The sequence below is a fragment of the Exiguobacterium sp. PvP048 genome (assembly GCF_040549175.1).
Classification (GTDB): Bacteria; Bacillota; Bacilli; order Exiguobacteriales; family Exiguobacteriaceae; genus Exiguobacterium_A; species Exiguobacterium_A artemiae.
In genome coordinates this window covers 1-113735 of the sequence record NZ_JBEPSU010000007.1, presented here as the reverse complement: position 1 = coordinate 113735, position 113735 = coordinate 1, and the positions used below count along the sequence as shown (strand labels likewise).

The following is a 113735-nucleotide window of genomic DNA, read 5'->3' as shown; positions in this document are numbered from 1 at the left end:
CCCCGTTTCACTTTTGCCAAGTCATAAAAGACAGCCGGACCGTTCGTATCATCTAAATGTCCTGCCAAAATGACATTGCCGGTCTGATTAGCTTTGGCGCCATATCGGTACCAACCGACTTGATCCGTCTGCTTCGGAACATCCATCCGTCCTTTAGCATCTTTTCCAACGACTTCAATTTTTGCATTCACATCGATCGCCGGGATCTTCAAACGATTCGGGATGAATGTTTCGACTGCTTCTGTCTTTGCGTCAGACTTTGGTGCCGGTGAATCGACGACAGGTGTTGCCGGTTCCACAGAGCGTGGAGGCGAAGTTTCCTCCGCTCCGCCGCATCCTGCAAGCAACACGGTGAGTAACAATAAGAGATTACGCGTTTTGTTTACGACGGACGACATAAGCTGTCCCAACCAGCGCTGCTCCAGCAAGTGCTACGAGTGCCCAAGTTGTTGCCATTGATGACGTTTCCGTTGTTCCGCCAAGACCAGTGTCAGGCATCGCTGCCATTTCACCGCCGTCCGGAATCAGGAGGACGTCAAAGGCCGGTTCGCCTTCAAGGAGTCCGATTGCGAGTGCTGTATAGTTTTTACCACTGTCGAGTTTGATACCGTCGAGTGCTTTCACGACATCCGTTGCACCTGCTGGTCGTACTTCAAGGTCGTACGTTCCGGCATCGAGTGTGCCGTAGTCTGAGACTTTCGAGAATTCAAGGTCGCTGAAGAGCGGATCTCCGCCTTTTCGTGCGACATCAACAGCTGGTGCATCCGGTGCAAAGTGAGCGACACGGACCATTGATTTGCCGTCTTCGCCTTTGCCGTTATCTTCCATGACAGCAAGTTTGATATCTGCCAATTTACCGATTGCGGCTACAGAATAGAATTTTCCGGCTTCGATGTTGAGTGTTTGAGAAAGTACAGGATCCTTTGTTGTACCGGCTGCGAAGACTTCTACTTTATGTTCTCCGGCTGGGAGTGTGAGATAGTCAGTGACTGCTTTGAATTCTGCTCCGGATACCGCTTTTTTGCCATCGACGGCGATATCCACTGCGGGAGCATCAGGTGAAGCATGAATTACACGAACCATTGCATCGTCCGCCGCGCCTACCGGGAGCACAAAAAGTGCGAATAGCAAAGCAGCTGTGACGAAAGATAAGAGTTTCTTCATCTTTTTTCCACCTTTCATGTCATGATGTATTTCGCTCTCAAACCAACAAATCCATTCCTACATTTTACCTTCAACGAAAAAATATTTTCCTTGTGGTGACATCTTAAATTTAAAGTAATATTTCAAGTCTGTAAATGTCTGAATGTGCTTTTTCCGCCAAAAAATACACATTGCCTTTTCTTTCGAAATCAAATAAATTAAATATAAAACAATAGAAAAGAAGGTTTTTGTACATGAATACATTAGATTCGAAGATAATTAAGTCACTTATGCAAGATGCCAGAATCAAGTGGTCAACGCTTGCAAAACAGGTTGGTCTGTCTGCTCCTGCCGTGTCAGACCGGGTAAACCGCCTGCAAGAACAGGGTATCATCCGCCGTTTTGAGACGGTACTTGATCCTGCTAAACTCGGTTATGACCTTGGCGCCTTCGTCGCTGTCTCCTTGGAGCGTCCCGAACATCGAGATCCATTTTTGCAACGAGTCCAAGAGTTGCCCTATATCCTTGAATGTCATCACATCGCCGGCGAAGATGACTACCTGCTCAAAATCCGTTGTCGCAATACCGAAGAACTGGACGACATCATCACGAACCACATCAAAAGTTTACATGGCATTTCCCGGACAAAAACGACGATTATCATGCGGACTTTAAAAGAATCCACTGCCTTGTCAATTCTTCCGGAGGACTGATCCGGGATGATAAATGGATTTTGGGTTGGCTTAGCCATTGCTGCACCCGTTGGTCCAATCGGTCTACTCTGCATGCAACGCACACTTGAGTATGGGCGCCGCTATGGAATTATCTCAGGTCTCGGAGCAGCAACCGCTGATTTTCTTTACGGTTTGCTTGCCTTATCCGGATTATCACTGATTCACTTGCTGCTTGCTCAAACAGACTCTCTCCGCTTGATCGGCAATTTGTTTCTCTGCTATTTCGGATGGCAGATGTTTCGAAGTAAAATGAGCAGGCCTCTCCAATCGCCGGCAACTTCTTTACCGGTCGCCTATGGATCAACTTTTTTGCTCACATTGATGAACCCGATGACGATTCTTTCATTTCTCGCAATCCTCGCCCGATTTCAGGAAACCGTAACCTCTCCAGTCGGCTTGCTGATCGGCATTTTTCTCGGTTCGGCCGCTTGGTGGCTTTTCTTGAGTCAACTGATGCATCTTCTCAAAAAACAACTTTCTCCTACCTTTTCCCGCACGATTCAGTATCTGTCAGCGCTCCTTTTAATCAGCTTCGGTCTTTACGGACTATATGAACTTCTCGTCTAATACAAAAAGGTCAGAGTCCGCAAAAACGGATCTGACCTTTTCCTTTACTTAATAAACCCAATCATCATCTCACGCAAAACTTTCGCAGCTGCGATCGCTGTCATGTCAGACTGATCATACGCCGGACAGACCTCAACCAAATCGGCTCCAATGACGTCGACATCCGCACGTGCAATCATATGAACGACTTCGAGTAATTCTTTTGTCGTCACACCGCCGATTTCCTGCGTCCCGGTTCCGGGTGCCGCCGAAGGATCGAGCACATCGATATCGATCGTCACGTAGACTTTTTTACCGGCAAGCTTCGGTAAAACGGCTTTTAACGGTTCGACGATTTCATATTTAAACAAGTTGTAACCGGACGTCTTCGCCCATTCAAACTCTTCTTTCATTCCTGAACGAATACCGAACGAATAACAGTTTTCCGGTCCGATCAAGTTCGCAATTTTTTTGAGTGGTGTCGAGTGCGACAACGGCTCTCCTTCATATGAATCACGTAAGTCCGTATGTGCATCAAAGTGCAGGACAACAAAATCATCATAATGTTTGTCAAAGGCTTTGACGACCGGCCATGTGACGAGGTGTTCGCCTCCCATACCGAGCGGGAACTTTCCTGCCGTCAACAACGAATCGACGTATTCTTCAATCATGTCGAGTGACTTTTGGGCATTGCCGAACGGCAACGGGATATCGCCAGCATCAAACAATTTGGCATCGGCGATATCGCCGTCAAGATACGGACTGTATTCTTCGAGTCCAAGCGACACTTCACGGATCCGGGCCGGACCAAATCGTGAGCCGGGACGGAAACTGACCGTCCAGTCCATCGGCATACCGTACAATACACCTTTTGCATCTTCGTGAGTCGGTTGACTCGCGATAAACACTTTACCTGAATAAGCTTCATCAAAACGCATCATTATTCCTCCAGTCATAGAAAGGAGTGCCCCTGAAAACGGAACACTCCTGATGTGTAATTAAATCGTTAAATCTTTGACGAACTTCGGTAGCGCGAATGCAGCTGTATGAAGTTCCGGTGTATAGTACTTCGTTTCGATGTCGTGGAAACGCTCTGGTGCGACAGCGAGAGGATCATGTTTTTTCGATCCAATCGTGAATGTCCACAGACCGCTCGGATACGTCGGAACGTTGGCAATGTAGAGTTTTGTGATCGGGAAGATTTCTTTCACGTCGCGTTGCACATCACGGATTAAGTCCGGTGTGAACCATGGGTTATCCGACTGAGCGACGAAAATACCGTCTTCTTTTAATGCTTTTGAGATTCCTGAGTAGAATCCTTTTGTAAACAGGTTGACGGCCGGACCGACCGGTTCCGTTGAATCCACCATGATGACATCATATTCGTTGACTGCTTCTGCGATATGCATGAAGCCGTCTCCCACGATGACTTCAACACGTGCGTCGTCGAGACCACCTGCGATGTTTGGTAGATATTTTTTCGAGTATTCGATGACTTTTCCGTCGATTTCGACAAGAACCGCCTTCTCAACAGATGGATGCTTCAAGACTTCACGGATGACTCCGCCGTCTCCTCCACCAACGACCAGAACCGATTTTGGATTCGGGTGTGTGAAGAGTGGAACGTGTGCGACCATTTCGTGATAGACAAACTCATCACGATCTGTCGTCATGACCATTCCGTCAAGCAACAACATCGTACCGAACTCGTCCGTCTCAACCATCTCCAGGCGTTGAAACTCCGTTTGTTCGCTCTCATAAACGTGGTTGACACGGAATGTGATACCGTAATCTTCCGTTTGGTGTTCCGTGAACCATAACTTTAATTTTTGTTCCATTTGCGATAGAACCCCTTTCTTTCATCAAGACAAAAGTTGTTCGTATGCGAGTGGCGTTTACGGCGCTTCTTAATCATACAAATGCGAGTATACCGGACTTTGAAAGAAACTTCTATATAATTCGAAAAGATTCGACTGTTTTTTTAGTCGACGAACGTGACGATTTCATCCAGGCACCGACGCTGCTTCGACCGTTTTGGTTCATCCGCTCGGTAGCCGAATGCGACCATGACCGGTACGGTGAAAACAGACCGGTCGAGCACACCGTGCCGTTCGAGAATCTGTTCCACCGCCTGCTGATTGAATCCTTCAATCGGACACGAGTCGATGCCGATTTGCGCTGCTGTCGACATCATGTTTCCGAGCGCGATATAGGCTTGTTTCGCCGACCAATCGGTCATCGCCTTTTCATTATCCCCAATCTTGAAATCTTCTTCGAGGAACAGACCATACCGTTTTGTCCGGCCGGCTTTTGCTTCATCCGACAGACCGAGTACATCCATCATATGTTTCACGTGCGCCCCGTCCGGTTGCATCTGTCCACCTGTCCGGGCGAGGAAGATGACGTAGTGGCTCGCTGTCGGCAATTGACCTTGTGCGCCCCATGAGACGTCCCGAATATCATTTCGAACGGCTTCATTTTGAATGACAAGCAGATTCCATGGTTCGTATCCGAAAGAACTCGGTGAAAGACGGGCTGTTTCGAGGATAAATTGAAAATCATCCGCCGGTATTTTTTTAGTCGGATCAAATGATTTCGTCGCATGACGGAACTGAAAAGCATCGATAATCTGTTGTTTTGTCTGATCGTGATTCATGACTGATTCCTCCTGAGTAATATGATGACTACCTGATACGATATCAAACCAGTTTCACTCCGTCTGTTATTTTGCTTCATCAATGTATCTTAAATGCATGTTACAAAATAGAAGAACCGGGAAATAATAAATAATCAAACTTTTTCATTCTGTCTGTTTCATCAATTCAAAGGCTTTATTCCAGGGTTTTTCTAGATTACAACGCTTTGTTTCTTGACCCCTTCCTTCCCATCATTACCCATTTTCGTTTGCCAGTCCGCTCCAACTTTGTTACGGTTAGAACTTGCGTGATAAGGTTTTGTTTTCAAATGACACGGGTATTACTAATGTCGTTGTCTAAAAGAGTTACAAAACTACATGTAAAATTCGAAAGAAGGTGTTGATCACGATGGAAAATAAACGAAAAAGTAAAATTACAAATGTCTTTATCATCTCTGTCATTTTCTGTGTGCTCTTTACCATATGGGGAATCTTGCCTGAATCACTCATTGGTGCCGCAAATCTCGGAAATGTCACAGGCATCGCCCAAAGCTTTGTTTCGAACGGCTTCGGCTGGCTTTATCTTTTTGGTATGAGTGCCTTTTTATTAATTGCTATCTTTCTCATTTTTTCCCGTTTCGGCTCAATCCGACTCGGTAAAGATTCCGATCGTCCGGAATACGGTTTAATTTCCTGGTTCGCGATGCTGTTCAGTGCCGGTATGGGGATTGGTTTAGTCTTTTGGGGTGTCTCAGAACCACTGACCCATTTTCATACCCCCCCGGTCGCGACAAACGACCTGACAGATGCTGCTCCACTCGCCATGCGTTATTCCTTTTTCCACTGGGGTCTGCATCCGTGGGCACTCTATGCGGTCGTCGCCCTCGCCATCGCTTACTCGACGTTCCGTAAAGGACGTCCGGCCACAATCGGTGATACCGTTGCTTCCCTGATGAAACCGAAGTACGAAGCGGCCGGTAAAGGAACGGTTGAAGTACTTGCCATCGTCGCAACTGCATTTGGTGTTGCCACGTCACTCGGTCTCGGAGCCCAACAAATTTCAGGTGGACTTCACTTCCTTGTCGACGGCATCCCGAACTCCTTCATGACCCAATTAATCATCATTTTAGTCGTATCCGTCCTCTATATGATGAGTGCCGCTTCCGGTCTTGATAAAGGAATCGTCCGCTTGAGCAACGCCAATATTGTCTTGGCGATCCTCTTGATGGTTGGGGTTCTGTTCCTCGGACCGTTCAGCTTCATCATGGATCTGTTTGTTCAAACGACAGGTGCTTACTTGCAAAACCTACCGACAATGAGCTTCCGGGCGTCAGCCTTCAATCCCGATGAACGAGGATGGATCAATGACTGGACAATCTTCTACTGGGCATGGTGGATTTCCTGGTCGCCGTTCGTCGGAACGTTCATCGCCCGTGTCTCAAAAGGACGGACGATTCGTGAGTTCGTTCTTGGTATCATGCTCGTACCGACGATTTTCGGTTTACTGTGGTTCTCCGTTTTCGGTGGATCCGCGATCTGGAACGAACTGTTCAATAATGTTGATCTCATTTCAACGGTCAACGAAAAAGGGGTCGAAACCGGTATGTTCGCCTTGTTCGAAACATTCGGTGGTCTCGGAACATTCCTCAGTATCATTGCTGTCTTCTTGATCACGACGTTCTTCATCACGTCTGCCGACTCCGCGACATATGTCCTTGGGATGTTATCTTCCGGCGGTAGTCTGTTGCCGAGTCTCCGCATCAAGTTGACTTGGGGAATCATCCAGTCATCGATTGCAGCTGTTCTCCTGTACTCAGGTGGACTCAGCGCCTTGCAGGCCGCAGCCGTTCTTGCCGCCTTCCCGTTCATCTTCGTCGTCGGGATGATGGTCATTGCCCTGTTCATGGATCTGTCCAATGAACCGGACGCTGCGAAATCAGCCGACGAGTTGAAAAAAGAAGCCTAACTGCAGTCAGACCCCGTCTTCCGTCATGCGGAAGTCAGGGTCTTTTTGGTATGCTGAATATAAGAAAAGGGGTGAGGACTTGCGCGTCAAGAAAAAATGGTTTATTCCCATCGGCATTCTCGCTCTCAGCAGCTGGTTTTTGTACCGGGAAAATAATCAAATCGACACGACGGCAGTAACGGTTCAATCGGATAAATTACCTGCCGCGTTTAATGACTATAAGATTTTACAGATTGCCGATTTGCATGGTAAATCCTTTGGTTCCCGTCAAAAGGTTCTTTTGAAAAAAGTGAATAAACTGCAGCCGGATGTCATCTTAATGACGGGTGACTTGATTGATTCCAGACGAAACGGAGAAGAAGAAGCCCTCCTGCTGATGAAACAACTGACACCGGACTATCCGGTTTATTTCGTGACAGGCAATCATGAAGTCCGTCTGAATTTGACGATTTTACCGAAGCTTGAACGACTTGGTGTCACCGTTCTTCGCAATACGTCCGTTCCGCTTGAACGAGACGGTCAGTTCATTGAGTTGCTTGGAATTGACGATCCGACGACGACCCGTTGGAGTGAAGGACTGCAGGAGCCGGACGGCATCCGTCAAAGTCTCGATCAAGCCCAGTCGACTGCCGAGACCCGTTCCTTCCAGCTGTTGATGGCGCACCGTCCGGAATATTTGCCGTTATATGCGGAACGCAAGGTGGACCTCGTATTATCCGGTCATGCCCACGGCGGACAGATCCGCCTGCCGTTCACGGACGGGATGTATGCCCCCGGTCAAGGGTTTTTCCCTGACCTGACCGCCGGACAACATACGATGGAGAACACACGGCTGATCATCAGCCGCGGTCTCGGTAACAGTTTATTTCCGTTCCGGATCTTTAATCATCCCGAGTTGATCGTCGTGACGTTACGTACATGATTCATAAAAAAAGTGCCGACTCTTTTACAGAGTCGGCACTTTTATTTTTAAGCGAGTGCTTCATGTAATTCCGGCTCGGCATTTTCCCACATCTCCGGTTTATGTGTCTGCAGGAAGTCACGCAATAAGTGTTTCGACGTTTCGTCCATATGATCGACGACAATCCGTCCTTTTAAAGATTTATCCATCTTATTGACATGATCCGCCAAGATCTTAAAGCCGCGACGTGCTTCGACATCGACTAACAGGTCACACGCTGCGACGCCGCCGTAATAAAATCCTTCCGGTTTCCGGCCGACCGTCACCCAAACGATCCAGTACAGCTTTCCGTTTGGTGAATCCGCCTTGTCCGTCGTGAATTTAATCCGTTTCTCGATGGCTGCTTTCGCATGCATCGCACCCATATCGATATAGGCTTCACCGTCTTCCGGTGAGATGATGACCGGTGACATGCTGTTCAGACTAAGTGTTCCGACACCAAATCCACCATGCCCGTCCGTTGAGTTATCTGAAATGATATTGAAGTTAATTTTCTTTTCCATCGTTTACTTGTCCCCTTTTACTACTGTTGCTTCTATCATACCGCATCCAACAGTCGGTGCAAGCCTTCGTTTACCGTTTGAGTATCTCGAGCTGCTCCCGGGTGACACGACGGATCGTTGGTAACCGCAGACATTCGAGGGACGTGAGCTCTTCGTGAGCGGGTGGATTCAGCTCTTCCAGTTGCACCAATGCCCGGTCATACAATGTTTGCGAGGCACGACCGAACAGAACAATCCGCTCCAGTGATGAACATTTCGAACGAATCGCCCGTAATTGCTTGGCCAGTTCCCGAATCCGCTCTGCCAACTCGTCTTCGATGTCAGTTGTCGGTTTACGATTTTGAAAAATCGGTTTGAAGCGGTCCTCATCCCGAAGCAACGTCAACATCCCGTAGCGTTTTGCTTCTTCATTTCCGACAAGCGCTGCCAATTCCTTATCCGTTACGAGCCGTCCAAACGGAATATTTTGATCAAACAAAACATCTGCGACTTCGAGACCTTTTGCGCCTGATAACGGGTATGTGTTGTCTTCTGGTAAAGCGCGGTCAAAAATCAGTAGCGTATGGATTTTTTTACGAATCACCGGTTCCATTTCCATGCTCTCACCTCATCCTCATCATTTCTTAAGTACCTACTTCTTGCTTCCGACAGACTACTCCTGTTCTATACCCATCTTTTCCAATTTCCATGTGCGGTTTGACGGAACCCGGGTGACGTACGGTATACTGATGGCGTATTGTACTTATGCTAAGAGGAGGAATTTCACATGCCTTACGTTACAGTCAAAATGTTATCGGGACGCACAGTGGAACAAAAACGTGCATTGATTGAAAAAGTCACAGCGGCCGTTTCTGAATCCGTTGATGCGCCAAAAGAAAATATCACGGTTTTTATTGAAGAGATGGAGAAAACCGATTACGGTCAAGCCGGCGTCATGTTCGCTGATAAATGAACACTTTTCAGGAGGAACGATCTAACCCATCGTTCCTCCTGTTCCATATACGTATCACAGAAAGGATGAAGCATCATGGCAACAGTAAGCATACTTGGCGCAACAGGACGTACAGGACGCCCTTTACTGGATTTATTACTAGAGAAAGGTCATGACGTCCGGGCCCTCGTTCGATCGGAACAGCATGGACTGCCGGACCATCCCCAATTGACAATCCTTCAAGGGGATGCAACGGATGCAGACGATCTCGGACAGGTTATCGAAGGAACGACTGCCGTCTTCAGTTGTTTAGGAACGGATCAAAAACAAATTCTGTCCGTTGCGGTTCCCCACCTCATCATCAAGATGAAGGAACAACAAATCGAACGAATCGTGTTCGTCGGAACAGCCGGCATCCTCGATGCTTCGGAAGAACCGGGAAAATACCGGTTCCAGGCGAGTGAATCCCGTCGCCGCTCGACGATTGCGGCAGAAGACCATCTGAAAGCCTACTTGACGTTAAAGGATGCGGATGTCGACTATACGATCATTTGCCCGACACAACTCGTTGAAGAAGATGCAATCGAGGACGTCTTGATTGAATCCAATCGATTCACGCATGAAACCGGACCGATTCCAAGAATGAATGTCGCCCGCTTTGCTTACGAAGTGTACGCCGAAGGACTGTTCCATCGTGAACGGGTCGGTATTGCTTCCCGTGGTTAAAAACAGCTTAAACAAAGAAGGACCCGATTCGAAATCGGGTCCTTCTTTGTTTTACGCCATGACAAGTCTGTCATTTGCATGCGATTAAAGTAAGATACTGACGACGATTGCCGTCAAGACGCTGACAAGTGTTGCGCCGTAAAGCAGTTTCAAGCCGAAGCTCGCTGCAACACTTCCTTGACGATCGTCGAGTCCTTTGACAGCACCCGCGATGATCCCGATCGACGAGAAGTTCGCGAATGAAATCAGGAAGACCGAAACGATTCCAAGTGTCCGTGCTGAGAATTCTTTTGCATATTCAGGCAGGCTGAGCATCGCGACGAATTCGTTTGTAATCAATTTCGTTGCCATGACACTACCTGCACTGACCGCTTCTGCCCATGGAATCCCCATGATGAAAGCAAACGGTGCGAAGATATAACCGAGAATATCCTGGAATGAGATGCCGAGCACCATCAGGAAGATATCGTTGACCATTCCGATCAAGGCATTGTACCCGATCAACATCGCTCCGACGATGATGGCGACTTTGAATCCATCCATGATGTATTCGCCGAGCATTTCGAAGAACGTTTGTTTTTCTTCGACGATTTCCAAAATGTCTTCCTTTGGATCGACTGTATACGGGTTGATGATTGAAACGATCATGAATCCACCAAACAGGTTCAAGACGATTGCTGTAACGACATATTTCGGTTCGACCATCGTCATGTATGCTCCAACGATTGACATCGATACCGTCGACATCGCCGACGCACACAATGTGTATAGACGTTGCGGCGGTAATTTACCGATTTGTTTTTTAACAGTGATGAAGACTTCCGATTGACCGATGGCTGCTGATGCTACGGCATTATATGACTCGAGTTGTCCCATTCCGTTGATTTTCGAAAGAACAAATCCGATTCCGCGCATCAAGAGCGGTAAGATTTTCGTGAACTGTAAAATCCCGATCAGAGCCGAGATGAAAACGATTGGTAACAGGACGTTGATGAAGAATGGCTGTGCACCTTCGTTCGCTAATCCGCCGAAGACGAAGTTGATTCCGATTGCGGCATAACTAAGCAATTTTTCAAAGACTTGAGCGACACCTTTAATGACGATATATCCGAACGACGTATTCAAGAGGATGTATCCAAGTACAAGCTGAAGTACTAGCATGACCGCAAGCGGTTTCAATTTGATGCCTTTACGGTTGCTGCTGACAAGGTATGCCAAACCGAACACGATGACAAGTCCTAGTAGTGCGATTAAATATTTCACGAACTATCCCTCAATCCATAGTTTATTTTATCAGTTGTACATAAGTACGAGGTCTGACGTTCAATCTCTTTCCCAAGTACTAGAATAATCAACATTCGGAAGAACTGCAAGGGGTAAAGTTCATTTAGTAACCGCTTTCGTCATTTTCATAAACTTTCAATACAATGTTTTCCATCCGTTCCCGAACATTGCCCTGACTGATGTTCGTCTTCCCATATGCTTTCCAACCGGCATAAACATCGACGGTGTCCGGTTCAAAATCAAAAACAGCGGTTAAATCCCATTTTCGATCGTACGAAAATCCACTGCAGGCAATATATTCTGCTAAAAATTGATCGGCTGCTTCGATCGATTCAAGCAATGCCAGATTCAATCGGCAATGGGCGACGTCGACTTCAATGGGTCCGATACAGGCGTTAATCCAGTCGACTACGTTATACTTTTCAGCTGATTCGTATAACACATTGACCGGATGGAAATCACGGTGAATGAACCGGATTTGCTGACTCGCGGACGGTGGTTCTGCCGCGGCCCGTCGCCAGACGTCTTTTCGGACTCCCCACGAAGGAACCGTTCGTTTCGTCGCGTACGGTGCATACCGATACCGGTCTTCCGGGACCGGCAATCGGTGAATCGCAGCTAACGTTTTTGCCAGTTGTTTGAGATAGGTTCGATTTAAGGGCTCAAGCCGGACCTCTCCCGGTACACGCGTCATTTGAATCCAGGGCGGTATCTCCCCTTCCCACGTCATTTGATAATGTTCGACATCCGGACCGAGACTTCCGTTCGCCTGTAACGCAAAGACCTCGTGCGCGACGAGGTCCGGTTCCTGTTTAAGCCAGGTAGCATTGGTATGAATTCGAAAAACGCTATCGCCCGCTCGGAATACGTACGAGGAAGTCGCTCCCTTTAAGGGAATAACCGGTTCCCCTTCCAAGCCGACTCGCCGCAAAATCGTTGCGATGATCTCATTCATACGTCTTCTCCGAGTAACAATTGATCGATTTGCATCTTCTCATTCGCAAATTCCCGTAAATCATGCAGAATTTCTTGCGGATAAAACAACTTTTCATCCGTTTGCCGTGAATTGGCAATCGCTTGAACAAGCGGTGAAACTTGCGAAATCTCTTTCATCTGACCATTTTTCATTTGCAGCATGATCGGTTGTTTACTGATTTCCCCGTTATCACCGTATAAGTCGTACGGCAGACGGCTGAGCTTGTCTTCGAGCAGATAATAAGTGGGATCGAGCCCGATTTTTTCAAATAACGTACAGAGTTTCTCGTGGACACGGGCACGTTTTTCTGCCGGATAATCGACGTATTTGAATAATTTCCGGTCAACGAACCGTCGTGCCAGATCACTTAACACCGCATCCTCTTCTTCCGCCCACTGTTGGAAGTAGAAATAGACGATGGTTTCGTCGAGAGCCAGATAATTTTTTAAAGACATCCGCTTCGTAAAGAGCGGACTTAAATGAACCGGATCAATCGTAAACGCGTACCCGCTCGTATACAGTTCTTTTGCCCGTTCAAGAATCGCTTTTAATAAATAGTCGCTCGACCGTGTGACCGGATGGAGATAGACCTGCCAGTACATCTGATAACGACGCATGATGTAGTCTTCGATTGAATGCATCCCGGATTGCTTGACGACCATCTGATTCGGTGCCGGACGCAGGACACGCAGCATCCGTTCGAGGTCAAACTTTCCGTAGCTGACACCGGCAAAATGGGCATCCCGCAATAAGTAATCCATCCGGTCGACATCAAGTTGGGAACTAATCATCGTCACGAGCAATTGATTCGGATGCGTTTTATTGATGATCGAGGCGACTTCTTCCGCAAACCCTTCCCCGACTTGATCGAGGACCTGTTTGATTTCCGTATCCCCGAGAATGATCCGTTCCGTCCATTCTTCATGATCGACACCAAAGACGTTTTCGAAAGCATGGGAGAACGGTCCGTGCCCGACGTCGTGTAACAGGGCCGCGACCAATGTCAGCTCCCGGTACTGGTCGTCCCAGTCCGCCCGGCCGTTAAAGACGTCAATCAGTTGCCGGGTAATCTCATATACACCAAGCGAATGATGGAACCGTGTATGCTCCGCTCCATGAAATGTCAAAAATGACGTTCCCAGTTGTTTGATCCGGCGCAAACGCTGAAATTCCTTCGTTCCAATCAATTGCCAGATCAATTGATCGCTGACATAGATGTAGCGATGAACGGGATCTTTGAATACTTTCGTTTCCTTTAGTTGTCCCAGTGACTGATACATACACTCTCTCCTTTAATGGCTCGTTCTCTGTCGTTATAGTTCATAGTTCGGTTTGAAACGGTCCGTTCCTGTTGCTTCACTGGCTTCTTATTAAAAAGTTTGCACTGCCGTATGCTATAATAATGTCGCAAATCTAGAAAAAAAGGAACGAGCCTATGGGAATCGAACTCTTAAAACAAGAACATTATCGTATTTTTGATCAAACGTCACTCGGAAACACCTTTCATGCGACACAATCGTTTGCAATGGACGATACTTTATGCGCCTCCGTCGCTACAGAGGGTGCCGCCATCCGCTCCTGGGTCCACCATGAAACGGTTGTCCTTGGGATTCAAGATGCGCGTCTCCCTCATCTCGATGATGGAATCGACGTCTTACACGCCCATGGTTTTCAACCGGTCATACGCAATTCCGGCGGGCTGGCCGTCGTGCTCGATGCCGGTGTCCTGAACATCTCGCTTGTCCTCCCGGAACGCGGTGGAATCGATATCGACAGCGGCTATGAAGCAATGCTCGCCCTTGTCCGGCAGATGTTCGCCGAAGAAACCGATGCCATCGTCGCCGGTGAGGTCGTCGGATCATATTGCCCCGGATCCTATGATTTATCGATTGCCGGCAAAAAGTTCGCCGGTATTTCACAGCGGCGTGTCCGCGGAGGCGTCGCGGTTCAAATTTACCTCTGCGTGAACGGCAGTGGCAGTGCCCGGGCGCAACTTGTCCGTGATTTTTACGCTGCCGCCCTACAAGGAGAAGCGACCAAGTTCGTGTATCCGACAGTCGTTCCCGAAACAATGGCCTCTTTGGAAGAGCTGTTGCAACTCCCCTTCACGGTCGAAGACTGCTTGGTACGTGTTTACCGCTCCTTGATGGAACTTGGCGCGACACTCACACCGTCCGTCTTGAGCGAGGTCGAGAACGAACGCTTCGGTGTAAACCTGGGTCGGATGTTGGATCGAAATGAAAAAGTCCTAGGTTGATAAAGGAGAGAACGAACATGGTACGTTTTATTACTGACAGCGGTGCTGATGCACCTAAAGAATTACTAGACGCTTACGGCTTCACCGTCATGCCGTTCGGCGTGTTGATTGACGAAGAGACATTTTTCGACGGCGAATCGATTTCACCGGTCGAATTATATGAAAAAATGCGGAACGGGGCGGCACCAAAGACGTTTCAAGTAGAAGTGTCACGGATGGTCGAAGTCTTTACAGAACACTTTAAACAAGGTGAATCGTTCATCTATCTGGCTTTCTCAAGCGAACTATCCGGTACGTATCAAACCGCAACGATGCTTGCAGCAGAACTTGCTGAAACGTATCCGGATGTCCCCTATGCCATCATCAACACGAAAACAGCCTCGACCGGTCAAGGACTGTTCGTGTTAGATGTCGCTGAATTTGCGAAAACCCATTCGTTTGAGGAAACAAAAGCGTATGCCGAACAAAAAATCAATACCGTCCGTCATTTGTTTACTGTCGAATCGCTCGAATACCTGATGCGGGGCGGCCGTGTTTCGCGGGCCAGTGCTTTCATCGGTGGTTTACTGTCGATTCTTCCACTTTTGACGGTCGAAGACGGGAAACTGATTCCAAAAGAAAAGATCCGCGGTCAGAAAAAAGTCATGAACCGGATTGTCGAATGGATGGAAGAAGCACGTCCATCCATTGATGGACACCGGATCATCATCGGTCATGGCGATTCAATCGAACGGGCGGAACAACTGAAACAGTTGATTGAATCCCAATTCTCACCGAGTGAAATCCTGATCACAGTCGCTGGAGCCGCGATCGGTTCTCACACCGGTCCCGGATTAATCGTCATCGGTTATGATTTACCGGCCTGATTCATCATTAAAAAATCCGAATGTCCCCACCTCTTCTTATTGACAGAGGGATGGGAGCATTCGGATTTTTTGTTACCTGGTACAATCGTTTTATTCGGTTAGTCCTGTTGGAGTCCGTTCTTTTCCCGGCTCAAAAAGTCCGAGCAACAAAAAGCGGAACATGACATACACAAACAAGAGCAATGTCACCCATTCAAATAATAAATAACCAACGCCTTGAAGCGATAACCCCGACCGGATTTCATTCCACCAGTAAGGGATATCTGTCGTCAACAGACCGAACAGACCGGCCGCCGCCGCTTCCGCGCGCGTCAGCGGATGGCGGAGCGAGTACGAGACACGTTTTACATTAAAGATTGAGTTAAACCCGCCCTCTGATGTATAGCCTTTATACAGCCCGAACGCCACACCGAGCGCTACAAGGACGAGTGTCGAAAGCGGGAAAACAAGATTCACCGCGACCAGTAAAAGCAACGCTGTCAAGACAACGTTCGGTTTCATTCAGACTTCGTTCCCGACGTCACCGGTTCCCCTTGATTTAAGTTGACCGTCAACGGTTTCGCCGTTCCTTTACCCGAGAAGTTTTCAATCAAGTCTTTCACGTCGATGCCGGATGATGCTTTAAGTGTTTCCTGCAACGAAGCCATCAAATCGGTGGCATATCCGGTCACCCGGTTTGCTCCGCCGCCCTCGCCGCTCCCTGTATCAACGACTGTAATCTTGTCGATGTTGCCGAGTGGTGCTGCGACCTGTTTCGCATATTCCGGCATCATCCGGACGACCATGTCGAGAATCGCCGCTTGTCCGAACTGTTCGAATGCTTGCGCGATCTTTTCTTTCGCTTCCGCTTCCGCGAGACCTTTCAGACGGATGATATCCGCTTCCGTCTCCCCTTGCGCCCGTTCGGCTTCCGCTTTCGCCAGACCATCGAGACGAATCCGTTCGGCGTCGGCTTTCGCAGAGGCTTCAATCCGGTATTTCGTCGCATCGGCTTCCGCATATTGTTTCGCCCGGTCGGCCTGGGCCGCCTGCTCGATGGAGTAACGGTCCGCGTCAGCTCGTTTTTTCACTTCCGCATCGTATTGTTTCTCACGGCGGAGAATTTCGCGTTCTTCGAGTTCAATTTGTTTCTGACGTTCGATGATTTTGATTTGCATTTGTTGTTCCGTGACTTCCTGCTGAGCGCGGGCATTCTCAAGATCATACGCTTGGTCGGCTTTTGCTTTCGCGATATCCTGCTCACGGCGGTAATCGGCCATCTTCAGTTGATTTTCTTTTTCCGCTTCCGCAATTTCCGTTGCCCGTTCGAGTTCAGCTTTTTTCGCATCTTTTGAGGCTTCTGCCCGTTTAATCCGTGTTTCTTTTTCTGCATCGGCTGTTGCGATATCGGCATCGCGGCGGACCTGGGCAATGCGGGGTTTCCCGAGTGATTCCAAATAACCGTTCTTATCGCGGACGTCTTTGATCGTAAACGATACGATGATCAGTCCCATTTTCGCTAAATCCTGTGACGCGACCCGTTGGACTTCCTGCGAAAACTTATCACGGTTTTTGTAAATCTCTTCAACTGTCATCGAACCGAGGATTGACCGTAAGTGCCCTTCAAGGACTTCCCGTGCTTCGCCTTCGCGGTCTTCTTTTGATTTCCCGAGAAATTGTTCGGCTGCCGTCGCGATTTCCGAAATCGAGCTGCCGATTTTGATGATGGCTGTCCCGTCTGCCATGACCGGAACACCCTGCTCTGTATAGACTTCCGGTGTCGTCACTTCGAGCTTGCTCGACAGCAGACTGAGCGGGGATGCTTGTTGAAAGACAGGTAAGATAAACGCTCCGCCGCCACGGATGATTTTGACCCGGTTGCCGGATTCATCAGTGTTGACGGTCGGACTGTTCCCGAGATAACTCCCGGACACGATCAACGCTTCTTCCGGTCCGACTGTGCGGTACTTTGTGACGAATAAGGCGATCAGCGCTAAAATCAGTGCGCCGGCTATGATTGCTACAATAATAATCGGATTCATGAAAACATCTCCTCTTTCCACTGCGTAGGATAGGTCATGACATGCGCCACGCCTTGTTTAATTTCAATGATGATGACTTTTGTTCCTTGTGCCAGAGCCGGACCTTCAAAAAGAACGGCGGATTTGGCAATCCGTCCTGACACATCATCGACGAGAATTTCACCGTAGCCGTCCTCCGGAATCGGGAGGATGACGATGGCACTGCGTCCTTCAAGCGTCTGTTCCGAAAAACTGATGGATTGCTCCGCTTTCGCAAGCGGTACAAAAATGAATAAATGCAACAAAGACGTCAAGATGAGACTGATACCGGCACTGATCAGCAAAATAACGAGCGAACCAAGTGACGTCAGATGCTCGAGTCCAAATCCAAAAGCAGATGTCAAAATGACAAAGGACAGGATTAACGTCGGATGAAAGATTTGATCAATACCGGGAATCAAGTCTGAAAAAACGACAGACAGTAAAACACCACAGGCCGCAGCGGCAAGGGCATACAGATAAAGCGTACTAACGTCCATCTTCGGTCACCTCGATAAACGGATTCGATCCGTACAGTTGCCGGTAAGCTTGAAGGTACGCATGACGATTTTCTTCATATAACAATTCGGCTAATTCTTTTTCCCGTGGACTGTCTGCTTCCTGACATCTGCGGGCATACTTTTTTTGTGCCGCGTAATGCCGCGCCAATAAACTCTCCAGTGTCCTCTGATTCTTCGGTTCAGATACCGGCCGTGTATCCGAAAGAGATCGTTTTTTCATCCGCCTGCTCCTCTCTTCTGTGCTGAGCTCCTCTTTATTTACGGTTTATTTTTGGAAATAGTTTCAAAATCCACTGATTTTTTCTGACAGCATTTCTTCCAATACAGTCTTCAACAAAAAAACCGATTTCCTCAAAAAGGAATCGGCTTCATTGAATGCATCTTTTTATTGATTTCTTCGGACAATCAGTAAGGTATACACGAGCAATGCCAGACAATCAAGTGTCATGATGATCAAGCCCATCGGTAACGCCGACTCTTCCCCCATCACGCCGACAAGCGGTGAGACAAGTGAGCCGACAAGCATCGGTAACAAACCGAGCAACGCGGACGCACTTCCTGCTGTCGAACCATAATTCTGCATTGCCAAGGTAAAACCGAGCGTCGAAATCATCCCGACACTCGAGACGACGAAGAACAGCGGAATCATGACGAGAATCAAGGAATCGGATAACGTCAGGGCAAGAAACAGACAGATTCCGGCCATAGCGACGACTGTCAAGGCAATCCGCATCATCTTTTCACTGTCGACGCGTCCGGCCAACCGTCCGGCGGTTTGTGCTGCCAAAATGATTCCGATGCCGTTCAGACCAAACAGGAAACTGAATTGTTGCGGGCTTGCGCCGTAGATGTTTTGTAAGACGAACGGTGAACCGGAAATATAAGCGAACATCGCGCCCATTGCAAAGGCTTGGGCAAAGGCATACCCGATGAAGGTCCGGTCCGATAACAGCCGTCCAAACGTTTGGAACGTCGTCTTCAAATTCCCTTCAACTCGGTGATGGACAGGCAGGGTTTCCGGCAAGCGGAATGCAACGGCAATCAGCATTAACGTACTTAAGACGGCCAGCAGATAAAAGACGATACGCCAATCGCCGAACCGTAAAATCTGTCCGCCGATGATCGGTGCCAGAATCGGTGCCGTTCCGTTGACCAGTGATAATGCCGCAAAAAACTTCGTCAGTTCGGGTCCTTCGAATAAATCGCGGACAATCGCCCGTGAAATGACGATCCCCGATGCACCGGCTGCGCCTTGGACAAACCGCAGTGCAATCAGCACTTCAATCGTTGGCGCAAAGGCACAGGCAAGTGATGCCAGTAAATACGCAGATAACGCCAGGAGCAACGGACGTTTCCGTCCCCGGACATCACTGAGCGGACCGACGCTGATCTGCCCGAGTGCCATCCCGAGCATACAGGCCGTCAAGCTGAGTTGAATCGAGGAAGCACTGGCGCCAAATGAACGCGACATATCGGGAAATGCCGGTAAATACATGTCAATCGACAGTGGACCGAGTGCGGCGAGTGATCCTAAAATCAGGATTAGAGTCAATCGTTTCGTTTGAATCGGTGAAGTGTTCGTCATGATTTTCCTCCTTTATTTAAGATGTCACATAATCCAAATCGTGCAAGACATACGCCAGGAAAAAGACGACGGATGGATTTTCATAGACCGTTTGGACTTTCTTCAACTGCGCCCGGTAACCGGTCTCATATTCCACACCATTCAATTTCCGTTCCATATTCATCTTGATCAACGCATCGAGCTTATCGACGACATCAACCATCTGTCCTTCGTACGTCTCGTCTTTCGCTTCGACGACGAACCGATGAAATTCTTTTCGCATTGAAGACGGCAACAGATTAATCAACGCTTCGCCTTCCGTTCGCTCATAGGCTTCAAAAGCCGCTGCCGTGACCGGCGTCGCATGCTTGACGGGACCGAGGACATCGCCTGTTGTCCCTTCAACCAGGTCATGACACAACAGACGCGATACGACTTCTGCCGTATTGATGTTGACTCCGTACTTTTTGGACTCAATCAAGCCGTTGAACAATCCGAGTGACGCCGCACGAAACGCATGGGTTGCATCATTGTCGTCAATCGTATTGAAGCGCCCTTTCCAGCGGCGGATCGTATCCATCATCAAGACGTTATCGATGAAACGCGACATATCATCTTTTGCCCAAACTGATGCGGTTAACGTCCGGATGGCAGGCGACGGATGGATTTCGAGTGCCGCTTTGAGCTCATTCGTCTTCGCAAGGAAAAATGCGGATCCCGTTACTTCCGCTTCCCTCTTCGCAAACAACATCGCATCAAATGTATCAATCGCTTCGACAAGCTGTCCTTCCGGCGAGTCGTCTTCTGCGAACACCAGATAATTCGTAAAATCCGGTTGAAGGGACTTCGACAGCAACGCTACGAGTTTTTCACTCGCCTGCCGCTCCATCGCCTGGATGTGCGCATGCAAGGTCGGTTCTTTTTTTGTCCGGTGTTTAATCGGTCCTGTGATGACCTCATTCATATCGTGGAACAGGGCTTTCCCGAGTAACGTCAACCGATCGTATTTGATGTCTGTCGCCTCTTCTTCAAGATAACTCGCCATCAAACTGAATAACGCGACGCGGAAGCTGTGACTTGCCGCATTATCTGGAAAACGTGGTGCGTATTCATCCCAGCGCGGGACATTTTGCATCCGTGTCAGCATACGAATAAAATTACCGTTTTGCATTGTCATCTCTCCTCATAAAAAACGGACAGAGGAATGATGACCCTGTCCGTTTCGAATTATTATTTGTCTGTTTTCGGACCGCTTCTGAACCAACCGAGTACTAAAATCAAGGCGAGGACGACCCAGAAAATCGTCTGCCAAAGCGTACTTTCCGGAAATTCATGCGGTAAGACGTGAATCGACGGATGCGCAAGCGTCATAACGACCAACTTGACGCCGACCCAGGCAACAAGCCAAAAGGCCGCTTCTTCGATACCTGGTCGTTTTTGTAACAAGACAACAAACCAGCTGGCAAAGTAACGCATGATGACAAGTCCGATGATTCCGCTGAAGAAGACAACCCAGAATTGTCCTGTGTTCAAACCGCCAATTGTTCCGCCAATCATCGGTAACGTCGTTGCCATCGCAACGGCTGCAAGCGTTGAATCGACCGCAAACGCCAAGTCGGAGAATTCGACTTTGACGACTGTCCACCAGAAATTCGGTGATGCTTTTTTAGCAGAAGCGGACTCCGGAATCTGATGTTTGTTCGAACGGGCTTCGACAATCCCCTTGAACGCCACATAGAACAGATAAATTGCGCCGAGCGCCTGCAACTCCCAAATCGTCGCTAAGTACGACGCAAAGAAAATCGCGACGAAACGCAGGACAAGTGCTCCGATCAATCCATAAAACAGTGCTTTTTTACGTTGATCGTCCGGTAACGGACGCACGAGAACAGCCATGACCATGGCGTTATCGGCTGACAGCAGACCTTGTAAGATGATTAAAACAAGTCCAACCGTCGCATACTGTGTAATTAATCCAATATCCATAAAAACGAATCCCCTTTTTGTTCAGTAAGTTTATTATAAGGCCGCTTATCTAAAAGCAAAAGACTGAACACTTGAATCTGACTGTTCTTTTTACCCAAACTTCCGGATGATTAGACAAAAAAAGACTCCCCCGGAAGGAGAGCCTGATGAAGATTACAGATTTTTTTCGACTTTCTTTTCAGCATCGGGATTTGATTTCGTCTTTGGAGAAGAGAACCAGCCCCAAAGTGCGAGACCCACCATGACGGTCCAGAAGAAGATTTGCCACGGTGTGCTGTGTGCGAATCCTTCTGGAAGTTTCAATGCTTCGAAAATCGTGCCTTCGATTGATGAATGGTATTTCGGGTGTTCGAGTGCGAGAACCGCAAGTTTTACACCGACCCAGGCAACGATGGCGAATGCTGCTGTTTCAAGACCCGGACGTTCCGCCAGTAACTTAACGAAGACGCGGGCTGCAAAACGCATCAGGACGACACCCATCAGTCCACCTGTCAAAATGACGACGAAGTGACCGGTGTTCAAGCCACCAATTTCACCTGTTCCCCAGTTTGGGAGCGCAACGGCAAGTGCGACGGCTGCCAAAATCGAGTCGACGGCAAACGCGAGGTCAGCGAATTCAATCTTCGCGACTGTTTTCCAAAATTCGGCTCTGGAAACCGGCTCATCTGATTTCGGTTCTGCGTCGAGTTCATTTTCCGCACCATGATTCTCACCGATTCGCCGGGCTTTGATTGTCTTATAAATATGCCGGAGTCCCATAATTAACAGGTAGGCGGCACCAAGTGCTTGGATCTGCCAGATATCGACGAGGAATGAGATTGCGAACAATGCTGCAAATCGAAGAACGAATGCTCCTGCTAATCCATAAAATAAAGCCTTTTTCTGCTGCTCGCCCGGTAAATGTTTTACCATGACGGCCAAGACGAGTGCGTTATCTGCCGAAAGGAGTCCTTCTAACGCGATTAAGACGAGGACAACCCAGGCATATTGAAGTACTAACTGCCAATCCATCTACTTCATTCCTTCCTGTTTACGATTTTTCATTGAAAATCAATTTTCATTAGATACGTCATTTACACGTTCACATGAACACATACTATATGATAATATACCCGATTGCAAGCAAGTTATACCTGTAAATACGTAAACTGTTTCTTCCGAGTCTTGTAAGTTTTGTTTTTAGGAAGGTTCGTGATAAAATTCATAGCAACGATACGTCGCGACAACACATTCACGGAATCACCAGACTTGCTCGTCTCTAGCATTCCTGTCATGTTATTACTACTTGCACTACTACAAAAGGACAAAGGGGCCGATACGAATGTCTACCTACCCGGTTACACTGCCAACCAAAGAAGAGCGCCACAAGCTGTTTGGCTCTGTTCCTCCTATTAAAGGAACGAAGCCGACTGAAAAAGATAAAATGATCGACTTGCAGAACACACCGAAGAACTTCCTCTTCGCACTCGATGCTGTAGGAATCTCAAACGTCAAACACCCGGTCGTCATTCAAGACGGCGAAACAACACAAGCAACGATTGCGACATTTGAACTTTCGACTTCACTTGTCCAGGACCGTAAAGGGATCAATATGAGCCGTTTGACGGAACAACTGGATCAGTACCACAACGAAGGTTGGGTCGTCACAAACGAATCACTCATCCAATTCGCCCGCGAACTGGCGGAGCGCATGGAACAATCCGAAGGACAACTGACAATCCGTTACCCATGGTTCTTCACACGCAAAGCGCCGGCAACAGGACTCAGCGGATTGATGAACGCGGAAGTCTGGCAGACGGTCAGCGTCAACACAGAAACAAACGAAGCAACTTTATCAGTCGGTCTGACAATCAACGTCACGACACTCTGCCCATGTTCAAAAGAAATCAGCGAATACAGTGCACATAACCAACGCGGTTACGTGACAATGGAAGCTTCATTACGCGATGAAGCCGATGATTTCAACTGGAAACAGGAACTTCTTGATGCAGCGGAATCCAATGCATCAGCACCTCTGCACCCGGTCCTGAAACGTCCGGATGAGAAGCGTGTTACAGAGATGGCTTATGAAAACCCGCGTTTCGTAGAAGATATGGTGCGCTTAATCGCTGCCGACCTTTACGAAATGGACCCGATTGCATCGTTCTTCGTCGAATGCCGTAACGAAGAAACGATTCACCAGCATGATGCGATCGCTCGAATTACATTCGATAAAGATGCTCAATAATAACTAACGAAACTCCAGACGATCTTCGGATCGGTTGGAGTTTTTTTCGTTGTCCTCCTTTTCGGTAACGTTTACACTTAGGACGAATGGAGGGATGTCATGTTTGAACTCATACCCTTTTTACTGGAACGGCTCGGCATCATGATCATTTTAGCGTTCATCCTCGCCCAGTGGGGACCGACGCGGCGTTTACTGAAACAGCCGGAAGCCGGCTGGCAGTTTGGGTTGCTGATTCTAATTTTCGCCACCTATGGGATTTTGAGTAATTACACGGGAGTCAAGGTCGATTTAGCCAAGTTCTTACCGCACACTTGGCTCGAACAGGTTGACGGTACATCAGCAATCGCCAACACACGGACGATGATTGTCGTCATCAGCGGATTGCTCGCCGGTCCGATCGGTGGAACGATCACCGGTCTCCTCGTTGGGATTCACCGCTATACACTTGGCGGGTTTACCGCTTTCGCCTGCGCCCTCTCGACCGTCGTCGCAGGCGGTGTCAGTGGATTACTCCGTCCCTACTGGCGCGACCGTCTCGGCAGTCAGGCATTACTGCCGATTTGCCTGACGGGTTTTTTAATGGTTTTCGAAATGTCATTGATTCTTCTGTTTTCCGACCCGTTCCCGGCCGCCCTCGAACTGATCCAGTTCATCTTTCTTCCGATGACCGTCGTCAACGTCCTCGGCGTCTGGCTGTTCTTATCGATCATCCGTCTCGCCGCGCGGGAAGAGGAACACGTTCGGGCCCGTGAAGCGGAACGGTCCTTGCATATCGCAGATTTGACCTTACCTCATTTGACACGCGGCTTAACTATCCAAACCGCGGAAGCCGTGGCAGATATTTTATTACAACAGACACGCGCCGATGCGGTCTCCTTGACGGATCAATCAGTCATTTTGGCACATATCGGTGTCGGCAGTGACCATCACCAATCCGGCGGGCACTGGACGACCCGTCCGACGGAGCATGTTTTGACAGACGGACAACTGAGGCTTGTCACCGATCGGGATGAGATCGGTTGTCCAAAAGCAGATTGCCCGTTACAGGCGGGCATCATTGCTCCGTTAACAATCGGCGAAACGACAATCGGGACACTCAAAGTGTATTATCCTCATCCTGAATTGCTCGACGCCGTCGAAGTCGAATTGATCGAAGGACTGGCCAAGCTCTTCTCGACCCAACTCGCCCTCGGGAAAGCCGAGCGGCAAGCCGGTCTGTTAAAGGATGCTGAAATCCGGGCCCTCGAAGCACAGATCCATCCGCATTTTTTATTTAATGCCATCAATACGATTTACGCGTTATGTCGGACAGATGTCGAACAGGCACGGACCTTATTGCTCGAACTGTCGACGTTTTTCCGCAGCAACCTGCAGGGTGCCCGCTCGACGAAAATTCCGCTCCAAAAAGAACTGGAACATATCGAAGCCTACATCTCACTGGAAGCGGCCCGTTTTCCTAGCCGCCCGTTCGTTGATATTGATTTAGAGGACGGGATGGAACAATTACTTGTTCCGCCTTTCGTACTCCAACCGTTGATCGAAAATGCCTTCCAGCATGCGTTTAGTCCTGGTCAAACCGGATATGTCGGCGTCACGGCCTGGTTAACCGCGGATCAACTCGTTTTGGAAGTCGTCGATAACGGACGCGGGATCGACGCGGAACGGCTGACCCGCCTCGGTCGGGAAGTCGTCGAATCCAACGGTACCGGCACTGCTCTTTTCAATACAGCCGAACGGATTAAAAGTCTGTATGCTGAAAACGGGTCGTTCCGGTTGACCAGTCAACCGGGAGAAGGTACGACCATCACCATCCATCTGCCCATTGAAACAGGAAAGGAGGTTTCCCATGCGCACGATCCTAATTGAAGATGAGCCGCTTGCCCGGGACGAGTTGCGGTACCATGTCGTCCGGGCCGGACTCGACGTCATCGCAGAAACGGGACACGTCGGTGAAGCCGAGCAACTCGTTCGGACGTTGCAGCCGGATCTCGTATTTTTGGATATCGAACTGATTGACGGGAGCGGACTCGATGTCGCAAAACGCCTGCAATCGATGCCGCACCCACCTGCGATTTTATTCGTCACCGCCTATGATACCCACGCCCTCGAAGCCTTCGAACTGAACGCTTACGATTACATTCTCAAACCTTACGATCCGTCACGGATCAGCCGGGCCATTGAAAAAATCATGCGCAAACCGGCGCCGAAAACACCGCGGATTGAACGATTGGCCGTTGAATCTGGGGATCAGTTAAAATTACTTTCCCCGCAGGATGTCGACTACATCGTCGCGGAAAACGGAAAAACGAAGCTTGTGACGCGTTCCGACGCCTATCCGTCGAACGATACGTTGCAGGAACTCGAAAAAAAATTATCGGGTCACCGCTTTCTTCGTGTCCACCGCTCCTACCTCGTCAATTTGGCAGCCATCGAAGCGATCGAACCGTGGTTCAACGGGGCCTATACAATCAAGATCCAGCAGATTGATGTGCCGGTCAGCCGGACGTATGTCAAAGTCTTAAAGGAAGCTCTCGGGATTTGAGAGCTTTCTTTTTTCCGTTCACCGCTCTTTTTCGACATGTCATCGGTCAAAACGAACGGTTCATCCGACAAACAAAAGAAAGCGCTTCCAAATCAAGTACACTTTTCTCATACCAGTTTATGAGGAGGTCCACGCATGAGCGCTACACCTATTGTTATTGCCGTCATTTGTATTTTATTAATCGTTTATCGTCTCTATGGCACATTCATGGCTGTCAAAGTCTTAAAAATTAAAGAGGACCGGGAAACACCGGCCCATAAGTTTGCGGACGGAAAAGATTACGTCCCGACCAACAAATGGGTTTCGTTCGGTCACCACTTTGCAGCAATCGCCGCTGCCGGTCCGCTCGTCGGTCCTGTACTTGCTGCCCAGTTCGGCTATTTACCGGGACTGTTATGGCTCTTGATTGGTGCCGTCATCGGTGGCGCCGTCCACGATATGGTCGTCTTGTTCGCTTCGATGCGTCAAGATGGACAGTCGTTATCGGAAGTCGCTAAAAAAGAGCTTGGACCTGTCGCCGGTTTTTGTGCCGGTCTTGCGATGCTATTCATCATCACAATCACGATGGCCGGCTTATCAATGGTCGTCCTGCATGCCCTTGAGCACAATCCATGGGGAACATTCGCTGTCTTCTCGACCATTCCGATTGCAATGGGTGTCGGCATCTACTTACGAAAAGGCGGCAACCTCGCCTTGGCTTCAGTCGTCGGTTTCCTATTAATTCTTGCTGCGATTGGTTTCGGTCCCCAGTTGACTGACACGTTCATCGGAACATGGTTCGACCTGTCGTCACGTCAACTCGCGATTGCGTTACCGATTTATGCCTTCTTCGCTGCAGCACTGCCGGTCTGGTTGTTGCTTGCACCGCGTGATTACTTATCCAGCTTTATGAAAATCGGTGTCTTCCTGGCCTTGATCGTCGGTGTCTTCATCATCAACCCGGACATCCGCTTCCCGGCTTTCACGAAATTTGTCAACGGTGGCGGTCCCATCATTGCCGGTCCGGTCTGGCCGTTCATCTCCATCACGATTGCCTGTGGTGCGATTTCCGGCTTCCATGCCTTCGTCGGTTCCGGAACGACACCAAAGATGATCAATCGGTGGAGCGATATCAAACCGGTCGCCTTCGGTGCGATGCTTGTTGAGTGTCTCGTCGCTGTCATGGCTTTGATTGCCGCGACTTCCCTTGAAGTCGGTGATTACTTCGCCATCAACTCAACACCGGAAGTCTTTGCAACACTCGGGATGAGTACGGTCTATCTCGATGAATTGTCACGGGAAATCGGTCTCGATCTCGCCGGGCGGACTGGTGGAGCTGTTTCGCTGGCCGTCGGTATGACGTTTATCTTCCGGGCCATTCCCTGGTTCCGTGAAATTGCCGGCTTCTTCTTCCAATTCGTCATTCTCTTCGAAGCAGTCTTCATCCTGACAGCGATCGATGCCGGAACACGGGTTGCCCGCTACCTGATTCAAGATTTCTTCGGTGAATTCTACAAACCATTGAAACGTGTTGACTGGATTCCGGGTGCCATTTTTGCCAGTGCGCTTGGAACGTTCTTCTGGGGGTACCTGCTCTTCTCCGGCGATATCGGTTCGATTTGGGCCTTATTCGGTGTCTCGAATCAGTTGATGGCTTCGATCGGCTTGATCATCGGAACAACGATTATCCTGAAAATTGCCGATAAAAAAGTCTATGCGTTAACGACATTCATTCCACTTGTCTACCTGCTCGTAACGGTCACGTTCGCTGACATCTGGATGGTCGCCAATGTCTATGCAAACCCGGCCTCTGCCGGCTTCAGTATTCTGAATACGATCCTGTCGGTCACGATGGGCGTTTTAGCGATCGTCATCACGATTTCAGCTGTGCGGAAATGGATTGAATTGCTCAATTCACCGCGTTGGGAAAAAGTGAAAAAATCAGCTTAATCAAAACCGCTTGGATTGTACACGGATTTCGTGTATCCATCCAAGCGGTTTTTTTTATTTACGAACACCCAAATCAGTTGCCCGAACCGTACCCCATGGCGAGACATCGGCTTTGACCACTAATTTTTTTGCATCCTCGTATCCTTTTCCTGTTCCCTGCTCCACATAATACTGGTTCAATTGGGGAATCGTGACGTATTTGTCATAATAATCTCCGGCAACTGAACCAAAAAAGCGTTCATTCGAGATACGGTCAATCTTGGCATAACCATCAGAATCCGTCGTAAACGTAACGTAGACCAATCCTTTTTTAACGGAATCCGCCGGCTTCAAGTCAGGATACTGCAACATGACATATTCACCGTAGACCGGGCTAAACGGATCATACGGTTCGGCACGAAAACGATAGCTGTCACCGAACCAGGAAATGGAATAAAAACTGAGGATCACACCGAGGACAACGATAATTTGCAGGATTGGAAACAGATACCGTTTCATGACGGAACCCCTCCTTCATGACGTTTTCGAATCCACCACAAGACACCGGCAATCAGGAAGACGAGCAATGCACCGACAAGGAAGAATAACGACATATCGAGGCGATCCCAGGCATAGATGAAATAAATCGTCAGTTGGACGGCGATGAAGTAAACGAATGGAATCGTCAGGCGACGACCTTGGCGCTCCTGCACAATCAAATAGACAAAGGCAATGATTTCGACGAGCGCAGCAATCAAGATGGCTTGTTCGTCAAACCAAAGGAATCCGAACAAACCGAGCGGCAAAATCCAAAGAAGCGGACGGAATCTTTGATAAATCAAATAACCGACTGCGAGACCAAAAACGGCAAGTGCGATGGCTTCTCCTAAAGGAATGACAGAGTCCGTTGTTTCCGCACGGACTGTTAAATAGATCAGTGAATTGATTGCGGCGACGATTAAATAGAGGTTGTATAAAAAATGACGGTCCTCTTCCTGTTTGACGACGAGTAACATCGGGACAAGCGCGAACAAGGTCCAAATCGACCAAAGGACACCGTCGTAAGAGACAAGTGCAAACAACTCAAGTCCCGATACATAAAGAAATAACCAACTAAGAATGAGCGACGGGAAGGACTGGCTGAAATAAAACCAGGCAAGCGAAACGATCACGACGAAGACAATCGATGTCCAGTCGAGGAACGTGGCGTGCTCACTTCCAAATCCGCCAACTCCGGTAAATATATTCAAACCCGAGATGAATGCGAGAATGGCATAGGCCGGATGACGCCACGTAAAGAAATGAGCCAGTGCAGCGAGAAAGACGGCCCAACCAATAAAGGAACCTTGCATGGACATATGGAAGCTCTGAACGGTGACGATGAGTGCTCCGGCAAAGGCAATTAATCCAAGAATTCGAAAAGCGACCGGATTCCAAATGGTACGCCGTTCCGATACATCTGCCAAAACATAACAACTGACCATGATGATCAAAACTAAACCGATTTTAATGAGGACAGGAATCACTTGCCAGTTGGCGGCTAAAAAACTGAGTAGTGCTAAACCGACAAATGTCAATCCGACAATCAACAACAGCGGAACACGTTTCTTTTTTTGGCGGTGGGCTTCATACTCTTTAATCCGTTGAATCGTCTCTGCGTCAATCAAACCAGCCTGTTGCCATTCCATTAATTTCGTCTGTCGTGCCATCACCAACACCTCCCGATTACAAGCTGCCAGGCTATATAAGTATTTTCCCGTTTCTTATTCTATTCAAGCAACATTCATCAGTAATCAGGTCGAAGATAACGTCTTTTTCAAAAAAAACGACCGTTCCTGAAAGAGGACGGTCGTCTGCAGGTTATACTTTGAATCGCGATACGAGGACTTGCAATTCTTCCGCCATATCGGACAAGGTTTTTGCCGATTGCGAAATATCTTCCATCGAGCCGAGCTGTTCTTCCGTCGTCGCTGCGACGCGCTCTGATGCTGCAGAATTTTCATCTGCGATATGGGCGATTTCCGTTGCCGATGCCGAGACTTCCTGGACGTTGGCAGCAATCTCTTCGACCGTTGCCGTGACATCTTCGATCCGCGGTGTCATCTCTTGCGTCCGTAACATGATTTGTTTGAATCGAACGGCTGAATCTTCTGTCGTTTCGAGTCCTGCTTTCGTATGATGCGACACTTCTTTCATCAAGAAAACCGAACGTTCCGTTTCCTGTTTGATGTTTTGAATCAGGTGGGAAATTTGTTTCGTCGATTCCTGCGATTGTTCTGCAAGTTTCCGGACTTCACTGGCAACGACAGCAAATCCTTTGCCGTTTTCCCCTGCCCGTGCCGCTTCAATTGCAGCATTCAAGGCAAGTAAATTCGTTTGGGTCGCAATGCCGTTGATGACATCCACAATCTTGCCAATCTCATTTGAGCGATGCGCGAGCGACTGGATGACCTCACCAAAGTTCTCGACCGATGCATCGATTGCTTTCATCTGTTCCACGTTCTTCGTGACAGCTGCTGTCCCGTCTTCTGCTTCTGAAGCGGTTGCGCGCGACAGTTCCGAGACATTCGTTGAGCTCTCGGCAATCCGCATGACACCTGATGTGATGGCTTGCAGAGAAACGGCATTACCGTCGAGTTGTCGTTTCGATTGACCTGCCCCGGCGGCCATTTCTTGAATCGAACCGGCAATTTGTTCTGAGGCTGCCGTCGTTTGCGCCGCATTCGCCATCAGTTCTTCGGAAGAAGCCGCGACTTGCCCGATGGATTGATCAAGATTTGAGATGATACCACGCAGTGACAGAATCATCGTATTAAAGCTCTTGGCGACTTGGCCGATCTCATCATCCGACTCGACGACGACTTCCTCCGTCAAATCTCCTTCCTGGATTCGTTCCGCACTTTTCGTCAATCGGTTCAAGGGGCTGATGATCGAACGTAGGATAAAGAATAACAGGAGTGCAGCCAGGATGAACGTACCGGCAATGACACCTAATGTCGTCCATAAAATACCTGCTGTTTCATCCGTGATTTCGTAATCGTACAATGTCCCGGCAACTTTCCAACCGGTCAGACCGTTCGTCATGAAGTCCATTTGTTTGTATTCATCTTCAAATAAGTAAGAGAAGCGTCCTTCTTTTCCTGCATAAAGAGATCCAACCCAACTGCCGGATGCCGTTTCACCCGGTTTGAGTGTCGGATGGGTGACGAATTTTTTCTTCGAATCCAAAATCGTGACATAACCTTCTTTTCCGATTTTGATTTTTTGGGCGATTTCTGAAATCCGGTCGACATCGACGTCGATTGCGATGACACCCCGTCCGTTTCCACCTGTTTGCGAGAGTGTGACCATCATCTTGCCCGATGCAGCATCGACGTATGGATCCGTGATGACGACTTTTCCGCTGGCGCCTTCTGCCGCTTGATACCAAGGACGCTCGCGCGGGTCATAATCTTCCGGCATCGATTGTTCCGGGTAAATCGTCATCTCACCTGACGTCGTTGCATAATAAATATTAGTGGCTTGCGGATGGGTATCTAAGTATTCGGTCATTTTTTCTTTTAAGTCGAGATTCTGTTTGCCTGATTGATACAGGGTTCCGTCAATCCGGTCCGCAAAAAAGGCGACATCCCGCCGCATCGGATCAATGATATTCATGATTTCATCGTTCATCCGGTCGACACCGGCATGGGCCGACTGTAAAATTTCATTTGAAATTTTTTGTTTCGCCTGGCTGTAAGAAACAAAACCGATTAATAAAGAAGGAATCAATAATAACAACATCGTAGTCACAATCAACTTCTGTTTGATACTCAACGTACGTTTTTTCTTTTCTTTCATATTTATCTCCTATCCCCGAGTCTGCACTCGTTGTTCTACTTTGTTTATCGGTTAGAATGTGTGTTTTTTCACAGGAAATAAAAAAAGAAGAAAATTCCTTTTTTAGAAGGCGTTTTCTTCGTTAGTCTTAACAATTTTAAGTATATGTTTAATCTCCCAATATAATTTAAGCGTCTGAATATATGTTGAATCACTTTTTCTCAATTAAACATGAGAAAATCATATGAAAAGACATGACGTGCCTGACTGGATTCCAGTATCTCGGATAATCCTTTTATCTTATTTTCTTCGGTCTTCTTACCGCTCGACAAAGCATATGTTTCAATCAAATATTTATCCTTACTTTTTTGATTATACTGCAACGTGTATAAAAAGTTACCGTTAAAGAAGTTTTCTTTATGATGTCGCTTGCCTTTCGGATGAGCTTCTTCTAATTGGAAACTTGTTTTGATGTCTGTCGTTTTCGTATTAAACGTCATGACGCTCCCGCGGCCGTCCACGTAATACACAACTCCTTTGTATAGGTGAGAGGAATGTTTGATGTTATACGGGATCAAGGCTGTCAGATCTTCATCCTTCTGATAAGCGTCCATCAAAAATGTTTTTTGCTTTAACGAGTTTTTATTAATGCGTTGCATGACAAGTTTACTTTTCTCTTCATGATCCAATTCAGTAACTTTTAAAATGACATAATAGTAGTCTGCATCACTCATAATAGACGAAAATGCTTCCATTTCATTTTTACCTTCGACTTCAAGCTCTGTCTTAGTATTCAGCTTCATTTCCCCCGAAGGAAACGTCACTTCCTGAAGCAACATCGGAGAACTTTCTTTTTGAATGTCTTTTGTGGACAATAACAGCAGACGGTCTTGCGTGATTCCTGTAGCATTGATGTAAAAAGGGATACTTTCTTCCTTAAATCCTGTCCGATTACCAAAACTGATCGTATAGCTGTATTTTTCATCCTCATTAAAACCTGTGTTGAACAGTGAGAAAAATAACTTGTCTTTTTGAATGTAACCGGCTTGTTCTCCCATATACTGTGCTTTTTTTAAATTAAATTCTTTGTAGGAAGAACCGATTAATCTCATTTTTTTTGAATCGACAAGCAAAAGATCCTTTTGCGGGGAAACAGCTAAATTATTCAATTCCAATCCTTTAGAAGAAAATGATTTCGCCTGATTATTACGGTCTATAAAGACTGTTAATCCGAGACCATCTCCTCCTATATCTTGATCTGATGTCGTCGAAAAATATAAAGCAGCTTTTTGTTTTTGAATAAAGTCCGGTTTTTCAATGGTGTCTTGAGAAATGTTATATGGTACAGGTTTCAGATACTCGTATGCATAATAGAGTACACTTCCACCCATTACGATGAGGACAGGTATAAGTATGAAATATATTTTTTTTCTCATCGTATCCTCCTTCTATTTTCTAAAATTAAAGTTTTTTCACAACTTTTGTATTTTTAGCATCGCGAACATCTCTAGGATATATCCCCATACCACCGTCCACATCTAAGTCTATTTTGGCTTTTAATTTATAGGCAGACCAGATTAATTTCGAACAGTTTTTATCACCGGTATGACTCGAATGTCTATTGCTTGCAAAGTTATAAGAATAGTCGTCTTTATTCACTCTACTTACTGCCCATTTTATAGCAGCATCGCGTTTTTTCTTTGATGTTGAAATTGATTTTATGACTGCTTTCCCTTCATCGACTTTTCGTTTAGATGCTGAAATGATTCTGACACCTTTTTTAGGAACAGATTCAACGATTTTATCGTTTGTCATAAATAACCCTACATGACCGTGGTTCATATATGCAGTCTTGGCAGCCGTATAATAAAAATTTCCTTTTTTACTTGATCCAAGTTTGATACCTCCAGAGTTCCCCCCCATTCCTTTCATTTTTTTATTTTCTTGCTGTGCCTTTATTTCATCTTTTTTTAATTCTAAGTACATACTTTTTAAAATAGATTCATTTGATTTCTTCTCTTTTTTAGCAAGTTCTTTTACTTGGCTCATTAATTCCTCTTTCTTCGTGAAAGGCTCCATTTTTACTATCTTATTGAGAACTACTTTCACTGGCTGATGCATCTAAAGCATGGTTGCCCAGCCCCATGCTTACAACACTGGCACACACTAATAATTTGGTAATATCTTTAATTTTAATCATTTTTTACCTTCTAATTTTTGAATTTTTTATTTTTATTGTTATTGTTATCCATAATAATTTAATTTATGTATTATTTCATTAAAAAACACTATAAATAAAACATTTATACTACTTAAATAGTCTTATTTACTTATTCATAAAATTTTAAAGCACTATTTGTTACTTATTTTGTTTGAATAGTATACAACTCAAAAGCCTGTTCTTTCAGGAATGAAACACTCCAAAAGAACAGGCTCCTCGTTTACATATCAACATGATTTACATGTCTGCTTTTTTGTTCATCTGATATCTCGGCGATTGCAAATCTTACGCTTCTTGATCGCCTTTCCAGTTCATCATACCGCCTTCGACGTTGACGACGTCATAGCCGTACTGTTCGAGGAACCGTCCGACGTTTTCGCTCCGTCCGCCTGCTTTGCAAATCAGATAGTACGTTTCGCCTTCCTGCAACTCGGTATACCGTTCTCCGATCTCAGACATCGGCATAAAGCGGACATTCGGAATATGACCGGCATCGTATTCGTCCTGTTCCCGGACATCTACGACGTGCAATGCTTCACCCGCTTCAAGCTTTTCTTGCAGTTCATCGACATGAATCGTTTTCATAATAATCCTCCTCTTATTTCATCTGTGTCCAGTGTAGCAAAACTGACGTCGAAACAGAACAAAAGAGACCAGCCGCAGCTGATCTCCTTGATTCATTCGCCTGACGCTTGGTCGAGAGGTTGACGCTTTTGTTTATGCATTCCCCGTGCATAATACACAGCAATCAAAATCACGTACCAGAGCGGTCCGACAATCAGTGCAATCCGTGTTCCGGCATCAAATGCCATCAGGACGATGACACCCGCGAGTGCGGCTAACGCAAGATAGTTCGCAATCGGGAAGAATGGAACTCCGAACTCAGCCGTTCCGTGTACTTTCCGTGCCCGCATCTGAGCAATCAAAATCATCGCCCATGTCCAGACAGCTCCGAATGTCGCGATACTTGTGACAATCGCAAAGACATCATCCGGCAAGAAGTAGTTGAGTGCGACACCGACCAGCAAGGCAACGCCAGAAAGAATCGTTGCAAGTGCCGGTACACCGTTTTTAGAAATCTTCGCAAAACGTTTCGGCGCTTCCTGATTTTGTGACAAGTTCATCATCATCCGGGCTGTTGAGAAAATCCCTGAGTTACATGACGATAAAGCCGCCGTCAAGACGACGAAGTTAATGATTCCGGCAGCTGCCGGAATGCCTAGTGAATCAAATAATAAGACGAATGGACTGCTGTTATTCTGTCCGACTTGATCCCATGGATAAATCGAAAGAATGACGAACAGAGCACCGATGTAGAAGACTAAAATTCGTAAGAAGACATTGTTGACCGCTTTACGAATTGTTTTCTTCGGATTTTTTGCTTCACCTGCTGTGACCCCAATCACTTCAATCCCTAAGAAGGCAAACATGACCATTTGCATCGCAAGTAGAACACCGCCGAACCCGTTCGGCAGGAATCCGCCATGTGACCAAAGATTTGAAATCCCGACCGGCGTACCGCCGTTCCCGAATCCGATGACAATCGTCAGCGTTCCAAGAATGATCATTGCGACGATGGCAACGATTTTGATTAATGCAAACCAGAATTCGAATTCCCCGTAAAACTTAACGGCAATGAAGTTGATGCTCGTCATCAAAATCAGTGCACCAAGCGCCCACATCCAAGTGGGTGAATTTGGGAACCATTCCTGCATATAAATCCCGACGGCCGTAATTTCGGCCATACATGTGAAAATCCAGAGCAACCAATAATTCCACCCTGTCAAGAAACCGGCAAGCGGGCTGACATATTTTCGGGCATACTCGGCAAAGCTGCCTGATACCGGTTCACGGACTGCGAGTTCCCCAAGAGCCCGCATGATAATGAAGATAATAAGACCACCGATTAAGTACCCGATCAGTATTCCTGGTCCAGCTAATTGAATCGCTTTTGCGGATCCGAGGAACAGTCCGACACCGATTGCCGCCCCCAGCGACATCAATGTAATGTGACGTTCTTCTAATCCCCGATTCAGTTCTGTCTGTTGTTTCATCTGTACGACGTCCTTCCCGTCTCTGTTTGATTCTTAGCAGTTCCCCTAACCGCTACGTTGTCAGTATAAAGAAATTGTGTCCGTTTTGTAAACGTTTTCAAGAGATATTTTCTCCGAATCCCACATACTCGAAATATTCTGATTTATGTAACGGTACATAAAAGGAGCAACCACCTATACCGAATAGTATACATGACTGCTCCTTTCAGAAGGGTTACAAATCTTATTCAACCTTTGCCAAAGGTAATTTTCGGGTTGTCGTCTTCTTTTCCGTCAAACGGAACAGCCCGTTCAACAGCAAGGCTGTTACTGATCCTGCGACAATCGGACTGTCTGTCAGGACACGGACCTGATCCGGAAGTGACGCGACAATCGCCGGATTCATGCTGATGCCGAGTCCGACACCAAGTGCAAGCGCGACCGTGATCACATTATCGTTTTTAGCAAAATCAACACGGGATAAAATCCGGATTCCGCTCGCTGCGACCGTTCCGAACATCACGAGCATCGCTCCGCCGAGAACCGGTTTCGGAATCAGTGTCGTAAAGGTTGCGACTTTCGGCAAGAAACCGAGCACGATCAAAAAGAATCCGGCAAAGACGATGACTTTCCGTGTTTTGACACCCGTCAACTGGACAAGACCGACGTTTTGACTGTACGTCGTATATGGGAAACTATTGAAGATTCCGCCGATGATCGTTGCGGCTCCTTCCGCCCGGTACCCACGGGCTAAATCTTTATCCGTCAGTTTTTTGTCGGTGATTTCTCCGAGCGTCAAGAAGACGCCTGTTGATTCGACCATCGAAACGAGTCCGACCAGCGTCATCGTCAGAATGGCTGTAGCATTAAAGGTCGGGACACCAAAATAAAATGGTGTCACCATTTGGAACCAGGATGCTTCAGCGACCGGGCTGAAATCAATCATTCCCATTCCGAATGCAACGAGCGTTCCGATCAGGACGGCAATCAGCACAGCTGCCGCTTTTGAAAAAACCGTTCCGTAACGGTTAAAGACTAAAATTAGGACAATCGTCAGTCCGGCAAGTGCCAAGTACCGCATATCACCAAAATCCTTCGCGCCTTGTCCGCCGCCGATATCATTAATCGCCGCCGGAATTAACGAAATGCCGATGATCGTCACGACAGAACCGAGCACGACCGGCGGAAACAAAATCGCAATCCGGCTGAACCAACCGGAAATCACGAAGATAATTAAACCGCTGGCAATCAACGCACCGTAAATGGCCGTGATGCCCTGCAAACTGCCAATCGCAATCATCGGACCGACAGCTGTAAATGTACAGCCGAGGACGACCGGTAAACCAACACCGGTATATTTCGTCACGAACACTTGCAACAATGTCGCTACTCCACACATAAATAAATCAATCGCAACGAGATACGCCAGTTCTTCACCGGATAACCCGATTGCACTGCCGACAATCAGCGGAACAATCGCGGCTCCCGTGTACATCGCGAGTACATGTTGCAGACCTAGACTCGCCGCTTTGACGTTCGATAACGTCTTCATACTGTCACCGGGTCGACGAATGTCGCCTCTCCTGCTTCGAGCTTTTTAATACGGGCAAGCGATTCAACACGGAATCCGGCATCCAGCAATTTCTGACGTCCCGGTTGGAATGATTTTTCAATGACGATACCGAAGCCTGCGACTTCTGCTCCGGCCTGTTCGACGAGTTTTGCTAATCCAAACGCCGCTTCCCCGTTTGCGAGGAAGTCATCGATGATCAGGACGCGTTCTCCGGCCTGTAAATATTGTTCTGCGACCGTAATCGTACTCGTCTGTTGTTTCGTAAACGAATAGACTTCTGCTGAAATCGTTCCTTCGTTTAACGTTAACGACTTCGTTTTCCGGGCATAGACCATCGGGACACCAAGACGAAGCGCGGTCATCATCGCCGGTGCGATGCCACCTGCTTCAATCGTCAAGATCCGCGTAATACCGGCATCTTTGAATCGGTCCATAAATTCATAGGCAATTTCCCACATCAAGGTCGGATCGACCTGGTGGTTTAAAAAGGAATCGACTTTTAATACTTGATCCGATAAGACTAATCCTTCTTGTTTAATCATTTCTTCCAAACGTTTCATAACTGATTTCTCCTTTTTGAACGAAAAAAAACGTACAGTCGCTACCCGGGGGCAGCCACTGTACGCTAAAAAGAGAGCAGTAACTCACCACCCGTAGTCGGATCGTTACGGCGATCCGGTAGAGACTCGTGGGCCAATCCCCACTATTATACGAGCGTTGCTATACGTTTATTCGTTGATGCGTGATGTGTTCCATTTTACGGAGTTCACTGAAAAAGTAAAGTCTTTTTCGAAAATGGATTACGCTTGGCGTTCTTCGACAGCTTGTGCCGCTGTAATGATCGCCAGTTTGTAGACGTCTTCTTCGTTACATCCGCGCGACAAATCGTTGACCGGTTTGTTGAGTCCTTGCAGAATTGGTCCGATTGCTTCAAAACCGCCAAGACGCTGGGCAATCTTATAGCCGATGTTTCCAGACTCAAGGCTTGGGAAAATAAAGACGTTTGCTTGACCGGCAACATCTGATTCCGGCGCTTTTGATTTTGCGACACTCGGGACGAATGCTGCGTCAAATTGTAATTCACCGTCGATTGAGAGTTCAGGTGCACGTTCTTTTGCCAAACGTGTTGCTTCGACAACGCGCTCTGTTTCCGGTGATTTCGCTGAACCTTTTGTCGAGAAGCTGAGCAACGCAACTTTCGGATCGATTCCGAATGTTTTTGCCGTTTTCGCAGACGCGATTGCATTTTCAGCTAAATCGTTAGCGTCCGGTGCGATGTTGATTGCACAGTCGGCGAACACATACTGCTCGTCGTCACGAACCATGATGAAGACACCTGATGTCTTTTTATAGCCTTCTTGCATTTTGATGATTTGAAGTGCCGGACGAACCGTATCACCTGTTGCGTGCATCGCACCGGAAACTAGACCTTCTGCTTTTCCTGTGTGGACGAGCATCGTACCAAACGTGTTGACGTCTTTCAGGATGAGGGCGCGGGCTTGTTCTTCCGTTGCTTTTCCTTTACGACGCTCAACGAATGAAGCAACGAGTTCTTCGATTCCTTCATATGAAGCCGGATCAATCGTTTCAAGATCTGCAACATCAATGTTGTTTGCTGAAGCTGTCTCTTCGATTTGACCGCGTGGTCCGATGACGATCGGTGTAACTAAACCGTCTTTTTTCAAACGTACAGCTGCACCGAGAACACGTGCATCGATTCCTTCAGGGAAAACGATCGTCGGCTGGTGGGCTTTGACTTTTGTCTCAAGCATTTCGAATAATTGCATGATATTAGCTCCTTTTGTGGCGAATAAGTGTCGGTTTTTGTTGTTGTTCCATTCCATTGTTCATTATACACAGTTCTGTTTCGTTGTTAAAACAATTTGCAAAAAAGTGTTTTTTCTATTCTTATACCTGACTTTTTGAATACTATTACAGTATCTTTTTTAATATAGTACAGGGAAAAACAGAACCTCTTTATCACACCCTTTTACCTCATACCCCCCTTTCCGTTTTTGTATGTCGGGTCCGCTCCAAAAACGAACCCGTTTTCTTACGGGGAAACCAAAAAGATATGGTAAGATTGAACATGGATTAACACGTTCACCATTACAGATTCAGGAGGTTTTCATATGCAACATCAATCATCCGAACCAACCGTTACGCAACAAGCCGCCGAAACACTCGATGGCTGGTATACATTCCATGACTTCCGCCGGATTGACTGGGCCCGTCTGAAACAGGTCGATGCTTCCGTCCGGACGAAGATGGTACAGGAGTTCCAGGCATTCTTGGGCGAACTCGCACAAGTAGAAGATCAAAAAGAAGGCAGTCATGCCCTCTATACGATCATCGGTCAAAAAGCGGATCTCGTTCTGATGGTTCTGCGTCCGACAATGGAAGAGATTCAGGACGTTGAAGTGAAGATGCAGAAGCTTGATCTATACGACTATCTGATTCCGACGTATTCCTATGTGTCTGTCGTCGAACTCGGTACATACCGCGGTTCAGGAGAAGGTAACCCGTATGAAAACCCGTACGTCCGCGACCGTCTCTATCCGATTCTGCCGAAATCGAAGCACATCTGCTTCTATCCGATGAGCAAGTCACGCCGCGACGGTGACAACTGGTACACGCTTTCGATGGAAAAACGAAAAGAACTCATGTACCGTCACGGAATGATCGGTCGGAGCTACGCCGGCAAGATTCAGCAAATCATCGGTGGATCAACCGGATTCGATGACTGGGAATGGGGCGTCACGCTGTTCGCCAATGATATTCTGCAGTTCAAGAAAATCGTTTATGAAATGCGTTTTGACGAAGTCAGTGCCAAATACGGTGAGTTTGGTGAGTTCTTTATCGGGAACCGCCTCGAAACAACAGATCTCGAAGCACATTTCGCACTTTAATCTGCTAAATCACGTTTCATAGGAAAACCCTACGGGAATATACTCTTTGCGGCCACAAAAACTGTCAGATTTGTACCTGAAGGAGGAATTACCATGGGGAATGCTATGAACCGATCAACACGATCGCGTGAATTGCAATTCGCTGTGCTTTCAAAAGAGCTAAAGCCAGTCGCGGAACGCGTACTGGACCGCTATGAGCAAGCATTATCGAAGCTAAATAAAACACAACCTGCCAAGCGCTGAAGCTATTGCTTTTGTCGCTCTATCGTACCGGTAAACAGATCAAAATCTGTTTACCGGTTTTTTTGCGAACAAAAAAATCTATCCGTTTCACGTTTCTCTGCTCGAGTCGCGTGAAGCGGATAGATTCTTATTGTCTTTACAGCCCTTTATAAGCCCCGATTGCAACAAAAATCCAGGCTGCGATGAACAGGACGCCACCGATCGGCGTCACAGCCCCAAGTTTCGTCACACCCGTCAGCGCCATCACGTACAGGCTGCCTGAGAAGAAAACGATTCCGGCAAGCATCAGCCAACCGGCCAATGAGAACTGAGAAATCGATACTTTCAATAACATCCCGCCGAGTGCGAGAATTCCGAGCGAGTGAACCATTTGATACAAGACACCCGTCTGCCAGTTCGCAAGCATCCGCTCTGATAACATATCTTTTAAGGCATGCGCACCGAACGCTCCCAGTGCCACGGCGAGCATCATCGATAATGCTCCGATCATGATGAAAATTTTCATTCCTTATCTCCCCCTAAACGTCGTGCTGGTAAATTCCATTCATAATAATAGGATAGCATACGTAAAATTGTGATCAGACCGAGTAATGTGAACAAATGGAGTGGATTCGTCAATTCGAACCGGTCAATCACAAGTGCCGCCATGACGGCCCACATCGCATAGATTTCTTTATGAAGGACAAGCGGTTTACGTCCGGCGAGTAGATCGCGGATGACGCCACCACCGACTCCTGTTAAAACAGCTGCCGAGATCGTTGCCGATAACGGCAGGCCTTTAGCGGAAGCCATCAACGCACCTTGAATCGCAAAGGCGGATAAACCGAGTGCATCAGCGAGCACCCCCCACCGCGTCCAGTGCGGTAAAAATAATTGCGGTAAAATGAAGATCAGCAACGCGACCAAAATCGCGATTAAAAACAGTCCGCCTTGCGACCAAAGCGCAGAAACCGGGACACCAATCAACAGGTTGCGGATGGCACCACCGCCGAAGGCCGTGATTAAAGCAAGCAGCCAAACGCCAAACAAATCATACTTTTCTTCCATCGCGACAATCGCGCCACTCATCGCAAACGCCACCGTGCCGATGATATTCAACAAGTCCCAGGACATACGCACATTTCACCTTTCCCATTAGAAATTCCAATACTTACTATACGCTCTTTTTCGATTCCGGCAAGCTTATTTTTTCTGTCACCGATTCGACCGTTTGCAAGTGTCGTTTTTAGGTAAAGTAACCTATACTGAAACAAACTGTACAGGAAGCGTAGGTGGAGGTATGAAACGTTGGGCGCTTTATCGGATTTTCATCATCGTAACGATGTTCGCTCGTTACATCTGGACGATTTATCGATTCACACGTAAGAACCGACCCGGTACGAATAATGAAGAATTTGAGCGCATCATGATTACGATTGCGCGTGACTATAAGAAAAAAGCCCTTCGTCTCGAAGGACTCCTCATTAAACTCGGTCAGTTCCTGTCGATTCGGGCCGACCTGTTTCCTCCATCCGTCTTAATGGAGCTGACGGAACTTGTCGATAAAGTCCCGTCCAGCAAACTCGGTGAATCCCGGAAAATCATCGAAGAGGACTGGGGAACAGCGATCGAAGATATCGTCGATGATATTTCCCCCCGACCGATTGCTTCTGCTTCGATCGGTGAAGTCTACAGCGCAACCCTGAAATCCAATGGACGCAAAGTAGCGATTAAAGTGCAACGGCCGAACATCGAACAAATTATCAAAACCGATTTCCGGGCGATGCGACTCGTCATTGCGATGCTCCGCCGGACGTCGCTCAATAAATCAACCGATTTACAGAGTCTGTACCGTCAAATGGTCTTCGTCATCGGAGATGAGCTGAACTATCGGACAGAATTAAAAAACGGTCTCTACTTCAAAAAAATGTACGAAACGAATCCGGTCATCTATATTCCAGATTACTTTGAAGAACATTGTACGAACCGTGTCCTTGTCATGGAATGGATTGAAGGGACACGCATCACGGATCTTGATTACTTAGCGGAACATAACATCGACCGCGATGAACTGGCCCGGAACCTGTTCCTGAATGCCGGGGAACAGTTATTGTTCGGCGGAAAATTCCATGCCGATCCCCATCCGGGTAATGTCCTTGTCCAAAGTGACGGCCGAATCGTCCTGCTCGACTTCGGGATGATCGGTGCGACGACGGCTGATGACATGCGCGCGATCCAGCGAATTCTGCAGTCGTTCGTGACGCTCGACTACGACGCCATCGTCGACGGTCTAGAAGATTTGCGCTTTTTACTGCCAAATGCCAACAAACAAAATATCCGGCAAGCGATTGAAAAAGCCGTTACCTTCTATCTTGAAAGTGACATGGAAAACATTGATACGAAGTTGATTGAAAAAGTATTATCCGATATTGAATTACTGGTTCGAAACGAACCGATCCAACTCCCGGCAGAGTTTGCCTTTTTCGGCCGGGCTGCCTCAACGATTCTCGGAATTCTGCAAATCTTATCACCTAAAATCAATTTGCTCGAACTTGCTAAACCGATGGTCCGAAGATGGCTCGATGAAGAAGGAAAAAATCAGAACCGCTACTTGCAAATCGCCGGTTCTTACGGGGCACGGCTGCTTGCCTTCCCCCGCCTCGTCAACGATGCCTTGAGCGAACCGACCCGGTGGCGACTGTTTGAACAACAGAAGTTTTCCCGCGTCGCTAACATGGAATCGCTGAAAATCCGTCAATGGACCAGCTCCCTCGTCGGAATCGTCAGCCTCCCGGTCAGTTACACCGGCTACTTCCTTGCTCATTATGATTTGATGGGCATTTCGCTCGCCATTGCCATCGTTGCTTTATGGAACGGTCGACGCATCGGACGGCAAATTGTCCGGATTGCCGACGAACCGTTTAAATAATTACTGAAACGTCCTTTTGAGAGGGCGTTTTTTTATTTTGAAATAATGTTTTTTTGTTTTTCTATGTTTTTCAGATCTGTTCCCGGGGTACAACTTCAAGTAGATAGAAAGAAATGTAGAAGAGGTGAAACACTTGATTGATATCTTAATTGCGCTCGTACCTGCCTTGATGTGGGGGAGTCTTCCATTGGTCGTCTCCAAAATCGGTGGTTCGACGGAACAACAAATTATCGGAACGACACTTGGAGCTTTAGCATTCGCCATCATTACGTTCTTTTTTGTCAGCCCTGAACTTTCGACGACAGCCTGGGTCGCCGGATTCTTCTCCGGTGCTTTTTGGGCCCTTGGCCAAATGAATCAGTTCGCAGCTTTTAAACAGATGGGTGTCTCAAAAACGATGCCGATTTCAACCGGGATGCAACTCGTCGGGACGTCTCTGTTCGGTGTTCTCGCTTTTGGCGAGTGGTCGAACCGGACTGCTTTGATTCTCGGTATCAGTGCACTTGTCTTAATCGTGGCCGGTGCCGCTTTCACTTCTTATAAAGAGGATAAAAGCAAACAGGATGAAAATATCGGAAAAGGCTTACTGTTACTCCTCATTTCGACAGTCGGTTATGTCGGCTATGTCGTCATCGCCCGCTGGTTCAACATCAACGGCTGGGAAGCTGTCTTGCCACAAGCCATCGGTATGGTCATCAGTGCCGTTCTATTGTCTTTACGTAAAGGAAACCTGTTCACGAAAAAAACAGCCGGCAACACGATCGGCGGTCTCATGTGGGCAGTCGGTAACATCGCCTTATTGTTTGCAACAGCTAAAGTCGGTGTTGCGACCAGCTTCTCGCTGTCACAAACCGGTGTCGTCATCTCGACAATCGGTGGTGTCGTCCTGCTGAAAGAAGCGAAAACAAAAAAAGAAATGACATTTGTCATCATCGGCTGTATTTTGGTCGTCGTCGGTGGCATCATGATTGGATTTACGAAGCAATAACAAGGAGGAGTTCATATTATGTATAACAGTCTCAAAGGTAAAGTCGCAATCGTCACCGGTGGATCAATGGGAATCGGTGAAGCCATCATCCGCCGCTATGCGGAAGAAGGCATGCGTGTCGTCATCAATTACCGGAGCCACCCGGAAGAAGCGAACAAAATCGCAGAAGATATCAAGCAAGCAGGCGGTGAAGCTCTTACCGTCCAAGGGGATGTCTCGAAAGAAGAGGACATGATCAATCTCGTTAAACAGGCGGTTGACCACTTCGGTCAGCTTGATGTTTTCGTCAATAATGCCGGCGTCGAAATGCCGTCACCTTCTCATGAAATGTCACTTGAAGATTGGCAAAAGGTTATCGACGTCAACTTGACCGGTGCCTTCCTCGGTGCCCGGGAAGCTCTTAAATACTTCGTTGAGCATAATGTCAAAGGGAATATCATTAATATGTCGAGCGTACACGAAATCATTCCATGGCCGACGTTTGTGCACTATGCTGCGAGCAAAGGCGGCGTCAAACTGATGACCCAAACACTTGCAATGGAATACGCACCAAAAGGCATTCGTATCAATGCGATTGGACCGGGCGCGATCAATACACCAATCAATGCCGAGAAGTTCGAGGATCCGAAACAACGTGCCGATGTCGAAAGCATGATTCCGATGGGGAATATCGGAAAACCGGAAGAAATTTCTGCAGTCGCCGCATGGCTTGCTTCCGATGAAGCAAGTTACGTGACAGGGATTACCTTGTTTGCGGACGGCGGCATGACACTTTATCCATCATTCCAAGCTGGACGCGGGTAACCCCGCGTTTCTGCTTCTCTTAAAAGGGAGGAACCTTCATGTCGAACTTTTTTACTCTGCTCAGGCGTGGGAATAAATCGGCTCTCGCTGCTGCCATCGTCAATACGGTTATCGCTCTTATCAAATTCGTCGCTTACATCTTGACGGGAAATATCGCCATGTTTGCAGAAATGATGCATACAATCGGTGACGCAGCCAACCAGTTTTTTGTTTATGTCGGATCGGCATTAAGTAAAAAAGCACCGACCAAGCGGTTCCCGAATGGATTCGGTCGACTCGTCAACCTTGTTTTACTGGCCGCCATCCTTGTGGTTGCCATTCTTGCTTACGAAACCATCCGTGAAGGTGTCCTGCACATCCTGCATGCTCCGGGTGAAAAAACCAGCGGCCTTTGGATCATCCTGACTGCACTCGGAATCGGTGTTGTGCTCGAAGTCGGTGTGTTCTACAAAGCAATGATTGAAATTGCCCATGAGACGGGATTAAAATCCCGTGGTCTGACGCTGGTCGGTCAAAGCTTCGCCAACTTATCGCAGGCAAAACCGGCGACACGACTCGTCTTCATGGAAGATTTAGTCGCGACGCTCGGTGGTGTCATCGCCATCATTGCCGTCCTGATTTCGCATTATACGTCGTTTTATCAGGCAGAAGGAATTGCTTCGATTTTGATCGGCTTGATGATGTTCTATGTCGTCTATAATGTCTTTATTCAAAATGCTGCCGGTGCGCTTGGTGAGATTGATGAAGTACTGACTGCAAAAATCGGAGAAATCCTGATGCGTGATCCGGACGTTCGTGATATCGAAAAACTTGAAGTCATCAAAGAAGGGGATCATTTCCACGTCGAGATTGAGATCGAAGTTGATCCCGGACTGACAATTGCTCAAGCAGATGATATTAAAGATCGTCTTGAACTACAGATCCGGATTCTCAAAGGAATCACGGATGTGACGATTTCCTTTGATGAAGATGATAAGATTCAACATTATCAGCCGCCTACACAACCGTAATGCACAAAGAAGCTGACTCAAAATTCAATCTCTACAAAGATAAGGAGGGCAGAATAATAATCTGCCCTCCTTATCTTTTTGGCGTCATCCTCTTTTCAGTCAGTTTGCCGCCCGGACGAATCCGGCTTCTTTTGCTTCCCGTTCACTGCAAAACATCTCTTCCGGGTTCACTTCATCATAGGAACGTCCCCCTCGGATATGATAGTTTTTCTTTCCTTGGCGGTTGATATTACCTTTGATGTCGGCGCAGTCTGTTGGCTCTGCCGGTGTTCCTTTCATGACCGAAGTATCGAATCCGCGGTCCGTCGCATATCCGTCTGTCTGCCAGATTCCTAACTTTTCCTCTTTTGCTTCGTCTTCGATTTCCTGAAATGTCTCGACGTACCGGGTGTCCGGTTCATAAATGTAGGCGACCCGTGCCAATCCTTTTCGCAATAATTCCTGATTGATCATCTTCCCGTCCGCCCAAACGTACGCCAGCAATCGACCATACCGGTCTGTTTTCGATTCATCGCGTTCGAGCAATACCTCACTGCCTGCCGGTAACGCTTCTTTTGTGAAGCGTGATGCTTCCGGACCATACGGTTGAACTGGCTTTTCCGGATTCACGGTTTCCGGTGTGTCGATCAATAAAAAGCGGACATCTTCCGTTTGACCATTCTTCAGCCGGACTTTCACCGTATCTCCGTCGATGACACGCTCGACGGTCGCTTCCGTCACTTTCGCTTCATCCGGTTGCGGGATGCCCGTCTGTGGATCATCCGGTTCTGAATCCAGTGCGCATCCGCTCAAAAATAGGATCGTCATTACTAAAAACAGTTGAGATAATATTCGTTTCATAAGTTGCCCCCTCTCATCGGATTCAAAAAGGCGCCGACATCAGGCGCGTCGACGCTTTCCAGTCTAAATCGTATCTCCTGTTACTTGTGCTGCTTCCCGATTACTTTGCTTCGAGGACCTTTTCGACATCCGTACGGTTCGTATACAGCGTATAAAAGGCTTCGGCAACATTTTTCGGATCCAGTGCCGTTCCGCGTTTAACTTCACCGGCAATCGTCACGGTCCCGACATAGACATTGTCGTCTTTCAACGTATCATGCAACATATGCGTCAGTTGACGGACACCGGCTTTCCCGATCGACAGACCCGGCAAAGATTTAATCGCATGTAGTGCTGCTCCGCCGCCTGTGATTAAGATGGCTCCGTCTTTTCGTGCCACCATATCCGGTGCGACGATTTGTGCAGCATGCAATGCTCCGAGAACATCAATTTCAAATTCTTTCGTAATCTGCTCTGCTGATACCTCAAGCACAGAAGCTTGGTGCAAGATCGACGCGTTATAAACGAGGACATCCACTTGTCCGTACTGTTCTTTCGTCCATTCCACGAGCGATTCGAGATCGGCACGGCGTGAAGCATCACATTCGACACCAACTGCTTCGATCCCTTGTTCTTTCAGCTCCGTGATGACGGCTGCCAGTGTTTCCTGTGTCCGAGCGGCACAGACGACTTGGAAACCTTCTTTACCGAACCGCTTACTGATTTCGGCTCCGTTTCCCGGACCGGCTCCGATGACGATGACTGTTTTCATATTCTGTTCCCCCTTATTTTTTCCTTTTACTCTATTCCCACATTTGATTTGATTTACTCAAAAATCAAGCAGCGAGGGCCCTTTTTCTTCTTTTTCCGGAGCGACTCCCATGAAGCGGGCCAACATCGGATCGACTTCGGCCGGTTTCGGTTGAGTGGTCGGCGTGATGACCGAAGGCTCCCTAACGCTTTGCGGTTGATCCAGCAATAATTCACAGTAGGCCTTCATCGCCGCGATTTGTTCGATTTGTCCCGTCCCGCTCGACTGCTCGATTTTTGACATCGTCTGCCGCATTTTTTCAATGACTTGTTGTTCTGTAATCATCTTGCTCACCTCATATGATAGATTGAATGTATTAACTGAAAAGGAAGTGTCCTCCATGATTCGTACTGCTCTAATCGGCTTTGGACTTGCCGGTGAACATCTGCACGCCCCGTATCTCACAGCACCTGATTATCAACTGGTTGCGGTTCAGTCCAGTCGTCCGGAGGCAGTCGCTACGCGTTATCCGGATGTGCCGGTCTATTCTTCGCTTGAAGAGTTGTTGGCTGCTGAAACGATTGAACTGGTCGTCATCGCGACACCGAACGCCGAACATTATCCCCTCGCCAAGACGGCACTTTCAGCCGGCTGTCATGTCCTCGTTGAGAAACCATTTACGGTCACGTTACTGGAGGCCGAACAGTTGACGGATCTTGCCCGTCAACAAAATCGATTACTGACAGTTTACCATAACCGCCGGTACACAAAAGACTTCCGGACATTGCTCGAACTGGTTCAAGCTGATGAACTGGGTGTCGTCCAGACCTTCGAGGCGCACTATGACCGCTATCGTCCGACCGTTCGGGCACGCTGGCGGGAACAGGACGTCCCGGGCGCCGGTCTGCTTTACGATTTAGGTTCCCATTTAATTGACCAGGCGTTGATGTTGTTCGGTGAACGACCGGATCGCGTCTTTTGTGATCAGACGATCCAACGTCCGGACGGTCCGGTCGAAGACTACACGCATCTGATTCTCGCTTTCGGAACGCGCCGCGCCATTCTGCATATCGGATCACTCGTTCCGTCACCCGGTCCTTCGCTCGCCGTCCACGGGACAAAAGCGAGTTATTTCGTCGACAGCGTCGATACGAAACGGTCGACTTATACGTGGGGAAGACCTGAACAGCCTTTGGAAGAACGCCCCTTCGTCGATTCCGGTTTTGCCGACTACTATCATGATTTGGCCCACGCCTTACGTCATGAGTCCCCTCTTGCCGTCACAACGGAACAAGCTCTGCTCGTCATGAAAATTATTGATTGTGCTCAAAAAAGTGTAAAAGAGGGTACATGGATAGAAGTAGATTAAAATAATCCATTTCAGACGAACAGGGGGAAAATGCATGTTTTCAAGCACGGAACGAACAGCATGGCTGGAAGAGATGGGACAGGAATTGCTTGATGTATTGGTCATTGGCGGTGGCATTACAGGTGCAGGGATTTTACTTGATGCCCAAAGCCGGGGTATGCGGACCGGGTTGATTGAGATGCAGGATTTCGCCGAAGGGACATCAAGCCGCTCGACGAAACTCGTGCACGGGGGCTTACGTTATTTGAAACAGTTTGAAATCAAGTTAGTCGCAGAAGTCGGGAAAGAACGGGCAATCGTGTATGAAAACGCGCCGCACGTCACGACACCGGAATGGATGATGTTACCGCTTGTCGAAGGCGGTACATTCGGCAGCTTTTCGACATCGATCGGTCTGCGGGTTTACGATCAACTGGCGGGTGTCCGGCGTCATGAACGACGGACGATGTTATCCAAAGAAGAAACACTCCGATATGAGCCACTGTTACGATCGGAACATCTCGTCGGAGGCGGACGGTATGTCGAATATAAAACGGACGATGCCCGACTAACGGTCGAAGTCTTAAAAGCTGCGGTCGGATACGGCGGACGTGCCGTGAACTATACGAAAGCTGAGTCTCTCGTCTACCATAACGGGAAAGTCGTCGGTGTCGAAGTACAGGACGTCTTAACCGGTAAGACCTATACGATCCGGGCGAAAAAAATCATCAATGCAACAGGTCCATGGGTCGATGAATTACGCGAAAAAGACGGTTCGAAATCCGGCAAATCGCTTCATCTGACGAAAGGAATTCATCTCGTCATCGATCAAGCCCACTTCCCGCTTCAACAGGCGGTTTACTTTGATGTTCCGGACGGCCGGATGATTTTTGCGATTCCCCGTGAAGGAAAAACGTACGTCGGTACGACGGATACGAATTATCAGGGGGATATTCTCGAACCGGGCGTAACGGAAGAGGATCGCGATTATATCCTCGATGCGACCAACAAGATGTTTAACGTCGATCTTCAGCCGCAACATGTCGAATCCACCTGGTCTGGTCTGCGTCCGTTGATTCACGAAGACGGCAAAGATCCGAGTGAACTGTCGCGTAAAGATGAAATCTTCGTCTCAAAATCCGGCTTGATGTCGATTGCCGGCGGAAAATTGACGGGGTACCGGAAGATGGCGGAACGAATCATCGATATGGTCGCCGATCAGTTCAAGGAGGAGGAGAACCGGATTTATCTCGCGTCCCGGACACACGATATTTTACTCGGCGGCGGTCATCCTGACGGCAGTAAAGGATTTGCCCGTTACTTGAAAGAACAGCAACCTAAAGGTGAAGCCCTCGGATTGTCTCCGAAGGAAGCGACATGGCTGATTCAACGTTACGGAACGGATGTCGAACGTGTCTTTGAATTAATTCGCTCGCGCGGCAGTGAAGCGGAGCGTTATCAGCTTCCCCTTCACTGGTTCGGAGGACTGTTATACGGAATGGAAGCAGAACTCGTCATGCAACCGGGTGATTTCTTGAATCGACGCGCCTCTGCCGTCTTCTTCGATTTCCCGAATGCAGAAAAATATGCCGACAGTGTTCTCGCTTTAATGCGAAGCGAACTTGGATGGTCGGCAGAAGAAGAAGCTAAAGCCAATGCCAGCATCCAACGTGAGTTCGATGCGGTTCGGATCAAGACGTCTCTACCATCTTAATTTCCTGCTTGTCACAACAAAAAATGCGACCCCTCACGGGATCGCATTTTTTTATTTTTCGTCCGAAGCTGCGAGTTCAGCAGCCGGCATGTTTCCTGGTTCGAGATTCGAGTTCTTCCGGGCAAAGGCGAAGTATAGAACAAGTCCGATCGCCAGCCAGATGAAGAAAGCAATCCATGTTTCGAGTTTCAAGTTGAACATTAAGAAGAGACAAGAAGCGATCGCTGCGATTGGCACATACGGCATTCCCGGGCATTTGAATGCACGTGGAAGATCCGGTTGTGTTTTACGAAGGATCAAGACTGCTACAGAGATCAGGACGAATGCTGCAAGTGTTCCCATGTTAACGAGGTTCGCGATGACATCAAGCGGAACGAGTCCTGCGACTGTCGCACTGCCAAGACCAATCATCCATGTTGCTTTGAACGGTGTTTTGTATTTGGGATGTACTTCCGAGAATACTTTCGGGAACATGCCGTCACGTGAGATGGCAAATGCTAAACGTACCATTCCGTATGTCATGACGAGGATAACCGTTGTGATTCCGAGGATGGCACCTAAATCGATGAATCCTGCAACCCAGTTTTGTCCTGCCATTTGAATCGCGAGTGAGACCGGGTGATCGACGCCCGCAAATTTTTGGTACGGGACGATTCCTGTCATGATCGCTGCAACGATGACGTAAAGGACTGTACAGACAGCAAGGGAACCGATGATACCGCGTGGCAAGTTCTTTTGCGGCTCACGTACTTCTTCTGCTGCCGATGTAACAGCATCAAAACCGATGTAAGCAAAGAAGACGATGGCTGCTCCGGAGAAGACGCCGCCCCATCCGAACGGAGTAAATGGTGCCCAGTTCGTCGGTTCAACATAGCCGACACCAACGACGATGAATAAGACAACGACTGCTAGTTTAATGATAACCATGATGTTGTTGACGCGTTTTGTTTCTTTAATCCCCATCGATAACAGGGCTGTAATGGCAAGTAAAATCAGGAAGGCCGGTAAGTTGAAGAACGTTTTTGCGCCTTCTACCGCGCCGGGAGCTGCTGAGAGTGCCGTAGGAAGATGAATACCGAATCCACCGAGTAAGGACTGGAAGTAACCCGACCACCCTGCCGCAACGGCACTCGAGGCGAGTCCATATTCCAAGATTAAGTTCCAACCGATGATCCATGCGAAAATTTCTCCCATCGTGGCATACGTATACGTGTAGACGGAACCACTGACCGGAATCGTCGAAGCGAATTCGGCATAAGCGAGTGCTGCTAACCCACAGGCAATGGCAGATAAAATGAATGAGACGATAAGACCAGGTCCTGCTGTCAATGCTCCTGTTCCGGTTAGGACGAAAATCCCTGTACCAATGATGGCGCCAATTCCTAAAAACGTTAAATCCATTGCGCCAAGATTTCGAGCAAGTCCACTGTTACGCTGACTCGCAGCAATCATAGCGGAAACATCTTTTTTCCGCGTCAAACTCATGATGATACTCCCCCTGTTGTGTGTTTAGTTCGAATTACAAAAAAGTTTTGCAATTACTTAATCCAAAATTTACGAATTTTTCAGATAAATTGATATAGGTCATTAGACCCATTTGTAGAATGCGTTTCGCTTACATGATTTTTTATTCATCAAAAAATCCCTTCGTATCCCAGTATGAACTGGTATTCAGAAGGAATCTTTGCCTAATAAAAGGTCTTCGAAAATAGTGTTCAGCGGTTAGCTAACCAACTTAAAAACACTTGGAAATCAAGCGTTGTACGCGCTGCATAGGCACTTGACCACCGCTGAATTTGACGAATGAACTCAGCGTCAGATACACCGATTGATTCGATGATGACGACGTCTGCATGATGATGTAAGATATCGACATCAACTCCCGCATCCATGTCGGCCCGTGCGTGGATTTTGGCGGTAATTTGACCTTGAATTGAAAGGACGTTTTCGAGGTCATCTTGGCTTTTGATGTGCTTGGCTTTCAACTTTTTTTTGTATGGGGAACGTTCCCGGACATAATATTCTTTCCCATGCATCGTCACGTAACCGAGATACGGATCTTCATGTGCCTGCATCGCCTTTTGTGAAGTTACGATCCGACGACCTTGGTGAACCGTTTCGACTTCCTGCAAATAGGCGGGTACAAACAGTGACGGAACGGATGACTGGGCTTGTTTCATCTCAAGAATCAGGTCTTCATGCTCTCCTCCTGTTCCTTCGACCAAAATATAGTAGCGCTCAAGACCAATCGAAGCCGTTCCGCTGTCGAGTTTATAGACGATATCCTTGATGGCGTAGAATCCATCTTCCTGCCGGTCCTCAGCATCGATTGATGCGATGTACTCCGGCCAAACCGCTTCAATCGCTGTGTAAGCGGAAGAATCAAGCCGCTTCATATCCGGTAAGTCGGCGAACCGGCGTTGTCCGTCGACGACCGTCGTCCGCTCTCCGAGTAATTCCGCTTTCTTTTTCTCCGCTTTTTTGATCAATTTACGGATCGGTCCTTTTGTATTGTCAGTCGTAAAACAGACTTTGCTCGGATTTTTTCCTTTCGCATATTGGCGTAAGTCATCTAAGTAGTGTTGAACATAGGCGGCAATGGCCGGCTTGGCATCATATCCGGCTTCTTCTGCGAACAGTTGAACCGAGACGGCCATCCGGATTAAATCGTACAGGTAGGATCCGAGATACCCTTCGTCAAAGTCATTGACGTCATAAATGATTTCTCCTTTGGCATTGCCGTGGACTCCAAAATTTTCGAAGTGGAGATCCCCTTGAATCCAGGTCGGTGTCTCAGGCGGCGTATCAAATCCGAGCGGAATCCGGGTCACGTCATAATAAAACAGATGGGAACTGCCGCGGAAAAAGAGAAACGGACTTGCACTCATCTTTTGATACTTCGTTTGCCGTGCCGCTTCATCGAGTCTGCGGACTTCATGATCGTAGAAATCGAGTACTTTTGAGATTGTCAGTTGCCGAATTTCCTCATAGACTTGCGTGAACATGGAAAACCCTCCCTTTGTCTAGAAAAAAAACAGCAAAACGAATCCGCTTTGCTGTCTTTTACCTTCATTCGAAGTGCTTTTTATATTCCCCGTATCCAGCCGAATCAAGCTCTTCTACCGGAATAAATCGGAGTGCTGCTGAATTGATGCAGTAGCGGAGACCTCCGAGTTCAGTCGGACCGTCATCAAAGATATGACCAAGATGACTGTCGGCATTCGCAGAACGGACTTCTGTCCGCGTCATGCCGTGACTCGTATCGAGTTCGACTTCCATCTTATCCTCTGAGATCGGCTTCGCGAAACTCGGCCATCCACAGTTCGAGTTAAACTTGTCTTTCGACGTAAAGAGCGGTGTCCCGTCGACGATATCAACGTAGAGACCCGGTCGCTCCTCATCCCAGTATTCATTGCGGAAAGCGGGCTCTGTCCCGTTCTCCTGCGTAACTTTATACTGGATCGGTGTCAGGCGTTGTTTCAACTCCTGCTCCTTGCCTTGATCTTTCCAGGCTTCTTTGACGAATTTGGCACGTCCCGATCCGACACTGTACATCTGATAACGGAACGGATTTTTTTTGTAATAATCCTGATGGTACTCCTCTGCCGGCCAGAACGGTTTGGCCGGACGGATATCGACTGCTACCGGTTTCGAGAAACGACCGGACGCATCAAGTGCCGCTTTCGAACGTTCTGCCGCCTGTTTTTGATCTTCATCGACATAAAAAATGGCCGGTTCGTACGATTGACCGCGGTCATTGAACTGTCCGCCGCCGTCCGTCGGATCAATTTGCCGCCAAAAAATTTCAAGCAACTCATCATATGTGATGACAGACGGATCATACGTGACCTCGACCGCTTCTAAATGTCCTGTCGTTTCAGAACAGACTTCTTTATAAGTCGGGTTTTCTGTATGACCACCTGTATAACCGGAAATGACTTGTTCGACACCATCATATTTATGGAATGGCTTGACCATGCACCAGAAACAGCCACCTGCGAATATTGCTTTTGCCATCTAGCTTCCCCTCCTCTGTATAGATCTATTTTAACGCGTTCCGTGCGGCTACCCTACTATCTTGCTCAGTCAATCTTCGGGATTCGCTTTTAAGCGGCGCATGACAAAATAAATCGCCGCAAATACTAAAATTAATCCACCGAACGAATACCACATGTTATTCATGCGGTACAGCATCTGATAGATTGCTAACGTCACAAGTAAAATCGCAATCGGGATGAATGCCCGTTTAAAGTGATACCAATAGTTCACTGAGGTCGCCTCCATTTTTCTTTTATCTTAATCGATTTCTCTCCGTTTGATACGTTTTCCAGATGATTTCTTTTTCAAAAGGCACAAAAAAAGTCGACTCCGCTTGAAACGGAATCGACTTTTCATTTACGGACGCGGATGCTCCGGGAATTCCATTTCTTCATAAGGAACGACCGATGTCCGGTTTTTAAATTTATGACCTAACCAAAAGGCAAGGAATAACGGGATGCCGACATAGGTTGCGGCAATTCCCACCCAGTCAATTTGATCCGCGAGGAACGCGGCGTAGTTTTGACCGACGATGACGAGGAAACAAAGTCCGAACGCAAAGAGCGGTCCAAACGGGAAAGCAGGTGCCACGTACGGCAAATCACTGAGCGAATGACCTTGCGCAAGGAATCCTTTGCGGAAACGGTAATGGCTGATCGCGATACCGAGCCATGCGATGAAACCGGTCATCCCTGATGCATTCAACAGCCACAGATATACTTGACCGCCGAACATCGATGTCAGGAAGCAAAGTGCTCCGATGGCACCGGTCGCAAGCAACGCATTGCGGGGAACACCATTTTTTGAGACTTGTGCGAACAATTTCGGTGCATCCCCTTGGCGTGCCAACGTATACAGCATCCGTGTCGACGCATACATTCCGGAGTTTCCTGCCGATAAGACAGACGTCAGGATAACAGCGTTCATCAATGCTGCCGAGAACGCAAGACCGGCTTTTTCAAAGACAAGTGTAAACGGACTGACCGCTACATCGGTAATGTCATTCGAAACGAGGTTCGGGCTTGTGTACGGAATCAACATTCCGATGACGAAAATCGCAAACACATAAAACAGAAGAATCCGCCAAAAGACTTGTTTCACGGCTTTTGGAACGTTTTTCTTCGGATCTTCCGACTCACCGGCTGCGATTCCGACAAGTTCTGTTCCCTGGAAACTGAAACCGGCAACCAGGATGATACCGATGACGGCCGGGATGCCTCCGACGAACGGCGCATCACCTAACGCAAAGTTTTTAAAGCCGACCGGTGCTTCAGATGTGAAGACACCGAAGATCATCGCGACACCGACAATCAGGAAGATGATGACAGTGACTACTTTGATCATCGCGAACCAATATTCCGCTTCCCCGAAACCTTTAACGGAGAAGTAATTTAAACCGATCATCAATAACAGGAACAAAGCACTGAAGTAAAATCCGGGAACATCCGGGAACCAGTAACTCATGACGATTTGCGCCGCAACGAGTTCTACAGCGATCGTGACCGCCCAGTTGTACCAGTAGTTCCAACCTAACGCAAAACCAAACGACGGGTCGACGAATTTCGCGCCGTAGGTCGAGAATGAACCGGCGACCGGCATATATGCTGCCATCTCACCAAGACTCGTCATCAGGAAGTACACCATGAGTCCGACAATGGCATAGGATAACAATGCACCGCCGGGACCGGCAGCAGCAACGGACGCACCGGAGGCAATGAATAAGCCGGTTCCGATCGCACCGCCAATCGCGATCATCGACATGTGGCGGGCTTGCAGACCGCGTTTTAGTCCTTCTTCGGTTGAATCGAGTTTTCTTTGGGGTTGTAAAGTATTCATCTCATTCGCTTCTCTCTTGTTAAGATTTTTTGAGAGGACACTTTTTGAAAAAACAAAAAGCGCCCTCACCTTCCAGAAGGAAGATGAGAACGCAACATAGTAAAAGGATGCGCCCCATTCTACCGTCGTGAAAGATAGCTCCCCACAAGTCATATCTGACCTGTGACAGTATTAGACCTGTTCGATCTAATCCCAATCGATCATCTTCAAAGCGATGATTGATTTCGGCAATTCTTCCTTTTCAATCACCTCATCTGCCGCTTGACGACATCCGTGACTGTACTTATAAGAACTGCAACCTCCATCCCACTGGTTGAGTGAGAACTAATTAAGTTAGTTATAATTTCGTTATTACATCGTCATGTTACACAAAACGTCTTTAAATTGTCAATTCTTTTTTTGAAATGTCGGCTATTCATGGTAAAAATCCGCAATTTTTAGTACACTAAATTATAGAAGTTAACCGAGAGAAAGGATGTTGCTTGAATGCCACAAGAACGTGATCAACTGACTTATCGATTAGAGGAACAAATGCGGATCATTCTCCGGACATTACGCCGTGAACTCAACCGACTGTTTGAAGGGACCGCGACACGAAGTGAATTTTTCATTTTACGCAGTCTGTCCGAAAATGGTCCCCAACGTCCGACTCTACTCGCAGAGCAGTTTGAGCTTGCGACAAGTCAGGTAACAGCTTTGACTGATCGTCTGTACAAAGCCGGATTCGTCACGCGGACGCGCTCGACGGATGACAGAAGATCGATTGTTTTAGCACTGACGGAAGAAGGAGAATCCGCTTTCCGCGAACTTGAAATCGTCCGCCGGAAATATCTCCAAGATCGTTTCGGCACCCTGACGGAAGAAGAGCTGAATGCGATGGTTCTCGTCTTCGATAAGATCCTCTTGACGATGGATGAAGAAGCGATTTCTTCCTAAAAAATTACTTTTGAAAAAATATTTATTTTTTCCGCCGACAAAGTTCACTTGACTGTGTACTTTGTCTTTTTTGTTGACTTCATCATCTTCCGCTAAACATTTTTCCATTTCTTGCCGTTATTAAAAGGGGTATATTAGAAGTAACTTATTGAAAATGCGTTTATGAGGAGTTGGGAGGATTTGTTGTCCATCATGAATAATTTCATCATCAATTTTTGTCTACTGTTTACAACGATTACTCTTTTGTTTCTGCCTTTTCGAAATCATCCGCGGATTACACCGAAAACGAACCTGAACGTTCGACTCGTGTTAGGAGGCATCGCCGGCCTGATTTCTGTCCTATTAATGCTCAACAGCATCCAGATTGATGTCGCCCGGATTGATTTACGGATTGTTCCTGTCGTCATCGCCATGATGTTCGGCGGTTTACCGAGCGCTCTCGTCACCGGTGCGATGATTATCGTGACACGTTTTATACTGACACCGGTCGAACAAATGGATGCCGCTGTCGTGTCAACAATCGTCATCGGAGTGTTAATCCTGACGATTGCCGTCGTCCGTCGCTATATCCGGTTGACCTTCTGGAACTTCGAACTGATGATCGGCATCGGTATCGTCTATTCGTTACCGGGCATCTATCTGCTGACGAACAGCTGGACGACCTTCATCGAGATTTCCCTGGCTTACATATTCTTTAACCTGATTGCCGGTTTCGTGACCTATCATCTGTTGACAGAGTTACGACGACACTTTGAAAATATCCAGTACCAGCAAAAACTGGCCATGACCGACGCCTTGACAGGGCTCGCCAACCGCCGCCGGCTTGATGACTCCCTGTCACTCGTCGGTTCAGCAGAAGAAGGCTACTCGCTGATCCTGATTGACATTGATTTCTTTAAGCACGTCAACGATACATATGGTCATGACGCCGGTGACGACGTCTTGCGGCAACTCGGGACGACGTTAGCCTCACTGGCACGACCGGATGATCTGGTCGGACGTTACGGCGGCGAAGAATTTTTAATCATTCTCCCGAACACCTCACTCGCCGATGCGAAGAGCATCGCGGAACTTGCCCGGACGACGGTTGCCCGAAATCTGTTTCCGACGACAGCCGTCCCTGATCTGCAGATTACGATTTCTCTCGGCATCGCGCACTCGAGCAGCTCGCATACGTCTCTTGAAGCCTTACAGCAGGCAGATAAAGCGCTGTATCATTCGAAGGACAGTGGACGCAACCGGAGCACGACCTATACCAAACAATTGCAACTCGAACAGGCCTGATTCCCGCCCTTTCCCGTCATCCGGTGAAAGGGCGGTTTTTTGACATCACTTTAAGTCGATTGTTCCGGAAAACCGATGCTCTTGACTGTTCCGAAAACAATCATCCGGCTGAGTTGATCTGCCATGTAGGCCGCCGAATAAGGACGACCGTTTCGTAACCAGGAAATCAGTAGCCCGAGCTGTCCGCCGATCACGTAATTCAACAATAAATCACGATCGACCAGTTGGGTTTCCGTTACCGTGTGCGCTTCGAACACCCGCTGATAATTTTCCTTTAACGTATCGAGAAAACGCGAGATGAACGTTTTGACCGGACCGTTCAGCAACATCGTCCGGTAAAATTGTTCATGTTGTTCAATATGGATGAACAGTCGTTCGAAGTAACGGCTGACCCGATCGAGCGACGGAGCAGCCGGTGCTCCGGTTCCCTGAATCCGGATTGCTTCCATCAGAAGCCGCATATGATCGTCTACAATCTGATTCATCAAATCATATTTATCCGTAAAGTGCGCATAGAAGGTCGATCGATTGACCGCCGCTCCGTCCGTTAACATCTTGACGGTAATCGTCGAAAAAGGATGACGGTCCAGCAAACGAAATAATTCTTTTGTAATACGGTCACGTGACCGCTTTGGTCGTGGATCTTGTCCTGAATTCATCTGCTAGAACCCCCTTTTTTTGATATTGTATCCGCTATCATTGACTTTTCCAACACTTTGTCGGAAATTGTCGGTTGTATGTTGATTCCTTCTCCATATAATTAACTATATTAACTACTCCTCCCCCAGAGGAGTATTTTTTATGTTACGACTGGGGAACTCAGAGTATACGGAAGAAAGGATGCATTTCATATCATGAACATGAAAAAAGTATTATTGATTAACATTTTGACACTGGTTGTTTTAATCGGTGGAGGCGCGATCGGCTACTACTATTACGATCAAGCGACAAGTTACGTGAAAACAGACAATGCCAAGATTGACGGAAAAATGATTACCATCGCAAGTCCGGGTGCCGGTAAACTGACGGACTGGACAGCCAAAACAGGTCAAACGCTCGACAGTGACGCGACACTCGGTCACGTCATGATGGCGCAAGCCGGTCAAAAACCAGTCAGTACAGTGATCTCTATGCCAACAAAAGCAACAGTCGTTCAGTCGATGGCGACAGAAAACGGCGTTGTCGGAGCAGGAACACCGCTCGCTTACGGTTTTAACTTAAATGAGCTTTGGGTAACAGCGAACGTCGAAGAAACCGACATTGATGAAGTCAAAGTCGGACAGACTGTCGATGTTTACGTGGACAGCTATCCGGACACGACGTTATCCGGTGAAGTCGAACAAATCGGTATGACAACAGCTGGAACATTTTCGATGATGCCGTCTTCAAACGGAACTGCCAACTACACGAAAGTTGCGCAAGTCATTCCGGTCAAAGTCTCACTGTCACAAGAAAAATCACTCGACATTCGACCTGGTATGAATGTGACCGTCCGCATTCATAAGGATTAAGGAGGGACGTCTATGTCTACGACCTTCCTCTTCGGATACATCGCTTTTATGGTTGTCACGATCATCGGTGTCAACCTGATTGCACGGCGTTCACGTCCGGCCCGTCTGGCGGGTGCTGCTGATGCCCCTGCTCCTCTCGATGAGGTGCAACTCAACAATCCGGACAGCGCTCCGATGCCTGCACCGCAAGTAAAAACGCAGGAGCGGGCGCCGCTCGTGACGGCAGATATCAGTATTCCAAAAGTCTTGACGGTACTCTTGATCGGGATGTTCATCGCGATTTTGAATCAGACATTGATCAATGTCGCGTTACCCGTCCTAATCAATGATTTTAACGTCTCGACTTCGACGGCACAATGGTTGACGACCGGGTTCATGCTCGTCAACGGCATCCTGATTCCCATCAGTGCCTTTTTGATGCGGAGTTATACGTTCCGCCAATTGTTCCTCGTTTCCATGACATTGTTCTTCTTCGGATCAATCATTTGTTCGATGGCGATGAACTTCCCCGTCATGATGATCGGCCGTGTCGTTCAGGCAGCCGGTGCCGGTATTTTAATGCCGCTCGGTTCAAATGTCTTCATGACTTTGTTCCCGCCTCATAAACGCGGCGCGGCGATGGGGATGCTCGGAATCGCGATGATTCTTGCTCCTGCAGTCGGTCCGACGATTACCGGCTATGTCATTCAGAATTATGATTGGCATGTCATGTTTTACGGAATGGCCTTTTTCGGTCTTTTGACACTCTTACTCGGTGTCGCCTGGTTTAAACTCGTTCAGCCTTTATCAAAACCGAAGTTTGACGCACTCGGTGTTGTTTTCAGTACGATCGGCTTCGGAAGCCTGTTGTACGGATTCAGTGAAGCCGGTAATGACGGTTGGGACAGCCCGCTCGTCATCAGCACGATTCTGATTGGTATTTTAGGGATCGCAGCGTTTGCGCTCCGCGAGCTTTCCATGGATGATCCGATGTTAAATATCCGGGTCTTGAAAGTACCGGAGTTTTCGTTCACTTTATTCATCAACATCATCGTCACGATGGCTTTGTTCGGCGGGATGCTCCTGCTTCCGATTTACTTGCAGAGTATTCGCGGTTTCTCACCGATTGATTCCGGTCTCTTGTTGTTACCCGGATCACTGATTATGGGAATCACGGGTCCGATCGCCGGTCGACTGTTTGACCGCTTCGGTATCCGGCCGCTCGCTATTTTCGGTTTGACGTTAATGACCTACGGTACGTGGGAACTGACACAACTCGATATGAATACCTCATATAATTCGATCATGGGTATCTATATGCTCCGGTCGTTCGGAATGGCTTTCATCATGATGCCAATCATGACAGCCGGAATGAATGCCTTGCCGATGAAAATGATTCCACACGGGAATGCAACACAAAATACGTTGCGTCAGGTCGCCGGTTCAATCGGAACAGCGATTCTCGTCACGGTCATGACACGTCAAACGACAGCTCACCTGGCAGATGACGCCAATCAGTTTACGACACTTGATCCGACCCTTTCACAGCATTTAAATGAGTTGGGACAACAGCTCGGCAGTTCGCAATCCGCTTCTGTCAGCTGGATGACGCAGTTGACGAAACAAGCGACGATCAGCGGAATCACGGATGCGTTTTGGGTTGCGACCGTCTTGTCTGCACTCGCCCTGATCTTGTCATTTTTCCTACACGGAAAAAAAGAACCGAATCTCGATTAAGGCTTTTCCTGAACCCGTTGGCGGCACATCGTCAACGGGTTTTTAGTTGTTTGCCTTTGCACTTCTTTCCTAAAATCGCTACACTAGGGTCATTGAGTTTCATATCTAAAAGGAGATGCTTTATGGTTGCCTTTCTGCAATTTTATGCGTTCATCTTTGCCTGCTGTTTCGCCTGGCAAGTCGGACGCCCTTCATCCTGGTCTCAAAAGGTCACACGTGCCTTTTTGATCAGTATCAACAGTCTATTCATCTTTTTCCGTGCGTCCGTCTCCATCTTCCTGTTGATCGGACCGTTACTGCTCGTTTCTTATGTCTTATTTCCACACTTATTATACTTCGCAGGACCTTTGTCCATCATCATCAGCATATTAGTGATCGGTCTGCTGGATCGTCTCGTCAGCTTCGTGATTTTGCCGATTATCCGGTCGTTTTTCCTGAAGAAAAACCGGATGATGCCGCAATTACTGGAAGCTGCCCTTTATACTTTCTCGATGGGCGTGCTTCTTTTTGTGAACTTAACGGTCGTGCCCGGGGTCCAGATTAATATCATGATAGCTGTATTCTTTGGCTTCACGCTCTATTTCGCACATTACTTGTTCGCCTTATTCCGAATTCGGCAACTCAAGAAAAAAATTGCTGCTTCACCCGACAAACGCTGATTCGAACCAGCGTTTTTTTAATTAACCGTTGACAATGATAATCGTTATCAATTATATTCTAAGAGTACTTACGTCAGGAGATGATCACCATGAACACCCGACAACTGATTTTAGAACGACGATCCGTCCGTGCTTACACCGATCAGCCGGTTCCAAATGAAATGATTGAAGAAATTCTCGAAGCCGCCATCTATGCTCCGACTCATAAATTGCGTGAACCTTGGCGATTTGTCCTCGTTAACGAAGAAAGCCAAGAGCGGTATGTCGACCAATTGATGACGCTGCTTGCCAAGCGGGGACAGCTGGATCAAAAAACAGACGAACAACGCCAGATGATGCGTCAAAAATTTGCAGATGTTCCTGTTTATTTGACCGTTTTATATGAAGTAAAAGGAACAGAGGATCAGCAGATGGAAGATCTGCTCGCGACTGCTGCCATGATTCAAAACGTTCAGCTTCTCGCGACTGAACTGGGTCTCGGCTGTTGCTGGAAAAGCGGAAAACATTGGTTCACGGAGGAATATGCCGAAATGATCGGCGCTTCCGAAAATGAACGTGTCGCAGGAATCATCCAATTCGGATGGCCCGCCTTAATTCCTCCGCTGAAAAAACGAACGGCAGCACGTGACAAGTTAACGCACTTCTAAACCGGTGCGCATTCTGCGGACTACCCCTGTCCGCGCCAATCAAGCCCCATCATAATAGTTAAAGCGTCCTTCTTTTCATTCCCTCCCCAAACGGAATCGTAAAAGACGGACGCTTTTTTTGATGTTTGATTCCGAACGACAAACAAAGGTGGCGGATTTAGTATCCACCACCTTTGTTTCGTTTCATCCGCTTCGATTAAATCAAACGGTCTTCCGTTCTTCTGGACGCATCGGTGCATCCGGGAGCGCTCCCGTCAATATATGATTGACGATCCGTTTTGTCGCCAGTCCGTCTTGATACGTAAAGAACCGTGCCGCGAAATCTTCAATCTGTTCCGGTTCGAACTGACCTGCCTTGATCCAGGAAATGACGTCATTGAATGACGAAACAATTGGTCCCGGTACAAAGGATTCGTATGGGAAGTAAAAATCACGTTCTTCCCTATACGCGTTCAAATCGTTCACGAGGAAGATGATTGGTTTTTTCAGTAAAGCAAATTCAAAAATAACGGAAGAATAATCGGTCACTAAAATATCCGCTACCTGCATCAAGTCATTGATATCCGGATAATCCGTCATATCAATGATTTGGTTTGAAAATTCTGCCGGTACGACCGGACGGTTCAAGACAAACGGATGCATCCGTAACAGCAGGATATGATCCGGTCCCAACTGTTCACGAAACTGCTGGAAATCCAGTTCCTGATCGTAATGCGCTGTCGTTTGTCCATTTCCTCGGAATGTCGGTGCCAGTAAAATCAGCTTTTTCGACCGCCACTCCGGATACCGGTCATAGAGTTTATGCTCAATCTGAACTTGCCGCTCCCGGTTCAGTAACTGATCGGTCCGCGGAACACCCAGCGGATGGATCCGGGTGGAATCCATCCCAAATGCTTCAGCAAACGGTCCAATGCAGGCTTCTCCGGAAACATACACTTTCGAATAGTTCCGGTGGATCGCCACCATCTTCAAGTAATCGTCATCCGGTGAATAGGACTTATCGAGGACGCTGTAGCCGAACTTCTTGAAGGCGCCGCAGGCATGCCACAACTGAATGACTTCCGTCCCCTTGCGCAACTTCGAGACATAGACCGGATAGTAATAGTCATCAATGATGAAGTACCGGGCCGTCGCCAGTTCGTATGTCGCCCGCATCATATGAAAGACGTATTTGATTTGTCCGATCAGATTTTGTGGAAAACGTTTCAATAAAAAGACATATTGAAAACCGAGTTCACGACTTTCAAGTTCATCATAAACGGCGCGAAAGTTATCGACGAGCTTATCCGAACGATAGGTCGCAAAGACGACTTTTTTTGTCTGTACCGGAAAGAACTTCGAGATCCAATACGTCACGACAAGCAAATAGTGGACTGTTCGCCGCTGAATCAAACGTAATTTCTGTTTCATAACGTGATCCCTTCTCTTTCCGCTTTCATTCTTACATGCACCATTCCATGACGGTTTTACCGAAACGATTCGTCAAATCACTTTCAAATGCTTGATGAATATCTTCGATTTGTCGAATCTGGAAAACACCGGACACGAGATTCGACAAATAGGCCGGAATATCCGGATACATTTGATACAATTCCATCGTCCGTGCAAAATCAGCCGGTGTACTCCGGCTTGATCCGTAGACACGTAATCCTTTTTCAAGAATCATCCGCGTATTGACGGAAACCGGGTCTTCGGAAACGCCGAGCAGTGCCATCGTTCCTTCTGGAATGATGTAATCAATCATTTGATTAATCGCATACTGACTTCCGATTCCACCAACACATTCAAATCCGTGATTAAATGATACGTCGTCCGGAATTTGATCAATATAATATGTTTCATCAGCAAACGAGAAGTAATCGAGCTTCGATTGCGTTTTTCCGAAGACAAGCAATTTTGCTTCCGGATACAGTTTGCGTAACATCAATGCTGTAATGAATCCGAGGTTCCCGTCTCCCCAGACACCGAATGTTTCCCGACGGCTGTGGGCAATCTGATCAAAACGTGTCATGGCATGAACGGATACACTGACCAGTTCCGTGAAGGCTGCGACTTCCGGGTCAAGATCAGCCGGTACTTCGACAAGACGATCGGGCTGAATGAAGACATAATCCTGCATATAGCCGTCATAACCGCTCGAGCGGAAACGGCTTGTCCGCAAGTAGTTTTCTCCGATGATGTCATCTGTTTCCGACGGTGTGTTCGGAACCATTGCGACCAACGTACCGATCTTAAACGTTCCAGACGGGTCATGCACTACTTTCCCGATGCCTTCATGAATCATCGCCATCGGTAACTTCTTTGCCAATACTTCCGCACTGCGGCTGCCCGTAAAGTAACGTTGATCCGCGTGACAAATCGATAAATACGTCGGACGAACGACGACCCGGTCTGAATTGAGTGACCGTTCGTCGTACGTCACCTCGATTTGGCGTGGCGCCACGAGTTGATAGACTTGGTTAATCATTGGTGAATCCGCTCCTTCAAAATAGCATTGGCGATGCGGAGATCGTAAGGTGTCGTTACTTTAATATTAAACAACTCACCTGTGACGAGAGCCACCGCTTCCCCTTTAAGCAAGAGAATCTTACAGGCATCCGTCAAAATTGCCCGCTCATCGCTTGATAATGCTTCGTAATGATTTTTGAGTTTTGTGATTTGGAAACTTTGCGGCGTCTGTCCTTGATACATCTGATCGCGGACCGGAATATCGGAAATCGTTTTTCCGTCCGTCGAAGCGACGATCGTATCAATCGCCGAGATGACGGTATCACATGCTCCGTACTCGAGTGCCGTTGAAATGTTTTCTTTGATGATCCGGTGCGTCAAGAACGGACGGACTGCATCGTGTGTAACGATGACGTCTTCGTCTGTCAAACCGTTTTTATTTTCAATCCAGTTGATCGCCGCCATGATGGACTCGTTGCGGTCGCTTCCGCCTGCCGTGATGACGATCCGCTCATCGGTTCCGATATATTTCTCAAGAATATCACGTGTATAGTTAATCCAAGCCGTTGGGGTCACAATAATGATTTGATCAAAATCTTCGTGTAAAAGAAACTTTTCAACGGTATGCACGATAATCGGACGTTCTCCGATTGACAGGAATTGTTTAGGACGATCGACATTCCCCATTCTCGTTCCTTTTCCGCCTGCTAAGATTGCTGCATAAATCATCTTGTATCGCAAAGGACCCATCCATAGACAATGGCGCTGTCATGGGTCACTTTGCTTCCCTCCCTTAATAAAAAAAGTTTTTTGTTTCCACTTACCAGCGATGTGGGTATGTTTAAAAAATATGATCTTTTTCTAATGACTCTATCCGCCAAAAGCAAAAAAAATAGACGAAGTTCTATTTTTTTTGCTTCGTCACGATATAATGATGGATGATTTCTAATATCACTATACTATGTTCATGATGATTTTAAAAATCTGTCATTGTTGTGTAAATGCATTGTAATCATTTAAGCGAGGAGAGATTGTTTTGACAGAAGAAACACAGATGCCGACGTTACAGGCACACGTTAACTATCTAGAACTGGCGGGAACCAAATTCCGCTTCGAGGCACGTCTTTTCGGATTAACTGATTTCATTCAGGCCGAACAGCTACTTTTTGAGAATCCTGCCGCTCCTGAAGACACAGAAGAAACACAACCGGACGATGGATACATCCAGTCCGAGGCACCAGCGGAACCGATTCCTTTAGAACGGGCCGTCATTTTCCGCAACAAACGGAACAAGCGGACATTCATTCTTCGTTTCCCGTTCGAAGGTGACTGGACAGAAGAAACATTCAGCGGTGAGCTTGATCTCAATCACCTGACTCCGACCGGACGCCCGCTCCCAATGGGTTACTTCGATGCTTTCTTCGCAATCGTCCAAGGAAAGTCCATTTTACATGAAGCACCATTTGGAGACACACGTTCCTTGATTCCGGTCATTTATCGTGTTGACACAAAACATAGTAACGTCCTGCTCAAACTTGAATATGAACTGGTCGTCCAGTATTCAGAATACAGCAATACCCTAGGTTTCCATTCCCTTAAGCAGGGAGAGACGAAACGGTTTATCCGCTTGATTGAAAAATTCAATAAATCCAAGAAGAATTGGCGGAAGCGTGCGTTCAAATTCCGTCGTTTTACATTCAAGAGCATTTACAATGTCACGAAGTGGACACAACCGATTCAAGACAATAAAGTTGTTTTTGCTTCCGACTCGCGAAGTGACGTCAGCGGAAACTTCGCCTATATCTTAAACGAAATCGAGCGCCGGGATTTAAACCTGGACGTGAAGACGTTCTTCAAACCGAACTTACAGTCCCGCCGTGATTGGCGCGACAAATTTACATTGCCTTACCACCTCGCGACGGCGAAAACGATTTTGGTCGACGATTTTTATCCGATGATTTATCCGCTCAACATCCGAAAAGGAAGCGACCTGGTCCAGGTCTGGCATGCTGTCGGAGCTTTCAAGACATTCGGATACAGCCGTCTTGGCAAACCGGGTGGTCCAAGCGCCAACTCGCTCAGCCACCGGAATTACACGAAAGCCATCGTCAGCTCGCATAACGTCGCCCGTCATTACGCGGAAGGATTCGGCCTAAGGGAAGATCAAGTCATCGCAACTGGGATTCCCCGGACAGACATGTTCTTTGATCAAACGTATATCGCCGAAGCCAAAGAACGGATTTATGAAGAATACCCTGTCTTCAAAACAAAAAAAGTCATCATGTTCGCCCCGACTTTCCGTGGGAACGGCGCCAAAAGTGCCCATTATGACTTCAGTCAACTTGATTTGGATGCTTTATACGAAGCGTTCCATGAAGATTATGTCTTCGTCTTGAAGATGCATCCGTTCGTCCGCCGCCGGATGGAGATTCCGGAAGTATATGCGGACTTCTTCCTCGATTTGACGGACTACCGGGAAATCAACGAATTGCTGTTCGTCTCTGATATTTTGATTACCGATTATTCTTCGACTTGTTTTGAATTTTCACTGCTCGACCGTCCGATGTTATTCTTCGCTTACGATTTGGAAGATTACATCTCAAAACGCGACTTCTACTATGACTTTGAAGAATTCGTCCCGGGACCGATCGTCCGTACGTCGGAAGAGTTGATTGAACGGATCAAAAACGAAGATTTCGAGATGCAGAACGTCAAAGCCTTTACGGAATATTTCTTCGAACACCAGGACGGAAAATCGAGCCAGCGTTTCGTCGATCAAATCATTCTTGGAGAAGACAAATGAATCCAACACCAAAACCAATGACCTTTTCTTATGATCATTGGCTCGGGAACTACAAAGTATTATTGATTTTCATGGTCGTGTTCGGCCATCTGATTGAAACGTTCCGTAATCTTGAGCAAAATGATCCGGTGCAGATGGTCTACAACATCATTTATTTACTGCATATGCCGGCGTTCATCTTCATGAGCGGGTACTTTTTTAAGGAAGTCAGACCCAAACGAATCATTTCGTTTGTCGTCCTCTACTTCATCTGGCAGTCGATTCATGAAGTCTATCTCGCTTACGTCAATGAAAAGACGGTCGACGGCTTGATTGACGGGTTGCTTCATCCGCTTGTTCCGAGCTGGACGCTCTGGTATCTGCTCGGGATCATCATTTGGCAAATCGTGACGCCTGGATTCCTGGCCTTACGTTATCCGTTGTTAATCAGTATTGCGTTTGCCCTGCTGATCAATGCCAATCCGGTTTCCATCACGAACTTCCTTTCCTTACAGAAGGTCGTCAGTTTTTATCCGTTCTTTTTGATGGGCTATCTCATCAAAGAGCGGGGATGGCTCGCGGACGGGCAGATTCGTGACCGGCTGACGTCACCCCTCGGTCGTTTGACGGGATTGATCATTTCCGTTGCCATCGCTGTCGCTATGGCCGTTTGGACTAAAAATGGATTTGATACAGTCTGGTTGTTCTACCGGGATACGTACGGTGAATTCGATGTACCGGTTCTCAAAGGTGCCTTGATCCAGCTCTTTTTATATGCGGTCAGTACCGTGATGATCTTCTCTGTGCTGATGATGGTCCCGCATCGCTCCTTCGGCGAACGGTTTGATCAAATCGGAATTCAGACGTTGGCGATTTATCTATTACATTCGTTTATCGTCCGGCTGTTCCGTGATTTTGTTCCGCCGTGGATTGCCGAATCACCGGTGCTATTAATCGGTTCATCCTTCTTGCTTGCGCTGTTCTTCGTGTGGATTTTATCCAGTCGTCCGATCGTTCGATTGTTCCGACCGTTGTTATCTCCAAACGTCAACTGGCTTTTCAAGAAAACACCGTAACCGTTCACTTAATAGTTGATACAAAGACCGACTCCAAAAAGAATCACTCGTTTTTTCACGCTCTATCCTGCAGGAGTGGCGTGAAGCGAGTGATTCTTTTTTTGTAACGGGCGGTAAAATTGACAGGATCTTTCTCTTGAAACTAAGATAGTAAAGGTAGATTAAATAAACGCTTACACCAGCGTGTAGAAAGAAGGGATCCCCTTGCAAGCGGATCAACGAAAAAAATTAACGGTTCTGATGATTAACATGTTCATTGCCGTCGGGAGCTTCGGGATCATCATTCCGATTCTGCCCGCTTACTTAGCTTCCATCGGTCAAGGTGGTACGGCAGCCGGTCTGATGATTGCGATTTTTGCCGGTGCCCAGCTCGTCATGTCACCGGTCGCCGGGAAATGGGCCGATCAATACGGTCGACGGAAGATGATCATTTACGGATTGATCGGATTGACGTTATCGATGTTCGTCTTTTATTTCTCGAACTCTGTTACGATCCTCTACATCTCCCGGGCGATCGGCGGTTTCGGTGCCGCGCTGTTGATCCCTGCGATTTTTGCCTACGTCGCAGATATCACGACGATGGATCAGCGTGCAAAAGGTAACAGCTTCGTCTCTGCTGCCATGTCACTCGGTATCGTCATCGGTCCCGGAATCGGCGGTTTCCTTGCCGAGTTTGATTTAAAATTACCGTTGCTCGTCTCGGCACTTGTCTCACTCCTTGCCGTCTTATTCAGCGTTTTACTGTTGCAGGAGAGTGATGTCCATGATGCGACGGCGATGGCACCGGATGAAGGCTCGATGTGGAAAAAGCTTGGAGCATCGTTCCATAAGCCGTATTTCGTTCCGCTCGTCATCACTCTTGTCATGAGTTTCGGCTTGATGGCATACGAGTCTGTCCTCGGTCTGTTCGTCGACAACCAGTTTGGTGCTTCACCAAAAGATATTGCCATTATGGTAACGTCGACCGGTATCATCAGTGTCATTGCCCAGATTTTTGTCGTTGATAAGTTATCACGCAGTCTCGGCGAAGGAAAAGTCCTGAATATCTTCCTGTTGATTGCGACACTCGGATTCTTGTTGTCTCTTTTGACGGCGAGCTACGGCGGATTCTTCGCTGTCACGCTGGTCATTTTCCTCGCGACTTCAATCTTACGTCCGGTCCTGAATACGATGATTTCAAAACTGGCCGGTAACGAGCAGGGATTCGCGATGGGGATGAACAATGCCTACATGAGCATCGGGAACGTCCTCGGTCCGACCCTGGCCGGTCTGTTATATGATGTCAACATTCTGTATCCGTTCATGCTCGGACTCGTTTTCCTTGCCGTGACATTGGTCGGATCCGTCATTTGGCAACGCCGTCAGTCCCGTTTAATTAAAAAGATTGAACAGACATCTTGATTCAGATGTCTAAAAAAAGCAGTAGGTCGCCCGATTAAATAATCGGATGGCCTCCTGCTTTTTTCATCTGGTAGAGAAATATCAGCCGTGCAACGTCGCCCGGTCCCACCAAAGCACTTGCAGGAAGCGGAGCGTTTTGACAAGCGTTTCGACGACCAACAGGACGAGTAAAAAAGCTGTCATCCGCAAATCCAGTACATGATTCAGAACCAGTCCAAATAAAAGGGTCGTCACAAAGGCACGCCTAGTAAGCTCAAACGAAGACACTTCGAACGTCGCGACGATGCTGAGTCCGATACTGTATATCAGTAAACCGATCAAAATGCTGACAGGAACGGTTTCCACTGTATAGTCCACTAACAGATACATACTTATAATCAATCCGATCAACGCCGCCCAGTACGTATAACGCATATATTCTCCTCCCTTTTAATCCCATCATAGCAAATTTTGAATCCTTCATTTTCAGTGCCAAGAAACAGGCAAATGGAAAACTAAAAATCCGTTCATCCGTACTGTTTTTGATGAGCTTTCTTTAACTTCAAGTACTCTTCATCCGCCCGGATCAAATCCCATTTTTCCTGAAAAATTTCTGCCGATTTCGCTTTTTCCGGATCAATTTTCCGCTCGTTTAATTCACCCGTCTCTTTGTTTTTATACTTACGTCCGCCTTTATAATTCGTATACCGACGTGCCCGTGTATGTCCCATCTGGATGAACTTCCGCGCCATGTCCATTCCGACGAAGTCTCCGGCCTCTTTATAGTCGAGATACATCTGATAGATTTTTTCGGAAGATTCTTTGGCAATTTCCGGTGTCTTGAACCGCCAATGCGGCAAGATTTCCCCTTTATACGGTTCGACGAGCAACACACCCTGTTCGCCCCGTCCGACCCGGTATTTTTCCGGTTCCTTCCGAAAATCGGTTGTCTTAAAATCAAGATCATAATCAAATGCCATGTGCAACGCCCCCTTCTCCTACAGGTTTCCCGGGAACGAGCTTCTTTAACCGTGTTCGTACAGTCCGGTCGTATACACAGCAGTTAAGGTTTTGGCGATTTCTTCGATTGACGCGGTCGTCTCTTCGCGAACGACTTCGAACAGATACATTTCATTGGCAAAAAACCAGCCGCGGGCAACGAGTGCCGGATTTAGGTCCGGACGAGCCAATCCGGTTCTTTGCGCATAGCGGATATCGCAGCTGATCCGTTCAATAAACCGCTCACGAATCTGTTTCCACTTCGTCCGGATGACGTAAGAGATGCCAATCGCCTGCTCGACGACCCGCAGCATCTCCCGCTCCTGCTCAGCCAGCTGTAAAAAGGCCATTGCCTGTTGCTCGATTTGTTTTTGAGCTTCTTCAGCCGTTCCCGGCTCAAATGGCTGTTCCGCCACTTGGTGGAAACGATCCATTACGTCTTCCATCAACACAATTAACAGTTCATCTTTCCCTTCAAAGTGAACGTACGCCGTTCCGTATCCGACGCCCGCCCGTTTGATGATTTGCGAAATCGTCGTCGTCTGGAAGTCATTTTCAAGAAAGACGTGCCGGGCTGCGACCAATAATTTTTCCCGCGTCCGGACTGTCCGCAAATGCCGTTTGTCCACTTTAAATTTATCTGATTTCATCGTCATCGACCACCTCTCCTGATTCTCTATCCGATAATATTGACACAGTGTCAATTTGTTTGCTACGCTTTTCTCAAAATTGATTACTGATTCATTTAAGGAGGAACGGACATGACATTGACCGCACCACGCAAGCACGCCATCGAACAGGATCAACAGGATGCACTCGCTCCGTACCGGAACGAATTTTATCTGCAGGAAGGTTCGATTTATATGGACGGCAACTCACTTGGTCTGTTGTCGAAACGGGCGGAAGCGACGTTACTCGAATCGCTCGCCGATTGGCGGGAACTCGGAATTGACGGTTGGATGAAAGGCCGGCATCCGTGGTTCGATCTGTCGGAAAAACTGGCTGCCTTAAACGCCCCGCTCGTCGGCGGCCGTGCGGACGAAGTCATGGTGACCGGTTCGACGACGGTCAATCTGCATCAACTCGTCGCAACCTTTTTTGCACCAAGCGGAACGCGGACGAAGATTTTAGCCGACAGTTTGACGTTCCCGTCCGATATTTATGCGCTCCAGAGTCAACTCCGGTTGCGCGGACTTGATCCGGCGGAACACCTCGTTCAGGTCGAAAGCCGCGACGGACGGTTTCTTGATGAAGCGGACATCATCGCCGCAATGACGGATGACATTGCCTTGATCGTTCTGCCGACCGTCCTGTACCGGAGCGGTCAGATTTTAGATATGGAACGGCTGACCCGGGAAGCGCACGCCCGCGATATCCTGATCGGCTTTGACGGGTGTCATTCCGTCGGCGCGATTCCCCATGCGTTTCACGACTGGGGCGTCGACTTTGCGTACTGGTGCAACTACAAACATTTGAATGGCGGTCCCGGTACGGTCGGTGGATTATTCGTCCATGAACGTCATTTCGGAACATTGCCCGGTCTGACCGGTTGGTTCGGTTCCCGTAAAGACAAACAATTTGATATGAATCATACGATGACACCTGCCGAAAACGCCGCTGCCTTCCAAATCGGCACACCACACGTTTTAAGCCTCGCCCCGCAAATTGGGGCGCTCGAGTTGTTTGCAGAAGTCGGCATCGATGCCGTTCGGACAAAATCACTGGCACTGACCGACTACATGATGGCGCTCGTCGATCAGGAATTGACGCCGTACGGCTTTGTAATCGGAAATCCGCGTGACGACACACGACGCGGCGCTCACCTGAGTCTCGAACATCCGGAAGCGGCACGGATTTGTAAAGCGCTGAAAGCCCATCAGGTCATTCCTGATTTCCGGGCACCGAATATTGTCCGCCTGGCCCCTGTTGCCTTGTATAATAGTTTTGAAGACGTCTATGAGGTCGTTTCGATTTTGAAAACGATCATGGACGAAAAACAGTACGAACAATTTAAGAACGAACGCGAAGTCGTCGCGTAAGGAGGCTTTATGAAAGAACATCCTACTGAATTACGGCGTGACTTAAAAACACGCCAACTGACGATGATTGCGATGGGCTGTGCGATCGGAACCGGTCTTTTCCTCGGAAGCGGTCTCGCGATCAGTCTGGCCGGACCGAGTGTTCTCGTCAGCTATGCGATCGGCGCCTTCATCGTCCTGCTGTTGATGGGATGTCTCGCGGAAATGACCGTCGCCCATCCGACGTCCGGCTCATTCGGAACGATTGCGGAGAAGTACATCGGTCCTTATGCCGGCTTCCTCGTCCGTTATTCTTATTGGGTCGCGAATGTCCTCGCGATCGGCGTCGAAGTCAGCGCCATCGCCATCTACATGAAATACTGGTTCCCGGATGTGCCCGGGTACATCTGGATTTTCGTTTTCGCAGCAGCATTGATTTACATCAATGCCACGACCGTCAATACGTTTGCGACATTCGAATACTGGTTCTCCGTCATTAAAATCAGTGCCATCCTGATGTTCATGATTCTCGGCGCGTACTTAGTGTTCGGCAGCAGCTCACCGGAGATTGGTCCGCAAAACTTTACGAATGACGGCGGCTTCATGCCGTTCGGATTCTCCGGTCTCTGGATTGCCGTCTTCATCTCGCTGTTCAGTTTCCTCGGGACCGAATTGATTGCCGTGACAGCCGGTGAAGCAAAAGATCCGGATGTCGCAGTGCCGAAAGCACTGAAGGCCACCGTCTTCCGTCTGTCGACGTTTTATGTCATCACGATTGCCTTGATGCTGATGATCGTTCCGTGGCAACAGGCCGGTGGTGTCGATGAAAGTCCGTTCGTGAAAGTCATGGAGATGTTGTCGATTCCCGGTGCAGCCGGCATTATGAACTTCATCGTCCTGACAGCCGCCTTATCGGCGATGAACAGTCAGCTCTATGCTTCGACGCGGATGATGTATTCGCTATCGAAAGCCACCTATGCCCCGCGGATGTTCAGCCGCCTGAATGCGAAAGGCGTACCGCTGTTTGCCCTGGCTGTTTCGACGCTTGGGATTTTCCTCGCTGCCGTCATCAGCAGCCAATCGAGTGTCTCTTATCCATTTATGATGGGGATTTCGATGTTCGGTGCCATCTTCACCTGGTTCATGATTTTCATCTCCCATCTCTACTTCCGCAAAGCCTGGGAACGGGACGGCGGACGAAAACTGCCGGTCCGGATGATGGGATATCCGTATTTGACCGCACTTGGTGCGCTCTTGTTGTTTGCGCTTGTCATCACGACCTGGTTTACCGATTTCCAAATTGTCTTGAAGTTCGGTATCCCGTGGTTGATTTTCCTGACAATCGCCTATGTTTTTTGGAAACGAAATCATCCGCCGCAAGCGGATCAGACAAACCGTTCACAATCACTTTGACGTAAAGGGGATCGATCGGCATGAAACAGACGGATGCGACGAACATTGAGGAGTCGATTCAAACCGACTTTAAAAAAGACATGTCTTACGGGGATTATTTACAGCTGGACTCGCTTTTGACGAGCCAACAACGGTTATCGGATCACCATGACGAGATGTTGTTTATCGTCATTCATCAAACAAGTGAACTCTGGATGAAACTGATTTTGCATGAGATGACGGCTGCCATTCAGGCAATCGCCGATGATCAACTCGAACGGTCGTTTAAGATGCTCGCCCGTGTCTCAAAAATTCAACAACAGCTGATCCAGTCGTGGAGCGTCCTCTCGACACTGACACCGGCCGAATATCTCGAATTCCGGGACTCACTCGGACATTCCTCCGGGTTCCAGTCTTATCAGAACCGGCAAATCGAATTTTCGCTTGGCTTTAAAAATGCTCAGATGTTACGGGTCTATGAACATGAAACGGCGCTGTTTGCTCAATTGAACGATGACTTACAGACACCGAGCATCTATGATGAGACCGTCCGGGCGATGCACCGGCGCGGCTTACCGATTGACGAGGCGGTTCTCAACCGGGATGTCACGCAAGACTGGGAAGCCGACGCGAGTGTTGAAGCGGCCTGGGCCATCGTCTATCAGGATGTCGAACAGTACTGGGATTTATATGAACTCGGGGAAAAGCTGCTCGACATCGGCAGCCAGCAACAGATGTGGCGCTTTAACCATATGAGTACCGTCGAACGGATCATCGGTCAAAAACCGGGAACGGGTGGTTCGTCCGGCGTCAGTTATCTGCGCCGTGTGCTCGATCACCGGTTCTTCCCGGAACTGTGGTCGGTCCGGACAAAACTTTGAGGGGGAATCTTGCATGAACCGTTGGATGGATGTCTCACAGCCGTTAACCTCGTCGATTACGACCTGGCCCGGCGATACGAAATTTGACTATACGATCAACTGGAGTAAAGCCGACACCGGCTCCGTCAACGTCGGCCAGGTGACGATGAGTCTGCATACCGGCACCCACATCGACGCACCGTTTCACTTTGACGATGCCGGTCAAAAAGTGATTGATCTTGATCCGGATCTCTATATCGGTCATGTCCGCGTCATTTATCTGCCCGGCCGGACCGAATTCGTCGCAAGCGACCTTGATGCATTTGATTTAACCGATGTGCGCCGGCTGATCATCAAAACAGACGGTTGGGTCGATAAGTCGATTTTCCCGGAAACGATTCCGGTCCTGACGCCGAGTCTTGCCGAACGCCTTGGAGCACTCGGGATTGAATTAATCGGACTCGATTTACCGTCTGTTGACGCGATCGACAGTAAAGAGATGGCGGCCCATCATGCGCTCGCCGCCCATGGAGTTCACATACTCGAAGGGTTAGTCCTCGATACGATCACTCCGGGTGATTATCATCTCAATGCTGTTCCGCTTCCACTCGTCGACGGTGACGGCAGTCCCGTCCGTGCACTGATGCGACCGTATTAAAAAAAAACCGACAGAACGCTCTTCCGAGAATGTTCTGTCGGTTTTCAGTTTTCCTTGACCGTTACGGTGAACAATACGTCTTCAATGCGTTGCATGATCTGTCCGAGTACTTGCAGGGACGGACCGACCTCAAAATCAATATCGAGCGAATGATTAGCTCCTTTTATTCGTTCCAGAACGAGGTTCGAGCTGCCGCATCGTTCCAACGCTTCCGGACTGAACTGGCGGTCGTGGTCACCGATGACGAGTAATCCATGATGCCGGCTGTTCGCCATCGCTTCGACAATCGCCGGATCTTTTAAGAGTGGCGTCAGAAGGACAACACGCGCTTCCGGAAACAATCCACGGTGCATCATTGAAACCAGCGGTACCGTTCCAAGCGATTTGGCAATAAAGTGAATCGTCTGATACGACCGCGCACGTAACACGTCCTCGATGACCGCTTCAATCCGCCGGCTCATCTCCGCATCTCCCTGTTCGTCCGGCAAGCTGAACAAGTCGTCCGAGACATATTGAATCTCAACCACGTTCACGCCGCGTTTTAATAACATCATCCGGCTAAAGTAAAAGTATGGATGGTCGTACGCATAACCTGCGCCGGACAACATAAAGCAGACCTCATCCGACTCGGAATAATAGTGATTATAGGCAATCGTTTGATCACCCAGTTGCGTCTCGCAACGGCGAATCTCCATCAAGGCTCCCCCTTTATTTTTTCCTTACTTTACCATCCGATAATGAAACCGTCCATTAAAATTCCCTCTCTCTCTGTCACTCGAATTTACAGCTCATTTTTCAAGCATTTGATGATTGCTCAAAAACAGCCCCATCCAGTGCTTTTCGCAAAGGATGAGGCTGTTGATTCAGCGGACCAGTTGATCCGGTGTAAAGACGGATTGTTCGACCTGTTTTAACGCATAAAAGGCACCTTGCTTGGCCATTAAGTCCGCATACGTCCCGACTTCAACGACTTGCCCTTGCTCCATGACGACAATCTGATCCATCAACTCAAGACCGGCCAACCGGTGGCTGACAAGCAACAGCGTTGCGTCCTCCGCGCGGGAAAACAGATGGCGTAAAATCATCTGTTCCGTCAACGCATCGACCGATGAGGTCGGCTCATCGAGCAGATAAAGCGGTGTCTGACGTAAGAATATCCGGGCAATCGCCAGCCGTTGCTTTTCACCGCCGGACAGGTTTTCCCCTTTTTCGAGCACCCGGTCGTCAAGAGCGAGCAACGAAAGACCCACTTGATTCAATGCTTCAATCATTTGTTCATCCGTTGCTTCGCTGCTGGCGAGCTTCAGATTGTCACGAATCGTCCCGTAAAAGAAATGATTTTGTTGCAGGACGACGTTCGACTGTTGCCATAACGCTTCCGGATTAATTTCTTTACCTGGAGTTCCTTCAATCCGGATTCCGTCTGCCGGATACATCCGCAACAACAGTTGCAACAGCGTCGATTTTCCGGAACCGCTCGCTCCAACAATCGCCATTTTACTGCCGGCAGGGAACGTCACGCTGACGTCACGTAAGACAGGATGATCCTGACCCGGAAACGTGAAAGTGACGTGTTCCGTGCTCAGTTCCGGAGCCTGCGCCAATTCAAACGGACGGTATTCCGGTGCCGTTGTGGCTTCGACGACGTCATCAAGCCGACGTGCCGCATGACGGCTGTCTTCAAAAAATCCGGGTAAAATCGCCATCGGTGCGGCATTTTCAAACACCGTCAACGAGGTCATGACGAGCAATGCGAGGAAAACGCCGTCGAGTTGTCCGTCAGCGACGAGATATGCCCCGAGTCCGAGGACAAACCAGGAAATGATCAACGTCGCCAGTGTATTCAAGGCAAGGTTCGAGACCGCATGCAGTCCGTTCCGTTTTTCTTCCGCCACGTAGCGTGCGGCGACGGCATTCAGTTCCGCTTCCTTATTGCCGAGTTGTTGATAGATCTTTAAGTCGCGATAACCTTGGAACAGTTCCGTCACTTCCGTCGACAGTTCCCCGCGTCGGGCCCGGACGGACCGGGCAAACCGTTGTTCCCGGTAGGCAAACCAGCCGGGAATGACGAATCCCGTTAAGATCAGACCAAACACAAGGACAAGCGCGACACTGAGTGAAAAGAAACTGACAAAAAAGATTGTACACAGAAAGACGAGCACTAAAATGATCGGTGGATAGACGACGCGCAAAAACGTATTTTGCAGACTTTCGACGTCCCCGACAATCCGGGCGAGCAAATCCCCGCTCCGGTACTTGGCAAAGATACCCGGTGCGAGTGGTTCCAGCCGTTTATAAAACGTCGTCCGCAAGTCACTGAGGATCGTAAACGTCGCCCGGTGTGAGTAATACCGTTCGGCGTACCGGCTGACAGCCCGTGTCAGACTGGAGATTTTCTGTAAGGCAATCAAAACGGCAAGTGTCTGAATCGGCGGCAACAGGGCGGCTTTCGAAATCAGGAAGCCGCTCGCGGCAAACAGTCCGACCGCCGTGATGCCGGCCAATACACCAAAGATAATCGAGAGCACGATGTCCCGTTTCTGGTGCAGCATCAAACGAAAAATTCCCATCAACTCTTTCATCGTGTCTCCTCCCCCCGTTGAACGGCGCGCATCATCGCATATTCCGATTCACGTCCGAGTAATTCTTCATGTGTCCCCCGGTCGACAATCCGTCCGGCTTCCAGCACGACGATTTGATCCGACCGTTCAATCGTATGCAGACGGTGGGCGACCGTGATGACGGTCGCTTCACGTCCGAGAACAGTCATCGCTTCCTGCAACAACCGTTCCGTCTTCACGTCAAGACCGGTCGTCGGTTCATCAAACAAGATGACATTCGGTCGTTTCAGGAAGGCACGTGCTAACGCAACGCGCTGCTTTTCGCCGCCGGATAAGCCGCGTCCGCCTTCTCCGATTATCGTGTCGAGTCCGTTCGGCAACTGTGCGATCAATTCGGTCAGACCGGCGTCAGATGCCGCCTGTTCAATCGCAGCCCGCGACGCTTCGCGCAATTCACCAATGGCAATATTATCCGCCAGCGTCCCGGCATAAAGATACGGATGCTGCGAGATGTAGCTGAGCTGGCTGAACCAACTGGATTCCGTGATGGTCTGACGATCTTGACCGTCAAGCAACAGCTGTCCGTCCTGCGGATCGGCAAGACCCGCCAGCAATTGGAGGACCGTCGATTTTCCGGCACCGCTGCGCCCGATCAAGGCCACCTTTTGATACGGTTCAATCGTCAAATTCAACTGTTCCATCGCAAAGCGGGCATCCCGGTACGAAAACGCGACGTCTTTCAGCTCAATCCGCGGCGGACGGGCCGCCGGCAGATCCGTTCGTCCGAAAGCGACATTCCGGTCATCGTCCGTCAGTTCGGCCGCAATCTGTTTTGCGGCGGCGACACTGCCCCGACCGGTATGGAAAGCGGCTCCCATCTCTTTTAACGCCAGATAGTATTCCGGTGCCAGGACCAACATCAAGAAGGCCGGTACAAAGGTGATGCTTTGGAATAAAATCAACCGGAGACTGACTTCCAGGGCAATCATCCCCATACTGAGCATCGAAATAAACTCAAGCATCAACGACGACAGGAAGGCCAGTTTTAAAACGGTCAAGGTCGCGTCCCGAAAATCGAGACTGCTTCGTTCGATCACGTCCTGTTGCGTCTTCGCCCGACCGAATAACTTCAGCGTCGTCAGTCCCTGTAATGTGTCAAGGAATGTACCGGAAAAGGCATTCATCTTCTCAAGCTGCGTATCGGCCCGCTTTTGCGTCATGATTCCGATGACGATGTAAAACAGCGGAATGAACGGCGCCGTAATCATCATAACGAGTCCTGTCACCCAGTCGTAGCTGAAGGCGGCAATCAAGACCATCAACGGAACGATCGACGTCTGAATGACTTTCGGCAGGTACTGGCTGTAATAGCTGTCCATCTCATCAACGGAATCGAGCAGAATGCTGACCTTTTGACCCGATTGTCCTTCAAGCATCGATTCGACGGAGTTTCGTGTATATTTCGCGACAAGCGCCAGGCGCAAGTCCTGTTTAACCCGTGCCGCAAGACTCGTTCCGAGGCGGCCGTTCCAGTAGGTGACGCCGACGCGTAGCATCAGCATTAACAACAGAAAACCGAGCAACGGCATGACGGCCGCGAACGGATCACCCTGCAGGAAAATCCGGTCGACGATGATGACGATCAGATAAGATTGACCGATGACGGCGACGCCCATCAGGACGGCGACCAACATCAGTTGTATAAAAATCGTACGTGGAATCGTGATGATTCCTTTGAGTGGATTCATAAGAAAACGTCCTTTCACTAAGTGTGAACGACTTTTAGTGAATATTTTCACATATCGTACATTCAGTATACCGAATCCATTCTGTTGATGCCACGGGTATGCAGTCGAAAAGGTGTGACGGTTTTGTGAGGAACCTTTTGTTGGACAATTCATTTATTCGGATGTATCGTAGACAATAGTTATCCACGATATACAGAAAGGAGAATGTTTCATGCAAATGAAGACAGGTGTCGAACAATCGGTGTACGCGATGCTCTTATTGACGTTTTTACCGGAGAAAGGTGTTCTACCGGGAGAATTCATCAGTCAGCAGCTCGGGGCTTCGCCGTCCTACTTCCAAAAGTTGCTCCGAAAACTTGTGAGTGCCGATCTGCTGATTTCTGTTCCCGGTGCCAAAGGCGGCTTCCGGCTCAAAGCGTCACCGGAGACGATTCGTGTGTTTGATATCTATGAAGCAATCGAGGGCAAACAATCCTTATATGCCTCAAGCGGTGTTTTCGAAGACTTGATGGGTATCCAGGATCAGAACATCTGCTTATTGTCCGACCTGATGGCAGAAGCGGAACAGTCGTGGCAATCGATACTCAAACGCGAGACGATCGACTCGATCCGCCGTGAAATTTATTTGAACTGTCCGCCCGATCATCTGACAAAACTGCAGAGTTTAATTGAAGAAAAAATGATTCGTAACTAAAAGGAGAATATATGATGAACACCACTACACTTGACCGCTATTTTGATTTATTTGATGCTTCCCGGACCGATGAAAAAGCTTTTGATGACTTGATTTCCCTGTTCTCGGACGAAATCACATTCGTCCTGAACGGACAGGAACAGCACGGTATCGATGCCTGGAAACAGTTCGTCCGGATGGTCTTTACGGCGAATCAGGATATTAAACACATGTATGCCGGATGGGTTCCATCAGAAACAGGAGATACGATGGAAACACGCTGGGCTGTTTGCGGGAAACGCGCGGACGGCTCTGTCTTCACCCAGGATGGAACCGACATCGCCCGGCTCAATGCGGATGGAAAGATTGTCTATCTCGCCAACGTTCCCGATGATACGGCGATGTTTAACCAATACAACGATTAATCGAAAACAGGCATCACTTCGTTATGAAGTGGTGCCTGTTGATTATGCTTATAAATTCTTCGCTTTGAAGGTATCGCCGCCTTCAATCGTTCCGTTATCAAATCCTTTTTGGAACCATCGTTCGCGTTGAGCCGATGTACCGTGTGTAAAGCTTTCCGGTACGACATATCCTTGCCCTTTTTTCTGAAGTGTATCATCTCCGACAGCATTCGCCGCTCCAAGTGCCTCTTCCAAATCGCCTTCTTCGAGCAAATTTTGTCCTTGTGCGTGATTTGCCCAGACACCGGCATAATAATCCGCCTGTAATTCAAAACGGACCAGATACTTGTTGAACTTTTCTTCGCTCATCTTTTGGCGGAGCGGCATGATTTCGTCAGATGTCCCGAGCAACGTTTGAACATGGTGTCCGACTTCATGGGCAATGACGTATGCCATCGCGAAGTCTCCCGGTGCCCCGTATTTATTTTGTAACTCATCATAAAAACTAAGATCGATGTATAATTTCTGATCACCCGGACAATAAAACGGTCCAACCGACTTTCCGGCTTGTCCACACGCTGAACTGACTTGATCGGTATATAAAACAAGCGTCGGTTCTTTATACGTCATACCGTCCTGTTTAAATTCCTTCGTCCAGACTTTTTCCGTATCCGCCAACACGACAGATACAAAGTCCGCTGCTTCTTTTTCCTTGGCCGTTTCCTGATATTCGCCCTGGCTGTCGCCCTGCGAACCAGACAGCCCTCCAAGGATGTCTGCCGGATTCCCGCCCATCAACGTAACGACGATTAAAATGATGATCCCGAGTCCGCCTCCGATGCCGGCGACCCCTTTTCCACCCATTCCCCGCCGGTCTTCAACGTTCGAACTTCTTTCTCTACCCTTCCATTTCATACACAGTTCCTCCTAAGTCTCAATGCACTTCTATACCCCATATCGTGTCTGTTTAGCCATGATTTTCTATTTTAAAATTTAATTTTATTTTAAGTATCTTGAAGCTAAACAATCTCATTTTGCCGACCGATAGTGGTATACGTTTAGCATGTTTATTCGTGATTTGTTTCAGTTTCTACTAAAAAACGGGGGAATTTAATTTTATGAAACGTCAAAATCAGCTTATGCTTTGGATTAGTTTTCTTGTCGTCTGTTTATCGTTAATTGTCCATGGTTTGCACCGATTTACCAACTTTGCAGACGATTATCAACTCATTCACGGAAACGTGGCCGCCGCTTCACCAGCGACACTTGCCTGGATTGCCTTGTTACCTTTTGGCTGTTGGATTGCTTCCTCGGGCCTTTACTGGATTCGCCCCAACAGCCCGTCTGTTGCCCTTCTTTTAACGTTGACGTTGATGTTTTCCAGTATGTCGATTGTTGCCGGTGGGAACGGACTGGTCGAGTATCATTTTTCCATCTTCATGGTCCTGGCTTTGATTGCTTATTTCCGCCGGATTGACTTGATTCTCGTCAGCACCGTCCTGTTTGCCGTCCAACATTTCGCCGGCTTCTTTTTTGCTCCGTCTCTGATTTGCGGAACGACTGGGTATCCATTCAGCATCCTCATGATCCATGCTGTCTTCTTGATTTTGACGAGTGTAGCTCTGGTCATCCAAATTGCCGTACAGAATCAGGAACGCTCTGCCTCTTCCCGACGTGAAGCGGACGCGACGACGCTGATGACAAATGCCAGTCAGCAAATCGAAGCTCTGGTCGGTAATTTAAAAACGAATACGAAGCAATTGCGACAGGCAGCCAGTCAGTCTGTTGAAGCAACGAATCAAATCGCGACGGCAATCGCCCCAATCGTCCAGTCCGCTGATGGTCAGCATCAATCGATGCAACACGGAACGGATCAGTTGCATCAGGTCAATGCATCCATCGCATCGATCCAGGCGAAAATGGCGCAGACCGTCACGACGACGGAACATATGACGAAACGTGCGTTGACCGGCAACGAGGAGATGAACCTGATGGATCGCCGGGTCGAGGAAATGGTCAAGTCGACGAACGGTCTGCATACTTCGGTCACGGCTATGGCCAGCCGATCCGATAAAATCCAGAAAATCCTCGCCAGTCTGGAAGCAATCGCCGGACAGACCAATCTGTTGGCGCTGAATGCGGCGATTGAAGCAGCACGTGCCGGTGATGCCGGACGGGGGTTTGCCGTCGTCGCAACGGAAGTCGGGCACCTCGCCGTCCAGTCCCGGAGTTACGCGAATGAAGTGACGGAAGTCCTGCAGGCCCTGATTGCCGATACCGATCAAATCAAAACGACTGCCGCCGGTTATACGAAAACACTGGCTGAAAATCAGAAGATGACCAGCCGCGTCCGTCAGACTTTTTCCGATATCACACATCTCGTTCAAGAGGTCGAACAGAGTATCAGCTCGATTCAAACAGCCCGTTAAGGAGTCGGTGTTCAAATGCTCAACATCGAACAACGGATGGAAACGACCCGAACGGCTTCGCTCGAAGTCCGTCACGGCATTGAATCGACGGCCGTCTCACTTGAACAACAAACAACCGTTCAACACGAATTTGAGTCTATGACAGAATCTCTCAGTACGATGACGGCGTCGCTCGAATACCTCGTCGATGAATTAACACAACATATGACCCGTTGAAATAACGTTCCTCCCCATCAGGAGGAATTTTTTTTGATTCTTTCGAGGAGTTCTTCTACCTGTCTCGAATAGACATACAAAAGAAATTCAGTAAAGGGGACGAGTCAAATGCGTAAATCTTTACTGTTTCTAACTTCCTCTGATGTTCAGAATCCGGATGCTGATTTTTCAGATTACCTCTTACATGAACTTTTTAAGCGGATGACGGATGAATATGACGTTACCTGTCTGACCCCGGCATTTTTTGGCGGGCGTGACGTCGAGTCAATCGGCGGCGTGACATATATTCGACGTGGAACGTCTGGCAGTTTTTTGTGGCATGTCTTCTGTCAGATCCGGTCTCGTCCTGAGGCATTTGTTTTTTTAGCCAATCTTCCGTTTCTTGAATACCTGTTTCAATGGGGTACCGTTCCACATGCGCGATTTCTGACCCGTTCATCAAAATATCCGATGGCATCCCCTTCTCAGACCAGCTTTGTATTCCACCCCTCCGTTCTGACGGCAGAGAGCGCACAAACAGACCAACCGTTCGTCCTTCTTCCGGAAGGACTGGATTTACTGTCCCCTGAGTCGGCACGGCTCGAAAAAGAAAAACGGTCGACGTTTGTTTACGTCAGCCGTCCTTCTCAACCAAAAGAATTATTTGATGCCTGCCAAGCTTTCATTGCCGTTTACCAGGAGTTCCCGGAGGTTCAACTCTGGATCATCGGACATTGTCCGACCCGGTTCGACTCATCGATTCCTGAAACGATGCGGGCGTATCTCCATTATCTCGGTGATATGGAACCGGCCGCGCGCAACCGGTATATCAGCCGGGCAACCGCCCTGCTCGTTCCGTCCCGCGAAGATAACTGGGGAATGATCGTCTATGAAGCGGCTCGTGTCGGCACACCGGCAATCGTCTATGAGACACCGGGTCTCTGTGACGCCGTTCAGTACGGCATGACCGGTTATCTGGCTAAAATCAATCACCCCGGCGGTTTAGCTGCAGAAATGCGTTCTTGTCTGCTCGACCAGACAACGTATCAGATGTTACGTTATGCTGCTCATCAATTCTCGACAACGAAACATCATCACGATCTGGAACCACACTTTCGCGAATGGTTACGCACACAACTCTGACATCAGAGCAACTTAATCACTGCTGTCGGATCCGTCCGTTTCGTATAATCATCCGGGACGTCGGCAAATGAAATTTTTCCAGACGGCTGAATGATGAATGTCGCCGGTTTCGGCAATTGCCAGTCTTCATTCCCGTTGTGTCCGGCCACGTCGAGCCCCGATGCTTTGTACACATCGATTAAATAGTCGGGCATGTCGAACACCAAATCAAACTGGCGGGCAACGACGTTCTCAACGTCACTCAGCACTTGAAATGCCAGATCATTTTTTTCCTGCGTCGACAGAGAATGATCCGGTGTTTCCGGACTGATGGCGACAAGCGTCGCTCCGTTTGCCTCGATTTTCCCCAACTCCCGTTGGTAAGCCCGAAGTTCCAAATTACAGTACGGGCACCAGCCACCCCGGTAAAATGTCACGATGACGGGACCGTTCTGCAACAGGTCTTCAAGAGACACAGATTGACCGGATGCGTTCGGTAATGTGAAACGCGGTGCCTCGTCTCCGACGGTTAATCCTTTTGCTCCGTCTGATGCGGCAAGCTCCGCTGTCGCTTGTGCCATCAACCGTTGTTTTTCTTCCGGTGCTTTTTGACGGAATTGTTTCTGATAGGCTTGAATTTCTTCTAACAATGTAGACATGATCTATCCCCCCTTATGTTTGTCTTACAGCATAACAGGGACTCGAAAATCCGTCTGTCATTTTGCTCCATCTGATTTCTTACGGAATTTTTTAATGAAACCCATCAGACTTTCCGGTGTCAGTTCCAGTTTGTTCTCATAAGCATATTTCGTCCCGTATCCGAGGGCGAGTGTTGCCGTCGAGGCGACGCCGGCTCCGATGACGGCACCATATCCCGGAACCATCTTCGCCAGTTGGCGGAATGCCGTTTTTCCGGAGTTGCCGACAATCGTCACGACCAGTAACTCTTTTGCACTTTCTTTCGAGAGATTCCGTTCATACAGATTCGACAGTTTCAGCATCAGTCCGATTTGAATCGACGTCAACGGAATGATGTCCGCTCCCGGAAACGGTACAGCTCCGATTGCCCCGGCGGCCGTACCGGCTCCGACAATCCAGTTGTTCGCAATTTTCCCCCGCAACGCCGGATCGATCTCGCGAACAAACAGATTATCCTTGTTGAACTTTTTTAAGATGTCGAGCACCTCACGCCGCAAGCGGTCAATATTCGTTCCGTCCAGTGCTGAGACCGGTACGACTTTCGGACCCGGCAGCTGCAACTCGATATGGGACAGAATCGTCGCGAGGTCATTCGTCGCATCGATTTTCGTGACGACGATGACGATGTTTTTATTATGGGCATAAATCTTCTTGAAGTTTTTGGTCTCCGTTTCCGATAAGACGGTCCCGGCGGCGTTTAAGAAATAAAGAATAACATCGGCACTTTGATAAAACTTCCACGTCGTATCCGAGTTCAGGCTGTTTGCATCATTTAATCCCGGTGTATCAACGAAAACGACCTTGTCTTCCGGATGTTGCCGGATTTGATCGATCCGTGTCGTTTCCCCCGGCTTTGCCCCGACGGTCGCTACTTCCCGACCGAGAATCGCATTTAATGTAGAAGATTTACCCGCGTTGACGTCTCCGATCAAGGCGACGGTTACTTCCTGTTCGAGTGATTGATTAAAGTCGCGCCGTTCCGACTCAAACGACTGGTCAAATACTTCTTCGAGTTTTCGTTTCCGTTTCTGTTCGTTGGTCTCAAGACCTTCTCCAAAAAAATCGTCCATGATTATCCCTCCTGAATATACCTGCTCCCGGTCTTTTCCCGTTCTCCATTGAAATCATCCAACAAAAGCGATACGATTAATTATGGATAATGTTACCAAAAATTGAAACGAGGTGCTTTTTATGAAAAAATGGCTCTACATATCACTTGCTGCTCTTGTCTTGACCGGCTGTAACCAAGAACAGGCACAGGAACCGGCTACGAAAAAAGCAGCATCAACCGCCTATACATCGAACCTGAACATTTCTCCCGTAAAGATTACGGAAGGCGAAGAAAAATTTGCGGCGCTCGGTAATCAGCAAATCGGCAGCGTTAAATTAAAGGGCACGTTAAAGACTACACACTGGCTTAAGGGAGTCGAATATCTGCCGAACAAAAAAGAACGCACCCTTTTTACGCTCGAACTCGAACCTAAAAAATACGATACACAAGTCCGCTTCAGTCAATCGTTCTCGGACGATAAAATTCATCTTGGTTTGGACGTGGATGATACAACGGTGCAAGGAGACGATTCCTTCAAGCATCTGGATGACTACATGATCCGGGGAGCCGATTTCCGCTCGCGTGCTTCTGCCGCTACACCTTACAACCTGCTGATGGTTTATCATATGACAACAAAGAACGGAATCCGTGGCTTTAACTTAAACGAAGTGACCCGTCCGGCTGATGTACCGCTCAAAAAAGGTGAACGGATTTTCGGCATCGTCCTATCAAATCAGAAGTAAGGCGTTTGGCGTTTTGTCTCTCGACAAGACGTTTTTTGTTTGTTACCGTAATTCTTTTAAGAAAGGATGTTTTTTCCATGAGAAAATTTTGGATGATCTGCTTACTGACTGCTTTCTCCCTCAGCGGTTGCCTGGCGCCTCAAAAAGAAACGGTGACGGTGACACCGCTCAAACTAAAAGCTGGTGAACAAGCTTTTGCTGCTATCAATGATCAGGAGATTGCGGCCTTTCACTTGAAAGGTAAACTCAAGAAACCATATCTTTTGAAAGGCATCGAGTACTTACCCAATCATAAAGAACGGACGCTCTTTTATATGGAAATTCCCGCGAAAACCTATGACTCGACGTTGCGGATCGTCCAATCTTCCTCAAGCAAATCTGTCCGCTTCGGTGCCAATTTGGACGGAGGCAGTTTCCGGGCGCATGAAGACTTAAAGATTAAACCGGATGCCGTCAACACACAAAATCCGTCAAGTGAGTTCACACTCACGGATTATAATGTCCTTTTTCTCCGCCAACTATCAGCAGACGGAAAACTCTCGTCGAATCCGTTTAATGACATTCAGGGGCCCGAAAACGTTACCGTAAAAAAAGGTGAACAGGTTTTTGCTTTCGTTCTGACAAAACAAAACTGATGAACGAAAAAGGAAGACGGATTTGACATCCGCCTTCCCTTTTTACAACTGCTGTTAGATCCGACTTCTGCGCTCCAGTAAAATCGTATCCCGCCAGACGCCGGCCAATTGTCCGATCCGTTCCCGCCGGCCGACTTCCCGGAAACCAAACCGTTGATGGAGTTTCAGACTGGCCGTGTTTTCCGGAAAGATTTGCGAATGCAGCGTCCAGATGCCGGCTGCTTCACTCGCTTCAATGACAGCTTGCATCAATGCAGTACCGACGCCTTTTCCGCGGAGCTTTTCGTCAATGTATAAACTGACTTCCGCGACTCCTCGATAAGCGGGAATCGACGAAAACGGACTGATTGCGACCCATCCGAGCAACTTTCCGTCTTCTTCCGCTACCAGCCGGCTGTGCTTGTGGTGATGGGCATCCCAGTAATCAAACGGCGGTACTTCCGTCCGAAATGTCGCATTTTGGGTTTCGATTCCCTGTTGGTAAATCCGTCCGACTTCCGGATAATCGGTTGCGGTCATTGCCCGTACGTTCATACTCTCCCACTCCTTATTCAATTGCTATTCGTTTGGAGTTCGACATCGGGTCCGGTTTTCCTGTTAGTCGACCGTAAACGGAATCGGTTGTAATTCAAGTGGTGTATTGACGAGGGTATTGCTGTAACCCGTTTCGAGATAATATTCTTCCCGCGTGTGTTCAGATGGTTCCGGCAGTTGGAACGTCGCCCGGAACGTCTGTTTGTCCGCATCGAGAACCGTGACTTTTGCTTTGATTTCCCGACCGTCCGGTGGTTCTGTTCCCTTCAGTAAATACATCGAGTTACGGATATCAAGCTTCGTATCAAATTAAGACGAGCGGGAATTCGTTGAAAATTCAACGACGATTTGCTCGGATGTTGTCTCAATCGATGTGATTTCCATCTTGAGCGGATGCGTTTCCGACTGCTCGCGGTATGGTAACGGCTTAGTTAGCGGAATTGGTTGTGTCTTTAAATCAATTCGCAAAGAAGGCTGCAACAGATAGCTCCCTTTTGGAATCACATAGTTCCCGAGAATTAACCGTGACTGTTCGACGGCTTCCGTTGCCGTTTTCGTCCGTTTGACAGATTGAGTCGACCATGTCCAGTTACGGATGATTTCCTTACCGAACTGATCGAGCAACGTCATCTCAACACGGGCGCGTTCTTTTTTCGGCGAGCGAGTCGTGTAGTCGAACGAGGTGCTGCCTTTGCCCTGAATCAACCGATTCAGCGTGATATCTGTCCGGTATATCGGATTTTTGACCGTTGTCCCGTAAACTTGTTCAGTGACAGGAAGCCGCTTGACCGGAACGTTGAACGTCCAGTTTCCATGGACGCCGAATACGTCTGTCAACACGACCGGAATCTGGATTTTATCCTGCAGTTTAATTTCACCGAGTGTATATTCAATTCGTGCTTGCCATATCCCTTTGACCTGCTTGAACTGAACCACTTCTTTCGTCTCCGTCCCGGCAAAACGTTGATCTCCTTTAAACAGTTCATATAGCCCTGACCGAATTTCTGGCTTCACATCCGGGACCCCGGTTGCTGTCAGGTTCATCCCGATCGTTGCCCCGTCGTAATAGGCATCGATGACCTGGATATCAATTCCCTGATCACTTGCGACTTGGTGGATGGTGGTCGCGAGTTGTTTTTGACCAATCGCAGTACCGGTATTTTCCTGTTCAAGGAACGGTCGGTACATCTGACCGAGTAACGGTACTTTTGCCATCGCCGTCGCAAAGGACGGGATGACGAATGTCGATGTGATCAACAGTGATGCCGCCAGTCCCGTCGAAACAACCAGACGTCGCAGACGTTTCGGCCGTTTGATTTGTTGCTCGCGCTTCCCCTGCTTTATTCCCTGCCGAATCCGCTCCTGTAAGGCGGCCTGCGGTACCGGAATCTGGTCATACTCCTTTTGAAGATCGTGCTTCGACATAATCAAGTCCTCCCAACTGTTTCTTCAATTCTTCCCGGCCCCGTTTGAGATACGTCTTGACCGTATTCAAGGTAATGCCGATAAAAGAAGCAATCTCCTTCATCGGGACATCGTGAAAATAAATGAGCACTAAAACATCCCGGTATTCTTTTCGCAAGTGCGACAACGCATCAATCAAGTCCAGATGTTCTTCCCGCGAAGATTCCTTCACCGGAACCTGTTCAACGAAATCGGCTACTGCTGTCTGTTGATTCAGAACACGGTAACAGTTCCGGATCAGAATTTTCGTCAGCCAGGTCACGAAGTATTTCGGTTCCTTGACTTGTCCGATAGAAATGAACGCTTTATAGACCGTTTCCTGGACGACGTCGAGCGCATCCTGTTTGTTTTTGACATAGACGTAGGCCGTCCGGTAGAGCTGTTCACTATGTAGGAGAATCAATTGTTCAAAGGCTGCCTCGTCCTGTTTGATGGCGCGCCGGACAAGCTCCGTGTGCTTTGTTCGTAAGTCCAATTCCTTCCCCTCCTTTTACTGATTAGAGCGTCGAATGTATGAAAAGGTTTCAAAAAATATCCATTCCACTAAAAAAGACCTTAGCGGGGCTAAGATCTTTTGGCTTAAAACGTATACCGGACCGCCATCTCTTTGCCGAAACGGTCCCCGTGATTGGTAAATCCGAGTCGTTCGTACAGTTGATGCGCCGCTTGATTGTCCGGATGGTAACCGACGACGATGCACGTCGCTTCCGGAAGCTGTTGCATTTCTACAAGCAACAATCGCATCGCTTCCCGGCCGATTCCTGACCCTTGATGACGGTGGTCAACCATCAAGCGGTAAATCCAGTAGCCGTCCAGTTCTTCCCGTTCCGTATTGTACATCAAAAATCCGGTTAACTCATCCGCTGCATAAATCGCCCGCATGACGAGCGCCGGCTCAAAACCAGCCTGGGCAATCGAGTAGACGTTCGGTTCTATAAATCCCTGTTGTTCCGCCGTCAATTCAAGCGCACAGCAGGCTTCCCAGTTCTCGTTCGTGACTGGGCGTAATTCAATCTGCATATCCATCCCCCCGTTTTTTTAAGAAAAACGGGTTACACGTCGTGCCCCGTTTCCTGTTTTGTTTGCGTCATGTTCACCATGATCGCCTCCTTTCGTAATCTTTTCATTATTATCGGATGGTATCCAGGATATGTTAAATCCATCTCATGACTTAGATTTTATTTCGAGGTTGTCCAAACTACCTCTTTCGTCCCAAGCAGCGTCACAAGCTGATCAAGCTGATTGATCGTATAGGTCGGCATCAGTTCCGCCGGCGCCGCGGCATGAGTAGGATTAAACCAGCATGTCGCAATGCCTGCCAAGATGCCGCCCTGAATATCTGCCGTCAACGAGTCGCCGATAATTATCGTCTGGTCACGTCTCACGTTCGGGATTCGGTCAAACACGTAATCAAAAAAGGCTGGCATCGGTTTTTGATAGCCGGTTTCTTCCGAGACAAAAATTCCGTCAAAATAAGGAGCCAAACCGGATCCTTTGAGCCGAGCCCGTTGCGTTGCCGCAACACCATTCGTCACGACATACAGCTGATACTTCCCTTTGAGTGAGTCGAGCAACTCGATTGCCCCTGCAATCAATTCCGTCCCTTGACTCAAGTACGCGCGGTAACGCGTATCCATTCGACTGCCGTCGACCGTCCGGCCCTGCTCGGCAAAAAACGTCACGAACCGTGATGTGATCACTTCCTGCCGTGTTATCTCGCCCCGTTCAAGTGCCTGCCACAAGGAACGGTTGATTGTCCGGTAACGGGCTTCCCGCTCTTCTGTCCATTCGAGCTGCTCGTCTTCAAACAGTTGCCGCAAGGCCGCGCGTTCCGTCGCATCAAAATCAAGTAATGTATGATCGATATCAAATAACAATGTCGTGTAGTTCATCTGTCAGGCTCCTTTTCGTAACATCCGTCGTTCGGTCAATTTGCCGCCGAGTTGGAACAATAAAACACCGCCGCCAATCAGGACGACGCCGACAGCTTTCGTCCAGGTGAACGCGACTTGATCGAGTCCGAACCAACCGAGTGTATCCCACAGCAAGGCAAACAGGATTTGCGAGACCATGACGATCGAGATTGCGTAACTTGGTCCGAGCTGTTGCACCCCTTGCGTTACGCACAAAACGACGCCGACTCCGATGATGCCGCTGAACCAAAACCACGGTTGCATCCCACTCGTCGAAAAAAGACCGCCGCCTTCAACAAGCAGTCCGATTGTCAGCGACGCCAGGAATCCGAGTCCGAGGACAAGCGTCGTTGTCGCCCATGCCCCGACCCGTTCCTTGACCTTGGCATTAAACGTATTTTGAATACAGACCATCATCCCGCCGAATAAGGCCAGAACTATTCCAAGTGTCATCTTGTTTCCTCCTTACTCATAGATACTTTCGCCGACCCGTTCCGTCAAACCCTCCCGGTCGATAATCGTAATCGTCCGGTTCGTCCGTTCAATCAGATTATCCTGACTGAACTGACGCAGGACACGATTCAGGTGACGGTAACTTGTTCCGATCAGATCCGCCGCATCAACCAGATCGCTGACCGGTAACGTCGGTGTTTCCGGTGTCATCGATAAGAGATAACTGGCGAGCCGGACCTCAACCGGATACAGCAGATTAAAGCTCATCGAGTGTGATTTCAGCTCAAATTTCATCGTAATCGTCTCAAGTAAAAACCGGAGCAATGCCGGATTGTCAGCACCTTTTTGCTCGAGTGCCGCATAGGAGATGCTGACGGCTTTGACCGGCGTGACCGCTTCGACCGTATTCATCAACGGGGTCCGGCGGACGTATTCGATATCGCCGACCAGATCAAACGGATGCTTAAAGGATAAGACAAGCCGTTTTCCGGTCGCTGACATATGGGTAATCTTCAGCTTCCCTTCGAGCAACAAGTACATCCGGTCCGCCGCGTCGCCTTGACGGCACAGCCAGTCTCCGGCTTGAAAAGCGACCGGTTGTAAATGCTCCCGTAATCCGCCGGCAAAGACGTCCGTCAACTGAAACCGGTCCAAATATTCATCCAGTTGTGCTTGTTCCACGTTCTTTCCCCCTTACCACTTTAAGATCAGCACGCCGCCGATCATCATTAAAATCCCGATTACTTGCGGCAACTGCAGGCGCCGTTTAATCATCCCGAACCAACCGTTCCAATCAATCACCAGTGCCAGTCCGAGCTGGGCAATCAGGAATAACGAAATCGTCAGCGTCACACCCATTAGATGGACGGCTGTCATGTTACTGAACAGGACGGCAGCGGCCAGAGCCCCACCGGATAGATACAATACCTTCACGTCCTTCATCTGCCGGAACGTCCGATCGCGCAAAATCAACGTGATTAATAAAGCAACGACAAAACCGGTCATCTGTGTCAGTGTCGCTGCTTGCCAAGTGCCGATACCATTACTGATCCGGGCGTTCGCGACGCTTTGCAGGGTCAGAAAAAAACCGCCGCTGATTGCAAATAAAATTCCACGCATACTGGTTCCTCCTCTCTCCTATTTTCCTCTCTCCTATTTTCCTCTCTTCATTTAAACGAAGTCTTCCTGAATGATAAAGGACATTTGTCCTGAATGAAAACCCATCCCTTTATCCATGAAAAACCGCCTCGTCGTCAGACGGGCGGTGTAGGCTTAGATTTTCTTAACGAACTCCGACTTCAACTTCATCGCACCGAGTCCATCAATCTTGCAATCGATGTCATGATCCCCGTCGACGAGACGGATCCCTTTGACACGGGTCCCTTGTTTGACGACAAGCGACGTGCCCTTCACTTTTAAGTCCTTGATGACCGTGATTGTATCCCCATCGTTCAATACATTCCCATTTGCATCCCGGATGACAGTGGATTCTTCTGCCGCTGCCGCGTCATCCGCCGTCCATTCATGGGCGCATTCCGGACACACGAATACATTCCCGTCTTCATATGTATACGCTGAGCCGCAGTTCGGACAATTCGGATATTCATTCATGCTGATTCCTCCAGTACTTGATCGATTCTTCCACTTGATTATAACAGCGATGTTTAAAAAGGAATCTATTTTTCAGCACAATAAAGGAGACAGATCGTAAAATCTGTCCCCTTCATTTAAGAACTGACAGTTCTGTCAGTCGCTTGTTCTTATTCGTTTTCCAGTTTTTTGATCGCTTCATCAAGTTTTTCCTGATCCTCGTCCGTCAGCTTCGGATACTGCGGATCGATTTCACGCAGGACGTCATTCATGACTTCCGTCACGATGTAACGGGTGAACCATTCGTCATCAGCCGGTAAGACATGCCAAGGTGCGTGTTCCGTTGATGTGTGCGAGACGAGCTCGGCAAAGATGTCCTGATACTCATCCCAATGCTCCCGTTCTTCCACATCACTGAACGAAAACTCAAAGTTTTTCTTCGGATCTTTGATCCGTTCAAGCAATCGTTTTTTCTGCTCGTCTTTTGAGACGTTAAACAGAAACTTGACGACGCGGAAACCGTTCTCGACGAGATAACGCTCAAAGTCATTGATTTGGCGGTAACGCATCTTCCAAACGTCTTGATCGTCCGGTACTTCCTCTTCTTCGAGCAGGTCATGAATCCGTGGTGCGATAACTTCTTCGTAATACGACCGGTTCAAAATGCCGACTTCGCCTTTTTCCGGCAAGCCTTCGTGAATCCGCCAGAGATAATCATGCTTTTTCTCCGTATCTGACGGTTTTTTGACGGACAGTGTCCGCAGGCCTTGGGCGTTGAGATTCGAGAAGATATAGCTGATGGCTTCATCTTTTCCGCCGGCATCAATCGCTTGCAGGATGACAAGAACGCCGTTTTTCTCTTCGGCATGCAGACGCCAGTGGAGTTCCTTTAGTTCCTCGACACTTTTCGGGATGTGCTGATCCAGTAACTCATCCTCTGCAATACGGTTTTCATCTGACGTCGGATAATCCGACAAATGAATCGATTCGCCCGGTGTTACACGGTATTTTTTTATGTCCATAGTAATCCCCCTCGTTTTAAGTACTTAAGGAATATTTACCCAAAGTACCTCAAGAAGAAACGTTCAGATGAACTTATCTTTGGACAAGTTGCCGCAAGCCGTCTTCGAGTGAAACCGGTGGCCGGTCCAGGATATGTTCAAAATCCTGACTCTCAACTGCCAGCGTTCCGGCCGCAATACCTTCTTGAATCGCCTGTAACATCGGCAGCAAAAATTCCGGAACTCCCGCTTGTTGCATGATCGCCGTATAAGTCGCGCTGTCGACTTGCTTCACCTGTACCGGGCGCCCGAGAACCTGTCCGAGTGCTTCTGCGATATCTTGTTGTGTGTGCAGAGGTCCCGACAGTTCATAAATTGATTTCGTCGGTTTCGGATCGACTAAGACAGTCGCGATGGCTTCCGCATAATCTTCCTGGAGCGCCCAACCAACTTTGCCGTTTCCGGCGCTCGTCAACCAGTCTTGTCCGGCACGGACGGCATCGATCGTCGACTGTTCGTTTTCCAAATACCAGTTATTACGGAAGAACAGGAACGGAATTCCCGTTTCGCGAATCAACTGTTCTGTCACCTGATGGGTGCGGGCCAAGAAGTTTTGACTGGCTTCCGCGTTGGCGATACTCGTGTAAGCAATCAAGCCGACTCCTGTTGCTTTAGCTGCCTCGACAGCTGCCGTATGTTGACGGATCCGTGTCGCTTCTTCGCCGTCGGTCGAAATGATCAAGAGCCGATCGACTCCTGCAAAAGCCTGTTGTAACGTATCCGGCTCATCAAAATCGCCGTGACGGACTTCAATACCGCGTGAAGCCAGCTCGTTTGCTTTTTTAGGGTCACGAACACTGACGATTACATTCTCCGCTTCGATTTTCGTTAAGAGGTGCTCGACAATCTTTGTTCCTAATTTTCCGGTTGCACCGGTTACAAGTAATTTCATGGACGTAAGCTCCTTTTTTAATAAGTTTCCACCTGTATCCAATTGTATTACAGGTGGTACACTGTTAAAAGTAGGCACTTTTTCGATACCAAGTCATACAAACCGAACTATAGGAGGAATTCCCGATGAATCCAGCTTCGACAACTGACTCCCCTCTTTCCCAGCGAACGGCGTGCCCTGTAACCCGAGCCCAGACCATCATGGTCGGTAAGTGGAAAATCGTCTTACTTTGGCATCTCAGTACCGGAACAAAACGATTTCATGAACTCGAACAGCTCTTGCCCGGGATTTCAAAAGGCATCTTAACCCGACAGTTGCGTGAACTTGAGGCCGACAGCATGATCAACCGGAGAGTCTACCGGGAAATCCCGCCGAAAGTTGAATATTCCTTAACAGAAATCGGACACAGTTTTCTGCCGATCCTCGATCAGATGGCGGCTTGGAGTAATCAGCATTTTCCACCTGAATCGTAATCATCAAAAAGAGCGACTTCCACTAACGGAAATCGCTCTTTTTCACTCACTGTTCTGTCAGGACTGCTTTAAAGTGTGTATCCATGGCTGACGCAACACGCAACCCGGAAATGACGGCACTTTCGACCCGTGTCCGACCGGACGTGTCTTTCGGATCAAGGAACGCATCACCCGCCAGCCAGAGCGGATGCTGATCGAGCTTCAGGTAAGGTGTACGGAAGACATCGCGTGCCTGCGCATACCGCCAACGCTTCAACTGCTTGGAAATCACTTTGACCGGTCCGAGTTGTTCCTGCAACAACCGTTCGATTTCCCCGAGCGTCGCGTCTTCTCCTTTGTCATACCAGACTTCACTCCAGTCACCGGCCATGTAGACACTCAGAAGCGGGGTCGCCGACACTTCTTTTTGCGCATTGTTAACGATTTTCAGCATTCCGGATGGCAAATCCTCATCGAGCAGACCGACTTCTCCGAGATCAGGCGATTTCTCCAGTTCAAATAATCCGACGAACGTCGGCTCAAACGTCACTTTCCCGAGACGGGCATGGTCGGACTCCACCAGCATTAACGGTGAAGCTGCGAGCAGGTCATAGGCTTGCGGAACCGTAGCCGTCAGCAGAATCGCATCATACGTCCGTGTTTCTGCCGCTGCCGTAGTCTGAAGAGCCGGTCCTTCTGCCAAAATCCGTTCGACCTGTTCATTTAAATGAACAGGAATCCCGCGGGCAATCGACTGGACGAGCTGATTCATCCCGTTGACCGCGACATACCGCGGAAAATCATCCCCGAACCATTTTCGGATCAGGCCTTGCTCGAGCCACTCGTCGACTTCCTGCGCCAACTCGTCCGTCCGGACCGTAAAGAAGACGGCTCCATGATCCGCTGTCCCCTCGTCAATCCGTCTCGTTGCCATCCGTCCCCCGACACTTTGGCTTTTTTCGATGATCTCGACCGCATAACCTTCCGTCATCAATTGCCGGGCTGCAAACACGCCCGCGAGTCCGCCTCCGATAATCCCAATCCGTTTTTGTTGTTCCATCCGAACTTCCCCCTCTACCTGCATCATTTCTACAAGTATAGCGGTTCCTACGTCAGACGACGTCTTTTAACGTTCTTCGAATATGCTCGTCCGTTCCAACTCGACCAGTACACGGGCATGGTTATTGTTAAAAAACTGTTGGTGATGCTCGAGTCCGCGCTGGACACACCAGCCGATTCCCGTCAGTGCTTCAAACAGACGATAGTACGGCAGATAGACTTCAATCGGCTCCGGTGTCCTTATTTGTCCGTATCCCTGTTGATAGGCATCAAACAAATCGGATTCGCCTTCGAACACATCCCGGTCAAGTTTCGTAAAATCAATTTCCGTCGCCCCGAAACGTGAAGTCTCAAAGTCGATCAGTCCGGTTAATCTTTCGCCGTCCGCAAGCAGGTTACCGAGCCGGAAGTCGAGGTGCACCGCGACAGGGCGGGACGGTTCCGGCAACTCACGTTCACGCCGGTTCAATTCTGTAAAGGCTGCCTGATACAGATCCGGTGACAGCGCCTGGCGAATCGCCGGTTCGAACGACGTCATTTTGGCATTCCGGAAGACACGCCAGTCCTGTGAGGGAAAGGCCGTAAATCCCTCCTGCCCAAAATCGCCGTATGCATCGCTTGTACATGTGTGCAGTGCGGCATGCAACTGTCCGATTTGCGCAGCCAGTGCCGGTGTCACTGTCTCGATCGTCGTTCCGGCAAGCGCTTCTAGCACAAACGCACCTGTCGTCTGTTTGGTTGGTCGCGCCGCCATGAGAATTTTCGGCACAGCGACACGACTGTCCAAATACGTTAACCAGCCGTGTTCCCGGTACCATTTGTCTGCCGTATAGGGACGCTTTAAAAAGACGGTCCGTCCGTCGCGCAGTACTAGCCGGTCGACGTCTGAACTGTACGAGTCAGTGACGGGAAAAATCTCTGAGACATCCAGATCAAACGCTTGAATCCATTCTTCACGGGTCATGAGGGTTCCCCCAATCGTTTTTCGAGAATTTCGCCAGGCAGCCCGTCAATCGGTCCGAGATACGTCGAACGGAATCCAAGCTTCGTCAAAATCTTTTTCGACGCCGTATGATTCGGATCAATCGTCGCCGTGACGACCGTCAATTCATGTTCCTTCGCCAGTTCAAGCAGTCGGGAAGCGAGTGAGGACGCATATCCGTGACCCCACTGTTCCGGCAATAGCATATAGCCGTGTATCGCGTGTGATATGACCGATCCCGATCCACGTCTCGTCCTGATAGACGAGATATGATCCAAGACGGTCATGCCGTTGCTGTTCCATGATTGACGCAAACCGCCGCTTTGCCTCTGCTTTCGTTAAAGGGTGTTCTGTAATGTAGCGCATGACCCGCTCATCCGTGACAAGCGTTTCGTAAGCCGTATAATCCGCTTCGTCCATCTTTCGTAGTTCAATCATGCAGTCACCCCTTTTATCTGTATTGGTGATGAATCGGTTCAAATAACTTTTCCGTCGAAGGACGGACCATCGCAAAGTGTTCGACATTGTAGTGTCCGTGCAAGACCTGATTATGATGGGCAATCATTTGTTCCGCCGATAAGACGTCGGAACCGTTCGTCGTATGTCCGTCAGCGACGAGCGTCACGTCAAACCCGTTGACGGTCGCACTGCGGACTGCCGTATCGATACAATGTTCCGTCTTACAACCGAGGATGACGACATGTTCGACTCGGTGCTGCTTTAAATAGTCCAGCAGCGGTGTTCCATGGAACGAGTTCGTGGCCGCTTTATCAAACGTGACCGCCTGCTCCGGAATCTGAATCGACGAATGTACCGCAAACCCTTCCCCTTGTCCGTTCGCGACATCGAGATCCCGGATGAAGATCATGACATGTCCCTCATTGTCTGCTTCCTGTACGACCTGATTGATTACTTGAATCACGTCTTCCTTTGCATGGACGCCGACCTCTTCCACTGTCCCTTCGACGAGATCATGTTGAAAATCGATAACGAGCACTGCTTGTCGCATTTGCCTGTCCCTCCTTTTAAGTTCTTTACTTCCCTCTTTTCCCTTTCCAGATGGAAAATCCTGTTTTTCATCAGCAATTTCACATCTTAATGAAACTTTTGGTCTGCTCGATGCGTTGAATAAGGCGACGGAAAGGATGTTATGTATGGAATTAGTCCCGCTCTTTTTTGTAACGTTCATCATCGTCTTGGCCGTAAATCTGTTTCTCGACAAGATGATCATGAACCGCGAAATGACACGACCTGTTTTTTTGAAAAATCTGCTGATCTGCTTCTTAATTTCGTTGGTTCTATTAAACGTCTTTTACTTACAATCTTTGATGAGCTGAACAATAAGACCGTCCACTTGATTCAAGTGAACGGTCTTATTTCATTCAATAAACTTCATAATTTTGTCCGGTCTGTGCTCCTTCGACACTTTTCTCGAACGCTGTCGCGACACGCGATGCCGGAACGGCTTCGAAACCGCGGAAAAATGATCCGTACTTGTCGAGCGACTCAATCAGGACATTCGGACTGACACTGTTGATCCGGATCCCCCGCGGCATTTCAATCGCTGCCGCATGGACGAATGCTTTGACGCCACCGTTCGCAAGGGCCGCCGACGCGCCTTGCCGAATCGGATCGTCCATCATGATGCCGGTCGTCAATGTGAAACTGCCGCCGTCGCGGACGGCAGCCAGTCCAAGCAACACCAGATTAACCTGCCCTTTCAGTTTGCTGTCGATTCCGATCTGATTCAACGCCGGTGTCAAATCCGTCAATGGTCCGAAATGCGCCCCGCCGGTTGCACTGATGATGGCATCGACCGGACCGACCGTTTCATACATCGAACGGATACTGTCTTCCGACGTGATGTCGACCTGGACATCCATCCCTGTCCGCCCGGCCTGAATGATTTCATGCCGCTCCCCTAATTGCGCGATGACGGCTTGCCCGATTGTCCCGCTCGCTCCGACTACTAAAATTCTCATCTGGTTATCCCCCTTCTGATTTAAACTACGTGTTCAGCCTACCGTAACCCGGCCGTTTTTTTCAAGAATGAGCACGGGATGACCAATAATACTGGGCAATCCGGAAGCCGACATAATCGGAATTCCATAACACGGGATAATCTCTCCGTTGATGCAGGTCCCAATAGCTGATGATGCGTCGTTCAATTCGTTGCAGATAACGCTTGTTTGCTGCGGCAAAAGTTCTCAGCTGTTCTTCGGACCAAATCTGTAACATCGGTTCGATGCGTTCGAGAATCTCGCGAACATATTCTCCGGTCAGTTCAATTAAATACAGTAGCACCCAGTCCGTGTTTGCCTGTTCCTGTTCCAGCCGGCGGACATATTTTTCGCGGATATATCCATCATGATGACGGGTGTACATGCAGTACAATATCCACCGTTGGCGATCCGTCAGGGTTTGAATTTTTTCTTCCTTTACTTCATTTAAGTACAGGCGGTACGGGAGAATCAACGGTTCTCCGTAAAACGTGACCTCAATCGTTCCCCAGGTCACTGTTCCAAAGAGCCGGCGCGGTAAAAGGCGTGCCACGACTCGAACATCATCCGTACAAGATTGCGGAAACGCGGCTGCCCAGTTCCATTTTCTGTTCACGTATTGTTTCCTCCTCCATACATCGTTTCTGTCTTTTATCAACTTATCATTTTAACGACAGAATGAGTTACTATATATTTACAGGTTACATTCAAACTATTGATGAGAGGCGGCTTAGCATGGACAACGCTTTAGGAATCATAGCTGTAATTATCATTTTACTTCTCTTTAGTTATTTACTTTTCCGTAAATTCAGTCGTCATGATGCTGTAACGGATTCGGTGCTTCCACCGATTCCTGCAAAAACAGACGTTCCGGAACTTCATGCCGATGAACTACCCTGGGAAATTGAATCATATTCCTTAACTGATATGACATCGTATCGCCATTCCGAATCATTAACTGTCACACAACGTCTAAAAGATCAGGTCGGTAATATTATTAAACTTTCGCCACATGCTAAAAATCTCATCCAAAAAGAACAGAGAGTCATCATCAAATTCAGTGAAGAAGCTCTTGCCAAGCTAGCATCCGGTGAATTACGAATTATGAAGGCCAAGGGATCAGTGGATCAATTTAGAGCACTTGCCGTTGATCATCAACATAAAATCAGACATCACGCAAAGTTCGAAATTCAAGATATTAAAAAAATCAACCCCGCTCAACTGGCGAATTTAGCTCTTGGAGTCGCGACCATGGTCACTGCTCAAGAACATTTGGACCGGATTAATCAGCAACTTACATCTTTGAATCGAAAGATCGATATATTAATTCGTCAATCCAAAAATGATAAAGCCGGCATCATCAAAGGCCATATCAAATATCTGCTTTCGATTCTGCCAAGTATCCCTGATGAAGAAGAACGATATTCGGTAAAATTAGAAGATATGGCAGTCATCTCTTATCAAGAGCTAGAATCGATTTTACCGGAGTTGGATTTTTTAATCAGAAGTGCTAACGACATTGAAGAAAAAACAACATTCAAATTGGATAAAACGGTTGATGAGATAAAAGAACTCGCCGCATCATTTGAGCAGACTATATTGATTGGATACGGAAATTTAGAAGTCATGTCGATTTGCTTAAAAATCATGAATGACTGGAATCAGGATTCACAAACAAATGCAACGAGGTTATCAGATATCGAAAAATATCATCAGCAAATTACCGAGTACCATCACAAATTCGAAAAAATACTAAACGATAAACATATTAGTCTTGATGCGACCTTCAGAAGAAATAAAACAATTACCAGCAAAAAAGAAGATATCGATAAACAGCTAACCTATCATCAGGAAAAAATACGCTCTAGTAAATCAATCATTACCGATCACATCATTCAACTGAAAGGACAGGATTACGACTCGATTCCCGAACCCGTGGATTTGAGCGTAGATTTTGATGAGACCGGCGATATTCATACGATTCATCGATTAAAATAAGCCTATCTGATGAGAGGCATTCTATTCTCGTGATTAGATAGATTTTAATTTTATGCTAAAAAGACCCTTTGGACGAAAATCGTCCAAAGGGTCTTTGAAAATTATTTTGATTTCTTCACGCGGATGAACTGTTTTTACTCAACTGTTACTGACTTCGCCAAATTACGTGGCTTGTCAACGTCGCAATCACGGCCGAGTGCCGCGTAGTACGAGATCAACTGAAGCGGTAAAACAGACAAGAGTGGTGACAGGAGCGGCTCGACTGCCGGGATGACGAACGCATCCGTCGGCAACTCAAGACCTTCTGCTGCGATGACACACGCGTTCGCACCACGCGCGACGACTTCCTTGACGTTGCCTCGGTTGTTGAGGTGAACGTGAGGTTGTGTCACGAGGGCGATGACCGGTGTGTTGTCTTCGATCAAAGCGATTGGACCGTGCTTCAATTCGCCGCCGGCATAGCCTTCTGCTTGGATGTATGAAATTTCTTTGAGCTTAAGCGCCCCTTCCATTCCCACATATGCATCTTGACCACGGCCGATGAAGAAGGCATTGCGTGATTCAGACAAGTATTCTGAAGCGATTTCCTGGAACCGTTCTTTTTGTGACATGACGGATTCCATCGCGCTTGAGATTTTTCCGAGTTCTTTCATGAGATCGAAGTTAACGTCGACACCTTTTGCTTGAGCGAGGTCAAACGCAAGGACAGCAAGAACAGCGATTTGCGCTGTGTATGCTTTTGTTGAGGCAACCGCGATTTCAGGACCCGCGTGCAACAAGAGTGTTGCGTTCGCTTCACGTGACAGAGTAGATCCTGCAACGTTCGTGATTGTGAGTGCCGGGTGACCGAGTTTTTTCGCTTCGACGAGAACCGCACGGCTGTCCGCTGTTTCACCTGATTGTGAAAGGAAGAGGAAGAGTGGTTTCTCAGTCAAAAGCGGCATGTTGTAGCCGAATTCAGACGAGATGTGGACTTCTGTCGGGATACCCGCGATTTGTTCGATCAATTGTTTTCCGATCAATCCTGCATGGTAGCTCGTTCCGCAACCGATGATGTAAACACGGTCACGTCCGAGGACTAAATCACGGACCGATTGATCGAGTGTGATTTCGCCTGACTCGTTTTGGTATTTCTGAACGATATTACGGATAACAGCCGGCTGCTCATCCATTTCTTTGAGCATGTAGTGCGCGTACGTGCCTTTTTCAATGTCTGATGCATCGATTTCTGCTGTATATGCTTCACGCTCTTTGACGTTTCCGTCTAAGTCCTGGATTGTGACACTGTCACGCGTCAAGATGATCATTTCGCCGTCATGCAACTCAACGAACTGATCCGTTACTTGAAGCATCGCCATTGCGTCAGATGCGACAACGTTGAACGTACCGTCACCGAGACCAACGAGAAGCGGTGATTTGTTTTTAGCGACATATAAGACGTCCGGGTTTTCAGCATCGATCAACGCAAGTGCGTATGAACCGTGAAGCACACGAAGTGTTTGACGGAATGCTTCGACGACGTCATTTGTCTCAGCAAAGTTCTTTTCGATCATCTGAACGATGACTTCTGTATCTGTGTCGCTGAGTAAATCAACATTGAGTTCTGCTTTTAACTGCTCATCGTTTTCGATGACACCGTTATGCACGAGTGTGAAACGTGATGAAGCACTTTGGTGCGGGTGGGCATTCGGTACACTCGGGACACCGTGTGTCGCCCAACGTGTGTGACCGATTCCGACAAGACCATCTGCTTCTGCAGGAACGACTTCGCGTAGCGCAGCAATCCGGCCGACTTCTTTATGGACTTGAACGCCGTCGTTGACGAACGCAAGACCAGCCGAATCATAACCGCGGTACTCGAGCTTTTCGAGTCCTTTTAATAAAATTTCCTTTGTGTTAACCTGTCCGATCATACCTACGATACCGCACATAATAAATTCTCTCCCATTTACAAGTATTTCCCTGAAGAGGAAACGGCTCTTGCCGAGAGTTGTCATGACGCATCTGTTTGTCCGTCTAATCACTTAAACGATTTCAGATGAGTTTACGGTACTGACATGGTACCGGGAGGCATCCGCCGAATGATTCGATAAACCCCCACCTCGTCAGCTGCCTATTACATAGTCAGCCCTGGCGCTTTCATTTCTGTCCGACCCCGTTTCTGTCCGACTTTACAATCATACGAACTTTATTTAGAAAAAGCAAGAAAGGTAACGTATTTGTAACTATTCCCGATATTTTTCTAAATGATACCTCTAATACCTAGATTATGTAAAAAACTATTTGGTTTTTGTTATTGTTTTTCTTGTATATCTTCTTTATGATTCGTAATATTTTAAAATATGCCAAAAATCTCTTGTTTCATGCGACTTCTACAGGAAAAGGAAGCTCCGCTTCCGTCAGGAACAGGCAAGACCCGGTTGTCGACAGATAACCGCGGCTTGCGTTCCGCCTGAGAAAAGCGCGTGAAAAATAAAGAGCTTGTGTATTTCATTAAATTTTAATTATAATCCCAACAAAAAAAGGAGCAGATGTTCATCCACTCCTTCCGTTCACTCAGTTTTCCTGTAATGCGTAGTTTTCACGGACGACGTTTGCGATCCGCTCGACATACATATCGCATGCTTCTTGCGTCGGTGCTTCCGCCATGACACGGACAAGTGGTTCTGTTCCAGATGCCCGAACGAGAATCCGACCGTTGCCGGCCATTTCCGCTTCAACTTCTGCAATGATGGCTTGAACCGCCGGACCGTTCATCGCGCCATTTTTATCCGAGACCCGGATATTGACGAGACGTTGCGGGAAGACCGGCATTTCTGCTGCAAGTTCCGACAACTTCTTGCCTGTCGCCTTCATGATTTGTAAGAGCTGGACGCCTGACAGCATCCCGTCCCCTGTTGTTGAGTAATCCATGAAGATGATGTGACCCGACTGTTCGCCGCCGAGTGTATAGTTGTTTTTACGCATTTCTTCAACGACATACCGGTCACCGACTGCTGTCTGTAAAGCCGTCATACCGTGTTCTTCAACCGTCTTGTGGAAACCGAGGTTACTCATGACGGTCGCGACGATCGTGTTGTCTTTTAAGCGGCCAATCTCGTTGAGGTATTTACCGCAGATGAACATGATTTTATCACCGTCGACGATTTTACCGTTCTCATCGATTGCGATCAAGCGGTCACCGTCGCCGTCAAATGACAGACCAACGTCTGCACCTTTTTCAAGGACGAAGTCAGCTAAATGTTCAGGATGCGTCGAGCCGACACCTTCGTTGATGTTCAAACCGTTTGGTGTCGTTCCGATTGTCGAGACTTCCGCTTCGAGATCACCGAACAGGCGCGGGGCGAGGCTTGATGTTGCACCGTGTGCGCCGTCGATGGCGACATGGATGCCAGAGAAGTCTTCATCTGATGTCTGACGTAACATGTGAAGGTACTTTTGTGCGCCCTCATAGTAATCGTGGACGAATCCAAGCTCTTTACCGGACGGACGCGGCAACGTATCTTCCGCTTCGTCAAGCAAACCTTCGATTTCAAGTTCTGTTGCATCATCGAGCTTGAAGCCGTCTGATCCGAAGAATTTGATTCCGTTGTCTTCGACCGGATTGTGTGACGCAGAAATCATGACGCCCGCTGTCGCATCCATCGTTTTCGTCAAGTACGCGACACCCGGTGTCGAGATGACACCAAGACGCATGACTTCTGCACCGATTGATAAGAGTCCGGCAATCAGAGCGTTCTCGAGCATTTGTCCAGAGACACGTGTATCGCGGCCGATCAAGACTTTCGGACGTGTGCTTTCGTGTTTCGTTAAGACATACCCGCCTGTCCGACCGAGACGATATGCCAGTTCAGGTGTCAATTCTACGTTTGCGACGCCGCGGACGCCGTCAGTTCCAAAATACTTACCCATGTTCTATTTCCTCATTTCACAAAGTTGATTTAATTGGCTTGGACCGATGTCCGGGGAACCGCTTTAAGCGTGATATCCATATTATCTGGACGAAGTACGTCAAACGCTTTTGACGTCTGATATGAAATCGGCAAGCCATGTGTACCTTCTTTTAAGCCGGTCACGTCAATGACGGCTTTAATATCTGTCGCATCAATCGATGCAAGATCCGCTTCACTTCCACGGACGACGAGATCAATGGTCTGTTCGTAATCGATCGTATACTTCGACTCATCAAATCCGTTCAACGTCACCGTGACACCGGAAATTGTTTTCTCAGCCCGGTCCTCGACGGTTTCCGTTGTCGCTTTCGCGTTTTCCTTCTCGACGACGATGCTGACCGTAACCGAAGTCGGTTCCATTGCGGTGACGTTATCCGGTTCAATCAGTTTGACCGTACGATCGACGGTTTTTGTCAATCCTTTTAAGGAGACCGCTTCCGTCGACACGGAACCGATCCGTGACAGCTCTTCTTTTGTTCCATATAAGCGGGCTTCCGTCGTGACCGGAACAATCTTGACGACTTTATACCCTTTTTTGACCGCATCTTTTGTTTCGACGTTAATCGGAACCGTTTTACTTTCCTTATAGACCGGAACCGTCACTTCCAACTGTTCCGGATCATATGTGGCACTGATTGCATTTCCGTTCGCATCCGTTGCTTTGACGTTGAAGGACTCCGTAAACGTCTCCGCACGGCCTGTGACATCAATTGGAACTTGAATCGCCGTGATGGCCTGCAGTTTTTCCGCCCCGCCGGTCACAGAGACCGTTTGACGGGTCGGTTGGGCTTCACCGACGACATATCCTTCTGCGATTTTATTTTTGTTCAGCAACGCTACTTGAACCGGAACTTCTTTAGTGACCTTTTTATCGAGGAACACTTCAATCGTTTCCTGTTTTGGCGTCACTTCGACGTCCTTGCCAAATCCATTCGCTGTCAAGCGGACACGATGATAGCCGGGATCAAGACCGGTCAAGTCAATCGACAATCCAAAATCTTTGACGAGCCGAAGCATCGTCAAGCTGCTCGACGGACCTTTGACCGTCGTTTCAATCGTTTTTGGAATATTATAGGCGACCCACTGCGTTTCATCATAATTGACTGTCACCGGTACGTCAAACTTCGTTGAGCCTTGACCGGCGATCGGTAACAGACTTGCGGCATCACTTTTTCCGGTCGTATTCGAACCGGCGACCATCAGATAGAGCATGACGGCGAGCAACACCGCAACGATGCGGAGAAACCAGCGTTCATTGAACCATTTTTCGAACATTATTTTTTCGCCCCCATCCAATTCAAGAAGGAAGTATTCGTCGGTTCGACTTTGACGATTGTTTCAAGCAGCTTCGTCCGGAGCGATTCTTCATCAAGTTCCCGGTAAAGCCGTCCGTTGATGGCAAGTGAGACGCCACCCGTTTCTTCCGATACGACCAACGTGACACTGTCCGTCACTTCACTGACACCGATGGCTGCCCGGTGACGTGTCCCGAGATCTTTTGAGATATGTGCACTCTCGGATAACGGTAAGTAACAAGCGGCGGCGGCCAGCTTTCCTTGTTGGACGATGACGGCGCCGTCATGAAGCGGTGTATTCGGAATAAAGAGATTGATCAATAACTGACTCGTAATTTGTGATCCGAGCGGAATGCCCGTCTCGACATATTCACTGAGTCCCGTCTCCCGCTCAATCGTCACAAGTGCTCCGATCCGGCGTTTTGACATGTATTGAGCCGATGTGACGAGCGCATCGACGATTCGGACTTGTTCATCCTCGTCACTGATGGCACTCCGCGAAAAGAATTTACTCGTTCGACCAAGGTGTTCGAGCCCCCGGCGTAACTCTGGCTGGAAGATGATGATAATCCCTAACAAGCCATACGTAATAATTTGATTCAACAGAAACTGCAACGTCTTCAGTCCGAAGAATCCGCTTAAGAACCAGCTGATCAAAATGACGGAAATCCCTTTAATCAATTGGACTGCTTTTGTTCCTTTGACAATGATCATCAGACGGTAAATGACGAATGTCACGACCGCGATATCAATCACATCATTAATATAATCGTACCAATGTACGTTTTCTCCCAGTTTCAACAATTGAAATTGAAGTGGTTGCCAGTTGAAGTAGTTCACCAACCGTGCCCCCTATCTCATCTGATTTAAACAGCTTTCATTATAGCACAAAGGGACGAGTTAGACTCGTCCCACTTGACTCATTGAAAGATTCGTTTGATTCCGTACCAGACTCGCTCAAAGAGTTGGTCAATTTGTTTAATTTCGCCTGTGACATTCCCGGCACTGGCGGTATACGCTTTGCCGTCGACAGTCATTACGTCTCCGTTGACCTTGCCTTCGATCCGGACATTGCCGCCTTCGACATACAGGTCCTGGTTGACGGTAACGCCTTCCGGTACGACAACTTCACCGTTCTCGGCGACGATTCCCGGTACATTCGTATACGATAAATCATGTTCTTCCTGTGTCAGATAGCCGCCGAGACTACCGACCGACAACAACATAAAAATCGAGGCTGCCGCAAGCAACGGGTACTGCTTCATTTTCCCGCCAAAACGGGATGTTTTCCTAAGCGGAGTCACATTCGGTTGGTCCACCTGTTCGGGCAGTTGTGCCAGCACGCGGGATGTAAAATCCGCCGAAAGCTTGGGTGCTGAAAGCGCGCGTAACTCTGCATCGAGGAGCCGATACTCTTCGAACTCGTCCATCGCATTCGCTTCCCGTAACTCCGCTTCAAGTCGTTTGAAGTCTTCTGGAGGTTGGTTTTGATCTAAATAATCCTGTATCCGTTCATACACTTTTTCTCGTGTCATGGTGAGTGCCTCCTTCTCATCTCATCGTTTACCGAAATGCTTTTTCAGCGCTTCGCGTCCCCGATGAATTCTCGTTTTAACTGTAGCGACGGGTAAATCGATCATCTCACTGATTTCTTTGAGTGAAAGATCTTCAATGTATTTTAAAACAAGTGGAACCCGGTATTTTTCCGGCAAGCCGGCGATTGCCTCTCCCACATCTTGTCGTTGCTCCGAATCAATGACTTGATCCTCCGGTAACTGGTCCTTGCTTTCAAGCTGGGAATACAACGTCAGTCCTTCAGTCCCTGACATCTCAGCGTCAAGGGAATAATCCGGACGCTTTTTGCGGAGTCGGTCAATCGAAACATTCGTCACGATCCGATACAACCAAGTCCGGAACTTCCACTGGGCATTATACGATTCAATTTTTGTGAATACGCGGATAAAGGCTTCTTGTGTGGCATCTTCTGCTTCCATTCGATCCCGTAAAACACGGAAGGCGACTAAAAAGGCTCCTTCTTTATATAGATCAACAAGTGCCGCGAATGCATCACGGTCTCCCTGCTTCACCCGCTCAATCAAGCGTAGTGTTGTTTCTTCCACTTTAAATACCCCCCGCTCTATGCGGTCAATCTCTTATACGGAGTCGACCTACATAATGTTTCATCTCAATTTGAATTGTAACAAAAAAAACTTGAACTCTGACGAAAAGAGTTCAAGTTCTATCCATTATTTTACTAAACGATGGGTCCGCATATACTGGAGCAAGTTTCCAATCAAGTCATTCGCAAGAATCGCTGTACCGTTTCCTTCTTCGAGTAAAGGATTGACCTCTACGAATTCTGCTGCGATGAATTCATCCTGCTCGGCACAGTGACGTAAGACGGTCTTCGCATCATCAAGCATGATACCGTCCGCCACACGTGTCCCTGTTCCTTCAACCAGACTTGGATCGAGCCCGTCCATATCAAAGCTGAGATAAAACGCATCTGTCGTCTCTTTGAGATAGGCAACGGCTTCTTTCATGATAGCATCCATCCCGCGTGTCCGAATCGCTTCCATATCATAGACACGGATACCGAGACGATCAATCAATTCCTGTTCTCCTGCATCGACATCACGTAATCCGATGAAGACGAGGTGTTCCGGTTGCAGTTTAACCCCGTCCCCTCCGATTTCCGTCAGACGCTGGTGTCCTTCGCCTAAGGAAACGGCCAGCGGCATTCCGTGAATGTTCCCCGATGGAGAAGTCTCCGGTGTATTTAAATCGCCGTGTGCATCAAACCAGATGACTCCGAGACGTGGTACGACTTGCCGCATACCGGCAATCGTTCCGATCGCCATGCTGTGATCGCCTCCGACGAGTAACGGAAAACGTTGCTCTGTCAGCGCCTCACGTACAAGCAAGTGTAAATCGTTTGTCGTGTGGACAACACCTTCGAGCCGTTTTAATTGCGGATCTTCTTCACGAACAGCATCTTCAGACAAAACAGCCGCTTCCCCGTAGCGAACTGCTTCCTGTCCGTTTGCTGCCAGTGTTTCGAGTAATCCTGCCTGTTCAACGGCAGCTGGTCCTTGCTCCGTCCCCGGTTTTCCTTGACCATAACGATACGGTACGCTGATATATGCAATGTTCATCGACCTGTTCCCCTTTACTCAGTAAGTTATCTTAATTGTAAGCGGTAACAAGACGGTGGTTCAACTCGACACGATGACGCATGATTATACAGAATCTAACGACAAAAAAGCACTGTGAGAGTTACTCACAGTGCTTTCGCGTACGTACATTAATTCCAGGCATTTCAAGTATAAAAAAACTTAAGACGAACGAAACTCGCTTAAGATCTTTAAGCAATATTTGGTGGAGCCTAGCGGGATCGAACCGCTGACCTCCTGCGTGCAAGGCAGGCGCTCTCCCAGCTGAGCTAAGGCCCCAGATATAAAAAAAAGCGGAAGACGGGATTCGAACCCGCGACCCCGACCTTGGCAAGGTCGTATTCTACCACTGAACTACTTCCGCAAAATATGAGCCATGCAGGATTCGAACCTGCGACCCTCTGATTAAAAGTCAGATGCTCTACCAACTGAGCTAATGGCTCGACATGGTGGGGGGGGGCGGATTCGAACCGCCGAACCCGAGGGAGCGGATTTACAGTCCGCCGCGTTTAGCCACTTCGCTACCCCCCCAGTTTGTCTAGGAACTATACAATTGAAAAAACAGTGCCGGCAACAGGAGTCGAACCCGCGACCTACTGATTACAAGTCAGTTGCTCTACCAGCTGAGCTACACCGGCAAAAAATAAAAATGGTGACCCGTACGGGAATCGAACCCGTGATACCGCCGTGAAAGGGCGGTGTCTTAACCGCTTGACCAACGGGCCATTGGCTCCGCAAGTAGGATTTGAACCTACGACCTACCGGTTAACAGCCGGTTGCTCTACCACTGAGCTATTGCGGAATAAATAAAAATAAATTGCCTGGCAACGTCCTATCCTCACAGGGGGAAGCCCCCAACTACTTTCGGCGTTCAAGTGCTTAACTTCCGTGTTCGGCATGGGAACGGGTGTGACCACTTGGCTATCGTCACCAGACGACGGGCTCGCGCCCTCAAAACTGA

At 48.3% G+C, this 113735-nt stretch carries 120 protein-coding genes, 7 tRNA genes, 1 rRNA gene and 2 riboswitches (1 of these 130 running past the window's edge); of the genes, 43 read left to right on the top strand and 85 right to left on the bottom strand.

Annotated features, from left to right (window positions below; genetic code table 11):
- Positions 1 to 410, bottom strand: the 5' portion of a protein-coding gene (locus tag ABIC15_RS12625; RefSeq protein WP_354020867.1) for a class F sortase. Its footprint begins 211 nt before the window's first position; 410 of the gene's 621 nt are visible here — the first part of the coding sequence; the start codon lies at positions 408 to 410; its stop codon lies off the left edge, out of view.
- Entirely contained in the window at positions 370 to 1164 is a 795-nt protein-coding gene (locus tag ABIC15_RS12620) for a DUF4397 domain-containing protein (protein ID WP_354020866.1), read from the bottom strand. Before ABIC15_RS12620 ends, ABIC15_RS12625 begins: the two co-directional genes overlap by 41 nt.
- A 233-nt stretch (positions 1165 to 1397) precedes the next feature.
- On the opposite strand from ABIC15_RS12620, the gene ABIC15_RS12615 reads away from it, so the two are divergent.
- The gene (locus ABIC15_RS12615; RefSeq protein ID WP_354020865.1) at positions 1398 to 1856 is read left to right on the top strand and encodes an Lrp/AsnC family transcriptional regulator; all 459 of its coding nucleotides are present in this window, start codon (positions 1398 to 1400) and stop codon (positions 1854 to 1856) included.
- Positions 1857 to 1862: 6 nt separating this feature from the next.
- Positions 1863 to 2444, top strand: a complete 582-nt coding sequence (locus ABIC15_RS12610; protein ID WP_354020864.1) for a LysE family translocator — start codon at positions 1863 to 1865, stop codon at positions 2442 to 2444.
- A gap of 44 nt (positions 2445 to 2488) precedes the next feature.
- On the opposite strand, the gene speB is transcribed toward ABIC15_RS12610, so the two are convergent.
- The 3 genes from speB to ABIC15_RS12595 all read right to left on the bottom strand — a co-directional run bounded on the left by speB (position 2489) and on the right by ABIC15_RS12595 (position 5079).
- Complete coding sequence (speB, locus tag ABIC15_RS12605; RefSeq protein WP_028107152.1) at positions 2489 to 3361, bottom strand: agmatinase; 873 nt, start codon at positions 3359 to 3361, stop codon at positions 2489 to 2491.
- Positions 3362 to 3421: 60 nt separating this feature from the next.
- Positions 3422 to 4261 carry a polyamine aminopropyltransferase gene (gene speE / locus ABIC15_RS12600; protein ID WP_026829494.1) on the bottom strand — a complete coding sequence of 280 codons (840 nt, stop codon included), beginning with the start codon at positions 4259 to 4261 and terminating at the stop codon, positions 3422 to 3424.
- A gap of 143 nt (positions 4262 to 4404) precedes the next feature.
- Positions 4405 to 5079: an NAD(P)H-dependent oxidoreductase gene (locus ABIC15_RS12595; RefSeq protein ID WP_354020863.1), complete on the bottom strand. Its 675-nt coding sequence runs from the start codon at positions 5077 to 5079 to the stop codon at positions 4405 to 4407.
- 388 nt (positions 5080 to 5467) lie between these two features.
- Here ABIC15_RS12595 and ABIC15_RS12590 point away from each other — a divergent pair, with 388 nt between their 5' ends.
- Together ABIC15_RS12590 and ABIC15_RS12585 are read left to right on the top strand one after the other, a co-directional pair.
- Positions 5468 to 7024 (top strand): BCCT family transporter, encoded by a 1557-nt coding sequence (locus ABIC15_RS12590; RefSeq protein ID WP_214767062.1) that lies wholly within the window; start codon positions 5468 to 5470, stop codon positions 7022 to 7024.
- 79 nt (positions 7025 to 7103) lie between these two features.
- Positions 7104 to 7946 (top strand): metallophosphoesterase, encoded by an 843-nt coding sequence (locus ABIC15_RS12585; RefSeq protein WP_354020862.1) that lies wholly within the window; start codon positions 7104 to 7106, stop codon positions 7944 to 7946.
- Positions 7947 to 7993: 47 nt separating this feature from the next.
- Here the strand turns inward: ABIC15_RS12585 and ABIC15_RS12580 are convergent, their stop codons facing one another.
- Together ABIC15_RS12580 and ABIC15_RS12575 are read right to left on the bottom strand one after the other, a co-directional pair.
- On the bottom strand, positions 7994 to 8488 hold the full coding sequence (locus ABIC15_RS12580) for a YwhD family protein (RefSeq protein WP_012369156.1): 495 nt from the start codon (positions 8486 to 8488) through the stop codon (positions 7994 to 7996).
- Positions 8489 to 8558: 70 nt separating this feature from the next.
- Positions 8559 to 9086: a hypothetical protein gene (locus tag ABIC15_RS12575; protein ID WP_012369155.1), complete on the bottom strand. Its 528-nt coding sequence runs from the start codon at positions 9084 to 9086 to the stop codon at positions 8559 to 8561.
- Positions 9087 to 9254: 168 nt separating this feature from the next.
- Between ABIC15_RS12575 and ABIC15_RS12570 the strand changes: the two genes are divergently transcribed.
- Complete coding sequence (locus ABIC15_RS12570) at positions 9255 to 9440, top strand: 2-hydroxymuconate tautomerase (RefSeq protein ID WP_114597147.1); 186 nt, start codon at positions 9255 to 9257, stop codon at positions 9438 to 9440.
- Between the two features lie 75 nt (positions 9441 to 9515).
- On the top strand, positions 9516 to 10145 hold the full coding sequence (locus ABIC15_RS12565; RefSeq protein ID WP_354020861.1) for an NAD(P)-dependent oxidoreductase: 630 nt from the start codon (positions 9516 to 9518) through the stop codon (positions 10143 to 10145).
- Positions 10146 to 10229: 84 nt separating this feature from the next.
- Here the strand turns inward: ABIC15_RS12565 and ABIC15_RS12560 are convergent, their stop codons facing one another.
- The 3 genes from ABIC15_RS12560 to ABIC15_RS12550 all read right to left on the bottom strand — a co-directional run bounded on the left by ABIC15_RS12560 (position 10230) and on the right by ABIC15_RS12550 (position 13685).
- Positions 10230 to 11408 carry a NupC/NupG family nucleoside CNT transporter gene (locus ABIC15_RS12560; protein ID WP_318091227.1) on the bottom strand — a complete coding sequence of 393 codons (1179 nt, stop codon included), beginning with the start codon at positions 11406 to 11408 and terminating at the stop codon, positions 10230 to 10232.
- Between the two features lie 124 nt (positions 11409 to 11532).
- Positions 11533 to 12384: a phosphotransferase family protein gene (locus ABIC15_RS12555; RefSeq protein ID WP_354020860.1), complete on the bottom strand. Its 852-nt coding sequence runs from the start codon at positions 12382 to 12384 to the stop codon at positions 11533 to 11535.
- Entirely contained in the window at positions 12381 to 13685 is a 1305-nt protein-coding gene (locus ABIC15_RS12550) for an HD domain-containing protein (protein ID WP_290829185.1), read from the bottom strand. Before ABIC15_RS12550 ends, ABIC15_RS12555 begins: the two co-directional genes overlap by 4 nt.
- 155 nt (positions 13686 to 13840) lie before the next feature.
- On the opposite strand from ABIC15_RS12550, the gene lipL reads away from it, so the two are divergent.
- Positions 13841 to 14662, top strand: coding sequence for an octanoyl-[GcvH]:protein N-octanoyltransferase (lipL, locus tag ABIC15_RS12545; protein WP_131503267.1), 822 nt, complete (start codon positions 13841 to 13843; stop codon positions 14660 to 14662).
- A 17-nt stretch (positions 14663 to 14679) separates the two neighbouring features.
- Positions 14680 to 15528, top strand: a complete 849-nt coding sequence (locus ABIC15_RS12540) for a DegV family protein (RefSeq protein WP_214855769.1) — start codon at positions 14680 to 14682, stop codon at positions 15526 to 15528.
- 90 nt (positions 15529 to 15618) lie between these two features.
- Here the strand turns inward: ABIC15_RS12540 and ABIC15_RS12535 are convergent, their stop codons facing one another.
- The 8 genes from ABIC15_RS12535 to ABIC15_RS12500 form a co-directional block, all read right to left on the bottom strand.
- The gene (locus tag ABIC15_RS12535; RefSeq protein ID WP_131973403.1) at positions 15619 to 16029 is read right to left on the bottom strand and encodes a hypothetical protein; all 411 of its coding nucleotides are present in this window, start codon (positions 16027 to 16029) and stop codon (positions 15619 to 15621) included.
- The gene (locus tag ABIC15_RS12530; RefSeq protein ID WP_131973404.1) at positions 16026 to 17549 is read right to left on the bottom strand and encodes a flotillin lipid rafts scaffold protein FloT; all 1524 of its coding nucleotides are present in this window, start codon (positions 17547 to 17549) and stop codon (positions 16026 to 16028) included. The genes ABIC15_RS12535 and ABIC15_RS12530 overlap by 4 nt, the downstream gene beginning before the upstream one ends.
- Positions 17546 to 18067, bottom strand: a complete 522-nt coding sequence (locus ABIC15_RS12525) for an NfeD family protein (protein WP_131503264.1) — start codon at positions 18065 to 18067, stop codon at positions 17546 to 17548. The genes ABIC15_RS12530 and ABIC15_RS12525 overlap by 4 nt, the downstream gene beginning before the upstream one ends.
- On the bottom strand, positions 18057 to 18308 hold the full coding sequence (locus ABIC15_RS12520; RefSeq protein ID WP_131503263.1) for a hypothetical protein: 252 nt from the start codon (positions 18306 to 18308) through the stop codon (positions 18057 to 18059). The genes ABIC15_RS12525 and ABIC15_RS12520 overlap by 11 nt, the downstream gene beginning before the upstream one ends.
- 165 nt (positions 18309 to 18473) lie before the next feature.
- Positions 18474 to 19673 (bottom strand): Bcr/CflA family multidrug efflux MFS transporter, encoded by a 1200-nt coding sequence (locus ABIC15_RS12515; RefSeq protein ID WP_354020859.1) that lies wholly within the window; start codon positions 19671 to 19673, stop codon positions 18474 to 18476.
- 16 nt (positions 19674 to 19689) lie between these two features.
- The gene (locus ABIC15_RS12510) at positions 19690 to 20823 is read right to left on the bottom strand and encodes a YfbR-like 5'-deoxynucleotidase (protein ID WP_012369143.1); all 1134 of its coding nucleotides are present in this window, start codon (positions 20821 to 20823) and stop codon (positions 19690 to 19692) included.
- Positions 20824 to 20882: 59 nt separating this feature from the next.
- Positions 20883 to 21638 carry a TerC family protein gene (locus ABIC15_RS12505; RefSeq protein WP_012369142.1) on the bottom strand — a complete coding sequence of 252 codons (756 nt, stop codon included), beginning with the start codon at positions 21636 to 21638 and terminating at the stop codon, positions 20883 to 20885.
- A gap of 153 nt (positions 21639 to 21791) precedes the next feature.
- Positions 21792 to 22649 carry a TerC family protein gene (locus ABIC15_RS12500; RefSeq protein WP_354020857.1) on the bottom strand — a complete coding sequence of 286 codons (858 nt, stop codon included), beginning with the start codon at positions 22647 to 22649 and terminating at the stop codon, positions 21792 to 21794.
- Positions 22650 to 22959: 310 nt separating this feature from the next.
- On the opposite strand from ABIC15_RS12500, the gene folE2 reads away from it, so the two are divergent.
- From folE2 to ABIC15_RS12480, 4 genes are all read left to right on the top strand, one after another.
- The gene (gene folE2, locus ABIC15_RS12495) at positions 22960 to 23865 is read left to right on the top strand and encodes a GTP cyclohydrolase FolE2 (RefSeq protein ID WP_012369140.1); all 906 of its coding nucleotides are present in this window, start codon (positions 22960 to 22962) and stop codon (positions 23863 to 23865) included.
- Between the two features lie 99 nt (positions 23866 to 23964).
- On the top strand, positions 23965 to 25731 hold the full coding sequence (locus tag ABIC15_RS12490; RefSeq protein ID WP_354020856.1) for a LytS/YhcK type 5TM receptor domain-containing protein: 1767 nt from the start codon (positions 23965 to 23967) through the stop codon (positions 25729 to 25731).
- Positions 25712 to 26407, top strand: coding sequence for a LytR/AlgR family response regulator transcription factor (locus ABIC15_RS12485; RefSeq protein ID WP_131503256.1), 696 nt, complete (start codon positions 25712 to 25714; stop codon positions 26405 to 26407). Before ABIC15_RS12490 ends, ABIC15_RS12485 begins: the two co-directional genes overlap by 20 nt.
- Before the next feature lie 135 nt (positions 26408 to 26542).
- Positions 26543 to 28336 carry a carbon starvation CstA family protein gene (locus ABIC15_RS12480; RefSeq protein ID WP_131973410.1) on the top strand — a complete coding sequence of 598 codons (1794 nt, stop codon included), beginning with the start codon at positions 26543 to 26545 and terminating at the stop codon, positions 28334 to 28336.
- A gap of 54 nt (positions 28337 to 28390) precedes the next feature.
- On the opposite strand, the gene ABIC15_RS12475 is transcribed toward ABIC15_RS12480, so the two are convergent.
- From ABIC15_RS12475 to pta, 10 genes are all read right to left on the bottom strand, one after another.
- Entirely contained in the window at positions 28391 to 28834 is a 444-nt protein-coding gene (locus ABIC15_RS12475) for a GDYXXLXY domain-containing protein (RefSeq protein WP_354020855.1), read from the bottom strand.
- Positions 28831 to 30024 carry a DUF2157 domain-containing protein gene (locus ABIC15_RS12470; RefSeq protein ID WP_354020854.1) on the bottom strand — a complete coding sequence of 398 codons (1194 nt, stop codon included), beginning with the start codon at positions 30022 to 30024 and terminating at the stop codon, positions 28831 to 28833. The genes ABIC15_RS12475 and ABIC15_RS12470 overlap by 4 nt, the downstream gene beginning before the upstream one ends.
- A gap of 151 nt (positions 30025 to 30175) precedes the next feature.
- A complete protein-coding gene (locus ABIC15_RS12465) occupies positions 30176 to 32155 on the bottom strand; it encodes a methyl-accepting chemotaxis protein (protein ID WP_354020853.1) in 1980 nt (659 codons plus the stop codon).
- A gap of 200 nt (positions 32156 to 32355) precedes the next feature.
- Positions 32356 to 33570 carry a hypothetical protein gene (locus tag ABIC15_RS12460; RefSeq protein ID WP_354020852.1) on the bottom strand — a complete coding sequence of 405 codons (1215 nt, stop codon included), beginning with the start codon at positions 33568 to 33570 and terminating at the stop codon, positions 32356 to 32358.
- 25 nt (positions 33571 to 33595) lie between these two features.
- Entirely contained in the window at positions 33596 to 34183 is a 588-nt protein-coding gene (locus tag ABIC15_RS12455; protein ID WP_354020851.1) for a YiiX/YebB-like N1pC/P60 family cysteine hydrolase, read from the bottom strand.
- A gap of 457 nt (positions 34184 to 34640) precedes the next feature.
- Entirely contained in the window at positions 34641 to 34940 is a 300-nt protein-coding gene (locus tag ABIC15_RS12450; protein ID WP_354020850.1) for a rhodanese-like domain-containing protein, read from the bottom strand.
- 92 nt (positions 34941 to 35032) lie between these two features.
- A complete protein-coding gene (locus ABIC15_RS12445; protein ID WP_131503251.1) occupies positions 35033 to 36409 on the bottom strand; it encodes an amino acid permease in 1377 nt (458 codons plus the stop codon).
- Between the two features lie 223 nt (positions 36410 to 36632).
- Positions 36633 to 37940: a nucleobase:cation symporter-2 family protein gene (locus tag ABIC15_RS12440; RefSeq protein ID WP_354020849.1), complete on the bottom strand. Its 1308-nt coding sequence runs from the start codon at positions 37938 to 37940 to the stop codon at positions 36633 to 36635.
- Entirely contained in the window at positions 37937 to 38521 is a 585-nt protein-coding gene (locus ABIC15_RS12435; RefSeq protein ID WP_012369130.1) for a xanthine phosphoribosyltransferase, read from the bottom strand. The genes ABIC15_RS12440 and ABIC15_RS12435 overlap by 4 nt, the downstream gene beginning before the upstream one ends.
- A gap of 74 nt (positions 38522 to 38595) precedes the next feature.
- A riboswitch (purine riboswitch) is annotated at positions 38596 to 38695 on the bottom strand.
- Between the two features lie 66 nt (positions 38696 to 38761).
- Positions 38762 to 39748 carry a phosphate acetyltransferase gene (gene pta, locus ABIC15_RS12430; RefSeq protein WP_131503249.1) on the bottom strand — a complete coding sequence of 329 codons (987 nt, stop codon included), beginning with the start codon at positions 39746 to 39748 and terminating at the stop codon, positions 38762 to 38764.
- 345 nt (positions 39749 to 40093) lie between these two features.
- Between pta and hemQ the strand changes: the two genes are divergently transcribed.
- Both hemQ and ABIC15_RS12420 read left to right on the top strand, forming a co-directional pair.
- Positions 40094 to 40870 (top strand): hydrogen peroxide-dependent heme synthase, encoded by a 777-nt coding sequence (gene hemQ, locus ABIC15_RS12425; RefSeq protein ID WP_012369128.1) that lies wholly within the window; start codon positions 40094 to 40096, stop codon positions 40868 to 40870.
- Positions 40871 to 40963: 93 nt separating this feature from the next.
- Positions 40964 to 41113: a hypothetical protein gene (locus tag ABIC15_RS12420; RefSeq protein WP_012369127.1), complete on the top strand. Its 150-nt coding sequence runs from the start codon at positions 40964 to 40966 to the stop codon at positions 41111 to 41113.
- Between the two features lie 136 nt (positions 41114 to 41249).
- On the opposite strand, the gene ABIC15_RS12415 is transcribed toward ABIC15_RS12420, so the two are convergent.
- On the bottom strand, positions 41250 to 41618 hold the full coding sequence (locus tag ABIC15_RS12415) for a DUF423 domain-containing protein (RefSeq protein WP_012369126.1): 369 nt from the start codon (positions 41616 to 41618) through the stop codon (positions 41250 to 41252).
- Positions 41615 to 42226, bottom strand: coding sequence for a trimeric intracellular cation channel family protein (locus ABIC15_RS12410; RefSeq protein WP_012369125.1), 612 nt, complete (start codon positions 42224 to 42226; stop codon positions 41615 to 41617). The genes ABIC15_RS12415 and ABIC15_RS12410 overlap by 4 nt, the downstream gene beginning before the upstream one ends.
- A gap of 166 nt (positions 42227 to 42392) precedes the next feature.
- Here ABIC15_RS12410 and ABIC15_RS12405 point away from each other — a divergent pair, with 166 nt between their 5' ends.
- The 4 genes from ABIC15_RS12405 (at position 42393) to ABIC15_RS12390 (ending at position 46823) form a co-directional block, all read left to right on the top strand.
- Entirely contained in the window at positions 42393 to 44021 is a 1629-nt protein-coding gene (locus tag ABIC15_RS12405; RefSeq protein ID WP_012369124.1) for an ABC1 kinase family protein, read from the top strand.
- A 136-nt stretch (positions 44022 to 44157) separates the two neighbouring features.
- Positions 44158 to 45009 (top strand): GRP family sugar transporter, encoded by an 852-nt coding sequence (locus ABIC15_RS12400; RefSeq protein WP_290829520.1) that lies wholly within the window; start codon positions 44158 to 44160, stop codon positions 45007 to 45009.
- Positions 45010 to 45027: 18 nt separating this feature from the next.
- Positions 45028 to 45813, top strand: a complete 786-nt coding sequence (locus ABIC15_RS12395) for a glucose 1-dehydrogenase (protein WP_354020848.1) — start codon at positions 45028 to 45030, stop codon at positions 45811 to 45813.
- 38 nt (positions 45814 to 45851) lie between these two features.
- Positions 45852 to 46823: a cation diffusion facilitator family transporter gene (locus ABIC15_RS12390; RefSeq protein ID WP_214766649.1), complete on the top strand. Its 972-nt coding sequence runs from the start codon at positions 45852 to 45854 to the stop codon at positions 46821 to 46823.
- A gap of 99 nt (positions 46824 to 46922) precedes the next feature.
- On the opposite strand, the gene ABIC15_RS12385 is transcribed toward ABIC15_RS12390, so the two are convergent.
- The 3 genes from ABIC15_RS12385 to ABIC15_RS12375 all read right to left on the bottom strand — a co-directional run bounded on the left by ABIC15_RS12385 (position 46923) and on the right by ABIC15_RS12375 (position 48738).
- Positions 46923 to 47663: a thermonuclease family protein gene (locus ABIC15_RS12385; RefSeq protein WP_354020847.1), complete on the bottom strand. Its 741-nt coding sequence runs from the start codon at positions 47661 to 47663 to the stop codon at positions 46923 to 46925.
- 100 nt (positions 47664 to 47763) lie between these two features.
- A complete protein-coding gene (locus ABIC15_RS12380) occupies positions 47764 to 48414 on the bottom strand; it encodes an SDR family NAD(P)-dependent oxidoreductase (protein ID WP_012369119.1) in 651 nt (216 codons plus the stop codon).
- A gap of 57 nt (positions 48415 to 48471) precedes the next feature.
- Entirely contained in the window at positions 48472 to 48738 is a 267-nt protein-coding gene (locus ABIC15_RS12375; protein WP_354020846.1) for a DUF5327 family protein, read from the bottom strand.
- 55 nt (positions 48739 to 48793) lie between these two features.
- On the opposite strand from ABIC15_RS12375, the gene ABIC15_RS12370 reads away from it, so the two are divergent.
- Together ABIC15_RS12370 and ABIC15_RS12365 are read left to right on the top strand one after the other, a co-directional pair.
- Positions 48794 to 49762: a Gfo/Idh/MocA family oxidoreductase gene (locus ABIC15_RS12370; protein ID WP_354020845.1), complete on the top strand. Its 969-nt coding sequence runs from the start codon at positions 48794 to 48796 to the stop codon at positions 49760 to 49762.
- Positions 49763 to 49796: 34 nt separating this feature from the next.
- A complete protein-coding gene (locus ABIC15_RS12365) occupies positions 49797 to 51455 on the top strand; it encodes a glycerol-3-phosphate dehydrogenase/oxidase (RefSeq protein ID WP_354020844.1) in 1659 nt (552 codons plus the stop codon).
- 51 nt (positions 51456 to 51506) lie between these two features.
- On the opposite strand, the gene bcaP is transcribed toward ABIC15_RS12365, so the two are convergent.
- The 5 genes from bcaP to ABIC15_RS12340 all read right to left on the bottom strand — a co-directional run bounded on the left by bcaP (position 51507) and on the right by ABIC15_RS12340 (position 57329).
- Positions 51507 to 52940, bottom strand: a complete 1434-nt coding sequence (gene bcaP / locus ABIC15_RS12360; protein ID WP_354020843.1) for a branched-chain amino acid transporter BcaP — start codon at positions 52938 to 52940, stop codon at positions 51507 to 51509.
- Positions 52941 to 53170: 230 nt separating this feature from the next.
- Positions 53171 to 54460, bottom strand: coding sequence for a DUF2252 domain-containing protein (locus ABIC15_RS12355; protein ID WP_012369114.1), 1290 nt, complete (start codon positions 54458 to 54460; stop codon positions 53171 to 53173).
- Positions 54461 to 54524: 64 nt separating this feature from the next.
- The gene (msrA, locus tag ABIC15_RS12350) at positions 54525 to 55472 is read right to left on the bottom strand and encodes a peptide-methionine (S)-S-oxide reductase MsrA (protein ID WP_012369113.1); all 948 of its coding nucleotides are present in this window, start codon (positions 55470 to 55472) and stop codon (positions 54525 to 54527) included.
- A 69-nt stretch (positions 55473 to 55541) separates the two neighbouring features.
- The gene (locus ABIC15_RS12345; RefSeq protein ID WP_012369112.1) at positions 55542 to 55724 is read right to left on the bottom strand and encodes a hypothetical protein; all 183 of its coding nucleotides are present in this window, start codon (positions 55722 to 55724) and stop codon (positions 55542 to 55544) included.
- Between the two features lie 126 nt (positions 55725 to 55850).
- Entirely contained in the window at positions 55851 to 57329 is a 1479-nt protein-coding gene (locus ABIC15_RS12340; protein WP_041261418.1) for an amino acid permease, read from the bottom strand.
- Positions 57330 to 57456: 127 nt separating this feature from the next.
- Positions 57457 to 57641, bottom strand: a riboswitch (Lysine riboswitch).
- 174 nt (positions 57642 to 57815) lie between these two features.
- On the opposite strand from ABIC15_RS12340, the gene ABIC15_RS12335 reads away from it, so the two are divergent.
- Positions 57816 to 58265, top strand: a complete 450-nt coding sequence (locus ABIC15_RS12335) for a MarR family winged helix-turn-helix transcriptional regulator (protein WP_012369110.1) — start codon at positions 57816 to 57818, stop codon at positions 58263 to 58265.
- Positions 58266 to 58457: 192 nt separating this feature from the next.
- On the top strand, positions 58458 to 59549 hold the full coding sequence (locus ABIC15_RS12330) for a diguanylate cyclase (RefSeq protein ID WP_167315835.1): 1092 nt from the start codon (positions 58458 to 58460) through the stop codon (positions 59547 to 59549).
- 50 nt (positions 59550 to 59599) lie between these two features.
- Here the strand turns inward: ABIC15_RS12330 and ABIC15_RS12325 are convergent, their stop codons facing one another.
- Entirely contained in the window at positions 59600 to 60208 is a 609-nt protein-coding gene (locus ABIC15_RS12325; protein ID WP_214766665.1) for a TetR/AcrR family transcriptional regulator, read from the bottom strand.
- Between the two features lie 195 nt (positions 60209 to 60403).
- Here ABIC15_RS12325 and ABIC15_RS12320 point away from each other — a divergent pair, with 195 nt between their 5' ends.
- From ABIC15_RS12320 to ABIC15_RS12305, 4 genes are all read left to right on the top strand, one after another.
- Positions 60404 to 61060: an HlyD family secretion protein gene (locus ABIC15_RS12320; protein WP_354020842.1), complete on the top strand. Its 657-nt coding sequence runs from the start codon at positions 60404 to 60406 to the stop codon at positions 61058 to 61060.
- 12 nt (positions 61061 to 61072) lie between these two features.
- On the top strand, positions 61073 to 62776 hold the full coding sequence (locus ABIC15_RS12315) for a DHA2 family efflux MFS transporter permease subunit (protein WP_354020841.1): 1704 nt from the start codon (positions 61073 to 61075) through the stop codon (positions 62774 to 62776).
- A gap of 122 nt (positions 62777 to 62898) precedes the next feature.
- Positions 62899 to 63435 (top strand): hypothetical protein, encoded by a 537-nt coding sequence (locus ABIC15_RS12310; protein ID WP_214766669.1) that lies wholly within the window; start codon positions 62899 to 62901, stop codon positions 63433 to 63435.
- Positions 63436 to 63524: 89 nt separating this feature from the next.
- Positions 63525 to 64082, top strand: a complete 558-nt coding sequence (locus tag ABIC15_RS12305; protein ID WP_012369104.1) for a nitroreductase family protein — start codon at positions 63525 to 63527, stop codon at positions 64080 to 64082.
- A gap of 201 nt (positions 64083 to 64283) precedes the next feature.
- On the opposite strand, the gene ABIC15_RS12300 is transcribed toward ABIC15_RS12305, so the two are convergent.
- The 3 genes from ABIC15_RS12300 to ABIC15_RS12290 are packed head-to-tail and all read right to left on the bottom strand — an operon-like array spanning position 64284 to position 67259.
- Positions 64284 to 65492: a CDP-glycerol glycerophosphotransferase family protein gene (locus ABIC15_RS12300; RefSeq protein WP_214766673.1), complete on the bottom strand. Its 1209-nt coding sequence runs from the start codon at positions 65490 to 65492 to the stop codon at positions 64284 to 64286.
- A 31-nt stretch (positions 65493 to 65523) separates the two neighbouring features.
- A complete protein-coding gene (locus tag ABIC15_RS12295) occupies positions 65524 to 66549 on the bottom strand; it encodes a ribitol-5-phosphate dehydrogenase (protein ID WP_012369101.1) in 1026 nt (341 codons plus the stop codon).
- A complete protein-coding gene (locus ABIC15_RS12290; protein ID WP_114597238.1) occupies positions 66546 to 67259 on the bottom strand; it encodes an IspD/TarI family cytidylyltransferase in 714 nt (237 codons plus the stop codon). Before ABIC15_RS12290 ends, ABIC15_RS12295 begins: the two co-directional genes overlap by 4 nt.
- A 307-nt stretch (positions 67260 to 67566) precedes the next feature.
- Here ABIC15_RS12290 and ABIC15_RS12285 point away from each other — a divergent pair, with 307 nt between their 5' ends.
- The 3 genes from ABIC15_RS12285 (at position 67567) to ABIC15_RS12275 (ending at position 71789) form a co-directional block, all read left to right on the top strand.
- Complete coding sequence (locus tag ABIC15_RS12285; protein WP_354020840.1) at positions 67567 to 69333, top strand: CDP-glycerol glycerophosphotransferase family protein; 1767 nt, start codon at positions 67567 to 67569, stop codon at positions 69331 to 69333.
- Positions 69330 to 70388: an acyltransferase family protein gene (locus tag ABIC15_RS12280; protein WP_012369098.1), complete on the top strand. Its 1059-nt coding sequence runs from the start codon at positions 69330 to 69332 to the stop codon at positions 70386 to 70388. The genes ABIC15_RS12285 and ABIC15_RS12280 overlap by 4 nt, the downstream gene beginning before the upstream one ends.
- A 204-nt stretch (positions 70389 to 70592) precedes the next feature.
- Positions 70593 to 71789: an MFS transporter gene (locus ABIC15_RS12275; protein WP_012369097.1), complete on the top strand. Its 1197-nt coding sequence runs from the start codon at positions 70593 to 70595 to the stop codon at positions 71787 to 71789.
- An 81-nt stretch (positions 71790 to 71870) separates the two neighbouring features.
- Here the strand turns inward: ABIC15_RS12275 and ABIC15_RS12270 are convergent, their stop codons facing one another.
- The 3 genes from ABIC15_RS12270 to ABIC15_RS12260 form a co-directional block, all read right to left on the bottom strand.
- A complete protein-coding gene (locus tag ABIC15_RS12270) occupies positions 71871 to 72203 on the bottom strand; it encodes a hypothetical protein (protein ID WP_012369096.1) in 333 nt (110 codons plus the stop codon).
- A 92-nt stretch (positions 72204 to 72295) separates the two neighbouring features.
- The gene (locus ABIC15_RS12265; protein ID WP_012369095.1) at positions 72296 to 72748 is read right to left on the bottom strand and encodes a DUF4385 domain-containing protein; all 453 of its coding nucleotides are present in this window, start codon (positions 72746 to 72748) and stop codon (positions 72296 to 72298) included.
- A gap of 45 nt (positions 72749 to 72793) precedes the next feature.
- A complete protein-coding gene (locus tag ABIC15_RS12260; RefSeq protein ID WP_012369094.1) occupies positions 72794 to 73423 on the bottom strand; it encodes a TetR/AcrR family transcriptional regulator in 630 nt (209 codons plus the stop codon).
- A gap of 105 nt (positions 73424 to 73528) precedes the next feature.
- Between ABIC15_RS12260 and kynU the strand changes: the two genes are divergently transcribed.
- Genes kynU through kynB form a run of 4 tightly spaced genes read left to right on the top strand, consistent with a single transcriptional unit; the run spans position 73529 to position 77695 of the window.
- Entirely contained in the window at positions 73529 to 74806 is a 1278-nt protein-coding gene (gene kynU / locus ABIC15_RS12255; RefSeq protein WP_354020839.1) for a kynureninase, read from the top strand.
- A gap of 9 nt (positions 74807 to 74815) precedes the next feature.
- Complete coding sequence (locus ABIC15_RS12250; protein WP_012369092.1) at positions 74816 to 76198, top strand: amino acid permease; 1383 nt, start codon at positions 74816 to 74818, stop codon at positions 76196 to 76198.
- Positions 76199 to 76218: 20 nt separating this feature from the next.
- Entirely contained in the window at positions 76219 to 77058 is an 840-nt protein-coding gene (kynA, locus tag ABIC15_RS12245; protein ID WP_012369091.1) for a tryptophan 2,3-dioxygenase, read from the top strand.
- Between the two features lie 13 nt (positions 77059 to 77071).
- On the top strand, positions 77072 to 77695 hold the full coding sequence (gene kynB / locus ABIC15_RS12240) for an arylformamidase (protein WP_354020838.1): 624 nt from the start codon (positions 77072 to 77074) through the stop codon (positions 77693 to 77695).
- Between the two features lie 44 nt (positions 77696 to 77739).
- Here the strand turns inward: kynB and ABIC15_RS12235 are convergent, their stop codons facing one another.
- The 3 genes from ABIC15_RS12235 to cydD all read right to left on the bottom strand — a co-directional run bounded on the left by ABIC15_RS12235 (position 77740) and on the right by cydD (position 82004).
- Positions 77740 to 78390: an alpha/beta fold hydrolase gene (locus tag ABIC15_RS12235; protein ID WP_354020837.1), complete on the bottom strand. Its 651-nt coding sequence runs from the start codon at positions 78388 to 78390 to the stop codon at positions 77740 to 77742.
- Between the two features lie 168 nt (positions 78391 to 78558).
- Entirely contained in the window at positions 78559 to 80277 is a 1719-nt protein-coding gene (gene cydC / locus ABIC15_RS12230) for a thiol reductant ABC exporter subunit CydC (protein WP_354020836.1), read from the bottom strand.
- Positions 80274 to 82004, bottom strand: coding sequence for a thiol reductant ABC exporter subunit CydD (cydD, locus tag ABIC15_RS12225; RefSeq protein WP_354020835.1), 1731 nt, complete (start codon positions 82002 to 82004; stop codon positions 80274 to 80276). The genes cydC and cydD overlap by 4 nt, the downstream gene beginning before the upstream one ends.
- Before the next feature lie 211 nt (positions 82005 to 82215).
- Here cydD and ABIC15_RS12220 point away from each other — a divergent pair, with 211 nt between their 5' ends.
- Both ABIC15_RS12220 and ABIC15_RS12215 read left to right on the top strand, forming a co-directional pair.
- On the top strand, positions 82216 to 82698 hold the full coding sequence (locus ABIC15_RS12220; RefSeq protein ID WP_354020834.1) for an RrF2 family transcriptional regulator: 483 nt from the start codon (positions 82216 to 82218) through the stop codon (positions 82696 to 82698).
- A gap of 11 nt (positions 82699 to 82709) precedes the next feature.
- Positions 82710 to 83102 (top strand): nuclear transport factor 2 family protein, encoded by a 393-nt coding sequence (locus ABIC15_RS12215; protein WP_131503213.1) that lies wholly within the window; start codon positions 82710 to 82712, stop codon positions 83100 to 83102.
- 48 nt (positions 83103 to 83150) lie between these two features.
- On the opposite strand, the gene ypfJ is transcribed toward ABIC15_RS12215, so the two are convergent.
- On the bottom strand, positions 83151 to 83996 hold the full coding sequence (gene ypfJ, locus ABIC15_RS12210) for a KPN_02809 family neutral zinc metallopeptidase (protein ID WP_214766693.1): 846 nt from the start codon (positions 83994 to 83996) through the stop codon (positions 83151 to 83153).
- A 203-nt stretch (positions 83997 to 84199) separates the two neighbouring features.
- Between ypfJ and ABIC15_RS12205 the strand changes: the two genes are divergently transcribed.
- From ABIC15_RS12205 to ABIC15_RS12195, 3 genes are all read left to right on the top strand, one after another.
- Positions 84200 to 85510 (top strand): methyl-accepting chemotaxis protein, encoded by a 1311-nt coding sequence (locus ABIC15_RS12205; RefSeq protein WP_354020833.1) that lies wholly within the window; start codon positions 84200 to 84202, stop codon positions 85508 to 85510.
- A 15-nt stretch (positions 85511 to 85525) separates the two neighbouring features.
- Positions 85526 to 85726, top strand: coding sequence for a hypothetical protein (locus tag ABIC15_RS12200; RefSeq protein ID WP_354020832.1), 201 nt, complete (start codon positions 85526 to 85528; stop codon positions 85724 to 85726).
- A gap of 108 nt (positions 85727 to 85834) precedes the next feature.
- Entirely contained in the window at positions 85835 to 86848 is a 1014-nt protein-coding gene (locus tag ABIC15_RS12195) for a glycosyltransferase family 4 protein (RefSeq protein WP_354020831.1), read from the top strand.
- Between the two features lie 2 nt (positions 86849 to 86850).
- Here ABIC15_RS12195 and ABIC15_RS12190 read toward each other — a convergent pair whose 3' ends face one another.
- Both ABIC15_RS12190 and ABIC15_RS12185 read right to left on the bottom strand, forming a co-directional pair.
- Positions 86851 to 87486 (bottom strand): peroxiredoxin-like family protein, encoded by a 636-nt coding sequence (locus ABIC15_RS12190; RefSeq protein WP_354020830.1) that lies wholly within the window; start codon positions 87484 to 87486, stop codon positions 86851 to 86853.
- A 57-nt stretch (positions 87487 to 87543) separates the two neighbouring features.
- Positions 87544 to 88596 carry a YcjF family protein gene (locus tag ABIC15_RS12185; RefSeq protein ID WP_012369081.1) on the bottom strand — a complete coding sequence of 351 codons (1053 nt, stop codon included), beginning with the start codon at positions 88594 to 88596 and terminating at the stop codon, positions 87544 to 87546.
- 121 nt (positions 88597 to 88717) lie between these two features.
- Here ABIC15_RS12185 and ABIC15_RS12180 point away from each other — a divergent pair, with 121 nt between their 5' ends.
- Both ABIC15_RS12180 and ABIC15_RS12175 read left to right on the top strand, forming a co-directional pair.
- On the top strand, positions 88718 to 89320 hold the full coding sequence (locus ABIC15_RS12180) for a hypothetical protein (protein WP_354020829.1): 603 nt from the start codon (positions 88718 to 88720) through the stop codon (positions 89318 to 89320).
- A 77-nt stretch (positions 89321 to 89397) separates the two neighbouring features.
- Positions 89398 to 89955, top strand: coding sequence for a hypothetical protein (locus ABIC15_RS12175; RefSeq protein ID WP_012369079.1), 558 nt, complete (start codon positions 89398 to 89400; stop codon positions 89953 to 89955).
- A gap of 54 nt (positions 89956 to 90009) precedes the next feature.
- On the opposite strand, the gene ABIC15_RS12170 is transcribed toward ABIC15_RS12175, so the two are convergent.
- The 12 genes from ABIC15_RS12170 to ABIC15_RS12115 form a co-directional block, all read right to left on the bottom strand.
- Positions 90010 to 90489, bottom strand: coding sequence for a GNAT family N-acetyltransferase (locus ABIC15_RS12170; protein WP_012369078.1), 480 nt, complete (start codon positions 90487 to 90489; stop codon positions 90010 to 90012).
- Between the two features lie 63 nt (positions 90490 to 90552).
- Complete coding sequence (locus ABIC15_RS12165; RefSeq protein WP_354020828.1) at positions 90553 to 90768, bottom strand: hypothetical protein; 216 nt, start codon at positions 90766 to 90768, stop codon at positions 90553 to 90555.
- A gap of 30 nt (positions 90769 to 90798) precedes the next feature.
- A complete protein-coding gene (locus ABIC15_RS12160) occupies positions 90799 to 91914 on the bottom strand; it encodes a DUF4179 domain-containing protein (RefSeq protein WP_354020827.1) in 1116 nt (371 codons plus the stop codon).
- Entirely contained in the window at positions 91883 to 92428 is a 546-nt protein-coding gene (locus ABIC15_RS12155; protein WP_354020826.1) for a sigma-70 family RNA polymerase sigma factor, read from the bottom strand. Before ABIC15_RS12155 ends, ABIC15_RS12160 begins: the two co-directional genes overlap by 32 nt.
- Positions 92429 to 92532: 104 nt before the next feature.
- A complete protein-coding gene (locus tag ABIC15_RS12150; RefSeq protein WP_354020825.1) occupies positions 92533 to 92973 on the bottom strand; it encodes a GNAT family N-acetyltransferase in 441 nt (146 codons plus the stop codon).
- Between the two features lie 158 nt (positions 92974 to 93131).
- Entirely contained in the window at positions 93132 to 93845 is a 714-nt protein-coding gene (locus tag ABIC15_RS12145; RefSeq protein ID WP_354020824.1) for a YjjG family noncanonical pyrimidine nucleotidase, read from the bottom strand.
- Positions 93846 to 93848: 3 nt separating this feature from the next.
- A complete protein-coding gene (locus ABIC15_RS12140; RefSeq protein WP_028107220.1) occupies positions 93849 to 94319 on the bottom strand; it encodes a DMT family transporter in 471 nt (156 codons plus the stop codon).
- Positions 94320 to 94331: 12 nt separating this feature from the next.
- The gene (locus ABIC15_RS12135; RefSeq protein WP_012369072.1) at positions 94332 to 95000 is read right to left on the bottom strand and encodes a Crp/Fnr family transcriptional regulator; all 669 of its coding nucleotides are present in this window, start codon (positions 94998 to 95000) and stop codon (positions 94332 to 94334) included.
- 12 nt (positions 95001 to 95012) lie between these two features.
- The gene (locus ABIC15_RS12130; RefSeq protein WP_012369071.1) at positions 95013 to 95438 is read right to left on the bottom strand and encodes a DMT family transporter; all 426 of its coding nucleotides are present in this window, start codon (positions 95436 to 95438) and stop codon (positions 95013 to 95015) included.
- A 153-nt stretch (positions 95439 to 95591) separates the two neighbouring features.
- A complete protein-coding gene (locus tag ABIC15_RS12125) occupies positions 95592 to 95930 on the bottom strand; it encodes a zinc ribbon domain-containing protein YjdM (RefSeq protein ID WP_131973445.1) in 339 nt (112 codons plus the stop codon).
- Positions 95931 to 96079: 149 nt separating this feature from the next.
- A complete protein-coding gene (locus ABIC15_RS12120; protein WP_012369069.1) occupies positions 96080 to 96931 on the bottom strand; it encodes a PPK2 family polyphosphate kinase in 852 nt (283 codons plus the stop codon).
- A gap of 73 nt (positions 96932 to 97004) precedes the next feature.
- Positions 97005 to 97862: an SDR family oxidoreductase gene (locus ABIC15_RS12115; protein ID WP_354020823.1), complete on the bottom strand. Its 858-nt coding sequence runs from the start codon at positions 97860 to 97862 to the stop codon at positions 97005 to 97007.
- Positions 97863 to 97987: 125 nt separating this feature from the next.
- On the opposite strand from ABIC15_RS12115, the gene ABIC15_RS12110 reads away from it, so the two are divergent.
- Positions 97988 to 98335 carry a winged helix-turn-helix transcriptional regulator gene (locus ABIC15_RS12110; RefSeq protein WP_354020822.1) on the top strand — a complete coding sequence of 116 codons (348 nt, stop codon included), beginning with the start codon at positions 97988 to 97990 and terminating at the stop codon, positions 98333 to 98335.
- A gap of 46 nt (positions 98336 to 98381) precedes the next feature.
- Here the strand turns inward: ABIC15_RS12110 and ABIC15_RS12105 are convergent, their stop codons facing one another.
- The 5 genes from ABIC15_RS12105 to ABIC15_RS12085 form a co-directional block, all read right to left on the bottom strand.
- The gene (locus ABIC15_RS12105; protein WP_354020821.1) at positions 98382 to 99374 is read right to left on the bottom strand and encodes an NAD(P)/FAD-dependent oxidoreductase; all 993 of its coding nucleotides are present in this window, start codon (positions 99372 to 99374) and stop codon (positions 98382 to 98384) included.
- A gap of 66 nt (positions 99375 to 99440) precedes the next feature.
- Positions 99441 to 100337, bottom strand: coding sequence for a phosphotransferase enzyme family protein (locus ABIC15_RS12100; protein ID WP_354020820.1), 897 nt, complete (start codon positions 100335 to 100337; stop codon positions 99441 to 99443).
- Positions 100334 to 100555 (bottom strand): GNAT family N-acetyltransferase, encoded by a 222-nt coding sequence (locus tag ABIC15_RS12095; RefSeq protein WP_354020819.1) that lies wholly within the window; start codon positions 100553 to 100555, stop codon positions 100334 to 100336. Before ABIC15_RS12095 ends, ABIC15_RS12100 begins: the two co-directional genes overlap by 4 nt.
- Positions 100500 to 100793, bottom strand: coding sequence for a GNAT family N-acetyltransferase (locus tag ABIC15_RS12090; protein WP_354020818.1), 294 nt, complete (start codon positions 100791 to 100793; stop codon positions 100500 to 100502). The genes ABIC15_RS12095 and ABIC15_RS12090 overlap by 56 nt, the downstream gene beginning before the upstream one ends.
- Positions 100794 to 100806: 13 nt before the next feature.
- Positions 100807 to 101364, bottom strand: a complete 558-nt coding sequence (locus ABIC15_RS12085) for an isochorismatase family protein (protein WP_354020817.1) — start codon at positions 101362 to 101364, stop codon at positions 100807 to 100809.
- A gap of 145 nt (positions 101365 to 101509) precedes the next feature.
- On the opposite strand from ABIC15_RS12085, the gene ABIC15_RS12080 reads away from it, so the two are divergent.
- Positions 101510 to 101692 (top strand): hypothetical protein, encoded by a 183-nt coding sequence (locus ABIC15_RS12080; RefSeq protein ID WP_012369057.1) that lies wholly within the window; start codon positions 101510 to 101512, stop codon positions 101690 to 101692.
- Positions 101693 to 101737: 45 nt separating this feature from the next.
- Here ABIC15_RS12080 and ABIC15_RS12075 read toward each other — a convergent pair whose 3' ends face one another.
- Positions 101738 to 102337 carry a short chain dehydrogenase gene (locus tag ABIC15_RS12075; RefSeq protein ID WP_354020816.1) on the bottom strand — a complete coding sequence of 200 codons (600 nt, stop codon included), beginning with the start codon at positions 102335 to 102337 and terminating at the stop codon, positions 101738 to 101740.
- Between the two features lie 61 nt (positions 102338 to 102398).
- A complete protein-coding gene (locus tag ABIC15_RS12070; protein ID WP_214766732.1) occupies positions 102399 to 102971 on the bottom strand; it encodes a hypothetical protein in 573 nt (190 codons plus the stop codon).
- 119 nt (positions 102972 to 103090) lie between these two features.
- Between ABIC15_RS12070 and ABIC15_RS12065 the strand changes: the two genes are divergently transcribed.
- Positions 103091 to 104353: a hypothetical protein gene (locus ABIC15_RS12065; protein WP_354020815.1), complete on the top strand. Its 1263-nt coding sequence runs from the start codon at positions 103091 to 103093 to the stop codon at positions 104351 to 104353.
- A 134-nt stretch (positions 104354 to 104487) separates the two neighbouring features.
- Here ABIC15_RS12065 and glmS read toward each other — a convergent pair whose 3' ends face one another.
- The 15 genes from glmS to rrf form a co-directional block, all read right to left on the bottom strand.
- A complete protein-coding gene (gene glmS / locus ABIC15_RS12060; RefSeq protein ID WP_012369053.1) occupies positions 104488 to 106284 on the bottom strand; it encodes a glutamine--fructose-6-phosphate transaminase (isomerizing) in 1797 nt (598 codons plus the stop codon).
- A gap of 625 nt (positions 106285 to 106909) precedes the next feature.
- Positions 106910 to 108265, bottom strand: a complete 1356-nt coding sequence (gene glmM / locus ABIC15_RS12055; protein ID WP_214850422.1) for a phosphoglucosamine mutase — start codon at positions 108263 to 108265, stop codon at positions 106910 to 106912.
- Between the two features lie 29 nt (positions 108266 to 108294).
- Positions 108295 to 109581, bottom strand: a complete 1287-nt coding sequence (locus tag ABIC15_RS12050) for a CdaR family protein (RefSeq protein ID WP_318091177.1) — start codon at positions 109579 to 109581, stop codon at positions 108295 to 108297.
- Complete coding sequence (cdaA, locus tag ABIC15_RS12045) at positions 109581 to 110441, bottom strand: diadenylate cyclase CdaA (RefSeq protein WP_014969179.1); 861 nt, start codon at positions 110439 to 110441, stop codon at positions 109581 to 109583. The genes ABIC15_RS12050 and cdaA overlap by 1 nt, the downstream gene beginning before the upstream one ends.
- An 80-nt stretch (positions 110442 to 110521) precedes the next feature.
- Positions 110522 to 111136: an anti-sigma factor gene (locus ABIC15_RS12040; protein ID WP_354020814.1), complete on the bottom strand. Its 615-nt coding sequence runs from the start codon at positions 111134 to 111136 to the stop codon at positions 110522 to 110524.
- Positions 111137 to 111157: 21 nt separating this feature from the next.
- Positions 111158 to 111721: an RNA polymerase sigma factor SigW gene (sigW, locus tag ABIC15_RS12035; RefSeq protein WP_026829608.1), complete on the bottom strand. Its 564-nt coding sequence runs from the start codon at positions 111719 to 111721 to the stop codon at positions 111158 to 111160.
- Between the two features lie 126 nt (positions 111722 to 111847).
- Positions 111848 to 112756: an arginase gene (gene rocF, locus ABIC15_RS12030; protein ID WP_354020813.1), complete on the bottom strand. Its 909-nt coding sequence runs from the start codon at positions 112754 to 112756 to the stop codon at positions 111848 to 111850.
- 221 nt (positions 112757 to 112977) lie between these two features.
- Positions 112978 to 113053: transfer RNA gene (locus ABIC15_RS12025), tRNA-Ala, on the bottom strand.
- A 13-nt stretch (positions 113054 to 113066) separates the two neighbouring features.
- Positions 113067 to 113138, bottom strand: a tRNA-Gly gene (locus ABIC15_RS12020).
- A gap of 6 nt (positions 113139 to 113144) precedes the next feature.
- Positions 113145 to 113217: transfer RNA gene (locus ABIC15_RS12015), tRNA-Lys, on the bottom strand.
- 4 nt (positions 113218 to 113221) lie between these two features.
- Positions 113222 to 113305 (bottom strand) — tRNA-Tyr (locus ABIC15_RS12010).
- Positions 113306 to 113339: 34 nt separating this feature from the next.
- Positions 113340 to 113412: transfer RNA gene (locus ABIC15_RS12005), tRNA-Thr, on the bottom strand.
- A gap of 12 nt (positions 113413 to 113424) precedes the next feature.
- A tRNA-Glu gene (locus ABIC15_RS12000) sits at positions 113425 to 113499 on the bottom strand.
- A 2-nt stretch (positions 113500 to 113501) separates the two neighbouring features.
- Positions 113502 to 113576: transfer RNA gene (locus ABIC15_RS11995), tRNA-Asn, on the bottom strand.
- Positions 113577 to 113593: 17 nt separating this feature from the next.
- A 5S ribosomal RNA gene (rrf, locus tag ABIC15_RS11990) occupies positions 113594 to 113709 on the bottom strand.
- Positions 113710 to 113735 lie beyond the last annotated feature (26 nt).

Bases quoted from the DNA above. Each gene is read 5' to 3' on its own strand.
- ABIC15_RS12580 (WP_012369156.1), bottom strand. From the start codon at position 8,488: ATGGAAAAGAAAATTAACTTCAATATCATTTCAGATAACTCAACGGAC.
- ABIC15_RS12485 (WP_131503256.1), top strand. From the start codon at position 25,712: ATGCGCACGATCCTAATTGAAGATGAGCCGCTTGCCCGGGACGAGTTG.
- ABIC15_RS12105 (WP_354020821.1), bottom strand. From the start codon at position 99,374: ATGGAACAACAAAAACGGATTGGGATTATCGGAGGCGGACTCGCGGGC.
- ABIC15_RS12590 (WP_214767062.1), top strand. From the start codon at position 5,468: ATGGAAAATAAACGAAAAAGTAAAATTACAAATGTCTTTATCATCTCT.
- ABIC15_RS12415 (WP_012369126.1), bottom strand. From the start codon at position 41,618: ATGAAAATTTTCATCATGATCGGAGCATTATCGATGATGCTCGCCGTG.
- ABIC15_RS12295 (WP_012369101.1), bottom strand. From the start codon at position 66,549: ATGATTAACCAAGTCTATCAACTCGTGGCGCCACGCCAAATCGAGGTG.
- ABIC15_RS12470 (WP_354020854.1), bottom strand. From the start codon at position 30,024: ATGGCACGACAGACGAAATTAATGGAATGGCAACAGGCTGGTTTGATT.
- ABIC15_RS12475 (WP_354020855.1), bottom strand. From the start codon at position 28,834: ATGAAACGGTATCTGTTTCCAATCCTGCAAATTATCGTTGTCCTCGGT.
- ABIC15_RS12270 (WP_012369096.1), bottom strand. From the start codon at position 72,203: ATGCGTTATACGTACTGGGCGGCGTTGATCGGATTGATTATAAGTATG.
- ABIC15_RS12305 (WP_012369104.1), top strand. From the start codon at position 63,525: ATGAACACCCGACAACTGATTTTAGAACGACGATCCGTCCGTGCTTAC.
- ABIC15_RS12115 (WP_354020823.1), bottom strand. From the start codon at position 97,862: ATGAAATTACTTGTAACCGGTGCAACCGGAAAATTAGGAACAAAGATT.
- ABIC15_RS12185 (WP_012369081.1), bottom strand. From the start codon at position 88,596: ATGGACGATTTTTTTGGAGAAGGTCTTGAGACCAACGAACAGAAACGG.
- ABIC15_RS12215 (WP_131503213.1), top strand. From the start codon at position 82,710: ATGATGAACACCACTACACTTGACCGCTATTTTGATTTATTTGATGCT.
- ABIC15_RS12180 (WP_354020829.1), top strand. From the start codon at position 88,718: ATGAAAAAATGGCTCTACATATCACTTGCTGCTCTTGTCTTGACCGGC.
- cydC (WP_354020836.1), bottom strand. From the start codon at position 80,277: ATGAAAGAGTTGATGGGAATTTTTCGTTTGATGCTGCACCAGAAACGG.
- ABIC15_RS12280 (WP_012369098.1), top strand. From the start codon at position 69,330: ATGAATCCAACACCAAAACCAATGACCTTTTCTTATGATCATTGGCTC.
- msrA (WP_012369113.1), bottom strand. From the start codon at position 55,472: ATGGCAAAAGCAATATTCGCAGGTGGCTGTTTCTGGTGCATGGTCAAG.
- ABIC15_RS12310 (WP_214766669.1), top strand. From the start codon at position 62,899: ATGGTTGCCTTTCTGCAATTTTATGCGTTCATCTTTGCCTGCTGTTTC.
- ypfJ (WP_214766693.1), bottom strand. From the start codon at position 83,996: ATGAAATGGAAGGGTAGAGAAAGAAGTTCGAACGTTGAAGACCGGCGG.
- ABIC15_RS12355 (WP_012369114.1), bottom strand. From the start codon at position 54,460: ATGTTCACGCAAGTCTATGAGGAAATTCGGCAACTGACAATCTCAAAA.
- glmM (WP_214850422.1), bottom strand. From the start codon at position 108,265: ATGGGTAAGTATTTTGGAACTGACGGCGTCCGCGGCGTCGCAAACGTA.
- ABIC15_RS12075 (WP_354020816.1), bottom strand. From the start codon at position 102,337: ATGAGAATTTTAGTAGTCGGAGCGAGCGGGACAATCGGGCAAGCCGTC.
- ABIC15_RS12595 (WP_354020863.1), bottom strand. From the start codon at position 5,079: ATGAATCACGATCAGACAAAACAACAGATTATCGATGCTTTTCAGTTC.
- ABIC15_RS12195 (WP_354020831.1), top strand. From the start codon at position 85,835: ATGCGTAAATCTTTACTGTTTCTAACTTCCTCTGATGTTCAGAATCCG.
- ABIC15_RS12205 (WP_354020833.1), top strand. From the start codon at position 84,200: ATGAAACGTCAAAATCAGCTTATGCTTTGGATTAGTTTTCTTGTCGTC.
- ABIC15_RS12445 (WP_131503251.1), bottom strand. From the start codon at position 36,409: ATGAAACAACAGACAGAACTGAATCGGGGATTAGAAGAACGTCACATT.
- ABIC15_RS12175 (WP_012369079.1), top strand. From the start codon at position 89,398: ATGAGAAAATTTTGGATGATCTGCTTACTGACTGCTTTCTCCCTCAGC.
- ABIC15_RS12365 (WP_354020844.1), top strand. From the start codon at position 49,797: ATGTTTTCAAGCACGGAACGAACAGCATGGCTGGAAGAGATGGGACAG.
- kynU (WP_354020839.1), top strand. From the start codon at position 73,529: ATGACATTGACCGCACCACGCAAGCACGCCATCGAACAGGATCAACAG.
- ABIC15_RS12480 (WP_131973410.1), top strand. From the start codon at position 26,543: ATGAGCGCTACACCTATTGTTATTGCCGTCATTTGTATTTTATTAATC.
- cydD (WP_354020835.1), bottom strand. From the start codon at position 82,004: ATGAATCCACTCAAAGGAATCATCACGATTCCACGTACGATTTTTATA.
- ABIC15_RS12455 (WP_354020851.1), bottom strand. From the start codon at position 34,183: ATGAGCCAAGTAAAAGAACTTGCTAAAAAAGAGAAGAAATCAAATGAA.
- ABIC15_RS12165 (WP_354020828.1), bottom strand. From the start codon at position 90,768: ATGTATTTACTGAAGGGAACAGAACCACCGGACGGTCGGGAAATCAAA.
- ABIC15_RS12140 (WP_028107220.1), bottom strand. From the start codon at position 94,319: ATGACACTTGGAATAGTTCTGGCCTTATTCGGCGGGATGATGGTCTGT.
- ABIC15_RS12170 (WP_012369078.1), bottom strand. From the start codon at position 90,489: ATGAACGTACGGGCAATGACCGCAACCGATTATCCGGAAGTCGGACGG.
- ABIC15_RS12540 (WP_214855769.1), top strand. From the start codon at position 14,680: ATGGTACGTTTTATTACTGACAGCGGTGCTGATGCACCTAAAGAATTA.
- ABIC15_RS12555 (WP_354020860.1), bottom strand. From the start codon at position 12,384: ATGAATGAGATCATCGCAACGATTTTGCGGCGAGTCGGCTTGGAAGGG.
- ABIC15_RS12340 (WP_041261418.1), bottom strand. From the start codon at position 57,329: ATGAATACTTTACAACCCCAAAGAAAACTCGATTCAACCGAAGAAGGA.
- ABIC15_RS12090 (WP_354020818.1), bottom strand. From the start codon at position 100,793: ATGATTGAACTACGAAAGATGGACGAAGCGGATTATACGGCTTACGAA.
- speB (WP_028107152.1), bottom strand. From the start codon at position 3,361: ATGCGTTTTGATGAAGCTTATTCAGGTAAAGTGTTTATCGCGAGTCAA.
- ABIC15_RS12615 (WP_354020865.1), top strand. From the start codon at position 1,398: ATGAATACATTAGATTCGAAGATAATTAAGTCACTTATGCAAGATGCC.
- ABIC15_RS12565 (WP_354020861.1), top strand. From the start codon at position 9,516: ATGGCAACAGTAAGCATACTTGGCGCAACAGGACGTACAGGACGCCCT.
- ABIC15_RS12085 (WP_354020817.1), bottom strand. From the start codon at position 101,364: ATGCGACAAGCAGTGCTCGTTATCGATTTTCAACATGATCTCGTCGAA.
- ABIC15_RS12080 (WP_012369057.1), top strand. From the start codon at position 101,510: ATGGAATTAGTCCCGCTCTTTTTTGTAACGTTCATCATCGTCTTGGCC.
- ABIC15_RS12100 (WP_354020820.1), bottom strand. From the start codon at position 100,337: ATGACCCGTGAAGAATGGATTCAAGCGTTTGATCTGGATGTCTCAGAG.
- kynB (WP_354020838.1), top strand. From the start codon at position 77,072: ATGAACCGTTGGATGGATGTCTCACAGCCGTTAACCTCGTCGATTACG.
- ABIC15_RS12260 (WP_012369094.1), bottom strand. From the start codon at position 73,423: ATGACGATGAAATCAGATAAATTTAAAGTGGACAAACGGCATTTGCGG.
- ABIC15_RS12315 (WP_354020841.1), top strand. From the start codon at position 61,073: ATGTCTACGACCTTCCTCTTCGGATACATCGCTTTTATGGTTGTCACG.
- ABIC15_RS12380 (WP_012369119.1), bottom strand. From the start codon at position 48,414: ATGAAAACAGTCATCGTCATCGGAGCCGGTCCGGGAAACGGAGCCGAA.
- speE (WP_026829494.1), bottom strand. From the start codon at position 4,261: ATGGAACAAAAATTAAAGTTATGGTTCACGGAACACCAAACGGAAGAT.
- ABIC15_RS12065 (WP_354020815.1), top strand. From the start codon at position 103,091: ATGGACAACGCTTTAGGAATCATAGCTGTAATTATCATTTTACTTCTC.
- ABIC15_RS12325 (WP_214766665.1), bottom strand. From the start codon at position 60,208: ATGAATTCAGGACAAGATCCACGACCAAAGCGGTCACGTGACCGTATT.
- ABIC15_RS12450 (WP_354020850.1), bottom strand. From the start codon at position 34,940: ATGAAAACGATTCATGTCGATGAACTGCAAGAAAAGCTTGAAGCGGGT.
- bcaP (WP_354020843.1), bottom strand. From the start codon at position 52,940: ATGAGTTTGACGCGGAAAAAAGATGTTTCCGCTATGATTGCTGCGAGT.
- ABIC15_RS12405 (WP_012369124.1), top strand. From the start codon at position 42,393: ATGAAACGTTGGGCGCTTTATCGGATTTTCATCATCGTAACGATGTTC.
- ABIC15_RS12465 (WP_354020853.1), bottom strand. From the start codon at position 32,155: ATGAAAGAAAAGAAAAAACGTACGTTGAGTATCAAACAGAAGTTGATT.
- ABIC15_RS12510 (WP_012369143.1), bottom strand. From the start codon at position 20,823: ATGCAAAACGGTAATTTTATTCGTATGCTGACACGGATGCAAAATGTC.
- ABIC15_RS12525 (WP_131503264.1), bottom strand. From the start codon at position 18,067: ATGGACGTTAGTACGCTTTATCTGTATGCCCTTGCCGCTGCGGCCTGT.
- ABIC15_RS12050 (WP_318091177.1), bottom strand. From the start codon at position 109,581: ATGTTCGAAAAATGGTTCAATGAACGCTGGTTTCTCCGCATCGTTGCG.
- ABIC15_RS12145 (WP_354020824.1), bottom strand. From the start codon at position 93,845: ATGAACTACACGACATTGTTATTTGATATCGATCATACATTACTTGAT.
- ABIC15_RS12040 (WP_354020814.1), bottom strand. From the start codon at position 111,136: ATGACACGAGAAAAAGTGTATGAACGGATACAGGATTATTTAGATCAA.
- pta (WP_131503249.1), bottom strand. From the start codon at position 39,748: ATGCAATTATTCGAAATGCTTGAGACAAAAGTCAAAGCCCACCAGCCG.
- ABIC15_RS12335 (WP_012369110.1), top strand. From the start codon at position 57,816: ATGCCACAAGAACGTGATCAACTGACTTATCGATTAGAGGAACAAATG.
- ABIC15_RS12160 (WP_354020827.1), bottom strand. From the start codon at position 91,914: ATGTCGAAGCACGATCTTCAAAAGGAGTATGACCAGATTCCGGTACCG.
- ABIC15_RS12395 (WP_354020848.1), top strand. From the start codon at position 45,028: ATGTATAACAGTCTCAAAGGTAAAGTCGCAATCGTCACCGGTGGATCA.
- lipL (WP_131503267.1), top strand. From the start codon at position 13,841: ATGGGAATCGAACTCTTAAAACAAGAACATTATCGTATTTTTGATCAA.
- ABIC15_RS12530 (WP_131973404.1), bottom strand. From the start codon at position 17,549: ATGAATCCGATTATTATTGTAGCAATCATAGCCGGCGCACTGATTTTA.
- ABIC15_RS12435 (WP_012369130.1), bottom strand. From the start codon at position 38,521: ATGAAACGTTTGGAAGAAATGATTAAACAAGAAGGATTAGTCTTATCG.
- ABIC15_RS12420 (WP_012369127.1), top strand. From the start codon at position 40,964: ATGGGGAATGCTATGAACCGATCAACACGATCGCGTGAATTGCAATTC.
- folE2 (WP_012369140.1), top strand. From the start codon at position 22,960: ATGTCTACCTACCCGGTTACACTGCCAACCAAAGAAGAGCGCCACAAG.
- rocF (WP_354020813.1), bottom strand. From the start codon at position 112,756: ATGAACATTGCATATATCAGCGTACCGTATCGTTATGGTCAAGGAAAA.
- ABIC15_RS12190 (WP_354020830.1), bottom strand. From the start codon at position 87,486: ATGTCTACATTGTTAGAAGAAATTCAAGCCTATCAGAAACAATTCCGT.
- ABIC15_RS12460 (WP_354020852.1), bottom strand. From the start codon at position 33,570: ATGAGAAAAAAAATATATTTCATACTTATACCTGTCCTCATCGTAATG.
- ABIC15_RS12500 (WP_354020857.1), bottom strand. From the start codon at position 22,649: ATGGATTGGCAGTTAGTACTTCAATATGCCTGGGTTGTCCTCGTCTTA.
- ABIC15_RS12410 (WP_012369125.1), bottom strand. From the start codon at position 42,226: ATGTCCTGGGACTTGTTGAATATCATCGGCACGGTGGCGTTTGCGATG.
- ABIC15_RS12515 (WP_354020859.1), bottom strand. From the start codon at position 19,673: ATGACGAACACTTCACCGATTCAAACGAAACGATTGACTCTAATCCTG.
- ABIC15_RS12125 (WP_131973445.1), bottom strand. From the start codon at position 95,930: ATGAATGAATATCCGAATTGTCCGAACTGCGGCTCAGCGTATACATAT.
- ABIC15_RS12505 (WP_012369142.1), bottom strand. From the start codon at position 21,638: ATGGATATTGGATTAATTACACAGTATGCGACGGTTGGACTTGTTTTA.
- ABIC15_RS12110 (WP_354020822.1), top strand. From the start codon at position 97,988: ATGAATCCAGCTTCGACAACTGACTCCCCTCTTTCCCAGCGAACGGCG.
- ABIC15_RS12290 (WP_114597238.1), bottom strand. From the start codon at position 67,259: ATGATTTATGCAGCAATCTTAGCAGGCGGAAAAGGAACGAGAATGGGG.
- ABIC15_RS12120 (WP_012369069.1), bottom strand. From the start codon at position 96,931: ATGGACATAAAAAAATACCGTGTAACACCGGGCGAATCGATTCATTTG.
- ABIC15_RS12370 (WP_354020845.1), top strand. From the start codon at position 48,794: ATGATTCGTACTGCTCTAATCGGCTTTGGACTTGCCGGTGAACATCTG.
- ABIC15_RS12390 (WP_214766649.1), top strand. From the start codon at position 45,852: ATGTCGAACTTTTTTACTCTGCTCAGGCGTGGGAATAAATCGGCTCTC.
- ABIC15_RS12575 (WP_012369155.1), bottom strand. From the start codon at position 9,086: ATGGAAATGGAACCGGTGATTCGTAAAAAAATCCATACGCTACTGATT.
- ABIC15_RS12250 (WP_012369092.1), top strand. From the start codon at position 74,816: ATGAAAGAACATCCTACTGAATTACGGCGTGACTTAAAAACACGCCAA.
- ABIC15_RS12610 (WP_354020864.1), top strand. From the start codon at position 1,863: ATGATAAATGGATTTTGGGTTGGCTTAGCCATTGCTGCACCCGTTGGT.
- ABIC15_RS12375 (WP_354020846.1), bottom strand. From the start codon at position 48,738: ATGATTACAGAACAACAAGTCATTGAAAAAATGCGGCAGACGATGTCA.
- ABIC15_RS12320 (WP_354020842.1), top strand. From the start codon at position 60,404: ATGAACATGAAAAAAGTATTATTGATTAACATTTTGACACTGGTTGTT.
- ABIC15_RS12520 (WP_131503263.1), bottom strand. From the start codon at position 18,308: ATGAAAAAACGATCTCTTTCGGATACACGGCCGGTATCTGAACCGAAG.
- ABIC15_RS12620 (WP_354020866.1), bottom strand. From the start codon at position 1,164: ATGAAGAAACTCTTATCTTTCGTCACAGCTGCTTTGCTATTCGCACTT.
- ABIC15_RS12200 (WP_354020832.1), top strand. From the start codon at position 85,526: ATGCTCAACATCGAACAACGGATGGAAACGACCCGAACGGCTTCGCTC.
- ABIC15_RS12385 (WP_354020847.1), bottom strand. From the start codon at position 47,663: ATGAAACGAATATTATCTCAACTGTTTTTAGTAATGACGATCCTATTT.
- ABIC15_RS12330 (WP_167315835.1), top strand. From the start codon at position 58,458: ATGAATAATTTCATCATCAATTTTTGTCTACTGTTTACAACGATTACT.
- ABIC15_RS12220 (WP_354020834.1), top strand. From the start codon at position 82,216: ATGCAAATGAAGACAGGTGTCGAACAATCGGTGTACGCGATGCTCTTA.
- ABIC15_RS12130 (WP_012369071.1), bottom strand. From the start codon at position 95,438: ATGCGTGGAATTTTATTTGCAATCAGCGGCGGTTTTTTTCTGACCCTG.
- ABIC15_RS12535 (WP_131973403.1), bottom strand. From the start codon at position 16,029: ATGAAACCGAACGTTGTCTTGACAGCGTTGCTTTTACTGGTCGCGGTG.
- ABIC15_RS12570 (WP_114597147.1), top strand. From the start codon at position 9,255: ATGCCTTACGTTACAGTCAAAATGTTATCGGGACGCACAGTGGAACAA.
- ABIC15_RS12490 (WP_354020856.1), top strand. From the start codon at position 23,965: ATGTTTGAACTCATACCCTTTTTACTGGAACGGCTCGGCATCATGATC.
- ABIC15_RS12300 (WP_214766673.1), bottom strand. From the start codon at position 65,492: ATGAAACAGAAATTACGTTTGATTCAGCGGCGAACAGTCCACTATTTG.
- ABIC15_RS12265 (WP_012369095.1), bottom strand. From the start codon at position 72,748: ATGGCATTTGATTATGATCTTGATTTTAAGACAACCGATTTTCGGAAG.
- ABIC15_RS12440 (WP_354020849.1), bottom strand. From the start codon at position 37,940: ATGAAGACGTTATCGAACGTCAAAGCGGCGAGTCTAGGTCTGCAACAT.
- ABIC15_RS12150 (WP_354020825.1), bottom strand. From the start codon at position 92,973: ATGCAGATTGAATTACGCCCAGTCACGAACGAGAACTGGGAAGCCTGC.
- kynA (WP_012369091.1), top strand. From the start codon at position 76,219: ATGAAACAGACGGATGCGACGAACATTGAGGAGTCGATTCAAACCGAC.
- ABIC15_RS12550 (WP_290829185.1), bottom strand. From the start codon at position 13,685: ATGTATCAGTCACTGGGACAACTAAAGGAAACGAAAGTATTCAAAGAT.
- glmS (WP_012369053.1), bottom strand. From the start codon at position 106,284: ATGTGCGGTATCGTAGGTATGATCGGACAGGTTAACACAAAGGAAATT.
- ABIC15_RS12235 (WP_354020837.1), bottom strand. From the start codon at position 78,390: ATGGAGATTCGCCGTTGCGAGACGCAACTGGGTGATCAAACGATTGCC.
- hemQ (WP_012369128.1), top strand. From the start codon at position 40,094: ATGCAACATCAATCATCCGAACCAACCGTTACGCAACAAGCCGCCGAA.